Raw genomic sequence first — 113,649 nt, 5'->3', positions numbered from 1 at the left:
ACGACGCGCAAGAACTGAGCAATTTGGTTTCCAAATTCCGATCAGATGGCGGCTCGTCTTCGAGCGGTGACCGGTATGAGATCACTTCAAAGGTTGCCTAGAGATGCGCCGCGATCCAATCGTTCCGCGCCATCCTAAAACTAGGTTGTGATCGGGAGTACTCAGTTTCTCCGTAACCGGATAACGACATCCACGGACGCGACTTCTGCGCCTTCGGGCGTGTCAGGCAGCTGCGAAATCACAAGTTGATCTACCGGGGCATCGGTCAAGGCCGCCGTATCTTCCCAATAGAAATGCGGGTGATTGGTGGTGTTGGTATCGAAATAGCTCTTTGAGCCATCGACGGTAATCTCACGCATCAGACCAGCCTCGCAGAACGCGCGCAGCGTGTTGTACACCGTGGCCAGAGACACCGGCTCTCCGGACTTGCTTGAGGCCGCATAAAGGCTCTCGGCGGTCACGTGGCGGTCCTTGCCGTCTCCGACAAGCAGCGACGCCAATGCAACACGCTGCCGCGTGGGGCGAAGCCCCGCGTTCGACAACCAATTGGCCCCGCGGGCCTGTGCTTCATTCTGGCTTTGCATATGACCTGCAATCCTGGCTGCGTGTATTATAGTGTTTTCGCACCGCGGCTTTCAATGTAAATCGCAAGCTTTGGTGTGCGACCCTTCGCCTGACCCTTGTCAGGGCTTTGGCACTCCTGTTACAGGGGGCGGGATCAATTGGCACCAACTCTGAGGCTCCGCCACATATGAGCGAATTTCCTAGGTCCTTCAACAAGGAAGCACTTTTGCAGTGCGCCCGTGGCGAGCTATTTGGGCCAGGGAATGCCCAGCTTCCAGAACCTCCGATGCTCATGATGGACAGGATCACGGACTGTTCGGGCGACGAGGGCGCGCATGGTAAGGGCCATATCGTCGCCGAGCTCGACATAAAGCCGGATCTTTGGTTCTTTCCCTGCCACTTCCCGGGCAACAACGTGATGCCGGGTTGCCTGATGCTGGACGGGCTTTGGCAGCTGACCGGTTTCAATCTGGGCTGGCGCGGCTGGCAGGGCCAAGGGTTCGCCCTGGGGGCGGGCGAGGTAAAGCTAAGCGGCATGGTGCGCCCGGATCGGGCTTTGGTCACCTACCAGGTAGATTTCACACGCGTTATAGACCGGAAGCTAAAAATGGGGGTGGCTGATGGCCGCGTCTTGGCGGATGGTGAATTGGTGTGCGAGGTCAAGAGCATGAAGGTCGGCTTGGCAGCCGCCGACAGCTAAGGGCCCCGCCAAAGGGAGGACGCGCATGCGCCGTGTTGCCATCACAGGTTTGGGAATTGTCTCGGCCATCGGAAATTCCGCGGACGCGGTCACGGCTTCGCTGCGGGCGGGCCGATCCGGCATTGTAACCGCGGAGGACTATGTCGAGCGGGGATTTCGCAGCCAGGTCAAGGGCGCGATCAATTTCGACCCCAGCGAACATATCGACAAGCGCCTGCTGCGTTTCATGGGGCCGGGGTCAGCCTATGCCTATAACGCTTTGGAGCAGGCGATCGCCGACGCCGGGCTGAGCCCGGAAGAGGTTTCAAATCCGGGTACCGGCCTGATCGCCGGGTCGGGCGGGCCATCCACGAGCGCCATGCTCGCCGCCCACCAGACTGTGCTGGAAAAGGGCGCGCCCAAACGCATCGGCCCCTTCGCGGTGCCGAAATGCATGTCGAGCACCGTGTCGGCCAACCTTTCGACCGCCTACAAGATTAAGGGCATCAACTTCTCGATCACCTCTGCCTGCTCGACCAGCCTGCACTGCATCGGCATGGCAGCGCAGCAGATCATGCTGGGCCAGCAGGATGTGATGTTCGCGGGCGGCGGCGAGGAATTGGATTGGACGCTGTCTTGCCTCTTCGACGCAATGGGGGCGATGAGCTCGAAATATAACGACACTCCGGGCCGCGCCAGTCGCGCCTTCGACGCGGACCGCGATGGGTTCGTGATCTCCGGCGGCGGCGGCATGGTTGTGTTGGAGGACCTCGAGCGCGCGCAGGCGCGCGGGGCCAAGATCTACGCGGAGGTCACCGGGTTCGGGGCCACGTCCGACGGGCACGACATGGTGGCCCCCAGCGGAGAGGGCGGCGAGCGCGCGATGCGGCTGGCCGCCAAGACGCTGCCCGCGGGCCGCAAGATCAGCTATATCAACGCGCATGGCACGTCGACGCCGGTGGGTGATGTTGGCGAGGTCGAAGCGGTGCGCCGCGTCTTCGGGGCCGGGCAGGCCCCGACGATCAGCTCAACCAAATCCATGACCGGTCACGCCCAGGGGGCGGCGGGCGCGTTGGAGGCCATCTTCTGCCTGCTGATGCTTGATGGGGACTTCATCACGCCCTCGATCAACGTCGAGACCTTGGACCCAGAGATTAATCCCGGAGAGATCGCCACCGAGACAGTCGAACAGGCCGGGCTTGACACCGTGATGACGAATTCCTTTGGCTTTGGCGGCACGAATGGATCGATGCTGCTGTCGAGATTTAACGGATAGGACCCATGGCAAACTTGATGACCGGAAAGCGCGGGCTGATCATGGGCGTCGCCAACGAGCGCTCGATCGCGTGGGGTATTGCAAAGGCCCTGGCCGCCGAGGGCGCAGAGCTGGCCTTCACCTACCAGGGCGAGGCGTTCGGCAAGCGGGTGGAACCGCTGGTGGCGTCGCTCGGCTCTGACGTGATGATCGATTGCGACGTTATGGACCCGGCCAAGATGGACGCGGCGTTCGAGGCGTTGGCGGCGAAGTGGGACCGCCTGGACTTTGTCGTGCACGCCATCGCCTTCTCGGATCGCAGCGAGCTGACCGGGCGGTTCATCGACACCTCCGCCGAGAACTTTGCCAACTCGATGGCGATCAGCTGTTACTCGCTGATCGACGTGACCCGCCGCGCGCGGGCCATGATGACCGAGGGCGGCACCGTGCTGACCCTGACCTATCAGGGTTCGAGTCGGGTGACGCCGTTCTACAACGTGATGGGCGTGGCCAAGGCGGCGCTGGAAAGCACGGTCAAGTACCTGGCCAACGACTTGGGCCCCGAGGGCATCCGCGTGAACGCGATCTCACCCGGCCCGATGAAGACCCTTGCCGGGGCGGCCATCGGCGGCGCGCGCAAGACCTTCAAGCACACAGAGATGAACAGCCCGCTGCGCGCCAACGCGACGCTGGAAGCCGTGGGCGGGACGGCCGTTTACCTGGCCAGCGACTATGGCGCCTGCACAACCGGCGAGACCATCATGGTCGACAGCGGATTCCACGTTCTGGGCATGCCGCAGGTCGAGAATATCTGATGAAATTCTCGGTCGACGAACTGCACGACGCCGCTGCGCTGGTCCACGCCCACGTTCCGCCGACACCTCAGCATGTCTGGCCGCTCCTGACCGCCCGCACCGGCGCGGCGGAGGTCCGGGTCAAGCACGAGAACCACGCGCCGACGAGCGCCTTTAAGGTGCGTGGCGGGGTGACCTATATCGATTGGCTGCGACGCGCGCACCCCGAGGTGCGCGGCATCTGCACCGCCACGCGCGGCAATCACGGTCAAAGCCAGGCGCGGGCCGCCGTCGCAGCAGGCCTTCAGGTGAAGGTCTTCGTGCCGCGCGGCAACTCCGTCGAGAAAAACGCCGCGATGCGCGGCTATGGGGCCGAGGTTGTGGAGCATGGCACGGATTTCGACGCGGCGCGGGTCGAGGCGCTGCGCGTGGCCGAGGCCGAGGGGCTGACCATGGTGCCCTCGTTCCATGAGGAGCTGGTCCGTGGGGTCGCGACTTACGGGCTAGAGCTCTTCACCGCCGCGCCGGATCTGGACACGGTCTATGTGCCCATCGGGCTGGGCTCTGGCATCTGCGGGACGATCATGGCGCGGGACGCCTTGGGCCTCGCGACCAAAATCGTGGGCGTGGTGGCCGAGAACGCCGCCGGCGCCAAGCTCTCTGTCGAGGCCGGCCGCGTGGTGGAGACCAATACCTGCGCCACATTCGCCGACGGGATGTCGGTGCGCATCCCCTCCAAGGAGGCGTTCGATATCTATTCGAAGAGCGCCGAGCGCGTGGTCTCCGTCAGCGAGGATGAGATCGCGGAAGCGATGCGGATCTACTACCAAGACACCCATAACCTGGCAGAAGGTGCGGGCGCCGCGCCGCTCGCGGCGCTGATGCAAGAGCGCGACCGGATGGCGGGCAAGCGCGTTGGGCTGGTTCTGTCCGGCGGGAATGTGGATGCGAGCGTGTTCGCGCGCGTGCTGGGCGGCGTGACGCCCGCAGTTTGAGGCTGCGGCGCGTTGCCGCGGGCCGGTTGTTCTTAACGAATTCTTCAAATTTTGCGGCACAGATGAAACTGGATGGGCGCCGCCCCGGCGCGCCTGCAAGTCAGGCGCCGATTGATTGCAGTACCATGTAGGGTCCGGGACGGATCACCAAGAGTTCCCTAGCTTTCTGCCAGATATGCGTTACGCCGCAGCCTGCTCTGGCTCCTTCGCGCCCGTCATAAACGCCACCGCGTCCGACATCGAGTAATCCCCCGGATTGATCACCGTCAGCCGCCGGCCCAGCCGGTGGATATGAATGCGGTCACAGACCTCGAACACATGCGGCATGTTGTGGCTGATCAGGATGATCGGAATGCCGCGCGCGCGCACGTCGTTGATCAGGTCCAGCACCCGGCGACTCTCTTTCACACCCAGCGCGGCGGTGGGCTCATCCAGGATGATCACCTTGGACCCAAAAGCCGCGGCCCGGGCCACGGCCACGCCCTGGCGCTGCCCGCCCGACAAGGTCTCGACCGCCTGCTTAATGTTCTGGATCGTCATCAGCCCCAGCTCGGTGAGCTTCTCGCGCGCGAACGTCTCCATCGCGGGCTTGTCGAGCATCCCAAAGACCTGCCCGCGCCAGCCCGGTTTCTTCAGCTCGCGCCCCATGAACATGTTGTCGGCAATCGACAGCGCGGGCGACATCGCGAGCGTTTGATAGACCGTCTCGATGCCATGCTCACGGGCGTGGATCGGCGAGGTGAAATTGACCGGCTGCCCCTCCAAAAGCACCTCGCCCTCGTCCGGAATCACCGCGCCGGACACCGCCTTGATCATCGTGGACTTGCCCGCGCCGTTGTCACCGATCACGCCCAAGACCTCGCCCGGGTAGAGCTCGAAATCCGCATGATCCAGCGCCGTCACCCGGCCATAGCGCTTTACCAGGCCCTTTGCCTGCAACACCGGCCGCGTCATACCGAGACCTTTCTGATTTCCTGGTCCACCGTGACCGCGCCAATGATCAAGATGCCGATCAAGAGGAAGGTCCATTGGCTGTCGAACCCGGCCATGGGCAGGCCCAGCTGGAACACGTTCACGATCAAGGCCCCAAACAGCGCGCCCAGGATCGAGCCCCGCCCGCCGAACAAGGATATCCCGCCGATCACCACTGCGGTGATCGCCTGGATGTTGCCGATCTGGCCCGTGGAGGCCGAGGGCGACACGCTCCCCAGCCGCCCGATCATCACCCAGCCCGCCACAGCACAGATCAGACCCGCCAGGATGTAGACCGACATCAGCGTCTTGCGCGTGTTCACCCCGGCAAGCTCCGCCGCCTCGGGGTCGTCGCCCACCGCGTAGACATGCCGCCCCCAGGGCGTGGAGCGCAGCGCATAAGCAAGCCCGCCCGCAAGGATCAACATCAAGACAACACCCAGCGGAATGTTCGCCCCGCCGCGGATCGCCTCGTAGCCAAGGATCTCGCGGATCTGGAAATCCCAGCCCATGAGGTGCAAGAGCGCGGCCTGCTCGGCGATATCGTTTGGACGGATCGTCTCGTTGCGGGAATAGAGGTAGTTCCCGGCCAGCACGATCTGCCACATCCCCAGCGTCACGATGAAGGGCGGCAGCTTGATCCGGCTCACCAGCCAGCCTGACAGGGCGCCGATGCTCGTGCCGACGGCCAGGCCCAGCATCACCGCGAAGGTCGGCGGGATGCCATAGCGGAAGGTGAACTGGCCCATCACGACAGAGCTGAACACCGCGATCGCGCCCACGCTAAGGTCGATCCCCGCCGTCAATACGATCAACGATTGCGCCAGCGCCAGGATCCCCACGATCTGCACCTGATCCAGGATCAGCGCCATCGTGCGCCCCGAGAAGAAGCGGAAGCGCCCGACCGAGACTTCCTCGAGTCGCGCCCAGCCCATGGCGACCTGGATCGCCTCCCAATCGATGTAAAGCCCGACCGTGACGATAGAGATCACCAGCACCACGAAGGGCACCAGCGACGGGTTGGCATGCAAGAGGTGCTGCAGGCGGCGCACCATCGTGCGCTCTTCTTCGAACTCCGCGACGGTCTCGCTGGCTTCACTCAGCGAAGCCTCGAACCCCTGCCCCTGCGAGCCGGTGTCGGACATGCCTTCCCCCTTAATCAAATGTAACGCTTATGCATCGCGCCTCTGAGCGCAGGTTAGACGCGCGGTGCGGCGCGCGTCTAGAGTGTAGGATGGGGATGATCCCCATCCTACGATTGTCTCAGGCGATTAGCCCCAGCAGAGGTCCATGCCCGCTTTGACGTCGATGGACTCGACGCCGTCAACGGACTCGCTCGCCACCAGCGACACGCCGGTGTCCAGGAAGTCCTTACCGGGCGAGTTCGCCGGCTTGGAGCCATCCTCGGCCCAGGCCTTCACCGCCTCCACGCCCAGCGACGCCATCAGCAGCGGGTATTGCTGCGAGGTGGCGCCGATCACGCCTTCCGCCACGTTCTGCACGCCCGGGCAGCCGCCATCCACCGAGACGATCAGCACGTCGTTCTCGCGCCCAATGGCCTTGAGCGCCTCATAGGCGCCCGCGGCGGCGGGCTCGTTGATAGTATAGACCACGTTAATGCCGTCATCCTTGGCCAGGCAGGTCTCCATCGCCTTGCGGCCACCTTCCTCGTTGCCGGCGGTGACCTCGTTGCAGACGATGCGTGCGTCATCCTCGTCGCCCCAGCGGCTGACGTCTTTGACGTCCACACCAAAGCCGGTCAGGAAGCCCTGGTCGCGCAGCACGCCCACGGTGGGCTGGCTGATGGCCAGGTCGAGCATCGCGATCTTGGCGTTCGCTGCCGCGCCACCCATCTTGGCGGCGGCATAGGCGCCGATCAGCTCGCCCGCCAGGAAGTTATCGGTGGCAAAGGTCATATCGGCGGCGTCAATCGGCTCTAGCGGCGTGTCCAGCGCGATCACCAGAAGTCCCGCGTCCCGCGCGGCCTCCACCGAGGGCACAATGCCCGCAGTATCGGAAGCCGTCAGCAAGATGCCCTTGGCACCATCCGCGATGCAGGTCTCGATAGCTTGCACCTGGGTCTCGTTATCGCCGTCGATTTTGCCCGCGAAGGCCTTCAGCGTCATGCCAAGCTCTTCCGCCTTGGCGGTCGCGCCTTCCTTCATCTTCACGAAGAACGGGTTGGTGTCGGTCTTGGTGATCAAACACACCGTGGTGGAATGCCCGCCCGCGAAGGCCGCGCCGCTCATAGCAACCAGTCCAATGGCCGTCGCGCTCAGTAGTGATCTGATATTCATGCTTCAATCCTCCCAAAATTTGAATGAGCCTAGCCTGGCTCTGCCTTTGAGGTCGCCAACATCAAAATTCCGGCTGGCGCTCGTGAGTCGAAAAAACATCATGGCCTTAAAGGAGTCAATAAATAAATCTATTTGATTTATTTATTGACTCCTGGATTTCATCGCCCCATGTTTGCGTCGCCTCACCGGGAGACGATTGTGAAGGCGCATAGCGCGACAGACGCCAACGGCACAAATGAAGCGGCCTCGCTCGTGCGCGGCTCGAACCAATCTGGCATGCGCGCCCATAACGAGCGCTTGGTCCTGTCGCTTCTGCGGCGGCGCGGACCCTTGGCAAAGGCCGATATTGCGCGCGTGACGGGGCTTTCACCGCAAACCGTTTCCGTGATCATGCGCGCGCTGGAGGCCGACGGCCTTCTGGTCAAGGGCGACCCGGTGCGCGGCAAGGTTGGCCAACCGTCGGTGCCGATGCGGCTTGCCGAGGATGGCGCTTACTTCTTTGGCCTGAAGGTCGGGCGCCGCAGCGTTGAACTGGTGCTGGTCGATTTCCTGGGCCAGGTCCTGCACCGTGCGATGGAGCTCCACAGCTACCCCACTCCAGAGGGCACGTTTGCCTTCGCCGACAAGCAGATCGCAGAGTTAACCGCCCGGCTTCCCGCTCCGGCGCGGGCCCGGATCGCTGGGCTGGGCATCGCGATGCCCTTCTTTCTGTGGAACTGGGCCGACGCGCTTGGTGTGCCCAAGGAGAAGATGGCCGGATGGCGGAAGGCAGATATTCGGTCCTCCCTGGCAGAGCGGCACGACTTCCCGATCTATCTAGAGAACGATGCCAGCTCGGCCTGCGGGGCCGAGGTCGTCTTTGGGCCATCCACCGGCCCACGCAATTTCCTGTATTTCTATGTCGGCTATTTCATCGGTGGCGGCATCGTGTTGAATGGCGCGCGGTTCTCTGGGGCGGGGAATGCGGGCGCGGTTGGGCCGATGCCCGTGCCGACACCGAACGGCGTGCGGCAGCTATTGGATGTGGCGTCTCTGTTTGGACTAGAGGGCCAACTGAGAGCCTCTGGCTGGGACACAGACAGCATGTGGCGCAGCGCCGAGGGCTGGGACATAGAAGGCGACATTTTGGATCGGTGGCTCGACGGCGCGGCGGCGGGCATCGCGCATGCGATCGTGTCGGCGGCCTCGATCATCGACTTTGGCAACGTGCTGGTGGATGGTTGGATCCCCCGCGACCTGTGCGAACGCCTGGTCCAGACAATCGACGAAAAGCTGGCAGAGCAGGACCTAACCGGGCTCACGCGCCCTGCCATTCTCACCGGCTCTGTTGGCGCGGATGCCCGCGCCCTAGGAGCGGCGGCCCTGCCCCTATCGCAGCGGTTCTTGCTAGAGCGCGCGGGCGCCTGAGCGCGGCTAGTGCGCCGGAGCGGCAACCGAATCCAAAAGCGTGCGGCCCCCATCGACGGTCACAATCTGACCGGTCATGAACCCCGCCCCGTCTGAGGCCAGGAATTGCGCCGCCTCCGCCACCTCGCTGGCGCGGGCGATGCGGCTCAATGGCGTGTGCGCGATAATGTCGGCGCGGCTGTCGTCGTCGCCTTTCAGGGTGTTCTGTAGGCTGGCGGACATGACGGACCCGAAAGACACCGCGTTCACCCGTATGCGGTGCGGCGCCAATGCGACGGCCATCGAGCGCGTCATCTGGTCCAGCGCTGCGCAGCTCACAGAGTAGCCCAAAAGCTCTGGATGCGCCCTGCGCGCCGCGATCGAGCTGAGGTTCACAATAGCCCCGGCCTGGCCGGACTCTCGGCCGTCTTCTTCGGCCTGCTTGATCATGCGCTTCGAGATCGCCTGCGTCAGGCGCAGGCTGGTCATCAGGTTCTGTTCAAGCAGGGTGCTGACGCTGTCCTCTTTGGGGTCAAGCGGGTCGGATGGCAGAAGCTGCCGGCTGGCGTTTACCAGGATGTCCACCTGATCGAACGCGTCCAAGGTCGCCGACAGAAGGTTGGCAATGGTCAGCTTCTCGCGCAGATCGCCCGAGAACGCGCGCACCGGGCTGTCTTCTTGCTGCGATTGCTCGCCCACCTCCTTGTCCAGCCCCTCCTCGTCGCGGTCGGCAAAAACCACATTGGCGCCGTGATCGACGAAGTGGCGCGCGATGGCGAGGCCCACCCCATTGGCGGCGCCGGTGACGATGGCGGTCTTACCCGCGATCGAGAAAGACATCTGCGTCTCCCTGATTCTTTCGGTGAAGGTTAGCGGGTTTCAGCGTCCGCGGCGACTGGGCTTTTCAGCGTACAGCACTTTGAAGCGGGTGTCGCCAGCGATTTCAGTGACGGTCCGAAACGCATCTTTCAGCGAGACCTCGTAGGGCAAATGCCTGTTCGCCACCATCCAAAGCCGCCCATGGGGCGCGAGAATGCGCGCAGCCGAGGCGATGAATGCCAGGCCCAGCTTTGGCTCCGCCGCCCGCGCCTGATGGAAGGGCGGGTTCATGATGACACCGTCAAGCGCCTTTAGGTCGACGTCGCGGGCATCCGCCCAGTGGAACCGCGCTCGGGCATCCGCCACGTTTGCCCGCGCGCATTCCAGCGCCGCGTGATCGGCCTCGACCAGGTGCAAGGCCTCAATCCCTTCGCGCGATAGGGTCTGCGCCGACAGATACCCCCAGCCCGCCCCGAGATCCGCCATGCGCTTTGGCAGTTTCGCGGGCAGCGCCTCGGCCAGCAGCTTCGAGGCGGGATCGATGCCATCGGCAGAGAACACGCCGGGCAGAGTTTGAAAGCCCTCCACCTGCGCCGGCGCGGCGCGCCAATCGCCAAAGTCGCCTCCGGTCACCTGAAAGGCCTTTCCATGGGCCTTTGATACGGGGCCGCCGACCTCGGCGCGTTTCCGCAGATCCCGCAGGGCGCTTTCGATCCCGTCCACCTTGTCGCCATCCACCAAGATCGGACCGGAGGTGAGCGCGCGCGCTTGCGCGATAAGATCGCGGGCCAGGGCCTTCGCGCACGGCAGGCACAGGATGGCGGCGGAATACGCGCCTTGTGGGGCGACAGAGACGTCATAGCCCGCCCGCGCCCAGGCATCATGGTCGGGCTTGAACCCTTGGATCAGGTGCAGCCGGTCTTTGTCCAACGCCGAAAGGTCCAGCCCGGCGCGCGGTGCAAACACCGCGATCCTGCCCAACTCTGGCGCATCAAAGACCGTTTCCACGGCGAGGCTTAGCCGCGTCGACAGCCGGCTATTCCTTTTCCATGGTGCATTGCAGCGGGTGCTGATGGCGCCGCGCAAAGTCCATCACCTGGCCGACCTTGGTCTCGGCGATCTCAAAGGCGAAGACCCCCACGACGGCCACGCCCTTCTTGTGCACGGTCAGCATCAGCTCGAAGGCCTGTGCGTGGTTGAGACCAAAGAAGCGTTCCAACACCAACACGACGAACTCCATCGGCGTGTAGTCGTCGTTCAGCAGCATCACCTTATAGAGCGGCGGCCTTTTCGTTTTCGCACGCGTCTCGACAACGACGCCGGTGTCACCGCCGTCGCCATCGCCGTCGCGTTCTGCCATGTTAAGGGGAAGTCGGGTCACGCCCGTATACTCCGCAGGTGGACTCTGTTCGCTTGAACCGCACTATATAGGGGCCGCCGCGGGAGAGAAAAGGGCCGGATCGGCGCATCGGCCAATTTGGCCGCGCCGGGGCGGCAGATCTAGGGTTGCGTTTGCGGCATCGTGGTCGCGCCTGACGTTCAGCGCGCCGCCTTAATCTTGCCACAATGGAACAGGTTGCGGCGCCGTGCTGCGCAACCGCTACATCTTGCCCACCGCATCAACTACTTTCTGAAACCCATTGAAAATTAATTGTTTTCCGATTCGAATTGCTGTGCTAATTTGCCCACAACAAACGATCCGGGCAAAAGATACCGGGCGAGAGGCAGAGCAGGACTATACGGTGACCCGATTCTCGAACCGTGCGGCCCTTTGGGGGCTATCTATTACATTTGCGTTTATCCTATGCGCGAACGCGGTCGTGGCGGCGCCCTACGCGGCCATGGTGATGGACGCGCGCTCCGGTAAGGTCCTGCACTCTCGCAACGCCGACACCAGGCTGCACCCGGCATCGCTGACGAAAATGATGACGCTTTATGTGGTGTTCAGCGCGGTTGAGAATGGCGAGATCAGCCTCGACACGAAGGTGAAGATATCCAAGAAAGCGGCGGCCGAGCAGCCCTCCAAGCTGGGTCTAAGACCTGGGCAGCGCATCAAGCTGCGCTACCTGATCCGCGCTGCAGCGGTGAAGTCGGCCAATGACGCGGCCACCGCGCTGGCAGAGGCGATCTCTGGTTCCGAGGCCGCATTCGCGCGACGCATGAACCGCACCGCCAAGGCGTTGGGGATGACGCGCTCGAACTTTAAGAATGCGCATGGCTTGACCGAGGCGGGGCATTTGTCCACCGCGCGGGACATGACGATCCTTGGGCGGCACGTGTTCTACGACTACCCAGAGTACTACAACATCTTCTCGCGCCGCTCGACCCATGCGGGCATCGCTGAAGTGGCCAACACGAACCGCCGCTTCCTTGGGGCCTATAAGGGCGCTGACGGGATCAAGACCGGCTACACGCGCGCCGCGGGTTTCAACCTAGTCGCCTCCGCCGAACGCGGGCAAGAGCGCATCATCACCACGGTGTTCGGTGGCCGCTCCACGGCGCAGCGCAACGCGAAAGTGGCCGAGCTGATGGACCTGGGCTTCAGCCGCGCGCCAAGCCAAGTGGCCGTGCGCAAACCCGTGAAACCGCATGTCGGCCCCGGACCAGCGGAGCCGTCCAAAACCATTCGCGTCGTGCGCGCCGTCGCCAAGAGCGTGCGGCCAATGCCCCGGCCCACCGCCGAAGCGGCAGAACCGCCGCAGGAGCGGCTCATCGCGATGGCCGAGAGCATCGACGAGACCCTAAGCGCCGTGCAAACCGAGACGGTCCAGCAAGAGCCGCCAAAGCTGCGCACCGCCTCAGTGATCCCGTTGCCGCGCTTTAAGTGGAACAAAAAACCGTCGCAGGTCAATTCGCTGACCGCGGCGATGGCACCGCAGCCGCGTCCCGCTCGGATCGTCCGGCCCACGGTGCAAACCGCCGCGCTTGAGCAAGCTCCAGAGCCCGAACGCGTGGTCGTCACCCGCCTGTCAACATCCGGCGGACGCCACTGGAGCATCAATGTCGGCCGCTTCACCACCCGATACGAGGCAGAGCGCGTCCTGCTCCGCACTGCCCTCGCAGAGCTTGGCACTCTGGACACCGCCTTGCGCAAGGTCGCCAGCAGCGCGCGCGGGCACGACGCGCATTTTGTGGGGCTGACAAAAGAGAGCGCCAAACGGGCCTGCCTGCGTCTGAAGGCCCGGAACATGGAATGCACAGCCCAGGGTCCGACTTAGGCCTTAGGTCTTAGGCGGCTTTGCCCGCCCACCCGGGCTCATTTTCCACCGATTCGCTGAATTTTCAGTGAATTTTTGCAGAGCCGGGCGCCACCGCCCCGCCCACTGGCCGCCATCAAGAGCCGCACAAGGCGCTACGCGACCGCGCCATCCGCATGCGCGTCAAACGCCGCCGCAAGCAGCTCTTGCGTGTACTCCGTCTGCGGGTCCTGGAATATCTGACGCGCCTCCCCGGCCTCGACGATATCGCCGCGCTTCATCACGATAACCTTGTGGCTGAGCGCACGCACGACCTTCAGGTCATGGCTGATGAACAGATAAGCCAGCCCGTAGCGCTTCTGCAGATCGCGCAGAAGCTCCACGATTTGCACCTGCACCGTCATATCAAGCGCCGAGGTCGGCTCGTCCAGTACCAAGAGCTTGGGCCGCAGGATCATCGCGCGCGCAATCGCGATCCTTTGCCGCTGCCCCCCGGAGAACTCGTGCGGGTAGCGATGCATCGAGACCGGATCCAGACCGACCTCGACCATGATCTCTGCCACCAGTTCGCGCCGGCTGCGATTGGCGTCCACCTTGTGGATCGTCAGTCCCTCGGCGATGATCTCTTCGACCGTCATGCGCGGGCTGAGACTGCCATAAGGGTCCTGGAACACGATCTGCATGTCGCGCCGCAGCGCCCGCATCTCGCGCGTATTGTGGCCCTGGATCGCGCGGCCCAGAAAGTGGATTGGGCCATCCGATTGGATCAGCCGCATCACCGCCAGCGCCAGCGTCGTCTTGCCAGATCCGCTCTCGCCCACGATCCCGATTGTCTCACCGGCGCGCACCGAAAGAGAGGCCGCGTTCACCGCCTTGATATGCCCGACCACGCGCCGCAAGAGCCCGCGCTGGATCGGGAACCAGATGCGCAGATCATCCGTGCGCGCGATCTCCTCGGCGCCGGCGGGCACCGGGTCGGGGACGCCCGCGGACTCAGCGCTGAGGAGCTTGCGGGTATAGGGATGCTGCGGATTGTCAAAGATCTCGGCGGTGGGCCCCTGCTCTACGATCTCGCCGTTCTGCATCACGCAGACCCGGTCCGCGATGCGGCGCACGATCACCAGGTCGTGGGTGATGAACAGAAGCGACATGTCCTCGGTCTGCTTCAGCTCCGCCAGCAATTCGAGGATCTGCGCCTGGATCGTCACATCCAGGGCCGTCGTGGGCTCGTCCGCGATCAAAAGGTCCGGCTTGTTGGCCAGCGCCATGGCGATCATCACGCGCTGGCGCTGCCCGCCCGATAGCTGGTGGGGGTAATCCTTGAGCCGCGAGGCCGCCTCGCGGATGCCCACCTTCTCCAGCAGCTCCACAATCCGCGCCCGCGCCGCATCCCCAGTCAGGCCCTGGTGCAGCGCCAGGCTCTCCATGATCTGCTTTTCCAGCGTGTGCAGCGGGTTTAGCGAGGTCATCGGCTCTTGGAAGATAAAGCTGATATCGTTGCCCCGCACCCGGCGCAGATCGGCCTCTGATGCGCCGACCATCTCTTCGCCGAGATAGTCGATGGAGCCGCTCACCTGCGCGCTTTCGGGCAGCAAGGACACGGTCGACAACGCCGTCACCGACTTCCCCGAGCCGCTTTCGCCCACCAGCGCCACGGTCTCGCCCTTCTCGACATGGAAGGATACGCCGCGCACAGCCTCGACCACGCGCCCGTCCTGCCGGAACCCAATCGTCAGGTCCTTGACGTCTAAAACGGTGCTCATTGGAAGATCTTTCTCGGGTCGAAAGCGTCGCGCACGCCCTCGAAGATGAACACCAGAAGGCTCAGCATCACCGCGAAGGTGATGAAGGCCGTGAAGCCCAGCCAGGGCGCCTGCAGGTTCTGTTTCGCCTGCAGCGTTAGCTCGCCCAGCGACGGCGCCGACGACGGCAGGCCGAAGCCCAGCAGATCCAGCCCCGCCAGCGAGCCGATCGTGCCCGTGATCAGGAACGGCATCAGCGTCAGCGTCGCCACCATCGCGTTGGGCAGCATATGGCGCATCATGATCGTCCAGCTTGAAACGCCCAGCGCCTTAGCGGCGCGGATATACTCAAAGTTCCGCGCCCGCAGGAACTCTGCGCGCACCACGCCCACCAAAGCCGGCCAGCCGAAAAGCACCATCAGGAAGATCAGCAAGCCCACGCTGCGCCCGAATATCGCAAAGGTGATAATGATCACATAAAGCATCGGCGTGGCGCCCCAGATCTCTAGCAAGCGCTGGAAAATCAGGTCCACCCAGCCGCCGAAATAGCCCTGCACCGCGCCCGCGATGATCCCGATAAACGAGGACAGCACCGTGACCACCAGGGTAAAGAGGATGGATAATCGGAAGCCATAGATCACCCGCGCCAGCACGTCGCGCGACGTGTCATCCGTGCCCAAGAGGTTCTGCGATGTGGGCGGGCCCGGCGCCACGCCGCCGGTGTCCACGATGGTGTCGTAGCTATAGGGCACCAGCGGCCAAAGCAGCCAGCCGGTCTCGACCGGAATGCCCGCGACATCCCCGTCCGCCGCATCAGCGATCACGCCCTCGGGGTCGTCAAAGCAATCCTCCAACCCGCCGGTCTTAATCAGGCACTGCACCTCGACATCGCCATAGACCGCTTCGGTCTGGAAATCGCCGCCGAACTGCTGCTCGGGATAGAAGTTGAAGATCGGCATGTAGTAGCCGCCGCGGTACTGCACCAGGATCGGTTTGTCGTTGGCAATGAACTCCGCAAAGATGCTCAGCCCGAAGAGGATCGAGAAGATCACCAGGGACCAATAGGCGCGCCGGTTGCGCGTAAAGTTGCGCCAGCGGCGCTTGTTAAGTGGCGACAGCGTAAAGAAACCCTTCTTGGGCTCCGGCACATAGATCCCCGGCGCCTCGACGGGCGCCGCCCCGGTGGTGGGTTCGGTCACGGCCATCTCAGGTCTCCCGCGACTCAAAATCGATCCGCGGATCGACGAACACATACATCAGGTCGCTGAGGATCCCGACCACCAGCCCGATCAGCCCAAAGAAGAACAGCGTGCCGAAGATCACAGAATAGTCCCGCTGCACCGCGGCCTCGAACCCGAGCCGCCCCAGCCCGTCCAGCGAGAAAATCGTCTCGATAAAGATCGCCCCGCCAAAGAAGATGCCCACAAAGAGCGCCGGGAAGCCCGAGATCACGATCAGCATCGCGTTGCGGAACACGTGCCCATACAGCACGCGGCGCTCTGACAGGCCCTTCGCGCGCGCCGTGACCACGTATTGCATCTTGATCTGGTCAAGAAAGCTATTCTTGGTCAGCAGCGTCAGCGTCGCGAAACCGCCAATCGTATAGGCGATGATCGGCAGCGTGATGTGCCAGAAGTAATCGAGGATCTTCCCCGCCACGCTCAGCTGGTCAAAGTTGTCGCTGGTCAGGCCCCGCAGCGGGAAGATCTGCAGAAACGACCCGCCCGCGAACAGCACCAGCAAGAGGATCGCGAACAGAAATCCCGGGATCGCGTAGCCGATGATGATCAGGCTAGAGGTCCAGGTATCAAAGGGCGTGCCGTCCCTGACCGCCTTCTTGATGCCCATCGGGATCGAGATCAAATAGATCAGCAGCACCGACCACAGCCCCAGGCTCAGCGACACGGGCAGCTTCTCCAGCACCAGCTCCAGCACCCCGATGTCGCGGAAATAACTCTCGCCAAAATCCAGACGCATGTAGTTCCACATCATCATCAGGAACCGCTGCACCGGCGGCTTGTCAAAGCCGAACTCTTTCTCGAGCTCGGCGATCAGCTCATCCGGCAGGCCCCGCCCGCCGATGTAAGAGCTGTCCTCCGCGGTCTCAAACGTCTCCGTCGCGTTGCCGGTGATCCCCTCCAGCACATCGCCCTGGCCCTCGAGATTGGCGATGATCTGCTCGATCGGGCCGCCCGGCACGAATTGCACCAGCGTGAAGTTTACGATCATCACGCCGATCAGCGTGGGGATCACCAGCAGAAGCCGTCGGAGGATATAGGCGCCCATCTGCGTGCGTTACCGCTTCAACGCGCCAGCATCGAGCAAGCGCTGATGCGCCTCGGCGTCGTACCACCAAAAGCTCAGCTCCCCCAGCGCCAGCGGCGGCAGCGGTTCGGGGTGGCGGTACATGTCCCAATAGGCCACCGTGTGCTTGTCCTTGAACCATTGCGGCACCCAGAACCCTTCGGCCCTCAGCGCGCGGTCCAGCGCGTGCACGGCGGTTTCCAGCTCGTCCAAGGTGCTGGCCGCGACGACATGGTTGATCAGCTCGTCATAGGCCTCGTTGCGCAGCCGCATCAGGTTGCGCGAGCTGTCATCGGCGGTCTCGTGGCTGTACCATTGCCGCAGGCCAAAACCCGGCTCGAACCCCATCCCGAAGGAATGCGTGGTCATGTCGAAATCGCCCTTGCGGCGGCGGTCGACATATTGCGACACATCCACGCGGTCCAATTTGGCGGCGATGCCAAGCCGTTTGAGGTTCTCGACATAGGGGTTGATGATGCGGTCAAAGGCGGGGCTGAAAGACAGGATATCCGCCTTTAGCTCCACGCCATCCTTGCGGCGGATGCCATCCTCGCCGACGGCCCAGCCCGCCTCGTCCAGCAGGGCCGACGCCGCGCGCAGGTTCTTGCGGTCCAGTACGCGCTTGCCCGAGGTCGGCGCCATAATGGCCTCCTCCGTCAAGACGGACGCGTTCAAAAGACCCTTGTCCACCAGGGGCTGCAACAGCGCCTTCTCTGCCTCGGTCGGCACGCCGGTCGCTTCCAAAGGCGAGTTCTCCCAGAACGAGTTCACCCGCTCATAGAGCCCAAAGAACAGCGTCTCGTTCGACCATTCGAAGTTGAACATCAACCGCACCGCGGCGCGCACCTTTGGATCGTTCCAGACCTCGCGGTCCAGGTTGAAGACGAAGGCCTGCGCGCTGCCGATCGTGCCGTCTTTCAGCTCGGCCCTCAGCACTTTGCCGTCCGTTAAAGCCGGGAAGTCATAGCCCGTGCCCCAGGTCTTCGAGGAGTTCTCGTTGCGGAACGTGTACTCGCCCGCCTTGAACGCCTCGAACGCCGCCTGGCTGTCGCCGAAGACCTCCACGCGGATGCTGTCAAAGTTGTTCTGGCCGATGTTCCAGGGCAGGTCCGCGCCCCAGTAATTCGGGTTCCGCTTATAGATCAGCTGCCGCCCGATATCGACCTTATCGACCACATAGGGCCCGGTGCCCATGAAGGGATCTGTCGTGCTCTCGTCCAGCCGCGCGCCGGTCTCTTCGAACCACGTCTTGGACCAAATGGTGGTGCCGCCCGCGAAGGTCAGCCGGTCCTTGAAGGGCGCGGTGTCGGTGAAGTTGTATCTGATCTGGTGCGGCCCCAGCACCTCGACGCTCTCAACAAAGCTCTCCACGACAGAGCGGTACTCGCTGATCCCCTGCTCCAGCACCAGGTCAAAGCTGAACTTGACGTCCTCGGCGGTCATGGGCGAGCCGTCCGAGAACGTCACCTCGGGCCGCAGGTTGAAGATCACCCAGTCCCGGCTCTCGGGGTATTCCAGCGTTTCGCAGATATAGCAGTATGCGCCATAGAAATCATCCGCCGCGCTGGTCAGGATGCTCTCATACATCAGGCCGGTCAGCGGAGCTGGCACGCCCTTGCGAGTGTAGAGGTTGAAGCTGTCAAAGGTGGCCTGCGACCACTGGCTGAACTCGCCGCCCTTGGGCGCGTCGGGGTTCACGTAGTCCAGATGTGCCATATCGGAGCCGTATTTCAGCGCATCGAAATTCGACACCCCGTGGCTTTTGATCACCGTCTCGCCGAAGGCCATCGTGGCCAGGCCCAGCGCCATCGCCGCCAGCGGCAGCCCCATCCAAAACGCGCGTGGCGGTTCCCAGCGCTTGCTCTTGGCCTTCGTGCGGGCCACGGGACGGCGATTGATCATAGGCACTCCTCTTCGCTCTGGGGCGGTGTCTAACCTAGTTTGCACCCCGTTGCCTAAAATTAAGGTAAAAATTCTAATGTCGAGCCCGCAAGGCGTATTTCCGAGCTATCACGGCTGTTTGAGGCGATGACAACAAAAAAGCCGCCCTAAAAGAGGGCGGCTTTCGCAAGCGTTCGTAAACACAAGGTTAATCGTCAAGCGAATCAAGCCAGGCGATCAAATTCGCGCGATCTTCGGGGTCCTTCATGCCCCGATAGGACATTTTGGTGCCCGGCGCGTAGCCCTTGGGGTTCTCCAGGAAGAGGTTGAGCTCTTCAACGCCCCAGGTCTGCGCGACCTTCACGAGGTTGCCAGAGTAGCCGAACCCGTCGACGCCGCCGACGGCGCGCCCGACCAGGCCATAAAGATGCGGCCCGGTGCCGTTGGCGCCGTCCTCCACCTTGTGGCAGGACTTGCAGGCCTTGAACTCGCCCTCGCCCTTGGCCGGGTCGGCGGCCGCATAGATCTCAGAGAAGGGGATCTCCGGCTCGTCATCTCCGCCGTGGTCATCTGTCACCCCGGTGTCGATCGTGTAGGCCTGCACCACCTTGCCGTGGCCGTCGCCGTGACCGTCACCATGGTCCGAGGCGCCTACGTGATAGATAAGTTCCCCGGCAAAGTTGCCGAGAAGAAAGACCAGAAAAGTGCCGCAGATGGCTCCCACGATCTTGGTAGCTGTCATTGTGTCGAACATGTCGCGTTTCGTCCTAGCCCAAAGCTTGGCTGTGTGTACCCGCTTCCGCGTGCAAGGTTCAAGGTGTATGGGGCGCGACCAAACGCCCCTTTGCGGATTATCTATCGGCGCGGGGTTAACAAGCTCTAAGGACGCAGCAACATGGCAAAGATCGCATTCCAAGGAGAGCTTGGGGCCTATAGTCACGAGGCCTGCCTGGCCGCGCGGCCGGACTTCGAGCCCCTGCCCTGCCGCACCTTCGAGGACGTGATCGCCGCGGTGAACGCCGGTGACGCCGATCTGGCGATGCTGCCGGTGGAGAACACGACCTATGGGCGCGTGGCCGACATCCACCGCCTGCTGCCCGAATCGGGGCTGCACATTATCGACGAGGCCTTCGTGCGCGTGCATATCAGCCTGCTGGGCGTGAAGGGCGCGCGGGTGGGGGATGTGAAAGAGGCCTATTCGCACCTCGTTTTGCTGCCGCAATGCGCGGGTTTTCTGACCAAGCACGGGATTCGGGGGCGGGTCAGCTCTGACAACGCCCGCGCCGCGCGCGAGGTGGCCGAGTGGGGCGACCCGTCGAATGCCGCGCTGGCCAGCGCCCTGGCAGGCGAGACCTACGGGCTCGATATCCTGGCCCGCAACATCGAGGATAACGACACCAACACCACGCGGTTCTTGATCATGTCGCCCGAGCCGGACCACAGCCGCCGCAGCGACGCCATGATCACCACATTCGTGTTCCGCGTGCGCAACCTGCCCGCGGCCTTGTACAAGGCGATGGGCGGGTTCGCGACGAATGGCGTGAACATGATCAAGCTGGAAAGCTACATGGTGGATGGCAGCTTTACCGCCACGCAGTTCTATTCCGACATCACCGGGCACCCGGACGACCCCGAGGTGCAGCGCGCGCTGGAGGAGCTGGACTACTTCACCAGCTATCTGCGAATCCTCGGCACCTACCCCTCGGACCGCCCGCGCTGACCACCTTGCCAGGCCGCTTTGGCGCTGCCACAGTCTCAGGGCAATTTAACGGAGCGATTTAACAGGGCAATTTGGCAGGGAGAGGGCGCATGGCACTGACCGACCGATATGGCAAAGACCTGGCGACGTCATCCGAGGTCGCGCGCGATAAGTATATCGAGGGCGTCGACCACATCCTGGCCGCGACATATGGCGCGGTGGAGGCATTCTCTGAGGCGGTGGAGGCCGATCCCGGCTTCACGCTCGGGCATGTGGGGCTGGCGCGGGCGCGGATGAACGCCGCGGATATGACGGGGGCCAAGGCCTCCATCGCGCGGGCAAAGGAACTCGCCGCAAGCGGAGACGCCCGCCAGAAATCCTTCGTGGGCTGCGTGGCGCTGGTGCTGGGCGGCAAGCCCGTCGAGGCGCGCAAGGCCGTGGCCGCGCATGTGCTCGAGCATCCCACCGACGCCCTGATCGCGCAGATGAGCACTAACATCTTCGGGCTTATCGGCTTCTCGGGCTTGCCGGGGCGCGAGGCCGAGCTCTTGGCCTATACCAGCGCCCTGTTGCCGCATTACGGCGACGACTGGTGGATGCAGTCCATGCACGCGCTTTCGCTGTGCGAGACCGGGCAGCTCGACGCGGCCCTGACGCTGATGGAGACGGCGCTGGCGTCGAACCCCGCCAACGCGAACGGCTCGCATTTCAAGGCGCATACGCTCTATGAGCAGGGCGAGACCGCCATCGGGCTGGCCTTTTTGCAGGACTGGATGCAGGGCTATGACAGCCGCGCGATCCTGCACGGGCACTTAAGCTGGCATTCCGCGCTCTGGTCGCTGGAGCAAGGCGATATCGATGCGGTCTGGGCGGTGATGGACGCCGCGATTGCGCCCGAGGCTTCCAGCTCGCTGCCGATCAACGCCCTCACCGATTCCGCGGCCCTCTTGCACCGCGCCGAGCTTGCCGGGTTCGAGGTCGCCCCTGCGCGCTGGAAGGCGATCAGCGACTACGCCAACAACCATTTTGCGAAGCCCAGCCAGAGTTTTGCGGATATGCACAGCGCGCTTGCCCATGCCATGGCCGGCGAGGGCGAGCGGCTGGCGCGCATCGCCGAGGCCTCGCGCGGCTTCGCCGCCGACCTGGTGCGCCCGGTGGCGCGGGCCTGGGGCGCGATGGCGCGTCAGGATTGGCAGGCGGCGCTGACCGACCTGGCCGCGTTGATGCCGGACCATGCCCGCATCGGCGGCAGCCGCGCCCAGCGCGACTTGCTGGAGCTAAGCTATGCGCATTGCCTGTTGAAGCTGGGCCATACCGACGAGGCGCGTCGGCACCTGAGCATCTGCCGCCCGGTCTTTGCCGAAGGCGCACCGGTCGCTGCCTTGCACTAAGTGAGGACCCACTCGGGCGAATGAGGCTTTGTGGGCGCTGAGGGCTTCCAGCGGGCATTGGCGCACCGCAATTTTCTTGCAAGAAAATTGCGAAACTCTTCAAAGAGTTTCTTCAGCGCGCCCCTCAATGATTCCCCATGCGCAACTCTTGCCAGCCCGCGGGCCCAACTTTCCTTGGAAGGAAAGTACAAATCTCTTGCAAGAGATTTGGCACGCCCCAAAAGGCGCTCTCAGTAAATCCCGTCTAAAGAGCCTCACGCGCCGCGCATTGCTCGGCCATCGTGTCAAACCAATCGAAGTCGCAGGTAGTGATCACCCCAGAGAAGATGATCCCCGCGATCACAACCCAAAAGCCAAACGCCACCACGGTCACAATCTTGAACCGCTTGCGCATGTCGATATGCGCCGGCGAGCCGGCCATCGTGCCGGGCACAATCTCCCCGCGGTCGCCCTGCGTCTCAAGGCGGATCGGCAGGGTGACGAACAGCGTCATGAACCAGATAACGGCGTAGAGGACGAGACCAGACATGATGCCCATTAGATCTGCTCCAGTTCCAGCAGGCAGCCGTTGAAGTCCTTTGGGTGCAGGAACAGCACGGGCTTGCCATGGGCGCCGATCTTGGGCTCGCCATTGCCCAGCACGCGGGCGCCCTGCGCCTTGAGCTGGTCGCGCGCGGCAAGGATGTCCTCGACCTCATAGCACATGTGGTGGATGCCTCCGGATGGGTTCTTGTCCAGAAAGCCCTGGATCGGGCTCGCCTCGCCCAGGGGGTAGAGTAGCTCGATCTTGGTGTTGGGCAACTCGATGAACACCACGGTGACGCCGTGGTCGGGCTCGTCCTGCGGGGCGCCGACCGCGGCGCCAAGCGTGTCGCGGTACTGCGCGCTGGCGGCCTCAAGGTCGGGCACGGCGATGGCTACGTGGTTGAGGCGTCCGATCATGGGGGGCTCCCTATGGCATGTCTGGGCGCTTTTATGTCTTGCGGCGGGGCCGCCGCAAGGGTCCGCAAGGCCGCAGGGCGTCGGGTTAACCTGGGATTCACCGATACGGCGTTAACGTTGAGTCGCATACCGATAGGATCGTCTGCCATGCCCATCTCTCTTGACCCGCTTCCGCTGTCTCCCGTCGTCACCGCGTCGCGCCCGCTTGCGGGCATGACGGTGCTGGTGGTCGAGGATAGCAGGTTCGCCAGCGAGGCGGTGCGGCTGTTATGCCTCAAAAGCGGCGCGCGCATCCGCCGGGCGGATAGCCTGCGCGCGGCAAGCCGGCATTTGGCGGGCTACGCGCCAACGGTGATCATCGTCGATCTTGGCCTCCCGGACGGCTCGGGGCTGGATCTGATTCGCGATCTGGCCGCGGCGCATAACCGCATCCCTGTTATTCTGGCGACCTCCGGCGATGATTGCGGGTTTGTTGAGGCGGTCGAGGCGGGCGCCGACGGCACGCTGCTCAAGCCGCTCGATAGTTTGCTGGATTTCCAGAACGCGGTGCTGGACGCCCTGCCGGAGGAGATCCGCCCAGAGGGGCTGCGCCTTGTCAGCAGCGAAACCATCGAGCCGGATCGCATCGCGCTGCAAGACGACTTTGCGCACATTGCTGACATTCTGACCGAGGCCGATGACGACGAGACCGTCGATTACGTGGCGCAGTTTCTGCAGGGCTTGGCGCGCACGGCCCAGGATCCGGATCTGGAACGGGCGGCACGGTCCTTGGCGGCGCACAGCTCGGATGGCGGCTCCATTCGGTCCGATCTGGCGCGGGTTGCAGGTCTGTTGCAGCAGCGCATTGAGGGGCGAAAGGTGATCTAGAGACCCCCCGTTTACCTGCGACATCAGTGAAAGGCGGGGCGCGCGCAACCTGCTGATCCTGTGGGCGCGCTGCTAGAGGCTTTGATTTGAGTTCCTGGGAGCACGCTAAAAAGCGGGGCGCCTTCAGCTTGAGGCACTAAGTATTAGGCGGAATACCCGCGACATCCTTCGGCTCTGCCACGATCCGCCTCAAGGCCTGAGTCCAGTTCTTAAGAATTCGCCTTCACACTCGGTCCGGGTTGCCATGTTTGGGCCGCAAATCTCCCCTCTTGGCCCTAATTTCCACCACATTCTCGCGCGATCATGCCCTTCGAGACGCCACTCGGAATACGGGATCAAACCATGATCGACGCTGCCATCGACCCCGCCCTGAAGCAACGCCTGATGAGGGCTTTGGACTGGGGGGTGTTCATGCTGGGCGTTGTGTCGCTGACGACCGCAATCGCGGCGACCGTCGCGGGCACGCCGAGCCAGGTTGCCTCTCACCAGGCGCAGCCCGTTGCGAAGACCACGCAGGTCCTGCCGGGCTAAAGCGTGATCCTCGGGTCGGCCTCTAGGCTCAGGCCCGGGAAGATCTGGGTCTCTAGGGCCGTGTTGCCCACCCCCATCAGGTCCCGCATCGCGTAGGCGCAGTAGCTGCGCACATCCGCCGTGGGCATCAGGTCACGGCGCTTATACAGCGCGGCCTCGCCCAGGCCGGGCCAATCGCCGTAGACCGCGCCGCCGCGCAGGGCGCCCCCCGCCATGATCAGCGCGCCGGCGGTGCCATGATCGGTGCCCTTGGTGCCGTTCTCGGCCACGGTGCGCCCGAACTCGGTCATCGCCAGCACCATGGTCTTGCCCCAGATGCCCGGCCCAAGCCCGTCCTCAAGGCTCAGGATCGCGCCGGTCAGCTTGCCCAAAGCGCCGGCGATCCCGCGCGACTGGCGCTGATGGGTGTCCCAGCCGCCCACCGAGAAGGCGGCGATCCGCGTCTGATCCAGCAGCTGCTGCGCCGCGAATGCCGCCACCGGGTCGCGCCGCGCGCCATTGGGCAGCGGCGGCAGGGCGCTCTTCTCAATCGCCGCGGCAAGCGCCATGCCCTTGTCGGCGGCGCGCGCGAACAGTGGGTCGGGCGCGTAGATATGTCGAAACAGGTCCTCGGCGGCGGGCGTCAGGTCGACCTCGACCTCCGGTGACCAGCGGCTGACGGGGCTTTCGCCGCCAAGAATCCGTAGCTCGTCATTGCCCACGCCAAAGGCCAGCTCCACCGAGGCGCCCGGCATCGCGCCCACCAGGCGGTTCAGCCAGCCACCGCGCGCGCGGCCATCGCCCATCGCGGGCGTCCCGGCCTCCAGCAGGTCCTGCCCGTCGAAATGGCTGCGCTTGTCGCGATAGGGCGTCGAGACGGCATGGGCAAAGCCCAGCTGCCCTCGCCGCCAAAGCGGCATCAGCTCCGCAAGGCCGGGATGCAGCGCGAAATAGCCGGTCAGGTCCAGCCCGGGCTGCGCCAGCGTGGGGCGGTAGCGCTGATAAAGCGGGTCGCCCACCGGGCGCACCACATCCAGCCCGTCCATGCCGCCGCGCAGCACGATCACGATCAGACGCGCGTCAGTGGGCGCCGCGGCCAAGGTCACCGAGGTCATCAGCGGATGCGCCGCAGCCGAACACGCGCCCAGCAAAAGCCCCCTTCGAGAGATATCCATCGCGCCCGCTCCTCTCATCGCCGGTTGAACTCTGCCGAGCCCAGCACAAGTGCCACGCCCAGGGCGCGGTTCTCCGCCGCGCCCGCCGCCCAGACCAGCCGCTCACTGGCGGCGTCACCAAGCGCGTTGTGCACGAACTCCCGCGGGTCCGGAGCGCCGCCGGGGATGTGCCGCGCCAGCCCCAGCGCCCAGCCGATGCGCCCGGCCACGCCATGCGGATGCACCCAGGCCTCGGCGTTATCCGGCCAGCCCTCGGGGCTGGGCACCTGGCCATAGGCCTGCCCCATGCGCCGCAAGGCCAGCTCGATGCGCTTGCGTACCTGCCCCGGGCCCAGGCGCTCAAGATCGGCGGCGCGCACGCCCACCGCCCGCAGGCTTGAGATCACCAACTCCATCGGGCGCTTCACCTTGCCGCCAAACCCGGCCCAGGCCGCGGGATGCTCCAGCATCGCGGCGTAGACCTCCATCAGATGCCCGCCGCTGCTGCGATAGGCCGCCGCCATATGCGCCACCAGACCGGCATCCGGGGCGTCGGCCACGAAATGCGCCGCCAGCTTGCGGCACAGATGCGGGCCGGTCGCGGGGTGCAGCGCGATGTCCTCTAGCGCGGCGTGGATGTGCTCGACACGCGCCGGATCAGCGCCGTATTCCGTGCCCAGCACGGTCTCGGGCCCCGGCTCCGCGCGGCTGGGCAGGAACCGCAGCCCCCGGCGCGGGTCGTAATCAAGGCCGGTGAGCAGCTCTGCGAATTGCCGGACATCGGCCTGGCTGTAATCCGCCCCAACGCCCAGCGTGTGCAGCTCGATCACCTCGCGGGCGAGGTTTTCGTTCAACCCGCGCCCCTTCCTGGCCCCGAATACCGAGTTCGGTCCGATCGATTCCGGCTGATCAAGGTAGACCAGCATGAAGGGATGCGTGACGGCGGCCTTCAGCAGGTCGGCGAAACGCGAAGCGACATGCGGCCGGATCGCCTCACCGGCATAGCTCGACGCCATTGGCCGCAGAATGTTCATCTTTGCGCGGGCGGCGAAATGGTTGAGCCAAAAGCTCTGCAGCCGTTCGCGGAAGGGATCGCTTGTCTCCACCGCGCGGGCAAGATCCGCCAGCAGCACATTGGCCTGCGCGGCGCGGATCTCCTTGCGCGCCGTGGCAAGTGCGGCGCCGTCCTTGGTCTTGCGCTTCACCCGCCGGGCCAGGAGCACCGCGCGCGCCAGGGTCCGGGCCTCTGCCTCCGGCAGGAAAGGATGCGCCTCGGCCATCGCATCCGGCCCCGCCAGGCGGTCCAGGATCTCCGCGGCGTCGCGCGGCTCGCCCGCCGAGGGGTAGCCCAACCCAAACCGGATCGTCGCGTAGGTCTGGGTCGAGATGGGCCAGTCAAAAAGCAAAACTGCAGTCCCTATGATCCGATCAGCCGCAGGATAGCGCCATGATGGTCATACGGACAGCCGTTCGGTTTCCGTCGGCAGGGCGGCGCTGAATTGGCCTAAAAGATCCTTACGCGGGCGCCCAAGCGGCCGCCGCCGCCGCTATTCCTCGCGCGGCAGCACCCGCAGCCCCAGCTCCATCAGCTGCTCGTTCAGCGGCTCTGACGGCGCGTCCATCATAAGATCCTCGGCCCGCTGGTTCATCGGGAACAGGATCACCTCGCGGATGTTATCCTGATCCGCCAGCAGCATCACGATGCGGTCGATCCCCGCCGCGCAGCCGCCATGGGGCGGCGCGCCATAGGTGAAGGCGTTGACCATCCCGCCGAAGCGGCGGCGCACCTCGTCCTGGCCGTAGCCGGCGATCTCGAAGGCCTTGAACATGATCTCGGGTTTGTGGTTCCGGATCGCGCCCGAGACCAGCTCGTAGCCGTTGCAGGCCAGGTCATACTGATAGCCCTTCACCGCCAGCGGGTCGCCCTCCAGCGCCGCCATCCCGCCCTGGGGCATCGAGAAGGGGTTGTGCTCGAAATCGACCTTGCCGGTCTCTTCGTCGGCCTCGTAGATCGGGAAGTCCACGATCCAGGCGAAGGCGAAACGGTCGGTGTCGGTCAGGCCCAGCTCGTCGCCGATGGTGACGCGAGCCTTGGCGGCGACGCGCTCGAAGGCGCTGGGCTTGCCGCCCAGGAAAAAGGCGGCGTCGCCGACGCCCAGGCCCAGCTGCTGGCGGATCGCCTCGGTGCGCTCGGGGCCGATATTCTTGGCCAAGGGCCCGGCGGCCTCGTTGCCCAGAACGATCTCGCCCGACTTGATCAGGGCGTTGACCTCTTTGACCGAGATGCCGCGCTCTTGCGCGATGCTGTCCGGCGATTGCTGGCGCCAGAAGATATAGCCCATGCCCGGCAGGCCTTCCTTTTGGGCAAAGACGTTCATCCGGTCGCAGAACTTGCGGCTGCCGCCGGTGGGGGCGGGGATGGCGCGGATCTCGGTGCCCTCGTTCTCCAGGAGCTTGGCGAAGATGGCAAAGCCGGAGCCGGCGAAATGCTCGCTGACGACCTGCATCTCGATCGGGTTGCGCAGGTCGGGCTTGTCGGTGCCGTATTTCAGCATCGAGGTCTTGTAGGGGATCTGCGGCCACTCGGCCGGGGCGTCGACCTTACGACCGCCGCCGAACTCCTCAAACACGCCCGCGATCACCGGCGCGGCGGTGTCGAACACGTCCTGCTGCTCCACGAACGACATCTCCAGGTCGAGCTGGTAGAAATCCGTGGGCGAGCGGTCGGCGCGCGGGTCCTCATCGCGAAAACAGGGCGCGATCTGGAAGTACTTGTCGAAGCCCGAGACCATCAAGAGCTGCTTGAACTGCTGCGGGGCCTGCGGCAGCGCGTAGAACTTGCCCGGATGCAACCGGCTTGGCACCAGGAAGTCGCGCGCGCCCTCGGGCGACGAGGCGGTGATGATCGGCGTCTGATACTCGCGGAACCCCTGGTCCCACATCCGCTTGCGGATGCTGGCCACCACGTCCGAGCGCAGGGTCATGTTGCGCTGCATCTGCTCGCGCCGCAGGTCAAGGAAGCGGTATTTCAGGCGCGTCTCTTCCGGGTATTCCTGGTCACCGAAGACGATCAGCGGCAGCTCGGGCGCGTCGCCGAGCACCTCCAGGTCGCGGATGAAGACCTCGACCTCGCCGGTGGGGATCTTGTCGTTCACCAGGCTGTCGGCGCGGGCCTTCACATCGCCGTCGATGCGGACGCACCACTCAGAGCGCAGCTTCTCGACCTCGGCGAAGACCGGCGAATCCGGGTCGCATATCAGCTGGGTCACGCCGTAATGGTCGCGCAGGTCGATGAACAAAACGCCGCCGTGATCGCGCACGCGGTGCACCCACCCGGACAGGCGGGCGGTCTGGCCGACATGGTCCTTGCGAAGGTCGGCGCATGTGTGGCTGCGATAGGCGTGCATGGATGGCCCCCTTGTGGCGCGGGTTCTGGATCGGCGCCGATTGACCCCTGATCGCGGGCGAAGTCAAGGCGCCAGATCGCGCATCGCACGCCAAAATCTAGACAAACGCCTGAACCTTTGGCAAAATCCCCCGGAATTTTACGTCTCTGCGGCGCCGGGAACGTGGCACCGCACCGTCTTAGACGGCGCAAATGAGTGTCGAGGGGGGGCGACATGTGGGAGAAACTCTTTGATCATATGATGGCGACCGTGTTCCAATCCGGTAGCCTCAAAGTCAACTTTCCAAGCGGAAGGACCGAGATCTATGGGGACGGGACCCGTGATCTGGTCGAGGTCTCGTTTACGACCAGGCAGGCGCTGCGCCAGCTGCTGTTGAACCCGGATCTCTACGCCGGCGAGACCTATATGGACGGCACCATGGTGGTCGAGGGCGACGATCTGCGCGGCTTCCTATCGCTCATCGTCGAGAATGTCGGCAGGGACAACGTGACCACCTGGCAGCGCTGGCTGGGCAGGCTGCGCACCTGGAAGCGCCGGATGAACCAGCGCAACCGCCTTGGGATCGCGCGCAAGAACGTGGCGCATCACTACGACCTGTCGGGGGCGCTCTACGACCTCTTTTTGGACACCGACAAGCAGTATAGCTGCGCCTATTTCCGCACGCCCCAGGACACGCTGGAACAGGCTCAGGCGCAAAAGAAGGCGCATATCGGCAAGAAGCTTTTGATCGAGAAGGACATGACCGTCCTGGATATCGGCTGCGGCTGGGGCGGCATGGGGCTGACGCTGGCGCGCGACTTCGGCGCGCGGGTGGTGGGCGTGACGCTCAGCGAGGAACAGCACAAGGTGGCCTGCGCCCGCGCCAAGGCCGAGGGCCTGGACGACCGCGTGGAGTTCCGCCTGCAGGACTACCGCGAGGTGCCCGAGACCTTCGACCGGATCGTCAGCGTGGGCATGTTCGAGCATGTCGGCGTACCGCATTACGAGGAGTATTTCGGCCAGGTCCGCAACAAGCTCAACGATGGCGGCGTCGCGCTGATCCACACGATTGGCCGGGTGGCCCCACCGGGCTTCACCAACCCATGGGTGCTGAAATACATCTTCCCCGGCGGCTATGTGCCCTCGATGTCCGAGGCGCTGGTGCCGATCGAGAACCAGGACCTCTACCCGACCGATATCGAGGTCTGGCGGCTGCATTACGCGGAAACCCTGCGCCATTGGCACGAACGGTTCATGGCCAATTATGACCGCGTCGAGGAGCTCTACGATGCGCGGTTCTGCCGGATGTGGCGCTGGTACCTGGTCGCCTCCGAGATGACCTTTCGCTACAACAGGCAATGCGTGTTCCAGTTCCAGCTGGCCAAAAAGCAAGAGGCGGTGCCGCTCACGCGCGAGTATCTCTGCGCGGACGCGACCGGCCCATCGCCGAAGAGGAAACGCAGCTCGCGGGTGCACCACGCGGCCGAGTAACCACCGCAGCTCCTACAGCACGCGCGGGAAAGAACAGGGCAACCGAGCATGGGCACCCCAATCCTCAGACGCGCGGCGGTGCGCTGACGCGCTGACGCATAGCGATACCGCTTGGGCCGAGTTCCGGTCGCCCAACACCCGTCTCGTCGTGGCGCAGATGGTGGAGCTGCGCGGGCCCTTCCCCGGCGACTTCCCGACCGCCGCGCTGGGAAGCGCGACCATGATCTTGCTTTTCCTGGCGGTCACGCGAGGCATCCGGGCATAGGGGGTTGCGCCCGCGCGACCCATGCCTATAACCCCCGACAATTTGGACACCCCCGCCAGGGCGCCAGCTTACGGACATCGGGAGCGGCACATGCCGAAGCGCACAGACATCCAGTCGATCATGATCATCGGCGCGGGTCCAATCATCATCGGCCAAGCCTGCGAGTTCGACTACTCCGGCGCGCAGGCCTGTAAGGCGCTCAAGGAGGAGGGCTACCGGGTGATCCTGGTGAACTCCAACCCCGCCACGATCATGACCGATCCCGGCCTGGCCGATGCCACCTATATCGAGCCCATCACGCCAGAGGTGGTCGCCACCATCATCGAGAAAGAGCGCCCCGACGCGCTGCTGCCCACCATGGGCGGGCAGACCGGGCTGAACACCTCGCTGGCGCTCGAAGAGATGGGCGTGCTGGACAAGTTCAACGTCGAGATGATCGGCGCAAAGCGCGAAGCCATCGAGATGGCCGAGGACCGCAAGCTCTTCCGCGAGGCGATGGACCGGCTGGGCATCGAGAACCCCCGCGCCACCATCGCCAACACGATGGAGGAATGCATGGGCGCGCTGGAGGATATCGGCCTGCCCGCGATCATCCGCCCCGCCTTCACCATGGGCGGCACCGGCGGCGGCGTGGCCAATAACCGCGCCGAGTTCGAGCATATCTGCAAGACCGGCCTGGACGCCTCCCCCGTCAACCAGATCCTGATCGACGAAAGCCTGCTGGGCTGGAAGGAATTCGAGATGGAGGTCGTGCGCGACCGCGCCGACAACGCCATCATCGTCTGCGCCATCGAGAACGTGGACCCGATGGGCGTGCACACGGGCGATTCGATCACCGTGGCCCCGGCGCTCACGCTGACCGACAAAGAATACCAGATCATGCGCAACCACTCGATTGCGGTGCTGCGCGAGATCGGGGTCGAGACCGGCGGCTCGAACGTGCAATGGGCGGTGAACCCCGAGGACGGCCGCATGGTGGTGATCGAGATGAACCCGCGGGTGTCGCGGTCCTCCGCCCTGGCGTCCAAGGCCACGGGCTTTCCGATCGCCAAGATCGCGGCGAAGCTGGCCGTGGGCTACACGCTGGACGAGCTCGACAACGACATCACCAAGGTCACGCCCGCATCCTTTGAGCCGACGATTGACTACGTCGTCACCAAGATCCCGAAATTCGCCTTCGAGAAGTTCCCCGGCGCCGAGCCGCACCTGACCACCGCGATGAAATCCGTGGGCGAGGTGATGTCCATCGGGCGCACCTTCCACGAGAGCGTGCAAAAGGCGCTGGCCTCGATGGAAAGCGGCCTGACCGGCTTTGACGAGGTCGCGGTCCCCGGTCTCGGGGAAGATCCCGCCGCCCTGACCAAGCTCATCGCCGCGCAGCACCCCGACCGGCTGCGCCGCATCGCCCAGGCCATGCGCGAGGGCATGTCCAACGACGACATCCAGGCGGTCACCGCCTTTGATCCCTGGTTCCTGGACCGCATCCGCGAGATCATCGACGCCGAGGCGCAGGTCCGCAAGGACGGCCTGCCGGTGACCGAACAGGGCCTGCGCCGGCTCAAGATGCTGGGCTTCACCGACGCGCGGCTGGGCAAGCTGACCGGCCGGGACGAGGACAATGTGCGCGCCGCGCGCCGCAACCTTGGGGTGAACGCGGTCTTCAAGCGCATCGACACCTGTGCGGCCGAGTTCGAGGCCCAGACGCCCTATATGTACTCCACCTACGAGACCCCCGTGATGGGCGAGGTGGAATGCGAGGCCCGCCCCTCGGAGGCCAAGAAGGTCGTGATCCTGGGCGGCGGCCCGAACCGGATCGGCCAGGGCATCGAGTTCGACTATTGCTGCTGCCACGCCTGCTATGCGCTCTCAGATGCGGGTTACGAGACCATCATGGTCAACTGCAACCCCGAGACGGTCTCGACCGACTATGACACGTCCGACAGGCTCTACTTTGAGCCCCTCACATTCGAGCATGTGATGGAGATCCTGCGGGTGGAGCAGGACAATGGCAACCTGCACGGCGTGATCGTGCAATTCGGCGGGCAGACCCCGCTGAAGCTGGCGAATGCCCTGCACGACGCGGGCATTCCGATCCTGGGCACCTCGCCCGATAGCATCGACTGGGCCGAGGATCGCGAGCGCTTCCAGGCGCTGGTGAACGACCTGGGCCTGCACCAACCCAACAATGCCATCGCCTCGACCGATGAAGAGGCGCTGAGCAAGGCCGAGGAGATCGGCTTCCCGCTGGTGATCCGCCCCTCCTATGTGCTGGGCGGGCGCGCGATGGAGATCGTGCGCGACATGGAGCAGCTGCGCCGCTACATCGCCGAGGCCGTGGTTGTGTCCGGTGACAGCCCGGTGCTGCTCGACAGCTATCTGTCTGGCGCGGTGGAGGTGGATGTGGACTGCCTCTGCGACGGCGAGAATGTGCATATCGCGGGCGTGATGCAGCATATCGAGGAGGCCGGCGTGCATTCCGGCGACAGCGCCTGCTGCCTGCCGCCGCACTCGCTTTCCGCCGACATGATCGCCGAGCTAGAGCGCCAATCCGTGGCGCTGGCGCGCGCGCTGAACGTGGTCGGGCTGATGAACGTGCAATACGCGGTCAAGGACGGCACGGTCTACCTGATCGAGGTGAACCCGCGCGCCTCGCGCACGGTGCCGTTCGTGGCCAAGGCCACCGACAGCGCCATCGCGGCCATCGCCTCGCGGCTGATGGCGGGCGAGCCGCTCTCGAACTTCCCCAAGCGCGCGGCCTACCCGCAGGCAGAGCGGCACGAGCCGATGCCCCTGGCGGACCCGATGACGCTGGTGGACCCGAACATGCCGTGGTTCAGCGTGAAGGAGGCGGTGATGCCCTTTAACCGCTTCCCCGGCGTGGACACGCTGCTGGGGCCAGAGATGCGCTCCACCGGCGAGGTCATGGGCTGGGCGCGCAGCTTCCCGCGCGCGTTCCTGAAGGCGCAGATGGGCGCGGGCACGATCCTGCCGACCGAGGGCACGGTGTTCTTCTCGATCAAGGACGACGACAAGACGCCGCAGCTGGTCGAGACGGCGCGGACGCTGGTAGAGCTGGGCTTTGCGATCCTGGCGACCCGCGGCACGGCGAGCTTTCTCGAGGCGAACGGCATCGCCTCCGAGGTGGTCAACAAGGCCTATGAGGGCGGGCGCACCATCGTGGACGTGATGAAGGATGGCGGCGTGACGCTGGTGATGAACACAACCGAGGGCAAGCAGGCGGTCGAGGACAGCCGCTCGATGCGCGCCGTGGCCCTGGCGGACCGGATCCCCTACTACACAACCGCCGCGGCGGCCCATGCGGCGGCGCTAGCGATGCAGGCGCGCCAAGAGGGCGAGATCGGGGTGCGGGCGCTGCAGGGGTGAAGCCTGGTCAATCGACAATAGCCCCGATTCGCGGGCGACAGTACATCGGTCAAATAAATCGGCTGGGCTTCTAGATGTGGTGGCCGCCGAATCGGTTTGCGCCACATAGCGAATTTTCCTGTGGATAACTACTGGAAAAGTTATTGACAGTCGCAGATTTTGATGTAAAACGTGCCGTATGGCACAAAATGCGGGTCAATACCGCTTTTTGCTGCGTCTCCCTTGACATGCGGCACTAGGTCGCGCGATATTGATGTCGTCGACCGGCTTGAATCGTTGACGTCGCCGCGACTGCAATCGCGACGACGCCTGCAAACCGGTTCCGCCAGTAGTCTGAAGGCCACGGCGGGGTTTTGGATGCAAGGCGAGATTAAGTTCCTCTCCTCGAGACTGTCAAGATGGCCTTCGCCCATTATGGTCAAGGAGCCATCAAAATGACGAAACGTTACTACGTTAACGACAATTCTCAACCTAACGGCGATCACGAGGTGCACAAAGAAGGCTGCGCGTGGATGCCGGGCGCAGGCAACCGCACCTACCTCGGGGAACATGATCACTGTTCCACCGCGGTCGCCGCAGCGCGCCGCCATTACAGTCAAGTGAACGGTTGCTATCACTGCTCTAGGGCATGCCACACACAATAGGAGAATTGATCATGGCCAAGAACAAACCATACGGCGACAACCAAAGAATTGGCGCCGTCAAAGGTAGGTCCCAAACAAAAACGCCGTCTGGGAATTATGTGAAGCGGGACACCAGCACCGGAAGGTTCATGGACGTCAAGACTTCCGATAAGTCGCCTTTCAAGGGTGTTCGGAAAGAAAAATGAGGCTAGGCTCGGTTGGCGGCGGCAATTTGATCGCCGCCAACTTTGGAAATCAAACACGCCTCACCGCCGCGAAATCCTCGCCCTGACCACCGCAGCACCCACCGTTGCCCAAGGCAAGAAACCTGACGGCGGGACCACCATGGCTCCAAATACGAGGGCCGGGTCGAGATCACCCAGAACGGCCACGATGTCGGCTTCGCCTGGACCATAGGCAACGACAGCTATCGCGGCGTGGGCCGGGTGGATGGCCGGGTCGTGACGGTCAACTGGGGGTCGGCCACGCCGGTGGTCTATGTCTGGATGCCCGACGGCACGCTGCACGGCACCTGGGACGGTGGCTTGGCGCTGGAAAAACTGACCCCGGGCTAAGCCCTTGTATGGAAACGATTGCCATACACGTGCCCGACAAAAGTCCGACGCTTTGCCGACGCTAATCCGACGCCGCTTTTTCGGCCCCAACGCGGCTTAGCCAGCCGTCCACCAGCGCGGTCTCGGCGGCGCTCAGCGGCTGGTGCCTGGGGTATCTGGGCACCGCGCGGTCGTCCAGCACTAGCGCCTCCCAGCCGTCCGTGGACTCAAAGAATCGCGCCACGCCCGCCGCCATCCGTGCAGGCGCTCTTACATCGGCCCGGCGCCGCTGGGGAGGTTCGTGCGCAGTGTCCAATGGCCCCTTTGCCACCAAGGCATCGACGTTATGCGTCCTGACTGTCGCCGGGCGCAATGATCCCGTATTTTACGTAGGTCGGAAGGGCGCGTGTTAGTATCTTTGTTATTTTTTCGGAGAAGGCCTGGTCTTCGAAGCCGTTGGGGAACCCGTATCTCTTTTGGTCATGAATGCTCATGCTCGTTATCTTTTTTCGGAGCGCGGTGACCGCCTGTTGCGGTGTGTTCCCATCTAATTCGTGGAGAAATAGCCCGTCGAACCAGTTGACCGTTATGGCCCCACCAAGGACCTGCGACGCGTGCCCAGTTCCGCCTTCTCGCTCGAAATCTCGCGTCCAAATCGCCCGCGACGTCGTGGACGAGAGTTTGTATTTGGTGTCCGCGCGCGCGACCGGCTTGTGGGGGTCGCATGTAACTGGCTGAAAGAGGCCTGCGCCCGCCGCATCTAGCAAAACAGCCTGCAGCTCTTGTTTGGACCACCCCCTGGCGGCCCCATCCGAAAACAGAGACGAAACATCGTGATGCCCCGAGCAAATACGATCCACCAAAAACCGAAACATCTCGTTCTCAAAGCTCACTTTGCGGCGCACAAGCGTTGCGTTCCGCGGAAAAACATACGGATATCTGGTCGCCGCCACCTTGAAGTCATCAAGTGTCATACCGGCCCGGTCGGGGCTGGGCTTGCGCTGGAAAATGTCCCATCGGAAAAGCTCGTGCGACAATAGGCTGCCGCGGATTTGGGCCTGTGTGCCATCCAAGGCATCAAGCGAGAACACATGCTCTTCGGCCAGCAAGTTGCGAGGGTTGTTGCGGGAAAGCGACGGGGACCCGGCATACTCGCAATTGATATGCTTCAGCCGCTCTGCAACCTGGCCGAAATACTCCGGTGAGAAGTGCTGATTTGCATATTCATGCGCCAAGTATCGAGGGTCTCTGGCCTTCAGCTCCTGGATGTCCTCCGCGAGGGACGGATACCTTCGAAACAGTGGAAGGCCTTCCGCGTGAAAACCCTCCACGTCTTTAAGGGCAAGTCGCGTTCTGTCCACGATGTCGGAGTTTTCGCCGTTTGCGCAATTTGCAATCAAGCGAAAGAGGGTCTCCATTTTGGTGCCCCCGGGACGGACGAAATGGCAAAAGTAGAATAGCCCCCCTGGCGCGATCAACTTGTCTACCGCTTGGATCAGCGTGGCTTTAACCGCCTCGGAAACCCAAGACATGATGCCATGTGCGGTCACATAGTCGAACGGGTCTTCGTTGTCGTGAATACACTCATCAAATGACGCGCAGCGAAATTCTGTGTTGGTAAGACCGCTGTCTTTGGCGAGCCTTTCCGCCTCCCGAATGTGATCAGGATTCATATCCACGCCGACAAACTTTGCGTGCGGATAACACGCTGCCAACAAGATCAGCGTAACGCCCGCCCCACAGCCCAAGTCGATATATCGAAACGGCTGGCGAAAGTCCGGGACGGATTCGCAATGCGCGGCGGCGGCGAAACTCAATAGGCACGGCGCCTGGTGGCGGATGTATCCAGGGATGTAGGACAGGCTTGTGACATACCCGTCTTCCGAGAGATTTCGATCATGGTTCGTCATGGTGTTTCCCCGCAGGCCCAGCGCACCAGGGGTTGGTCTTCAACCGGAAACTTCGACAGAGTGTCGGCGGAAATGTTAAGTGCCGACTGCAAGTTGAAGTTCTGATAGTCCCTGTACCAAGGCTTTTGGTAGACAAGGCTGATGACCGGCCGCGCGGTTGCGGAGTTGTTGGCCATTCCGCGATGCAGCAATCGGCAGTCCATAAGGTAACAATCGCCGATTTTGGTGTCTGGGAACGTGCGCGACTGAATTTCGGGCTCAGTAGCACCTGTCCGGTGCGACCCCAAAACCATCTCGGTTGATCCGTTCTGCTTGTTGAGCGGAACAAGCGGCAAAAGGACAGCAATGCTGTACGATGGCACTTCAAGCGACGGCATTTCCGGAAACAAGACATCGTTGTCGCGATGCCATTGTTGCGCGTCAGAGCCATCAAGGGACATAACCGAAGTGGCGCTGCCCAAGATGCAGTCCGCACCCAGAAGCTCGCGCATCAACGTGACCAGTCGCGGGGATGCCAAGGTTTCAGGTTGCCCGATGACGCCCGCCGTATCGAGGCTTAGCATGTAACGCCGATCCCCAACGCGCAGGGCCCGCCCGGCCCGAATGTCGGCGCTGAACTTCGAACCGGATTGAGCCACTTCCTTGAACGCAGATATGATGTGTTCCACGGAAAACGCGCCGCGTACATGTAGCGCGCCATGTTCGCGGAACCGCGCCGCGGCACGTGAAGGCCGCTTTTTGATGTTCACAAAGGGGCAATCCGCGTTCCTCTGCGGGGGGTCTTTTTGGGTGCGGGTCATAGGGGACGCGGGGAACATGATTTTACACGCTTGCGACAGGCTGCTAAATTTGCGCGTCGCCTCGCGCGCCACAACGGATCCCAGCCCGTCATTCGTCAGGTCGTAAAAACTCATGTCATAGCAGTACTTTAGCGTCCCAAACACGGCCATGACCGGCAGACTCTCTAATAGGAACTCTCGCGAAAACTCCGGGATTCTCGCAAGCTTCGACATGTAGATCTGCAGGTCATGCGCATCGCTTTGGGCGATGGCGTTATCCTTGTATGCGCCTGGCTGCAGTAGCGTCGCGGCGACCCGCGCCGCGCCACTAAAGAGCATATGCAGCGAAAGGCCGGGAGGCGCCAAAACCGCGTCGTCCCAATCGATAAACGTGGGTCGATGGCCTTGAGCGAGTAGCACATTTCCAACGTTCAGATCCGTGTGCTCAAGTGTCAGACGCGCCTGATCGAGCCCGCGTGTTTTGGCAAGGATCTTCTCGGAACAGGCCTCCAGTGTCGCGCGGATAGCGTTGCGAGCGTCCTCCTGCACGAACCTAAAGAGGTTGCCGCGCGAGTGGTGCAGCCCCTCAGGCACCGCGTTCGGGTCGGCGGCCAGCCGGTTTACCAGGGCCAAACATTCGGCAGGATCAAAGACGGGCAGTTGAGAGAGCCTCGACAGGTTGTTTGACGCCGCGACCTGGGACTCGGCGTAGGCCGACAGAATTTCTGCGCGCGTGGCGCGCGCGTTTCCGTCCGCCACGGCCACATGCGCCAGGATCGTGGTTCTGGTCTCGGGGTCGTGCTTTATGAGGGCCGGGACTGCGGTCCCCAGCACGTCGGCGATGGCCGGGAAGGCGTCTGGGGCGCTTGTGATCTCTCTTTTGCGATGTTTGACAACAACCTTAAACCCGGTCGGATCCGTTCCGCGCCAGACCGACGACCAGGGTGAATCCGTCAATAGATCGCTCAATGTAACTCCAGATCGCTGAACGACCTGATCTACCGCTGCCGGTAGGTCTTCTAAAAACATCTGCCTCACCACGAATCACGCCGATTTAAACGGCTGTTTTATCGAAGTCTTCTTTTTTGCGATTGTTTTCTATTTGAGATCAGTGCGTTTCTCCAGCGGAACAATAACGCGATTTCGCCTATACTTGGCCTCATTTGGCGTCGGTGTGGTGCGCTTTTCGGACGCGACCTGCAGCGCCTTTGGCCCGGTTTGGTCCTCGTGCCGGCCCCTTTGGTGAAGCACCTGACCCTTCAGCAGATGTTAATAATTGGCCTCAAGGGCGCCCGCTCAGGACGAGCTGTCGCTGACTTCTTGAAGTTCAAACATTTGCCGAAAGGTACGTTAGAATGGCGACGATAAATGGCGACGACAACAACAACACGCTAAACGGCACAGGCGGCGGGGATGACATCTATGGTGGGGGCGGAAACGACACCATCAGAGGCAATAATGGCTTTGACACGATATACGGGGATGTCCCAGAAGCGCTCGTGGGCAGTATTGGCGTGGTCGGTAAGCCAGCTAAGGGAGCTGCTAAGGTAGGTAAAATCACCAGTGGCAACGACTTCATCGATGGTGGCGCCAACCAGGACCTGATCTTCGGGGACGGCGGGAACGACACGATCAAAGGCGGGTCACAGTCCGATGTCTTGTATGGGGACTATAACCCTGACCTGTATGGTATCGCGAAAATTGGTAAGACGCTCGGCAAAGCGCTGCCTGGCGATGACCTGTTTCAGTTCGACAATATAGGCGATGGCTACGGCGACCAAATTTTTGGCGGTGATGGCTTTTTGCCCGGAACGGACGCAACGACAGGAAAGCCAGGAAAGGTAGGAAAGTTCGGTTCAGACAACGACACTCTGGATCTAACCAACACCACCTTGGGCGGGTCCGGTATCACCGCCACGGTCGCAACGACGACTGACAGCGACGGGAATGGGTTTGACGGAACGGTCACTTGGCGAAACGAGGACGGCCAAGTCGTCGGGACGCTCCAATTCGAGAACATCGAGAACATCATCAATAACTCGGTGCCTTGCTTTGTGTCCGGCACGTTGATCGACACCCCCGATGGCAAAACGCCGATTGAAACTCTGAAAGTCGGTGACAAGGTCATAACTGCCGATAATGGCCCGCAGACTATTCGTTGGATTGGCGCAAAGCAGTTGGGTCCTGAGGCGTTGACAGAAAATCCGAACTTACGCCCAATTCGCATCGCAGCGGGTTGCCTTGGCAATGGGCTGCCCGAGTCAGACCTGGTTGTGTCACCCCAACATAGGGTGCTGCTCCAGTCGAACATTGTAGAGCGGGTGTTTGGATCCAAAGAGGTCCTGGTCGCGGCGAAAAAGCTACTGAGCTTGCCGGGCGTTTCCGTCGACGAAGAGATGGAATCCCTAACCTATTGGCACATCCTGCTTGATCAGCACGAAGTCGTCTTGGCCAACGGCGCACAAACCGAGAGCTTGTATCTTGGGCGCGAGGGCCTCAAGTCCATGACGGCAGCGGCGCGCAAGGAAATCTCGCTGTTGTTCCCAGAGATCTCTAGCCCGAGTTTTGTCCCAAGGGCCTCTCGCCCCTTCCAACAAAAGGCAGGAAAGATCGACAATATTGTCGCTCGCCATGTCAAAAACAACATGTCACTGCAGAGCGGCTCGGCGCTGAGATAGACACAAGTATCAAACAGGCGGTTTGATCATCTTTGTGATCTTTCGGCCCGTTTGCGAATCTCTCTGGCCGCGCCCGCCACGCGTTTGCGGTGATTTCCGGGATTCGGACGGATGCGTCCCACGAGCTATCTGCGCGCCTTGAAGATCACGCGGTCGAAACTGTAGGCGCGTCTGGCAAACGTCCGGCCTTTATCTGATGGCTCAGGTAAAAGGCCGGACGCTACACAAAGCTATCCGGCAATCAAAAACAACTTTGCGGACGGTGGTGGGTATGCAGGCGACAAACTGCGCGATGCCATGGCCAAGGTCGATGGTCCAACAATCGAGATCGTGACACGCCCGCCCGGCGTGACTGGCCTCAAGGTCATCGCGCGATGCCGGGTGGATGGCCACGGCGTGACCGTCAACTGGGGGCGACCACGCCGGTGGTCGCCGGTGGTCGCCGGTGGTCGCCGGTGGTCTATGTCTGGATGCCCGACGGCACGCTGCACGGCACCTGGGACGGTGGCTTGGCGCTGGAAAAACTGACCCCGGGCTAAGCCTTTGTATGGAAACGATTGCCATACACATGCCCGACAAAAATCCGACGCTTTGCCGACGCTAATCCGACACCACTTTTTCGGCCCCAACGCGGCTTAGCCAGCCGTCCACCAGCGCGGTCTCGGCGGCGCTCAGCGGCTGGTGCCTGGGGTATCTGGGCACCGCGCGGTCGTCCAGCACCAGCGCCTCCCAACCGGCCGTGGTCTCAAAGAATCGCGCCACCCCCGCCTCGCCGAAGACCCGCAGAAAGCCCTGCACGACCACGTCGATGTACCTCAGCAGCAGCTTGGGCCGGGCGGTGTTTGGGTTCCAATTCTCCTCCGGCACCGCATAGACCTCCACCGGCAATCGGGGGTCCACCAGGGTGCTGACGTCATGGCGCTGATAGCCCCATTCCCGGGCGTCCAGGGCCTGCCAATCCGCGCCGGGCACGCGCGCGACCAGCCCGTCGATCTCCGAGCAACCGTCTGAAACTACAGACAAAAAAGCCACGTCCCGCAGCGTCGTGTTGCGCCAGACCCGCCGCCATCCGCGCAGGCGCGCGGGCACCGCGTCGGGGTAGTCATGGGTCGCCGCGTTGACCAGCGAGCCGTAGCCAAAAAAGTGAGGATCCGTCATCCGCCCGTGGTGCCCGGACGCGGCCGCGATAGCAACCCCCTTGCCAGAACGGCATGCACCGGTGTACCCGTTCTGCGACCTGCTAGGGAGAATCGGCCTCACCGCCGATGCCGAAGGAGCAACCGCCCCGGTAAACTCTCAGGCGCCAGGACCTGGCAGGGCGCAAAGGACTCTGGAGAGACCCGCGATCAGAGCGGGCGCCGAAGGGATAACGATCTCAGGCGCAAGGACAGAGGGGGCATCGGTTCGGTGGATCGTCCACTGGGCGCGGTGCCGGACGCTTTCCGGTAGAGGATATGGGCCCGATGGGTGACGATCTGCGCCGGACGCAACTGTTTGATTTGCATGTGGAATTGGGCGCCAAACTGGTGCCCTTCGCGGGCTATGAGATGCCCGTGCAATACCCGATGGGCGTGCTGAAAGAGCACCTGCATTGCCGCACCCAGGCGGGGCTGTTTGACGTCAGCCATATGGGTCAGGTGCTCCTCCGCCCTAAGACGGGCGTCCTCGCGGCCGGCGCGCTGGAGCGGCTGGTGCCGCAGGATCTTGTGGGCCTGAAGAAGGGCCGCCAACGCTATGCGTTCTTCACCAACGAGTCCGGCGGGATCCTGGACGACCTGATGGTGGCCAACCGCGGCGATCACCTGTTCTTGGTGGTCAACGCGGCCTGCAAGGCGGCAGACATTGCCCATATGCGCGCCGCACTACCCGATTGCGAGATCGAAGAGATCACCGACCGCGCGCTCCTGGCGCTGCAGGGGCCTGGCGCAGAAGCTGTCCTGGACAGGATCGCGCCCGGAACGGGCGCCATGCGTTTCATGGACGTGGCCGTGATGGCCTCGGAGTTCGGCGCGCTTTGGGTCTCGCGCTCAGGCTATACCGGCGAGGACGGGTTCGAGATCTCGGTGCCTGGCGGCGCGGCGCAGGACCTTGCCCGCGCGATCCTCCAGGATGACACCGTCGCGCCCATCGGGCTCGGCGCGCGGGACAGCCTACGGCTGGAGGCCGGGCTCTGCCTTTATGGCAATGACATCGACGAGACCACGAGCCCCGTCGAGGCGGGTCTTGAATGGGCGATGCAGAAGGCGCGCAAGCCGGGCGGCGCCCGCGAGGGCGGCTTTCCCGGCGCGGACCGGATCCTGCAAGAGCTGACCGAAGGCGCCCCCCGCCGCCGGGTGGGCCTGCGCCCCGAGGGGCGCGCTCCGATGCGCGCCGGTACGGAAATTTTCAATGAGAACGGGGACATGATCGGCGCCGTGACCAGCGGCGCCTTCGGGCCCTCCATCGAGGCGCCCATGTCCATGGGCTACGTCACCCCCCAGCATGCCGAGATCGGCACGCAGGTCTTCGGCGAGGTGCGTGGCAAGCGCCTGCCCGCCACCATAACCGGGCTGCCGTTCCGACCCGCCGGGTTCAAACGCTAAATCAAGGGAGAAAAACACATGAAATTCACCGAAGAGCACGAATGGCTCCGCGTCGAGGGCGACCTGGTCGTCGTGGGCATCACCGAGCACGCCAGCGAGCAGCTGGGCGACGTGGTGTTCGTCGAGCTGCCCGAGCCAGGCACCGAGGTCGTCAAGGATGACGAGGTCGCCGTGATCGAGAGCGTCAAGGCCGCCTCGGACATCCTGGCGCCGGTGGATGGCGAGATCGTTGAGGTGAACGAGGCCATCGTGGAGGAGCCAAGCAAGGTCAACGAGGACCCGATGGAAAGCGCCTGGTTCTTTAAGATGAAGATCGAGGACATGGCTGTGCTGGACGATCTCATGGACGAGGCCGCCTATAAGGACTTCATCGGCTAGGGAGCGCCAAAATTTTTCAAAAATTTTGGTTCGAAATCCTTAGAGGATTTCGGTCCCTGTCAGCGCAAAACGGAGCGACGCATGCCTTTCACGCCCACCGACTATCAGCCCTATGACTTCGCCAACCGGCGCCATATCGGCCCCTCTCCCGCCGAGATGTCCGACATGCTCGGCGCTTTGGGCGTCGGCTCCCTGCACGAGCTGATCGACCAGACCGTGCCCGCCTCGATCCGCCAGGCCGAGCCGCTGACCGGGCAGCCCATGTCCGAGCGCCAGCTCTTGTGGCACATGCGCCAGATCGCCGGGCAGAACCGCGTCTTCTCCACCATGATCGGGCAGGGCTATCACGGCACGGTCACCCCGCCCGCGATCCAGCGCAACATCCTAGAGAACCCCGCCTGGTACACCGCCTACACGCCCTATCAGCCCGAGATCAGCCAGGGACGGCTGGAGGCTTTGCTGAACTACCAGACCATGATCAGCGACCTCACCGGCTTGGATATCGCCAACGCCTCGCTCTTGGACGAGGCCACCGCCGCGGCCGAGGCCATGGCCATGGCCGAGCGCGTCAGCAAGACCAAGGCGCGCGGGTTTTTCATCGACGAGAACTGCCACCCGCAGAACATCGCCGTGATGCAGACCCGCGCCGAACCCCTTGGATTCGAGCTGATCATCGGCGCGCCGGAGGATATGCCAAGCGAGGGGCTCTTTGGCGCGATCTTCCAATACCCCGGCACTTATGGGCACCTGAGCGATTTCTCCGGCCAGATGGAGGTGCTGCACGCCCAGAAAGCCCTAGGGATCGTGATCGCCGACCCGCTGGCTTTGACCCTGCTTAAGGAACCTGGCGCGATGGGCGCCGATATCGCCGTGGGCTCGACCCAGCGCTTCGGCGTGCCCATGGGCTATGGCGGGCCGCATGCCGCCTATATGGCCTGCCGCGACGCGCATAAGCGCGCCATGCCGGGCCGTATCGTGGGCGTCTCGATCGACGCGCGCGGCAACAAGGCCTACCGCCTCAGCCTGCAAACCCGCGAGCAGCATATCCGCCGCGAGAAGGCCACCAGCAATGTCTGCACCGCGCAGGCGCTCCTGGCGGTGATGGCGAGCTTTTATGCGGTCTTCCACGGGCCGGAGGGGCTTAAGGCCATCGCTCAGCGCATCCACCGCAAGACCGTGCGCGTGGCCCGCGGGCTGGAGGAGTACGGCTTCACCGTCGCGCCCGCCGCCTTCTTTGACACGATCACCGTGGATGTCGGCCCCCTGCGCGAGGCGATCTTTGCCGAGGCCGCCCGGCAGCGCATCAACCTGCGCCGCGTGGGCGAGACCAGCTTGGGCATCACCCTGGACGAGACCACCCGCCCCGCCACCATCGAGCGGCTCTGGCACGCGTTTGGGATCGAGCGCAAGGCCGGCCACACCGCCGAGTACCGCGTGCCCGAGGGGCTGCATCGCCGCTCCGACTACCTCACCCACCCGGTCTTCCACATGAACCGCGCCGAGACCGAGATGATGCGCTATATGCGCCGTCTGGCCGACCGCGACCTGGCGCTGGACCGCGCGATGATCCCCCTGGGCTCCTGCACGATGAAGCTGAACGCCGCCGTCGAGATGGCGCCCATCACCTGGCCCGAATTCGCCAATATCCACCCCTTCGCCCCCGCCGACCAGGTCGAGGGCTACGCGCATATGCTGAAGGACCTCTCGGCCAAGCTGTGTGAAATCACCGGCTATGACGCGATGTCGATGCAGCCGAACTCTGGCGCCCAGGGCGAGTACGCGGGGCTTCTGACCATCGCCAACTATCACAAGGCGCGCGGCGAAGGGCATCGCGATGTCTGCCTGATCCCGGTCAGCGCGCATGGCACCAATCCGGCCAGCGCCCAGATGTGCGGGATGGAGGTCGTGGTGGTCAAATCCGCCGAGAATGGCGATATCGACCTTGAGGACTTCCGCGCCAAGGCCGAGGCCGCGGGGGACCGCCTGGCCGCCTGCATGATCACCTACCCCTCGACCCATGGCGTGTTCGAGGAGACCGTGCGCGAGGTCTGCGACATCACCCACGATCACGGCGGGCAGGTCTATCTGGACGGGGCGAACCTGAACGCCCTGGTCGGGCTGGCCAAGCCGGGCGAGATCGGCTCGGACGTCTCGCATTTGAACCTGCACAAGACCTTCTGCATCCCCCATGGCGGCGGCGGGCCCGGGATGGGCCCCATCGGCGTGAAGGCGCATCTGGCCGAGCACCTGCCGGGCCATCCCGAGACCGGGGGCGCGGCCGGACCCGTCTCGGCGGCACCCTACGGCTCGGCCGCGATCCTGCCGATCTCCTGGGCCTATGTGCTCTTGATGGGCGGCGAGGGCCTGACCCAAGCGACCCGCGTGGCGATCCTGAACGCCAACTACATCGCCAAGCGCCTGGAGGGGGCCTATAACATCCTCTTCACCGGCAAATCGGGCCGCATCGCGCATGAGTGCATCCTCGACACCCGCCCCTTCGCCGAGCACGGCATCACCGTGGACGACATCGCCAAGCGCCTGATCGACAACGGCTTCCATGCCCCGACCATGAGCTGGCCCGTGGCGGGCACGCTCATGGTGGAGCCCACCGAGAGCGAGACCAAGGCCGAGCTGGACCGCTTCTGCGACGCCATGCTAGACATTCGCGCCGAGATCGACGCGGTGGCCGCAGGCGACATCGACGCCGAGAACAACCCGCTCAAAAACGCGCCCCACACGGTCGAGGATCTGGTGGGCGACTGGGACCGCCCCTACACGCGCGAGCAGGGCTGCTATCCCGCCGGGGCATTTCGGGTGGACAAGTACTGGGCACCTGTCAATCGCGTGGACAACGTCTATGGCGACCGGCACCTGGTCTGCACCTGCCCGCCGTTGGAGGAGTATCTCGAAGCGGCAGAGTGAGGCTTTGGCGTCAAACCCGAGGCACTATTTGCCTGGGGCGGGCAGTGGAGACCTGCCGCCCCGGACTTGATCCGGGGCCTCCACCCTGAGCCAAGCGCAACGCGGGCAGCGGCAGACCTGGAGGTCGCTTGCGCAACGGGTCAAGCAACGACGACATCTCTGGAAACCGAAACGGATCAAGTAGATGCGACGTAGCAAAAGCGGCCTCCTGGGGGAGGTCGGCCGCTGCCCGAGGCAAGCTCGGGCGGTTGCGCGGCTTGGGGACCGTTGCGTCTGGTGTCGGCAAGCGTTGTTTGGGCGGTGTGCTTGAGCCCGAATGCCCGCTCCAGGCCAGAACCCCCGGTTTCGCCTAAGCCACCGCGCGGTGCCCCTTGCCGCGCGCCCAGGCGGGGTTCCAGTCGCCATGCGCTTCTAGCAGGTCGTCCACCAGCGCCCATATTTGATCAAGGTCCAGCTCGGCCGCGGTATGCGGGTCCAGCATCGCCGCGTGGTAGAGATGCTCGCGCTTCTCCTCCATCAGCGCGGCCACGGTCAGCTCTTGCACGTTGATGTTGGTGCGCATCAGCGCCACGCATTGCGGCGGCAGGGTATCGACCTTGGTGGGCTGCACGCCGTTGCGGTCCACCAGGCAGGGCAGCTCGACCGCGCAGGCGTCCGGCAGCTGCGGGATGAGCCCGTTATTGCGAACGTTGCCATAGATCACCGAGGGCTTGCCGGTCCAAACGCTCTCGACGATGTCAGAGGCGTATTCCACGCTCTCCTGAACCTCGATGGTCTGCGCCGATTTGAATACCTCTGCCTGGGCGGCCCAGTCCGCCACCTGCTCGACGCAGCGCTGCGGGTACTCATCCAGCGGGATGCCGAAGCGCTCGATCAGGTCGGGGCGGTCTCGCTTGATGAACCAGGGCACGTATTCGGCGAAATGCTCAGAGCTTTCGGTCACAAACAGCCCCAGTCGCGTCATCATCTCGTAGCGCACCTTGTTGGGGCAGCGCGGGTTCCAAGAGGACGGCAGCGGGATCTTGCCCGCGGCGTAGCCCGCAAAGAGGTCGGGGTAGAGGTCGCGATAGGTGCCGTCGGCCAGGATCTCTTCGAACTTCAGGAAGAAGGCCATGTGGTTGATCCCCGCCACCTGATAGCGGATCTTGCCCACGGGGATGGCCAGGTCACGCGCCAGCTCCTCGGCGGTCAGGGGCACCGAATGGCACAGGCCCACTTGACGGATCTGCGGGAACTTCTCGGCTATCGCCCATGTGTTGATCGCCATCGGGTTCACATATTGCATCAGGATCGCATCGGGGCAGACCGCGAGCATATCTTCGCAGACGCGCCAGAGATGCGGCACGGTGCGCAGCCCGCGCATGATCCCGCCAATGCCCAGCGTGTCGGCGATGGTCTGGCGCAGGCCAAACTTCTTGGGGACCTCGAAATCGGTGACTGTGCAGGGCTCGTAGCCGCCGATCTGGAAGGCGGTGACGACGAAGTCGGCGCCCTCCAGGGCCTCGCGCTGGTCCAAATGCGTGCTGACCGTGGCGCCCACGCCGAGGCTGGCGATGATCTTCTTGGCGACCAGCTCGGACTCCGCCAGCCGCGCCGCGTCGATGTCCATAAGCGCCAGATGGGTCTCGCCCAGGCCCGGGCGGGACAGCACGTCACCCACGATGTTCTTCATAAAGACGGTCGATCCCGCGCCCACAAATGCCAGCTTCGGTCCCATCGCACGCACTCCAAAGAAGGTTACTCGCACTCAGCAAAACCAATCTGGCGGAAGATGCAAGAGCCGCGTTGCGTCCGTCCACGCGCTGGGGCACGCTCTGTCTCAATTAGGGAGTATTTTATGGATCAGGTCAGGTGGGGCATCATTGGCCCGGGCGCAATCGCGGGCAACTTCGCGCAAGGATTGGCGGAATGCGACAGCGGTCGCCTAGAGGCCATCGCCAGCCGCTCACCAGAGCGGCGCGCGGCCTTCGGGCACCGCTTCGGCGTGGGGCTGCGGTTTGACAGCTACGCCGCGCTGATCGCCTCCGACGCCGTGGACGCGATCTACATCGCCACCCCGCATCCCACGCATGCGCAGCTTTCCATCGACGCGCTGCGCGCCGGCAAGCACGTGCTGTGCGAGAAGCCCGCGGGGCTGGTGGCCGGGGAGGTCGTGGCTGTGACCGAGGTGGCCGCCCAAGAGGGCCGCTTCTTCATGGAGGGGCTGATGTATCGCTGCCATCCGCAGATCGCGCGGGTGGTCGAGATGATCCAGGCGGGCGAGATCGGCGCGGTGCGGCATATCTCGGCGCAGTTCGGCTTCGCGGCGGGCTATGACCCGGCCTCGCGGCTCTATGACCCGGCACTGGCGGGCGGCGCGATCCTGGATGTGGGGCTCTACCCGGTGTCCTTCGCGCGCTTGATCGCGGGGGCGGCGCAGGGCTTGCCCTTTGCCGAGCCGCTGCAGGTCGCGGGCACCGGCGCGCTGACCAAGGACGGCGTGGACGAGACCGCGTTTTGCTCGCTGCTCTTTGAGGGCGGGGTAACGGCCGAGCTGGGCACGGCGATCAGCCTGGCAATGGAAAACACAGCGACGATCATCGGCACCAAGGGCCAGATCCATTTGCCCGATCCCTGGATGCCGGGCCGCGATGCAGGCCCCTCGGACGCGGTGATCGTTATACGCCGTGATGGCGAGGAGTGCCCGCAAGGGCGCGAGGAGCACATCAAAGACCCCTGCATCCTCTTTGCGCATGAGGCGGAGCTTGCCAGCTCCGCGATCCTCGCGGGCCAGACCCAGGCGCCCGCCCCGGCGCCGTCCTGGGCCGACAGCATTGGAACCGCTCGGGTGGTCGATGCTTGGCGCGCGCAGGCGGGCTATACCTTGCCAGCCGAGACCCCGAAGGGTCTCCGCAGGATCGCGGGCAGCATGCCCGCCGCCCGTCCAGAGATGCCCATGGCGCGGATCGCGGGGCTCGACCGCGACGTCTCCAAGCTCATCATCGGCTGCGACAACCGCGACACGCTGGCCGAGGGCGCGATCGTCTGGGACGCTTGGATCGAGGCCGGGGGCAATGCGTTCGACACCGGGTTCGTCTATGGCGGCGGGCGGCATGAGGCGGTTCTGGGCGACTGGATCGCCACGCGCGGCCTCGCCAAAGAGGTCGTGGTGATCGCCAAGGGCGCGCACACGCCCTACTGCACGCCCCGCGCCATCGCAGCGCAGCTGGAGATCTCGCTGGAGCGGTTGCAGCTTGACCACGCGCCCATCTACATCATGCATCGCGACAACCTGGATGTGCCCGTGGGCGAGTTCATGGACGCGTTGAACGCGTTGCAGGCCAAGGGGCTGATCGGCGCTATCGGCGGCTCGAACTGGTCGGTGGCGCGCTTCCAAGAGGCGAACGCCTATGCCGCGGCCAATGGCTTGAACCCGCTGACGATCCTGAACAACAACCTCTCGCTGGCGCGGATGGAGCAGCCCGTCTGGCCGGGCTGCATCTCGTCAAATGATCCCACAACCCTCGGCTTCCTGCGCGACAGCGGCACCGCGCATCTCAGCTGGTCCAGCCAGGCCCGCGGGTATTTCTTTGATGTGGGCACGCGCACAGAGCTGCCCGAGGACACCAACCCCGACACCTGCTTTGCCAGCGCGGGCAATGCCGAGCGGCGCCGCCGCGCCACGGCGCTTGCTTCTGAAAGGGGCGTCGAACCCTTCCAGGTCGCCGCCGCCTGGGTGCTGGAGCAAAGCTTTCCCTCCTTCGCGCTGATCGGGCCGCGCTCGCCCGGCGAGATCGCCACCACCCTGCCCGCGCTTGCGGTCTCGCTCAGCCCGCGAGAGATCGCCTGGCTTAACCTGGACACTGAAACACTGTGACCGCCGACATCAAAGTAAGGAACGTACATGCCTGACCAACCTATTGCTCTGATCACCGGCGGCGGCCGCGGCATTGGCTATGCCTGCGCCGAGGCCCTGGCCGAGGACGGCGCGCGCATCGTGATCGCTGATCTGGAGAACGCCGCAGAGGCGGCCGCCGATTTCGGCGGCCATGGCTACGCCTGCGACGTCGGCCAGCCCGATCAGATCGCGGTACTTTTTGACCAGGTGGAAACAGAGGTCGGCCCCGTCACGCAACTCGTAAACTGCGCCGGCATCTCTGGCCCCGCGCCGTTCCTAGAGATGAGCGTCGAGCAGTTCTCTCACGTGATCGACGTCAACCTGAAGGGCACTTTTCTTTGCACGCAGAGGGCCGCAAGGACCATGGTGGCACAGGGGCTGACGGGCGCGGTGGTCAACATGTCCTCGATCAATGCGCAGGTCGCCATCCCGGACATCGCGGCCTATTGCGCCTCGAAGGGCGGCGTGATGCAGGTCACCAAGGCCGCAGCACTTGCCCTGGCCCCGCACGGCATCCGGGTGAACGCCGTGGGGCCGGGCTCCATCGACACGGCGATGATGTCGGCGGTGAATTCCAGCCCCGAGGCCATGGCCCGCGCGATGTCGCGCACGCCGCTGCAGCGAGTGGGCACGGCGCGCGAGATCGGCGACGTTGTCGCGTTTCTGGCCGGCCCTAAGGCCAGCTACATCACCGGCGAGACGGTCTATGTGGACGGCGGGCGGCTGGGCTTGAACTATACGTGCTAGAGCGTTTACGCCGCCACCGCCACGCGGCGGCTCCGCTACCGCAGCTCCGCCTCTGTGTTGCCGCCATCCACGGTGACCACATGGCCGGTGGTGCGCTCCATCAGGGCGAGGTTCACGAACCCGTCGGCGACGTGACGGGCCTCGACCTCGCGACCCAATAGATTGCCGCCCATATAGGTCTCTTCGCTGACACCGCGCGCCGCCGCGCGCTCTTTGATGAAACCATCCGTCAGCAGGCCAGAGCGGATCCGATCGGCGTTCATCCCGTTCACGCGGATGCCGGACCCGGCCAGCTCCAGCGTAAGCTGGCGCATCAGGAAAAGCGTGGCGGCCTTGGGCGTGCCATAGGCGCCCATATTCTTGCCGGGGTTGATCGCCTGCTTGGAGATGTTGAACAGGATCTGCCCGCCGCGCCCCTGCTCTTGCATGAGCCGCGCCGCAGCGGTGGCGAAGTTCTTGTGGGCGAAGAAGTTCAGCTCGAAGGCCTTTCGGAAGGCCGCGTCGTCCAGCTCGAGCATCGCGCCCCCCGTGGCGCTGCCCGCGTTCGAGACCAGGATGTCCAGCCCGCCAAACCTGAGGACCGCGGCCCGCAGGGCCGCCTCCGCGGCGCCCGCCTCGGTGATGTCGCAGGCATGGCCCGCATGCCAGCGCCCCAGGCTCTCCAGCGCCGTATCCAGCGCGCCCTGGTCCAGATCCACCAGCATCACATTCGCGCCCTTCGCGGCGAAGGCCTTGGCCGTGGCCAGCCCGATCGCCCCCGCGCCGCCAGTGACCATCACCACCTTGCCCTGGAAGGGCGGCGGGGCGCCCTTGCCCAGCTTGGCCTGCTCCAGCGACCAGTATTCGCAGTCGAACATGTCCTTTTCATTCAACGGGTAGAACCCGCCCGCGTCCTCGCCCACGGCACGCACGCGCAGGTTCTGCTCGGCCAGGTCGGCGGCGGCGCTCGCCGCCTTGGCGTTGCCGCCGATGCCGAGGACGCCCACGCCCTCGATCCAGGCGTGTTTGGGGTCCGGGGTCAGCAGGGTCTTGGGCTCATTGGCGTTGGGCGCTTGGCGCTCGAAATAGGCGCGGTAATCATCGGCGAAGCTCTCGACCTTGGCCTTGATCGCCTCGCGGCTCTCCAGGTCCGCGCGCCGCAGCACCAGCGGCCGCCCCTTGGTCCGCAGTACGTGGTCGGGCGAGGCCATGCCGCGGGTGGCCAGCGCGTCCACATCCGGGCGCGTCATAAACGCGTGCGTGTGCTCGCCATTGCGCAGATCAAAGACCGGCATCGCCCCATCGCGATCCGCATTCACCTCGGCGATCACCCCGCGCAGCACCGGCAGCGCGTCCAACCCGTCGGCAGGCACGCGCTCGCCGATGGGGGTCAGCGTCTCCATCCCCAGATACGCGGCCACCTCGTTGGTGTGCTGCACGATCTTGTCATAGCTCGCCTGGGCCGTCGGCCCGAAGGCGAAATGCCCGTGCTGGATCAGCAAAAGCCCCTCGACATCCGGGTTCTGCTCGTAGACCTCGGCGGCCTTCTTGGCGAGCCCGAACCCGGGCATGATATAGGGCACGATGCCCAGCCGGTCGCCGAATATCTCGCGGCAGACCTCCTCGGCATTCGGCAGGTCGGCCAGCACCAGGAAGGGCGTCGCGTGGGTGTGATCAACGTATTTATGCGGCAGGAAGGCGTGCAGCAGGGTCTCCACCGAGGGGTTCGGGGACTTCGAATCCAGCAGACTGGAGCGCTGGTAGTTCACCATGTCCTCGTCGCTGAGCGCGTCCAGCGCGCGCAGCTTAAGCAGAGGCTCCAGCCAGACGCCCGGCAGCCCCGCCGCCTCGATCACATCCAGATCCCAGCCCGAGCCCTTCACATGCAGCACGTCTTGCATCTGGCCGAACAGGTCCGGCCGCTGCAGCTTGACCGAGGTGTTGCCACCGCCATGCATCAACAGATCCGGGTTCTGCCCAATCAGGCGCGAGGTGTAGACCCGTTCGCCAAGCTCCTGATCCGCAGGATCAGCCCCGGCCTCGGACCGCCATTCCCCTGCTTTGCCCGCGTCATACCAGTTCTCGATCATCGCTTTCTCATCCAGGTTTGCGCCCATGCATTCCGGCGCTGGTTAATCTCTTTATCGTGCTCAGGCGGCCTGCTCTAATAGGCGCCGCGCGGTTGCGGTGCAGGTGGCCAGATGGGTCGCATAGCCGCCGCGGATCACGGCCAGGGCGGGCGAGGCGCGCTCTGGCCCCGAGGCCACCAAGAACCCCATTTCCTTGCCGCGCATCTCCTCCAGGGTGACGCCGATCATACGCGCGTCGATCTCGCCTGGAATGGGCGCGCCAGAGGCGTCGATGAAGCGCCCGCAGATCACCGCCGCGGCGCCGCGCGCGCGGTAATCCTGCAGGCCCGCCTCGTCCACCACGCCCGAGGCCACCACATGGCTGACCGCGCTACAGCTCCCGGCGGCAAAGATCGTCTTGTTGCAGGCGCGCACCGCCTCAAGCTGGCGCGCGATGGAGGGCTCCGCGCTCAGTTGCTTGGCCAGGCCCGCATCGCTCAGCACCAGCGGCGCGTGCAGGTTCACGCATTCCGCGCTGAGCCGCCGCGCGAGGTTGGCCGAACAGGTCTCGGCTGCAAAGCCCAGCGGCGTGGCCTGCGAGCCCACAAGCTGCACAACCGTCATGTCGTCAATCGGCGTGTCGGCGGCGGCGTCGGAGACCTCGAACACCGTCTGCCCCCAGGACACGCCCAACCGGTCGCCGGGCGCCAAAAGCCGCGGCAGCCAATCCGCCGCCCCGCGCGCGACGCGCTTCAGCGAGGCCGTCTCGTCCTCGCCATCGGGATAGACCTGCACCGCCGTCAGGCCGAACGCATCGGCCAGCTCCTGCGACAGGCTGTGCTCGACAAAGACCTCTGGGTGCATCGTCACCCGCACATAGCCGCGCGCCTTCGCCTCTTGCAGGTAGTTCACCACCGAAGCGCGGCTGACCCCCAGCATCGCAGCAATGTCAGACTGCTTCTTGCCGTCAAAGTAATAGGCCCAGGCCGCGCGGATCATGTGATCAATGGCGGTCGGGTCCGCCTTGGGAGAGACCAGGCGCGGTTTGCGATCCACAGCAGAGGCGGGGTTGGCGGGCATATGGCGGCTTACCCCGCCTTTTCGGGGAACAGGCCAGCCAGCCCCTCGGCAGAGGCCGCGCAGACCCCGCGCTCGGTGATCAGCCCGGTCACAAGCCGGTTGGGCGTGACGTCAAAGGCGGGGTTGCCGCCTGGGGAGCCATCCGGCGAGACCTGCACCGTGGACACCGCGCCCGCGGCGTCCCGTCCCAGCACATGGGTGGTTTCTTGCGCCGGGCGCTCCTCGATGGGGATCTCGGCCACGCCATCGCGCACGGTCCAGTCGATCGTTGGCGAGGGCAGCGCCACATAGAAGGGCACGCCGTTGTCGCGTGCGGCCAGCGCCTTTAGATACGTGCCGATCTTGTTGCAGACATCGCCCTGCGCGGTGGTGCGGTCGGTGCCGGTGATCACCAGGTCCACCTGGCCGTGCTGCATCAGATGCCCGCCAGCGTTGTCCACGATATAGGTGTGCGGCACGCCGTGCTCGCCCAGCTCCCAGGAGGTCAGCGCGCCCTGATTGCGGGGCCGCGTCTCGTCGACCCAGATATGCACCGGCAGCCCCGCGTCATGGGCGTGATACATCGGCGAGGTCGCCGTGCCCCAATCCACCGTGGCGATCCAGCCCGCGTTGCAATGGGTCAGCACGCGCACCGGCTCGCCCGCGGGCTTGGTGGCGGCGATGTCCTGGATAAGCTTCAGCCCGTGTTGGCCGATGCTCTTGTTGATGCCCACATCCTCGTCAGAGATCTCTTGCGCCAGGGCCCAGGCGGCCTCTGCCCGCTCGCCTTCGCTCAGCGGCATCAGGGCGTCGCGGCAGCGGTCCAGCGCCCAGCGCAGGTTGATCGCCGTGGGCCGGGTGGCGTTCAGCACCTCATAGGCGGTCTGGAACCCGGCATTGGAGGGGTCGCGCTCCATCTGCTCGGCGATGCCAAAACCTGCGGTAGCGCCGATCAGCGGCGCGCCGCGCACCCACATATCGCGGATCGCGACCTCGAATTCCTCCAGCGTGCGGATCGTCACCATCTTGAACTGATGCGGCAGCCAGCGCTGGTCGATGATCCGCACCTCGCCAGTCGCACCGTCGCGCCAGATCGAGCGGTAATGTTCGCCATTCACTTTCACAGGACCGTCTCCTCGTTCCATTTGCGCGCCATATCGCAGAGCGCGGCTTGGTTGGCGATGACATTGCGGGTCAGGATCAGGTCGCGCCCCATCATCAGGTTGCGGGCCTCTAGCGGCGCCCGCACGGCGACGTCCTCGATACTTTCGAAATCCGCGTTATGGGCGAGGGACAGGACGCGCCGGTGCATCTCGATCCCGCAATAGCCAAGACAGTCGCGCCAGATGTCGTCGAGAACCTGGCGCAGGGCGGCGTGGCTGGAATGGCCCTGGTCCTCAAACAGCGCCCGGTCATAGAGCATGCCGGTGCGTTCCGTTTCCCAAAGCCGCATGAATTCAGCGGCGAAAACCGTGCAGGTCTCGTCGATCACGTCCAGGATCCACTCCTGATAGGCCGCCAGATCCGCGCCGCGATGGGCGGGCTGGCTGAAATAGGCCATCAGGTAATTCGCAATCAGCATGCCAAGATCGAACCCGAACGGCCCGTAAAAGCCGAACTCTGGGTCGATCACCTTGGTCTCATCGCCCGTGCACATGGCCGAGCCGGAGTGCAGGTCGCCGTGACAGAGCGTCTCGGACTTGGCCGAAAATGCACGGAACAGCGCCTGCACCTCGCCCTTCATCGCCACGTCATCGCGCAGAGTCTTCACCACCGGGTCGAGCCCTTCGGTATGGTGGTTCATCTCGGCGTCAAAATACGGGTCGCGGAACACCAGCCCCTCGGTGATCGCCGGGATCTCCACATTGCCCGAGAACAGCCCCACATCGGCCTTCTTGTCGGCGCTGACCATCGACAGCTCTGACCCGCGGAACGCCGTGCGCGCGCAGAACAGCCCCAGCCGCTCGCCAAGCCCCTCCACCCGTTCGCCCGCGATCAGCTTGGTGCGCAGGATCACATGCGGCGAGAGATACTCCATCACGATCAGCGCCTGCGTCTCGTCGAAGTGATAGATCTCGGGCACCGAGCCGGGGTCGCGCGCCGCCTGCCGGATCAGCACGTGGTATTCGTAGAAGGCGCGGCGGGCCGGATCCATCAGCGGATTGTTCGACCAGGCCTCGGGAATCATCATCATGGTCGCGTGTGCCAGCGAATAGCCGCCCGCAACCAGCAGCTCCAGCGCATTGTCGAAGGTNCGTCCAGGATCCACTCCTGATAGGCCGCCAGATCCGCGCCGCGATGGGCGGGCTGGCTGAAATAGGCCATCAGGTAATTCGCAATCAGCATGCCAAGATCGAACCCGAACGGCCCGTAAAAGCCGAACTCTGGGTCGATCACCTTGGTCTCATCGCCCGTGCACATGGCCGAGCCGGAGTGCAGGTCGCCGTGACAGAGCGTCTCGGACTTGGCCGAAAATGCACGGAACAGCGCCTGCACCTCGCCCTTCATCGCCACGTCATCGCGCAGAGTCTTCACCACCGGGTCGAGCCCTTCGGTATGGTGGTTCATCTCGGCGTCAAAATACGGGTCGCGGAACACCAGCCCCTCGGTGATCGCCGGGATCTCCACATTGCCCGAGAACAGCCCCACATCGGCCTTCTTGTCGGCGCTGACCATCGACAGCTCTGACCCGCGGAACGCCGTGCGCGCGCAGAACAGCCCCAGCCGCTCGCCAAGCCCCTCCACCCGTTCGCCCGCGATCAGCTTGGTGCGCAGGATCACATGCGGCGAGAGATACTCCATCACGATCAGCGCCTGCGTCTCGTCGAAGTGATAGATCTCGGGCACCGAGCCGGGGTCGCGCGCCGCCTGCCGGATCAGCACGTGGTATTCGTAGAAGGCGCGGTAGAGCGGCAGCGGCCAGCTATCGCCCACCAGCCGCACATAGGGCAGCGCCTGCTTGACGATCACCGAGCCCGTTGCGCCGGTGACGATGAAGACGAGGTTGAGGTTGCCGTCGCCGACCTCGTGGACCTGCCACGCCGCCGGCGCCCCGCCGACGCGATCGGCCACCGCGGGCAGCCCGGCCAGCCGTTCGGTCAGTGATTCGACCGTTAGCGCCTTGTATTCCTTACCATCTAACACGCGTCACGTACTCCCTGTGGGCGTTTGAATGGGCCCTACATTGCCAGGTTGCTTACATTTGTCAATGCACTTGACATATGATGCCCATGGTCTAACGTGCCAACATTGGGAGGAGTGGATTGTCTGAAATTGCATGCGATATCAAAGGCCTGCGCAAGGCCTTCGGACCGAACCAGGTGCTGCGGGGAATCAACCTGACACTGCCTTCCGGCGCGGTGACCGTGCTGATGGGCGCCAATGGCGCGGGCAAGTCCACCCTGGTGAAGGTGCTCTGCGGCATACATCAGGCAGATGCGGGCGAGGTCAGCCTGTTCGGCACGCGCTTTGCCCCCGCCAACCCCCGAGACGCCTTCCGCGCGGGCATCGTGACGGTGCACCAGTCGATCAATGACGGGGTGGCGCCGGAGCTGGACGTGGCCTCGAACCTGATGCTGGACCGCCTGCCCGCGATGTCCGGGTTCTTCCTGTCGGACCGCGCCATCCGGCGCGAGGCGCGCAAGATCGCCGAGGGGATGCAGCTTGGGGTGGACGTGCGCACGCCCGTCTCCGCGCTGGGCGTGGCGGATCGCCAGATGATCGCCATCGCGCGGGCCATGGCGCATGAACCCAAGGTGCTGATCCTGGACGAGCCGACCTCGTCCCTGTCCGCCTCAGAGGCCGACCGGCTCTTTGCCTTGATCGACAGGTTGCGCGACACGGGTGTCGCGATCCTCTACATCTCGCACCGCATGTCCGATATCCGCCGCATCGCAGATCGCATCGTGTCGATGCGGGACGGCGAGATCTCGGGCACGTTCGAGGGCGAGGCCCTGGACTACGAGGGCGCGGTGACGGCGATGCTGGGGCATCGCATGACCGAGGTTGATGTGAACGTAGGCGCGCAGGGCGCGCCGGTCCTCCAACTCAACGGCGTCGCCCTGTCCGAGGGCGGCGCGGATTTGACCCTAACCGCCCATCGCAGCGAGGTCGTGGCCATCGCGGGCCTCCTGGGCAGCGGCAAGACAAAGCTCGCCGCGGTGCTCTTTGGTCTGACGCAGCCCGCCGCGGGGGCGATGACCCTGGACGGCGCGGCCTACGCGCCCCGCAGCGCCGCCGAGGCCATCCGGCGCGGCGTGCATATGTGCCCCAAGGACCGCGCCTCGAACGGCGTGATCCCGGACTTCGACATCACCAACAACCTCACCGTGCCCTTCTTCGCGCGCCACTCTGCCCTCTCGATGCTGAGCCGCCGCAGGCAGCGCCGCGCGACCGAGGCCATGGTCGACACGCTGGGCGTGGTCTGCCAATCCGCCGCGGATGACATCCTGACGCTCTCGGGCGGCAACCAGCAGAAGGTCATGGTGGGCCGCTGGCTGAGCCAGCCCTGCAAGCTCTTGGTGCTGGACGAGCCCTTCCAGGGCGTCGACATCCAGGCGCGCCGGGACATCGGCGCCCATATCCGCGCCACCTCTGACCAGCGCGCCACCATCGTCTTTGTCGCCGAGATCGACGAGGCGCTGGAGATCGCCGACCGCATCCTGGTGCTGAACGAAGAGGCCCTGGTGGGCGAGCATCGCAACGAGAACATCGATCTGGCGCCGCTGATGGCGCAGATCTCCGGCCAGAGCGCCGCGCAGCTTGGGATTTGAATTTTGAACGACGCGCAGAAGATCCGCGATTTCGCCATCCGCTACGGCTTTTTGCTGCTGCTCTTTGGGCTGGTGCTGTATTTCTCTTTCGCCGCGCAGGGGTTCGCGGGGGCGCGCTCGGCGGTGTTCGTGTTCCAGTCGGTGGCGATCACCGGGATCCTGGCGCTGGGGGTGACCTGCACGCTGGTGGTTGACGGGTTCGACCTGTCCATCGGCTCGGTGGCCACGTCCTCGCTGATGATGTCGGCCTATTTCATGGTGGTGCTGGAGCAATCAGCCGTCGTCGCGGTGCTGGCTTGCCTGGTCATGGGCGCCTTCGTGGGGCTGATCAACGGGCTTTTGATCGTGAAGATGCGGGTGCCGGACCTCTTGGCGACGCTGGGCATGATGTTCCTTTTGATCGGGTTGCAGCGCATCCCCACCGAGGGTCGCTCTGTCGCCACGGGCATGACCCTGCCCGATGGCAGCACGGCAGAGGGCACGTTCTCGGCCGGTTTCCTGTGGCTCGGGCGGCACCGGTTCGATGTCTTCATCGAGAACCTGATCCCGGTGCCGGTGATCATCTTCATCCTGGTGGGCGTGCTGATCTGGGTGTTTCTGGAGCTCACCCGCCATGGGCGGTTGATGTATGCCATCGGCTCGAACGAGCGCGCCTCGGCTTTGGCCGGCGCCAATGTAACCGGCTATAAGGTCGCCGCCTATATGATCTCGGGCGTGACCGCCTCGATCGGGGGCATCCTGCTGGCGGCGCGGCTGGGGCGGGGCGACATCGCCTCGGGCAACAACCTGCTGCTCGACAGCGTGGCGGCGGCATTGATCGGCTTCGCAGTGCTCGGCGCGGCCAAGCCCAACGCCTTTGGAACCGCCATCGGAGCGCTCTTTGTGGGCGTGCTCTTGCAGGGGCTGACGATGATGAACGCGCCCTATTACACGCAGGATTTTGTGAAGGGCGGCGTGCTTGTTGTGGCGCTGGTCTTCACCTTCGCGCTCTCAGGCAGGGGGCGCAGAGGCGGGCACTGAAACAAGGTTTTGAAGCAAGCATCTATGGGAGGACATGAGATGACATTGAAGAGAAGAACTATGCTGGGCCTGATGGGCGGCGCGATGCTGGCCGGGGCGACCCCGGCGCTGGCCGCGGACATGCCGGCGCCATTCGACAACGCGGGCGAGGTGAAGATCGCGCTGGTGCGGTACCTGTCCACGGGCGACTTCTTCCAGGCCTACTTGTCAGGCGTCGAGGCGCAATCGGCGGCTCTGGGCGTGGACCTGCGGGTCTTTGACAGCCGCCAGGACGCGGCCTTGCAGGCGGACATGGTGGACCAGGCCATCGCGCTTGGCGTGGACGGGATCGTGATCCAGCACGGGCTGACCGAGAGCATGAAGGACGCCGCGCAGCGCGCTCTGGACGCCGGGATCAAGGTCGTGGCCTTCGATGTGAACGTCGAGAACGAAAGCATCCCCCAGGTCGAGCAATCCGACTATCTGCTTGGAAAAATGGCTTTGGATCAGGCGCTTGCGGATAATGGCGACAAGTGGGAGGCCGGTTACGTCTATGTGCCCGGCATCGCGCCGCTGGACCGCCGCCACGTGGCCTGGGAAGAAATCAAGGCCGCCAACCCCGGCATCAACGAGCGCGCGGTGATCGGCACGCTGGACAACCCGATTGCCAATGCCAACGCCAACCAGGCGCGCTCTGCGCTGCAGGCCAACCCGGATATCAACGTGTTCTTCGCGCCCTATGATGAGTTCGCCAAGGGCGTGAAGATCGCCGTGGACGAGGCCGGGCTGACCGACCAGGTCTCGATCTACTCGGCGGATGTCTCAACCGCGGATATCTCGGCGATGCGCGAGCCGGGCTCGGCCTGGAAGGCCACCGTGGCCACCAACCCCGCCGTGGTGGGCGAGGTCTCGGTGCGGGCGCTTGCGATGCTGCTAGCCGGAGAGGACCCGGGCGCCAGCGTGATCGTGCCGCCGACACTGATCACCCAGGCCTTCCTGAACGACAAGGACATTAAGAACATGGGCGATCTGGCCGCGAACATGCCGCAATTCGCCCATGCCGATGTGGCGATGCCCGGATGGATGCCGCAGCCGCCGCGGTAGGCCTTGATTGAGACGAAGACCCAGACGGGCCGCCACCGCGCGGCCCGTTCCTTTTTGGGGGGGGGCAGTTTGGGGTGAAATCCAATGTCGGTATTGCGTCGGTATCACGTCAGCGCGAACGCGTTAGCTTTGCCTGTGGAGCCGCTCCCATCCAAGCTGCAGCCCATTGAGGTATGAGAGCTTGAGATCCGCAACCCGCGACATCTGCAATGGCTCTTGGAGGCCGTCGCGGCATGAAATGCCCGGCGCTGATGGTCAGATGGTCCAGCAGATCTCAGTCATAGGAACATCTCAACGGCGCAGACGGAAGCCAGCCGGGCAGATGGCGATTGCCGCACATATTACCGTCGGCTGGCAGTGCGTTTCCCGGTGATTAGAGCTCCCAAAGAACCTGCCGTTCTAAGAGCCGTGCGCATCGCTGACCAAGCGGTGCGTGCAAGCACACACCCTACCCCTACCGAGATTTTTTGGCCGAGACAGTCTTCACGGGTTCGTGAGGTTTTGATCCAGTTTGTGACAGTGCCCGTAACCTAACCATACGCAAAGACGCGTATCAGTATAGGGATAACATCATGACTATCTTGCGTAAAATCGCGCAGGCATCGGCCTGTGTGCTGGGCTTGGCTGTGCCGGCTTCTGCCAACTCCATCGTTGATATCGCCGCCGGCGACGAGCGTTTCTCCACCCTGGTGGCCGCCGTTTCCGCCGCCGGTCTTGTCGAGACGCTGCAGGGCCCCGGCCCTTTCACCGTCTTCGCGCCGGTCAACGACGCCTTTGCCGCGCTGCCTGACGGCACCGTCGAGACCCTGCTGAAGCCCGAGAACAAGGGCCAGCTGACCAACGTGCTGCTTTATCACGTGGACGATCGCAACCTGCCCGCGGCGGGCATCCCGCACGGGTCGAACTACTTCAAACCGATCCTGGCCAGCGAGCGGCTGTGCATCACCAAGAATTCTGGCGGCGTGATGATCGCCGACGGCACCGGCGAGATGGCCAACGTCATTATCGCGGATATCAAGGCCGATAACGGCGTGATCCACGTTGTCGACAAGGTCCTTCTGCCCGGCACGCGTCCCGCCTGCCACTAGCCCACTGATGCGGTTTAACGAGTGCAACACGGCTTAACGAGTGGGGCCCCGCTTTTCTAGCGGGGCTTTTTTTTTGTTCGACGGCGCCCCGTTTCGGCCTATGAAGGTCGCATTAGAATGGGCTTTCGGGGCACGGGCACGGGCATGGCACTTACAGTTCAGCAGCAGTTTAGGATCTGGGGCATCGCGGCGGCGGTGTTCCTGGTTGTGCTTTGGTATCTGGGCAACACGATCCTGCCTTTCGTACTGGGCGGGGCCATCGCGTACTGCCTGGACCCCATCGCGGACCGGCTAGAGAATTGGGGCTTGTCCCGCGCCATGGCAACAACGGTGATCATGCTGGGCGCCGTGCTGGTCTTTGTCATCCTGGCCCTGGCCGTGATCCCGGCGCTGGCGCAGCAGGGCAGCGCCCTTGTCAGCGCGGCGCCGCAATATATGCGCGACCTGCAGGCCTTTCTGACCGAGCGCTTCCCGGCCCTGGCCGACGAGAGCTCTGTCGTGCGCCAGTCGCTGGAACGCTTTGGCGCGATGATCCAGGAGAAGGGCGGCGCCTTGATCAACAGCGTGCTGTCCTCGGCGGCGGGGCTGCTGAACATCGTGGTGCTGCTGGTGATCGTGCCCGTCGTGGCCTTCTACCTGCTCTTGGACTGGGACCACATGGTGGCCCGCGTGGACGAGATGCTGCCGCGCGATCACCTGGACACGATCCGGTTGCTGGCCCGCGAGATCGACAACACGCTGGCGGCCTTCATCCGCGGGCAGGGCACCGTGATGCTGATCCAAGGCACGTTTTACGCCGTCGCCTTGGCATTGGTGGGGCTGAATTTCGGGCTGGTGGTGGGCGCCATCGCGGGCATCCTGTCCTTCATCCCCTATGTCGGCGCCATCGTGGGCGGCGGGCTGGCCATCGGGCTGGCGCTGTTCCAATTCTGGGGCGAGTGGTTCTGGCTGATCGCCGTGGTGGTGATCTTCTTCTTCGGGCAGTTCGTCGAGGGCAACATCCTGACGCCCAAGCTGGTGGGCTCAAGCGTGGGGCTGCATCCTGTATGGCTGCTGTTTGCGCTGTCCGTGTTCGGCGCGCTCTTTGGCTTTGTTGGGCTGCTGCTGGCGGTTCCGATCACCGCCGCATTGGGCGTCGTGGCGCGGTTCGGCCTGGGGCAGTACATGCAGGGGCCGCTTTACCAGGGGGAGCGCGGCGCCGATGACCCCGGCGACGCGCATGATCCGGAAGAGCCGTAAGTGCATCCGTTTCGCCAAGCCGGGCGCTCCGAATATGCGACACTGCAGCTTTCGGATAATACGCGCTGGTTAATAATTTCTTGGTGATTCGCCCCGGATCATAGATCCGGGTGGGAGCGGCCGCTCGTGACGGGCGTCACCCACCCATTTCTAGCTTCCCGCCCCTCGGTTAAGAAATCGTTGATCTTTGCAGCCGAGCGTGAATTTGCCGCAGCAGCCGCTCAAGTCACGACCGGCTTGCCGCCCTCATCAAGCCGTCCGGCGGGGAGGACCACGTTCTGCGCCTGCAGGTCGTTGAGCACCCGGTTGATCTGCACGCCCATAGCGGCCAGCCGTTGGCTGTCGATCTCGAGCCATATGCGAGGGTCCTGATCGCCCGAGATGGTGACCTTCGTGATCCCGTCCACCTGATCGAGCCCGGACCGCAGCGCGTCGGCAGCGTCCCAGATCTCGGCATAGTCGAAGCCTTCCCCGGTCACCGCGACGGTGGCAATCGCCACGTCGCCGTAATTGGTGTTCGTCGTGGGGCCCTGCATGCCGTCGGGCAAATCGTCGGCGGCGTCATCCATCTTGTTGCGGATGTCTTGGAAGGCCTCGGGCAGCTTCTCAGACGGCACCCCGTTATACACGTTAAGGTTCAGCGTCAGCCCGCCAGCGCTGGCGCCCACCGCGATGGGATTAGTTGGTCTTGCGCTGCGGAATGAAGGGCAGCGGAGCCACCGGCACGCCCTCTTCAATCAACTTCTTGGCGTCCTCTGTGCGCGCCTCGCCATAGATCGAGCGCGTCGGCGCTTCGCCCTGATGCATCTTGCGCGCCTCGGCGGCAAAGCCAAGCCCGACATAGTCAGAGTTCTCTTCCACATGCTTGCGGACCTCAGACAGCGCCTTTTCTGCGTCAGACATCGGCGCCGCTAGCGGGCGATCGGCCGGTTTTTCCGCCTTCGAGCGCGCCGGCGAGACCCGCGGCGCCATGATCGCCTTTTCGACCTGGTCAGAGCCGCAAACCGGGCAGACGACCATTCCAGCGGATTTCACCGTATCGAACGCCTTCGCCGAGGCGAACCAGCTTTCAAAGCTGTGGTCATCCGAGCATTTTAGAGCGTAGCGGATCATGGGCCTACTTATTCACGAACATCCTAAGACAATATGTCTAAATCGCGCGCGAGCAACCGCACAAGCGCCTCAAACGCCAAAAAATCAACGTTTTAGGGACTTGGGGTCAAATTGCCTGAGCATTCTTCGCAATTCCGGTTCCTGCACCTTGGCCGCGGCCTTCTCGCAAGAGAACCACTTGCGCCGGCGCTGATGCGCCTCGGGGTATCGTGACGAGGTGCTTTTGACCTTCATCGGGAAGACCACCACAACCACGGGCAGGTCGGTGTCCTTGCGCTCCTTAACGTAGGAAAAGATGCCCAGCGCGTTGCCGTTCACGCGTCCCTGCGCGCCGGCTTCCTCCCAGGCTTCGCGCTTGGCGGCCTTGTGCGGCGTGGCATTGTTCTCCGGCCATCCTTTGGGGATGATCCAGCGCCCAGAGCGGCGACTGGTGACCAATAGCACCTGAACCTCGTCGCGGCGCACCCGGTAGCACAGCGCGCCAAACTGCGTGCGCACAGAGGTCTTGCCGCCCGAGTCAAACCGGATCTGTCGCATTCTTTTAGCCCGTGCCCCCATCGACCTATTGATTCTGCCCAACGCGGCTGGGTCCGCGCCAATCTATAATCGTAGGCTAACAAACTGCGGGCTAGAAGCAACAGGGCTCGACGATCAAATATAAGCGATATCAGAAAAAATCACGCCTGACCAAGGTGATACAGCAAAGCCCTTAGCACCGGGGCGGTGCCTGCCGAGGCCGCCTGGAACCGACCCGTCACGCGTTTTGCGGCCGCGATCTGCCTTGCCCGTGCCGCGTCCTGCGACAGCTTGCAAAGCGCCGCACCGAGCTCTTGCGCGTTTTTCACACAGAGCGCACCGCCAGCATCGTCCAATTCGGCATAGATGTCTTGGAAATTCGCCACATGCGGGCCGTGTATAAGGGCGGACCCATGGGCCGCGGGCTCGAACGGGGTGTGCCCACCCAGCGGCACCAAGGAGCCGCAGACGATGGTCACCGCGGCGGAGCGATACCAAAGCGCCATCTCGCCAAGAGTGTCCGCCAGATAGACATCCGTGGACAGCTCGCCCATTTGGCTGCGCCGCACCACATGCAGCCCCCGGGCCTCGCAGAGCCGCACGATCTCTTCGGCCCGGCGCGGGTGGCGCGGCGCCAGGATGAGCGTCAGATCGCCGTCCTCCTGCAGCCGCTGTTTGAACGCATCAAGCACGATCTCGTCCTCGCCCGGATGGGTGGAGGCGGCAAGAATGGTCCGCTCTGGAATAAAGGCAGACCCCAGGATCTGCGGCGGCGCTTGCGTGACGGTCTCGGCCGTCACCGAGGATTTCAGCTCCACCGGCGGTCCCAGCGCCGCATCGGCAAGCCCCAGCGCCTTCAGGCGCGCGCCCGAGGCCAAGTCCTGGGGCGCCAGATAGTCGACCCTCGCCAAGAGCGCCGACATGACCCCGCCGAACTGGCTCCAGCGGCGCGCGCTTTTGTCCGACATGCGCGCCGCGACCGAAATCACCGGGCCCTGGAACGTCACCAGCCGGTTCGGCCACAGCTCGTTTTCTAGCGTTACCAGGGCCACCGTACTGCAGCGCGCCCGGAACCGCCGGAGCGCCCAGCGGAAATCGAGCGGCGCTAGGCACGGCGTGACGTTACCCAAGCCCCAGCCGCGCACCATCTCGCGCGCCGATATGGTGTTTGAGGTCACCACCAGGCTGTGCCCCGGAAAGGCCGTCCCGATATCCTCGATGAGTTGCCGCGCCGAGATCAGCTCGCCATTGCTGGCGCCATGCACCCAAATCGCGGCGGGTGTTTGCGTTCCACCGCCGAGACGCTGATCTATGTCGGCAAGGGTCTCTCGCCCGCGCAATAGGCGCCAAAGAAGAAGCATGAAGACGACCGGGCCAGCAAGCACCAAAAAGAGGCGGTAGCCCAGCATCTAAGTCGTTTCAGTCCGGCCCCGGCGGTCGTTCCTGAGGCTTGCGTAAAGCACATGGTTGCGCCAGCGACCGTTGATCTGCAGATAACTCTGCGCAACGCCTTCGTATTTGAAGCCGGATTTCTCGAGCACACCACGGCTGGCCTGGTTCTCTGGCAGGCATGCGGCCTCGACCCGGCTTAGGTCAAGCTCGGTGAAGGCGTGGTGGACCAGCCCGCGGATCGCCTCGCCCATATAGCCCTTGCGTGCATGCGGCCCGCCGATCCAATAGCCCAGCGTGCCCGCCTGCGCCGGGCCGCGCCGGATATGATCCAGCGTGATCGCGCCCAAGAGCATGTCGTCCGCGCGCCGGAAGATGAACAAGGGCACCGCCGAGCCACCGCTGATCGAGCGCTGCGCCCAATAGACCCGATTGGTGAAACCCTTGCGGGTCAGGTGGTCCTTTGCCCAAACGGGCTCCCACGGCGTCAGGAACTCGCGGCTCACCTGGCGCAGCGCCACCCATGTGCGATAGTCAGAATGCTGCGGCGGGCGTAGAGTCATCCGCTCGGTCTCTATCCGCAGTTTCCGGCGGCGCGTGAGCATCAGGCGGCGAGCCTCTCCTTGAGGTGCGCAAGATGCGGCGCGTGATCGACCGGGCCGTACATCGTAAGCGCTGGCTGGGCCGTGGTGATGAGCCCGCTGGCATGCGCCCGGACATCCGCGACGGTCACGGCGTCGATCTTGGCCACGACCTTGTCGAGACTGGGCACTTCGCCCCAAATCGCCACCAGCCGCGCCAGACGCTCGGCCCGGGCCGAGGGGCTTTCCAGCCCCATCAGCATCCCCGCCTTCATTTGCGCCCGCGCGCGGTCCACTTCGGTCTGCGTGATCTCGCCGGCGGCGCGTTTCAGCTCGTCCACGGTCAGGTTCGTCAAGGCGTCGATCTGCTCGCCCGAGGTGCCCGCATAAATCGTGGTCATGCCGGTATCCGCATAGGCCCCGGTCTGCGCGAAGATCGAGTAACACAGCCCGCGCCGCTCGCGGATCTCTTGGAACAGGCGCGAGGACATGCCGCCGCCCAGCACGCTGGAATAGATCTGCGCGGTATAGACCGCGTCGTCCAGATAGCCCGGCGTCTCGAACGCCAAAGCGAAATGCACCTGCTCAAGCGTCTTGATCTCGCGGCGCTCGCCGCCCGCGAACTGCGCGGGCACGATCACCTTGTCGCTGCCGCGCTCGAGCCCTGCGAACAGGCGCTCGGCCTCGGCCATGATCTGGTCGTGGTCGAACCCGCCCGCCACGGACAGGATCAGCTTTTCCGGGCGGTAGTGCTCACCCACAAAGCGGCGCAGATCGCCGCGGCTAAAGCTGCTGACGCGCTCGGTGGGGCCAAGGATCGTGCGGCCCAGCGGTTGCTCGGGATAGGCGACCTCTTGCAGCCAGTCGAACACCACGTCGTCGGGCGTGTCCATGACCTGGCCGATCTCTTGCAGGATCACTCCGCGCTCGACCTCGATTTCGCTTTCGTCAAAGACCGGATTCAGCACGATATCGCTGAGCACGTCCAGCGCCAGCGGCACGTCATCCTCGAGCACGCGGGCGTAATAGGCGGTCATCTCGCGGCTGGTATAGGCGTTGATATAGCCGCCCACATCCTCGATCTCTTCGGCGATCTGCAGCGCCGAGCGTCGCTCGGTCCCCTTGAAGGCCATGTGCTCGAGGAAATGCGCGATGCCGTTCTGCTCGATGCGTTCGTGGCGGCCGCCCGCCATGACCCAGACCCCAATCGCCGCGGATTTCAGCCCCGGCATATACTCGGTGACAACGCGAAAACCGTTGTCGAATTCATGCAATTTTACAGTCACTTTTGGATGCGGTCCCTTACAAGAGCTTCCAGGGCGGCGAGGTCGTTTGGCACCTCGGTCACCCGTTCCGAACGCTCATATAGATCCGCCATCCGCTTTGGAAGAGGGGGGTGTATGCCCACCGCCTGCGACACGGCATCCGGGAACTTCGCCGGGTGCGCGGTGGCCAGCGTGACCATGGGGTTTGCTCCCAGGTGCTCCTCGGCGACCTTCACGCCCACAGCACTGTGCGGGCACAGCACCTCGCCCGTCGCGTCGCGCTGCGCCGTGATCGTGGCAAGCGTCTCGTCCTCCGAGCAGCGCCCGCTGGTGAAGTCCTCGCGCAGCGCCTGCAAGGCGCCCTGGCTGACGGTGAACCCGCCATCCGTTTTCAGCGCCTCCATCTGCTGGGCAATCGCGGCGCCGTCCTGATCGTAGGCGAAATAGAGCGCGCGCTCGAAATTGCTGGAGACCTGGATGTCCATCGAGGGGCTGATCGAGGGCGCAACGCCCTCTTTGGTATGCGCGCCCGAGACCATCGTACGGTGCAGGATGTCGTTCTGGTTCGTGGCGATCACCAGCTGCCCGATGGGCAGCCCCATCCGCTTGGCGATGTAGCCCGCGAAGATGTCGCCGAAATTGCCCGTGGGCACGGTGAAGTCCACCACCCGATGCGGCGCGCCCAGAGCCACCGCGGACGAGAAGTAATACACCACCTGCGCCAGCACCCGCGCCCAGTTGATTGAGTTCACCCCCGCCAGCCGCACGCCGTCGCGGAACTCAAAATCGTTGAACATGTCCTTCAGCCGAGCCTGGCAGTCGTCGAAATCCCCGGCCAGCGCCAGAGCGTGCACGTTGGACGCATTTGGCGTGGTCATCTGGCGGCGCTGCACCTCTGAGACGCGCCCATGAGGGTAGAGGATAAAGACGTCCACCGCGTCGAGCCCCTGGAAGGCTTCGATCGCCGCCGAGCCCGTGTCGCCTGACGTGGCGCCCACGATGGTCACCCGCTCGTTGCGGCGCGCCAGTGCCGTCTGGAACATCTGCCCGATGAGCTGCATCGCGAAGTCCTTGAAGGCCAGGGTCGGCCCATGGAACAGCTCGCATAGGAAGTGGTTCGGCCCCAGTTGCACCAGCGGCGCGCGGGCGGCGTGGCCAAAGCCCGCATAGGCGCGGGCGATGATGTCGCGGAACTCGGCGTCGGTGAAGGTGTCGCCAATGAAAGGCCGCATCACTTCGAACGCGATCTCCTCATAGGAGCGCCCCGCGAGGGCGGCGATGGCATCGCGGCTCATCACAGGGATCGTTTCCGGCACATAGAGCCCGCCGTCGCGCGCCAGCCCGGTCAGCATGGCCTCTTCGAAGGTGAGCGCGGGGGCCTGGCCCCGGGTCGAGATGTATCGCATTCTTGGCAGTCCCAATTCAGGCGGTTCTTTGCCTGATACGCCAGAGCAGGAACGCTGTCATCCCCGCCCAGACGATCGCGAGCGAAAACCATGTGATCGCGTACTCCAAGTGGTCATTCGGGATGCCGGTGGCGCCCACGGGCATCGGCTCGGCGGCGTAACCTGCGGGCTCGATGCGCCGCGCGATGATCAAGACGGGCTCGGTCCCCAGCGCCGCCGCCATCGCGGGCACGTCCCGGGCGAACCAAAGGTTCATTTCGGTGTCCGGTTCGGGGGTGAACCCGTCCACCTCATCCGGCCAATGCAAGTTGCCGGTGACGGTGATCTCTTGCGGTGCGCCCGCATCGGCTTGCGCGTCGACGCTCAGAAAGCCACGATCCAGCAGCACTTTGCGGCCGTCGGTCTCAAACACGCTGATCATCCGGTACCCCGCGCCGCGACGCTTTGCGCTGGCCAGCACGCGCAGGCCGTCGGTGACGGTGCCCTCGGCGCGCACGGGAAGGTACGCGTGCTGTTGCGGGTTCGGCTGCGCGGGCAAGGCCACGGGCTGGGCCGCGATGCGGGCCGAGATGTCCGCCAAAACGCCCTCTTTCCAGGCCAGTCGCTGCACCTGCCAGACGCCCAGCGAGACCAGGATCGCCACGCCGCCCAGGCCAATGATCAAGGGGAAGAGGTAGCGTTTCATAGCAGATCCAAGCAATTCTCTTCGGCGGGAAAGCGCATCATCGCATGCAATTCCGCTAGGCTCTGAGCAGTGGCGAGTTGGGTGCGCACTTGCGCCTCCGACGCGGTGAACAGCCACCAATCCGCGCGCAGTTTGGCGCCGTTCTTGCGCGAGTACATCATGGCGTCAAGAACCATGGTACGGATGTCGTCGAGCGGCGCGTCCACTGGCTCAAACACGAAGCGCGCGGGCGTCGCCTGGCCGAGCCACAGCCGCAGCATGCAAAGCGGTCCAGGCCGCTGCGGGTGGATCGCCTCGATCCGATGCACCCTGCCCTCGGGATCCAGAAACAGCGCCACGCAGTTGCGCGCCAGGACACGTGACACCGGCGCGGTGACGGTCTTGAAGGCGCGGGTCGAGACGGGCGCCACCTGGTCGCCGACCGGGTCCACCATCAGCCAAATTTCAGCGCTCTTTGTCATCGCGTCAAACAATTAGGGCGCGGATCCGCCCCGCGCCCTAACCCTATTCAATGTTGCCATTCGCGCCTGCGATCAGCCGCCCCAGATGTAAACCGCGGCGAAGAGGAACAGCCACACGACGTCAACGAAGTGCCAGTACCAGGCCGCCGCCTCGAACCCGATGTGACGCTCGGGCGTGAAGTGGCCCGCATAGGCGCGCAGCAGGCAAACGAACAAGAAGATCGTACCGACCAGCACGTGGAACCCGTGGAAGCCCGTCGCCATAAAGAAGTTCGCGCCGTAGATATTGCCCGAGAACCCGAAGGCCGCGTGGCTATATTCGTAGGCCTGGAACGCGGTGAAGATCGCGCCCAGTGCGATGGCGATGATCAACCCGTTCACCAGGTCCTTGCGGTTGTTCTCATGCGCGATGGCGTGGTGCGCCCAGGTCGCGGCGCAGCCCGAGCAGAGCAGGATCAGCGTGTTGATCAGCGGCAGATGCCAAGGGTCGAAGGTCTCGATTCCCGCGGGCGGCCAGACGCCGTCCACCGCCGGGCTAATCCCGTCGGGGTGCATCGGGTACATGGCGTGCTTGAAGAAGCTCCAGAACCAGGCGGCAAAGAACATCACCTCGGACATGATGAACATCAAGAAGCCATAGCGCAGCCCGATGGCGACGACCGGCGTGTGGTCGCCCACATGCGACTCTTCCACCACCTCGGACCACCAGGCGAACATCACATAGAGCACCAGCGCCAGGCCGATGAAGAACACCCAGGGTTGGTTGTTTTGCGCGTTGGGCGAGACCCAAAGCACAAAGCCCAAGAGCATGATAAACCCACCCAATGAGCCGAGAAATGGCCAGATCGAGGGGTTCAGGATATGGTAGTCGTGGTTCTTTTCATGCGCCATGTCAGAGCGTTCCCTCGTCTTCCGTCGCGTTGATGGTTGTATCCAAGCCCGGCGCCGGGGTCAAAGCCGCCTGCGCATCGTCGGGCAATTCGATCTCGTGGAACGTGTAGCTGAGCGTGATGCTCGTCACGTATTTCGCGTCGCGGTCCTCGACCATTTCGGGGTCCACGTAAAAGCTGACCGGCATCAGCACGGTCTCGCCGGGCTGCAGCACCTGCTCCTCAAAGCAGAAGCAGTCGATCTTGGTAAAGAACCCGCCCGCCTCATAGGGGAACACGCCGTAGCTGGCGCTGCCCGCAACGGGGCGGCTGGTCGGGTTATGGGCCTCGTAGAAGGCCAAGCCCGTCTCGCCGATGCGGATCTCCATGGTGCGCTCGACGGGGCGGAACTCCCAGGGCATGCCGCGCTCTATCGAGGCATCAAAGCGCACCTTCACGGTGCGGTCCAAAACGTCGTCGCTGCCCATATCGGCCACGCTTGTGGTGCCGCCGAAGCCGGTGACGCGGCAGAACCAATCGTAAAAGGGCACCGAGGCCCAGGCGAGCCCGCCCATCAGCAGCACGACGCCAAGCGTCTGCGCCAGGGTCTTGTGTCGCCCTTGCAGTCTCACTCGCTCGCCTCCACCGCCAGGGCCGGGCGCGCGACATGGTCGAACCCCTCGATCGCGCCGCCAAGGGACGTGATCTTGACCACCGACAGCGCGAACATCAGCGCCACAAAGCCCAGCAGCGCCAGCCCAACACCGACATTGCGCGACTTGCGGCGCCCGTGGATCTCGTGCTCAGCCCGGATCGCCATCACCAGCCTCCCATCCCAAAGCTGCGCAGTGTGGCCTCGACCAAGAGCGCGCCGAAATGCAGGAAGAGATAAAGCAGCGAGAACTTGAACACCGATTTCTCGACCGCGTAGCCGTCCGCCTCTGCCGCGGCCTCCGGGCGGCGCCAGATGTCGAATGCGCCCTTTAGGAACCACGCGTTCATCAGCACCGCCGCGGCCAAGTAGACGGGGCCACCGACGCTGGTCAGCCCAAGCCCCAGCGCCACGGGCACAAGCAAAACGGTATAGGCAAGGATGTGGGTGCGCGTGGACTTGCGGCCATGGGTGACCGTCAGCATCGGCACCTTCGCCTCGTGGTAGTCGGACTTCATAAACAGCGCCAGCGCCCAGAAGTGCGGCGGCGTCCAGATGAAGATCAGCAGGAACATCAGCACCGATTCGACCGATACACCGCCGGTCGCAACCGCCCAGCCGATCATCGGGGGGAACGCCCCCGCCGCGCCGCCGATCACGATGTTCTGCGGCGTCCAGCGCTTGAGCCACATGGTGTAGACGACCGCGTAGAAGAAGATCGTGAAGGCCAGCAAGCCCGCCGACAGCAGGTTCGCCGCCAGGCCCAGCATCACGACGGCCAGGCCCGACAGGGCCAGGCCCACGGCCAAAGCCTCTTGCGCGCCGACGCGCCCCGAGGGCACGGGCCGCGACTGCGTGCGCTGCATGATCGCGTCGATATCGGCGTCCCACCACATGTTCAGGGCGCCCGAGGCCCCTGCCCCGATGGCGATGAACAGGATCGACGCCAGCCCGACGACCGGATGCACCGCTACCGGCGCCACCAGCAGCCCCACCAACGCGGTGAAGATCACCAGCGACATCACGCGCGGCTTCAAGAGGGCGAAGTAATCGCCGAACCCGGCCTCGCCCTCTGCCGCTTGCGTGTTGAGTGTTGCGTCGCTCATGTTCTTCCCAAGATCACACCAGGAGGATCGCCGCCCGCAGGGCGGCCACCCAAGTTTTACTCAGCCGCTGCCACGTCGACCGCGCGCGGGCGCTGGTCAATCGCAAATTCTTGCGCCGGACCGGCCAGCCAGGCCTCATACTGCTCCTGCGTCACCGCCTTCAGCGTGATCGGCATGTAAGCGTGGTCCTTGCCGCAAAGCTCGGAGCACTGGCCAAAGTAGATGCCTTCCATGCCCTCGTCGACATTGAACCACAGCTCGGCCAGGCGACCAGGAACGGCGTCCTGCTTCACCCCGAAGGCCGGGATCGTCCAGGAGTGGATCACGTCGGCGCCGGTCACCTGGATCACGATGGTCTTGCCGGTCGGCACAATGATGGCGTTGTCGGTGGCCAGCAGGAACTCGTCCTCGGCATAGCCCGCGTTCACGACGGCCTCTTTGCTGCCCAGCATAAAGGCCTCGAACTCAAGCCCCTCGTCCACGTATTCGTAGCCCCAGTACCACTGGTACCCGGTGGCCTTGATCACGATGTCGCCCTCTGGAATCTCCTGCTGCTTGAACAGCACGGGCAGCGAGAACGCCCCGATGAAGACCAGAATGATGATCGGGACGATGGTCCACACAACCTCGATGGTCGAGTGGTGGGTGAAGGTCGCGGGCGTTGGGTTGACGCGCCGGTTGTAGCGGAAAATCACGATGCCCAAGAGCGCCGTCACGAACAGCGTGATCGCCGTGATGATGATCAGCAGCATGTTATCGAGCCACACGATGTCGCGCATCAACTCGGTCGCGGCCGGCTGAAAGCCGATCTTGTCCGGGTTTGGCTTGCCGATGGACTCAAGCCCCTCAATGCCGTCCTGCGCAAGCGCAGCGGCGCCGAAGAGGCTGGTGACGAGGCTGGCCCAGAGGCCGGTGATGAAGGTCTTCAAACGCATGTCCACTTCCTGTTTGGCCAAGCGGTTAGCACCGCCGCGTTTACGGGTAGTTACGCGATACGCGGAATCCCGTTGTCAGCTTGGGCGTCAGAAACCATATTGTGATGCACGCCTCAAGCAATTCCATTGCGGCATTAGGCCGCTCATACCCGCCCGAAAGGTCCTAAACCCATGCCCGACGCCCCTTTTCGCCCTTTTGAGACGGCTCTGGACCAGGATCAGGCGCTTGCGCAGCTGCGCGCAGCGGTCGCAGGCGCCGACGATGGCGAACTGTTCTTAGAGCGCCGCCGCTCCGAGGTGATCTCGTTCGACGATGGGCGCGTGCGCACCGCCAGCTATGATGCGTCGGAGGGATTCGGCCTGCGCGCCGTGCGCGGTGAGACCGCCGGATACGCCCATTCCACCGAGATCAGTGAGGCGGCCTTGCGCCGCGCGGTCCAGACCGCCCGGCTTGCCGTGGGCGATGGCGGCGGCAGCCTGGCCGACGCCCCCATGGCCACGAACCAGCGGCTCTACACCGATGAGAACCCGATGGAAGGCGCTGCTTTTCCAGTGAAGATCGACACATTGCGCGAAATCGACGCCTTCGCGCGCGGCCTGGATGCACGCGTGGTTCAGGTATCCGCCACACTGGCCGCGTCCATCCAAGAGGTCGAGATTCTGCGCCCCGAGGGCACGCTGGTGCGCGACGTCCGCCCCATGACCCGGCTTAATGTCGCGGTCATCGTCGAGGAGAACGGCCGGCGCGAGACCGGCTCGATGGGCGGCGGCGGGCGAATCGGGCTCGACGGGCTGATCGCGCGCGACCACTGGCAGCGCGCCGCCCGCGAGGCCCTGCGAATCGCTCTGGTGAACCTTGAGGCCGTCCCCGCCCCCGCCGGCGAGATGGACGTGGCCCTGGGCGCCGGCTGGCCCGGCATCCTGCTGCACGAGGCCGTTGGCCACGGGCTCGAGGGCGACTTTAACCGCAAGAAGACCTCTGCCTTTGCCGAGCTGATGGGCCAGCGCGTGGCATCAAAGGGCGTCACCGTGCTGGATGACGGCACGATCCCGGATCGGCGCGGCTCGATCTCGGTGGACGACGAGGGCACGCCCTCGGGCAAGAACGTGCTGATCGAGGACGGCATCCTTGTGGGCTACATGCAGGACCGCCAGAACGCGCGCCTGATGGGCGTGCGGCCCACGGGCAACGGGCGGCGGCAGAGCCACGCCCATATCCCGATGCCGCGGATGACGAACACCTATATGCTGGGCGGCCAGGCGGATCCTGCGGATATCGTGGCCGAGCTGAAGGACGGGATCTACGCCGTGGGCTTTGGCGGCGGGCAGGTCGACATCACCAACGGCAAGTTCGTGTTCAGCTGCACCGAGGCCTACCGCGTGCAAAACGGCAAGATCGGCGCGCCGGTGAAGGGCGCCACGTTGATCGGGGACGGGCCCGCCGCGATGCGCCAGATAAAGGCCATCGGCAACGACATGGCGCTGGACCCCGGGATCGGGAATTGCGGCAAGCAGGGCCAGTGGGTCCCGGTTGGCGTCGGGCAGCCGACTCTGCTGATGGGCGGGCTCACGGTGGGCGGCTCGGCGGCCTAAACCCACCCGATTCTCGGGCGCTCGGGGTGCCCACACGCCAAAGGAGATGACGGTTCGAGAATTTTGTCATGCAATTTCATTGCGTTACAATTTTCTCTCAAGATTTCGGGGATGTTCATCTGCCGTTAACCTTTTCAGGCGCAATCTCAGCTTGCAAGTTGGCGGTACCAGGATGGCCAAGGTTTTACTCCCTTCACCCCACCCCCTCACCCCACCCCGAAGCGAGGAAGATTGGGTCACCTGGTTCCGCCTCTTGCGCTCGCGGCGTGTCGGCGCGACGACCTTCCACAGATTGTTGGCAGAGCATGGCAGCGCGGCCACCGCGCTTGCCTCCCTGCCAGAGGTCGCCAAGGCCGCGGGCGTCAAGGACTACACCTGCTGCCCGGAAACCGTCGCCACCGAGGAACTTAAGGCGGGGCGGATCGCCGGGGCCAGGCCAATCGCCTATGGCTCCGAACACTACCCCGCCGCTTTGTTGGATCTGCCGGACGCGCCGCCCATCCTATGGGCTATGGGCGACGTCGCACTGCTGCAAAAACCGATGATCGCCCTTGTCGGCGCGCGCAACGCCTCCAGCCTGGGCACGCGCATGGCCCGCGCATTGGCCGAGGGGCTGGGACGTGAGGGTCACGTCATCGTGTCGGGGCTGGCCCGCGGCATCGACACCTCGGCGCATATGTCCGCGCTGGAATCCGGGACCATCGCCGTGCTCGCCGGCGGCGTCGACGTGGTCTACCCGGCAGAGAACGCCGTTCTGGCGCAGGAGATCGCCGAGAAGGGCCTGCGCCTATCCGAGCAACCGATGGGCATGGCGCCGATGGCGCGGCACTTCCCCACGCGGAACCGCATCGTCTCTGGCCTGTCGCGCGGCGTGGTGGTCGTGGAGGCGGCGGCGAAATCCGGCAGCCTTATCACCGCCCGCAACGCGCTGGACCAGGGCCGAGAGGTTCTGGTCGTGCCCGGCCATCCGTTCGACGCGCGCGCCGCGGGCTGCAACATGCTGATCCGGGACGGCGCGACGCTGGTGCGCAACGCGCAGGACGTGATCGAGGCGCTGCACAGCCCTACTGGCCTACCGGTCGCGCAACCCAGCCCAGAACCCGCGCCGCCGCCAGAACCACCGCGCGAAGCGGTCTCGCTTAAGGAGGCCAACGCCCTTCATAATGAGATACTCAGCCGTCTCGGGCCGACCCCAATCGCAGAGGACCAATTGATCCGCGATATCAATGCCCCCGCCCAGACCGTGGCGCCGCAATTGGTGACCCTGGAACTCGAAGGCAAGATCCGCCGGCAGGCGGGCGGGATGCTGGCCTTGGCGTAGAAACCTCGGAACGGCATCGCAACAATGAGGTAGGCACACATTCTCCACCCCGTTCGGTTGGGGGTTGTCGCCTGGGCCGAAAACGGTGCATTGACAAATAACAAAGCGGCCCCACATTTTGCGCCGCTAAGAGCAGTAAGCCCGATCTGAAAGGACGTTCATGCCCGTCGTCGTGGTCGAATCACCCGCGAAAGCGAAGACAATTAACAAGTATCTGGGGAAGGACTACACGGTGCTTGCCAGCTACGGCCACGTGCGCGATCTTCCCCCAAAGGACGGCTCGGTTCTTCCCGACCAAAGCTTTGAAATGAAATGGGAAATCGGCGTTGACAGCCGCAAGCACGTCAAGGCCATCGCCGACGCGCTGAAGGACGATAACGCGCTGATTCTGGCCACGGACCCCGACCGCGAGGGCGAGGCGATCAGCTGGCACCTTGAGGAGGCGCTGCGCAAGCGCAAGGCGATCAAAAAGGACACGCCGGTCAGCCGCGTTGTGTTCAACGCGATCACCAAATCCGCCGTAACCGAGGCGATGCAGAACCCGCGCGACGTCGATGTCGACCTGGTCGAGGCCTATCTGGCGCGCCGCGCGCTGGACTATTTGGTGGGCTTCAACCTGTCGCCGGTGCTCTGGCGCAAGCTGCCCGGCGCGCGTTCCGCCGGTCGGGTGCAGTCTGTCTGCCTGCGCCTGATCGTCGAGCGCGAGATGGAGATCGAGGCCTTCAACGCCCAGGAATACTGGTCGGTGAAGGCGGTGCTTTCAACGCCGCGCGGTCAGGATTTTGAGGCCCGGCTGACCATGCTTGCGGGCGACAAGCTCGACAAAATGTCGATCACCAACGAGACTCAGGCCGAGCTGGCCGTGCAGGCGATCCAATCCCGCGACCTGACGGTGAATTCGGTCGAGGCAAAGCCCGCCGCCCGCAACCCTTCGCCGCCCTTCATGACCTCCACCTTGCAGCAGGAGGCCAGCCGCAAGTTCGGCTTTGGCGCGCGCCAGACGATGAGCACCGCGCAGCGGCTCTACGAGGCCGGGCACATCACCTATATGCGGACCGACGGCATCGACATGGCGCCCGAGGCGGTGCATGCCGCCCGCGACGCCATCAAGGATCGCTACGGCGCGGAATATGTGCCCTCCAGCCCGCGCATGTACAAAAACAAGGCCAAGAACGCGCAGGAGGCGCATGAATGCATCCGCCCCACCGACATGACCAAGTCGGCGGATAAGCTGCGGATCTCTGAGCCTGACCAGCGCAAGCTTTACGACCTGATCTGGAAGCGCACGCTCGCCAGCCAGATGGAGGCCGCACGGCTGGAGCGCACCACCGTAGATGTGGGCAGCGCCGACGGCCAGGTCGGCCTGCGCGCCACCGGTCAGGTGGTGCTTTTCGACGGCTTCATGCGTGTCTACGAAGAGGGCCGCGACGACCAGGTCATCGATGATGACGACAAGCGCCTGCCCGCGATCAACCAGGGCGAGCCCGCCGCCAAGCAATCCGTCACACCCGAGCAGCACTTCACCCAGCCGCCGCCGCGCTATACCGAGGCCACCCTGGTCAAGCGCATGGAAGAGCTGGGGATCGGACGCCCCTCGACCTATGCCTCAATCGTCACCACGATCCAGGACCGCGAATATGTCCGCAAGGACAAGAACCGCCTGTTTCCCGAGGATAAGGGCCGGATCGTCACGATCTTCCTGCTGAACTTCTTCCGCAAATATGTCGGCTACGAGTTCACCGCGAACCTGGAAGGCGAGCTGGACGACATCACCGCCGGAGAGCGTGAGTGGAAGGACGTGCTGGGCCGATTCTGGCGCGACTTCAAGGCGCAGATTGATGACACGACCGAGCTGCGGATCACCGAGGTGCTGGACAAGCTCGACGCTGCCCTGGCGCCACAGCTTTATCCGCCGCGCGAGGACGGGTCCGACCCGCGGGTCTGCCCCAAATGCGGCGTCGGACAGCTGCATCTAAAAACCTCGCGCACCGGCGGGTTCATCGGCTGCGGGAACTACCCGGAATGCAACTACACCCGCCCAATTGCTGGCGAAGGCGCCGATGACGCGGGCGACGTGATCCTGGGGACCGATGCGGGCGACGACATCCTGCTCAGGTCAGGGCGCTTTGGCCCCTATGTGCAACGCGGCGAGGCCACGCCCGAGAACAAAAAGCCCAAACGCTCCTCGCTGCCGCAGACCCGGCACGGGGGCTGGGACAAGGAAGCAACAACCTTGCCGCTTGCGGTCCAATTGCTCAGCCTGCCGCGCAATGTGGGCGAGCACCCCGAGGGCGGTCGCATCAGCGCCAATCTGGGGCGCTTTGGCCCCTACATCATGCACAAGCTTCCCGAGGCCGAGAAACCGACCTACGTGAATCTCAAGCAATGGACGGAGATGTTCGAGATTGGGATGAACCACGCGGTGGAGCTTCTGGCCGAGAAACGCGCCAATCCAGGGCGGCGCGGCGGTGCGGCGGCGGCCAAGCCGCTGCACGAGCTGGGCGAGCACCCCCAGCGCGGCGGGCCTGTGAACGTCATGGACGGCCGCTATGGCCCCTACGTGAAGTGGGAGAAGGTCAACGCCACCATCACGAAAGGCGTCGAGCCCGCGGATGTGACGATGGAAATGGCCCTAGAGTTGATCGCCGAGCGCGAGGCCAAGGGCGGCAAGAAACGCGCGACGAAAAAGAAAAGCGCCTAAGCCGGATCTCCATTGCCCAAATATTTTCGGGGGCCCACGATTGGGGCCCCCGGTTTGGTCGTGAGTGGTGGCGAGGTTTACTCGTCCTCTTTGCTCTCTGCGGCCAGCTGCAGGAAGATCGCGCGGGCCTTGTCGTTGTGGACCTGCTGGTCGGCGTTCATGGCCGAAGCGACGGTCGGAGCGGCGATCAACGCCACGAGGGCTGCAAATACGGTGGTTTTCATGGTTTCTTTCCTTTCTCTAAGTTTTGGTTAAGCAAGCGCGCGGCTTACTCGTTCTCTTTGCTCTCAGCGGCCAGAAGCGCAAAGATCTCGGCGGCGCGCTCGTTGTGGATGTCCTTGGACGAGAAGTTGATGCGCTCGTTGCCGAAGTAGGTTTTGCGATCGTTGGCGCTGTCTTCGCTGGCCTTCAGCATGACTTCGGTCTGCTGGGCAAGCGTCAGGCCAGAGGTGTCAGCGGCAAATGCGGAACCGGCAACGCCAAGGGCCAGGATCGAGGTGATAACAAGGGTTTTCATTTTAAGTCTCCATTTGGTTTGGTTTAGTTTAGGTTTCAGTTTGTCAGGCGGTGTCGCCTTCCATGGCATTGAAGTGGGGACGGGGTCGTGTAACATCAACGCACGGGTGCGTGAGATATCTGTGCGAAACGTGCAAATACGCACACAAGAGTCACACCACTTAACAAATCCACCGCTCTCGGCCATTCGGTTCGAGCAGGGATTCTCGCCCGCGTTTTCGTTGCCAAACTCGAAACAACTCCACAATTCTGCCGTAGTTTGTCTCTACACCAACGCTGGAAATGGCTATGAGCATCACGAACACACCACCTCGCGGCACGCAAAGGTCGTCGGATGGCGCCGGGCGCAGCCGGGATGTTCTGCTGCTTGGCGGCCTGTTTGGCTTTGTAATCATTGGGATAATTGGTCTCGCCGTGGCCACGGGCTGGGAGGAGACCCTGCAACAGTTCCGAAAGCTAACGCTTTGGCAGGTTCTGGCCCTGCTGGGCCTAAGCGTTGTGAACTACCTCTTCCGCGGCCTGCGCTGGCACCTGTTTGCCCGGCGGCTCGGGCTGGATCTTACCCTGGCCGCGAACCTGCGGCACTTTATTGGCGGGTTTGCGATGAGCGTCACGCCGGGCCGCGTGGGCGAGTTGGTGCGCATGCGGTGGATCGCGCGCGAGACAGGGTGGAGCTTTGAAAGAACCGCTCCGCTGGTCTTGATCGACCGCGCATCGGACCTAATCGCCATGGCGCTGATCCTGGCGCTTGCAATTGTGCTGTCAGCGGCGGGCATCGCGGGCGCTGTCCCGGTTGTGTTGATCGCGTTGATTGCGGCCTTTGTCGCGACGCGCCCGGCCCTGCTTTCGGGCCTCGCCACCGGGATGTACCGCCTGATCGGACGCTGGGGTCGGCTTTTTGCCAAGGTCCGGCGGGCGTCCGCCTCGCTGCAGGCCTTCACGCACCCTTGGGTCCTGTCCATCGCCGCCGTGCTGGGCCTCATCGGCTGGCTGGCGGAGGGCGTCGCCTTCTACGCGCTTTTGACCTGGATGGGGGCCGAGATCGGGCTCTGGGCCGCGGTTGCGATCTTTGTCTTTGCAACGCTCGCGGGCGGCATGACCGGCGCGCCCGGCGGCGTCGGCGGGGCCGAGGGCGCAATGATCGGGCTGCTACTGCTGGAGGGCGTGCCGCTAGAGATGTCGCTGCCCGCCACCTTGATCATAAGACTGACCACGCTTTGGTTCGCAATCGGGATCGGCCTATTGGTCTTCCCGCTGGCCGAGCGGCAATCGACACGAGGGGCACATGCGTTGGAAAGACGCTGAATACACCGGCTGGGGCCGGGTGCTGAAGGCCGAGGGGCAGCTTGCGCGCCCCGAGAAGCGCGCCGGCTTGACGGCGCTGCTTGCCGAGAAACAGGTGCCCGCCATTGGGAACTGTCGCTCCTATGGAGACGCCTGCTTGAATTCGGGCGGCAAGGCCGTGGATATGACGCGGCTGGATCGCTTCCTGGGCTTTGACGAGACCACCGGCGTGCTCAGCGTCGAGGCCGGTATCACCATTGGCGAGGTCGCGCGCGTGATGGCGCCCAAGGGCTGGCTGCCTGCGGTGATGCCCGGCACCGGCTTTGCCACGGTTGGCGGCGCGATCGCAAATGACGTGCACGGCAAGAACCATCACGGCGCGGGCACTTTTGGGCAGCACGTGGCGGGCTTCACCCTCGTGAACCACCAGGGCACCGCATATGTCACGCCGGACAGCGATCCGGATCTGTTCCGCGCGACCATGGGCGGGCTGGGGCAGACCGGGGTGATCATCAGCGCCGACCTGCAGCTTGCCCGCGCCAAAGGCGACATCGTGACGGTGACCGAGCGGCGCGCCGAGGATCTGGACGCCTTCCTGGCGCTCTTTGAGGCCTCCGATGCCACCTATAGCGTCGGCTGGATCGACGCTAAGGCCCAGGGGGACGACCTAGGGCGCGGCATCCTAGAGGAGGCCGAAACCGGCGCCGGGCTGATCCCCGCGCCCAAGCCGTCAAAATCCGTGCCGATGGACGCGCCAAGCTTCGCGCTCTCTTCGCCAGTGGTGAAGCTGTTTAACGCCGCCTATTACCGCCGCGTGCCCGCGCGGGGCCGCAGCGTGGTCAAGCCCATCGAGGAGTTCTTCTTTCCCCTCGACCGCATCCACGACTGGAACCGGCTTTATGGCAAGCGGGGCTTTCACCAGTTCCAATGCGTGGTGCCGACGGGTGAGACGGAGGCCCTGCGCGAAATGCTGGGGCGGATCTCTGACATGGGGATCGCCTCACCGCTTGCGGTGCTCAAGCGCCTCGGCGCGGGCCGCGCGGGCCATATGAGCTTTCCGATGGAGGGCTACACGCTGGCCGTGGACTTCCCCAACAAGGAAGGCGCGGCCCGGCTCATCAAACAACTCGAAGATATCACCGCCGAGGCGGGCGGGCGCATCTACTTGGCAAAGGACTCGCTGTCCTCGCGCCAACGCGTGCGCGCAATGTATCCAGAATTCCAGGCTTGGGCGGCACAGATCGCCAAGGCGGACCCAGAGGGCGACTTTGCCACCGATCTGGTGCGCCGGTTGGGCCTGAGGGAGGCATCATGAGCGAAACATGGATCATCCTGGGCGCCACCTCGACCATGGCGCGGGTCTTTGCGCGCGAATTGGCGGGGCGCGGCGATGGCGTGCTGCTGGCCGGGCGGGACATGGTCGAACTAGAGCTGTTGGCACAGGACTGCGCGCTGCGTGGCGCCCCTATCGCCGAGGCCATCGCCTTTGACGCACGCGACGCCGCAAGCTTTGCGCCCATTATCGACAGGGCAGCGCAGGCGGATGGCACGATCTCGGCGGCGGTGTTCGTGGGCTCTATGCCGGATCAATCCGACATTGACGCCGATCCCAGCCTCGTGGACGGCACTGTGATCGACAGCTTCACCGGGCCCGCGCGGTTCCTGCAAATGCTGGCGCCCCTGATGGAAGAGCGCGGCGCGGGCACCGTGGTGGGCATAAGCTCGGTCGCGGGGGATCGCGGGCGGCTGGCGAACTACGTCTACGGGGCGGCCAAGGCCGGGTTCTCGACCTACCTGTCGGGCCTGCGCAACCGCATGGGGCGCAAGGGGGTGCATGTTGTGACGGTCAAGCCCGGGCCGGTGGACACGGCGATGACCTGGGGCCTGGGCAAGATGCCGTTCATGACCACACCCGAGGCGGCGGTGACGGACATTCTCAAGGCGGTGCGCAAGCGGCGCAACGTGATTTACACGGCGGGCATCTGGCGCATTGTGATGGCGGTGATCCGATCGGTCCCGGAACCGATCTTCAAGAAGATGTCGATCTGAGGCACGGGCGGCCCAAGCGGGCGGGCCGCACTGGGGCGGATGGCCGCAGGCGCTCTCGTGTCAACGGATCGTTAAGAAAATCGCGCGACAGATAAATATGGGTGGGCACGGCCCCCGTGCGCGCCGCGGCTCCCACCCGGAGCTATGCTCCGGGGCGAATCACCAAGATTTCCTTAAATTCTCCAAAAAAACCCGGATGCCGCGCCAACGCGCCGCATCACCCGAACCACTGCTGCCAAAGACCGGCGGCGTAGAACATGGTCGCCAGCGTGATCATCATCAGGCCCAGCCCATGCTTGTCGCGCATTGCGAAGACAATCGGGTCATAATCCTGCTTGCCCGCATGCCCGAACCAGATCATCCGCACCATCCATAGCGACAGCGGAACCGCCGCAAGCCACAGCAACCACTGCGTGGGGTATAGGCTCTGCGCATGCACGCTGAAGCTATAGAACACAAAGACCGCCACCGCGGTCACACCGCTGACAATGGCCACGTTCAGCAAATCCCCACGATCCAGGCGCCCATAGCCGCGCCCGGGCAACCGGTTGTCGTCCTTGGCCAGCGTCACCTCGGTCAGCCGCTTCACGCAGCCCAGGCAATGGAAGGTCGGGAAGATGAACGCCAGCAAGAACGCCGTGACGGTCACATTCGCCGCCAGCGCGCCCGCGATCACCCGCAAAGTATAAAGTGTGGCCAGAATCGCGATGTCGATCCAGCGCTGCCGCTTAAGGCGCAGCGAATAGGCCAGCGACAGGACATATAGAACGCCACCAGCGCCATGAAACCGGTGCCAATGATCGCGCCGACGCCCAGCGCGAAGCAACTGAGGCCCAAAAACGCGAGCATCCCCACCTTGATGGGCACCGCTCCGCTGGCAAAGGGGCGCTTGTGCTTGCTTGCGTGCAGCCGGTCCGCCTCTAGGTCCAAAAGATCGTTGACGATGTAGATCGAAGAGGCCGCCGCCGAGAACGCCGCGATCCCCAGCAGCACCCAGGCCCAGCTGGCCGGGTCAAACGTATGCGCCGCGATCAGCGGCACAAAAAGCAGGACGTTCTTGACCCACTGATGCGGCCGCAGGGCGCGCATCAGGTCCCGATACGTCCATCCGCCCTCGATCTGTGTGATCTCTTTGCCCGCCTGACGCAGCCCCGCCACCTCCTTCGGCAGGTCGCCCACGACAACCGCGCCGCCGGCGTGATCCCAGATCGCGCGGTCCACGGGCTCGTTGCCGGCATAATCAAAGCCGCGCTCGCCATAGGCCGCGACCAACGCGCCCGCCTTGGCCGCGCCTTTGAGGTTGGCCTCGGGCGTGGAGGCGAAAACGCGCTCTGAAAGCTCGTGCTCCTTGGCCAGCTTCTCTACCAGCGCGCTGTCAGAGGCCGAGGCGAGCACGACCTCGCGCCCCGCGGCCTGCGCCTTGGCGACCATATCGGCGACGCCCGGATGCACCGGCATAAGGTCCGTGCGTAGATCCGCGATCTGGGCCAGCTTCTGCTTTAGGACCTGCCGTTCACCGAAATGCCGGGCGCAGCTGCGCAGCACTCCGGCGGGGTCTTTGCCCATGCCCGCCCAGAAGGATTCGTATAAAAGGTCCGTGCGCAAGAATGTGCCGTCCACATCCAGAACGAGCGGTCGGGTCTCACTCATTTAGTCAACTTCCCTGTAGTCCGAAGGCGCAGCCATCGGTGATCAGTTCGGGCGGGGTCTGGCACAGGCCGCGGGCCACCGACCAGGCGGCCAGAACCTTGGGCACATAGCCGCGCGTCTCGGCATAGGGCGGCACGCCCTCATAGCGGCGCACGGCGCCCTCCCCGGCGTTGTAGCCCGCCAGGACAAGGATCGGGTCGCTCTCGAATTCTTCCATCAGCCAGTTCAGATAGGCCACACCGGCCTTGATGTTCTGTGCGGGGTCGGTGCGGTCCTCGGCGCCAAAGCGGGCCGCGGTGTCGGGCATAAGCTGCATGACACCGGTGGCGCCAGCGCTGCTGACGGCGCCCGCGTCGCCTCCGGACTCGACCGCGATCACGGAAAGGACCAGCGCCGGCGAGACCTTTGTGCCGATCGTGCTGACCAGGATGCTGCTGTGATGGGTCTCGAGCATGCGTTGCAGATCGCTCAGGCGCGGCGTCGAAACGCCGGGGCCCTGATCAATCCTGCGCAGCGCGGTGTCCAGCCGCCCGGGACCAGAGGCAGATAGCGAGGGCGAAACCTCGGTCCAGAACCACTCATAGGCGGTTGCGACCGTGGCATCCGTGTTGGCCTCTTCGCTGGGCTCGGCCTCGCTGGAGGGGGCCTCGGGCTCAATCTGAACAGTGATGCGCGGCCCCGATCCGCCCGTTGGCACGGTCACGCGCTTAAAGGTGAATTCGGGGAAGGGCTTGGGGCCATCAGCAAAACTAGGCACAGCAATAGTGAGCCCCGCCACGACGACGATAATTGTCCGCGCGAATGTCCACCGCATTGGGGGATCCTAGCTGCTCGTTTTTGTTCTTCCGAGTATGATTGCAGATTCAGGTTATTTTTTCTAGTTGTCTTGCCGTTTTGCGCCTTAGATTCACGCGCTAATTGTGACAAATCTGGCGAGGCGCGCCCTTAAGAAAAGCCCCCATTCCCTTATTAATTTATGTGGATCAAATGGTTACATCTTATTGGTCGATGCCGCGAAGAGTTACCGAAATTGTACCATAGTCGCCCAATTCTCGCCCAAATAAAAAACGATGCTTCAAACATGCCGATGCGGGCATTGGGATGTGAGAGACCCCAGCGCTTGTGGCGGTGAACCGGCGCAAGCGTCATAAAAAAACTGAACGGAGAGAGAGAATGTTAAACTTGATCAACACCTTCGCACGCGACGAAGACGGTGCGGTTACTGTAGACTGGGTCGTGCTGACCGCTGCTATCGTGGGCCTCGGCATCGCCGTGCTGACCACTGTGGGCGGCGCCACTGACGAATACGCTGACGAGATCGGCGATCACCTGGACTCGCTGGGCATCAAGACCACTTACTAAAGCGTCCAGCTTTGAGCGAAACACAAACGGGCCGCATCTTTGGAACAGGATGCGGCCCGTTTCTTTTGGGATGAACGTTAGAAATTTAAGAGTATTTGCTGCGAAATTGTACGAAGGGCGCCGCATTCGTGCCACCTTCCTCCGCCATTTCCTCCCTTGCCAGACCCGTTGAGGCGTTGCCCTCGGCGCATGGCTGCCACTGCGACGAGGTCGCACTTAACGGAGAGAGAGAATGTTCAACTTGATCAACACCTTCGCACGCGACGAAGACGGTGCGGTTACCGTAGACTGGGTCGTGCTGACCGCTGCTATCGTGGGCCTCGGCATCGCCGTGCTGACCACTGTGGGCGGCGCCACTGACGAATACGCTGACGAGATCGGCGATCACCTGGACTCGCTGGGCATCAAGACCACTTACTAAGGTCCAGCTTTTCCAGCAAGAATTGGGTCGCGCCCTTGATGGGCCGCGGCCCTTTTCGTTGGGCGCATGCGCAATTCGCCTCAAGAATCGTTAAAATCCGCCAAAAAAAATCTCGTTGTCCATCATTTCGCCACAATGCTCTCGCAAAACCAGCGCGAGGGCGTGCGATTAAAAGCCAGTATGCGAATTGAATGACAGAGGAATGTCCGGGATGCGTAGCTTTAGAAAGTTCAAGAACGATGAAGGTGGCGCGATCACTGTGGATTGGGTGGTTCTGACCGCCGCAATCCTGGGCGTGCTGCTTGGAGCTCTGACCACCTTCAATCAAGGGGTGACGACGCATGCCGAGCTTGCCAGCACTACGATCGAAGGCAACGACATACCGACGTACTAAGGAATGGCCGACCGCTCCTGTTAAGAGCCGCGGCGACCTGATTGAGAAATGCGCGGGCCCCAGCGTCCGCGTTTACCCAAGGAAGGACGAAACATGAGACTGGTTTTTGGATTGGTTCTGGTGATCGGGGTCGGCCTGGCCAGTTTTGCCGTCTACATGGCGAAGGACTACATCAGCGCCTATCAGGCTGAGCTGGCCCGCGAGCGTGCCGCCCGCGAAGCCATTGTGCCGACGGTGGACGTTGTCGTTGTGAGCAACCCCCTGCGCTACGGTCAGGCGATCACCGACGCAGACGTGCGCGTCGTGAAGTGGCCCGAGAACGCCATCCCCGAGGGCACCTTTACCTCTCTCGAGGAGGTCTTCCCTTTCGGAGCGGATAAGCCGCGCAAGGCCATCCGCGCCGTCGAGAAGGACGAGGCCCTCATGGCGGTCAAGGTGACAGAGCCCGGACAAGACGCCGGCGTGTCCTCGCGCTTGACCAAGGGAATGCGCGCCTTCGCGATCCGCGTCGACGTCTCAACCGGCGTGTCGGGCTTTTTGCGCCCCGGTGACCGCGTGGATGTGTACTGGACCGGCGCCGTCCAGCAAGAGCGCAACCGCGGCGGCGACGTCACCCAGTTGATCCAGAGCGGCATCAAGCTGATCGCGATTGACCAGATTGCCGACCAGGACAAGTCGAACCCCACCATCGCCCGCACCGTCACGGTCGAGGCCAGCCCCCAGCAGGTGGCGGCGCTCGCGCAGGCCCAGGCCACCGGCAGCTTGTCGCTGTCGCTACTGGGCGCCGAGGATGACGCGTTCAAAGGCGACGTGGTGGTCAATCAGAACGGATTGCTTGGCATCGTTGAGGAACAGGTGGTCGAAGTAGAGGCCAAAAGGGTGTGTACGATCCGTACAAGACGCGGCTCCGAGATCATCGAGACGCCGATCCCCTGTACCAACTGATAGTGTGAACAGTGCGGGCGGGCCCCAGGTGTTGGGGCCCGCTTTCTTTTTGGTCCATTCTGTTGCTGGTTATCCACATAAATTCCCGGCCCCAAGCCACTGATTCTTGAAAATAAAGTAAAACTAGGCCATTGTGACCTCAGGCTGGCGACTTAGACTGGCTTTAACGTGGTCATAGAGGCAGGATCACATGATTATTGTAAGAATCCTAGGAGCAGCGCTCCTTGGGTTGTCGGTTTTGCTGGTGTCCGCACCGGCCCCGGAAGCCCAGAACCTACGAGTCGTAAAGGGCGGAACGTCTCGCGACCTGCAAGTGGCCATGAACCGCGCAGTTGTCGTCGAGAGCGAAACTCCTTTTGCGGAGCTCTCGATCGCGAACCCCGCAATCGCAGATATCTCCACCCTTTCGGATCGCTCGATCTACGTGCTCGGCAAGACGCCGGGGCGCACGACGCTGACCCTTCTCGGGCCAGATGGCAGCCTAATCGCGAATATCGAGGTGCAGGTCTCGTCCGACATCGCCGAGTTCAAAGAGCGGCTGCAGCAGGTCCTACCGGGCGAGCATATAGAGGTGCGCACGGCAAATGACGGGATCGTCCTGTCGGGCGTCGTGTCATCCACCGCGCGGCTTAGTCGCGCACTGGACCTGGCCGAGCGCTACGCGCCAGAGCGGGTCTCGAACCTAATGACCGTCGGCGGCACCCAGCAGGTGATGCTCAAGGTGCGCTTCGCCGAGATGGAGCGCACTGTCAGCAAGCAGCTCAGCAGCTCCTTAACGGCTGTCGGCGGGGTCGATGTCGGCATCGCCAGCGAAACAGGCACCTGGCTTGATGGCAACAACGCGATTGGCAACGACATCGAAGTGACGCCCGGATCCGAGGGCGCCATCGCTCTGGGCTTTACGGCGGGCAGCGTACAGTTCGGTATCTTGCTGGAAGCGTTGGAATCCAACGGGGTCGTGCGCACGCTCGCCGAACCAAACCTGACAGCCCTTTCGGGCCAAGAGGCAAAGTTCCTGGCGGGGGGCGAATATCCAATCCCGGTCGTCGACAACGAAGGCAATGTGGCCATCGAGTACAAACCCTTTGGCGTCGAGCTGACCTTCACGCCACGGGTCGTCGACAAGGACATTATTAATCTCCAGCTCACCGCCGCGGTTTCTGCAATTGACCCCAGCGTGACGGTTCAGACCTCTGGCATAGCGGTCAACGCCTTCCGTCGCCGCGAGAGCTCGACGGTGGTAGAGATGCGCGACGGCGAGAGCTTTGCCATCGCTGGCTTGATTGAGGACGAGTTTCAGGATCTCAAGGGGCAGGTGCCCTGGCTTGGCGACATCCCGATCTTGGGCACGCTTTTCCGCAGCACCAGCTTCCAGCGCAACCAAAGCGAGCTGGTGATCATCGTGACGCCGCATCTTGTGACGCCGGTGCGCAGCGAGGCCCTGGCCTTGCCAACCGACCGGATCACGCCGCCAACCGAATCCGAGCTGTTCTGGCACGGCAAGACGATCGGCGGAAAGCCTCGCCAGAGCGGTGCGGCCGGCGAGGTCGCCAAGCAGGACTTCACCGGTTCCTACGGCTATGTGATGGAGTGATCGAGATGGGACTTCGGAAAGTAACACTGTTCGCGGCCGTTGGACTGGCCACCCTGGCCGCCTGCGGCAATAACGAGAACTGGCATAAAGAGGCCGGATCCTTCTACACGTCGCGGGGGTCCTTCGGCGAGGCCACGGCCCTTAACATTGCCTATCAAACCGGCGAACGCTCGTTCGTGGTCGATCTCAACAACCGCTTCAGCCAAGAGGTGCTGACCACGGTGAACTTCGCGTTCAATTCGGCGCAGCTGGATGAGGCCGCGCGGGACATCCTGCGGGTGCAGGCGCAATGGATCAAGCAGTTCCCCGAGATCCGGTTCAAGGTCTATGGCCACACAGACGCCGTGGGCAGCCGCGGCTACAATAAACAGTTGGGCAAGCGCCGCGCCCACGCGGTCGTCAACTTCCTCACCACCCAGGGCATCCATCGTTCGCGCCTCGTTGCGGCGATCAGCTTTGGCGAGGATCAGCCGCTTATCGTGACCCAGGGCCGCGAGCGGTTGAACCGCCGCACCGTGACCGAGGTGACCGGGTTCATGTCGAACAATCCCGCCACGCTGGACGGCAAATATGCCGAGATCATTATGCGTGAGTACATCGAAAGCGCGACAGAGCAGCCCCCCAACACCGAAAGCGGTCTGGAGTCGATTTCTGGGCAGAGCGAATAACGTCAAAGCTCCAAGAAAACATCGAAAAGCCCGGCCAGACGCGCCGGGCTTTTTTATTTGTAAGCGCATCAAAAGCGCATCAACAATGAATCTCTGACCCGCTCTCTGTTCGAAATACCGAACAATTACGATCTTTTGGCCGCAATCTCGCCCAACTTCCCCGCCAGTGTGAATTCTCGAGACAAGTGCGTTTGGTTGAATACTGGACGCGCGGCTTAAGGCCCCGGCCGATGGTCGCTAGGGTGAGAAGGACGTAGGGAAATGAGCAGCAGTCCGGCATTAAAGCCAGAAGCGGACCCCATACTCGCCTGCACCGTCGCGCGCGACGTGCAGAAGTTCGATCTTTTGATCGAAGACATGGAGAACGAACTGGGCGAGGCCTGGGGCGATCTCAGCTTTCAGGACGCCCGGCTGTTTTTCACGCAACCAGAAGCGCAGCACCTTCAATTCGTAGCCATCGCCATCGACGAGGAGGACGAGGTCAACCTCGCCATGATCGCGGATCTGATTGATACCGCCAATGCAAATGACCTTAAGGTGATTCTGATCGCCGAAGAGGTCAGCCCCATCGCGCTGCACCAGTTGCTGCGCCTGGGCGCCAAAGAATTCGCCCCCTACCCGCTACCCGAAGGTGCGCTGCATGACGCGGTGGAACGCCTGCGCAAGGCCGATGCCGTTCCAGAGTTTGACCCGAAAACCGCCGAGAGCGCCGCGCCCAAGACGGGCGGTGGATCGCGTGATGGCGTGATCGTCACGATCCATGGGCTTGCGGGCGGCGTGGGGGCCACAACGATGGCGGTGAACCTGGCTTGGGAGCTCGCCAATCTCGACAAGAAGAACCCGCCCAAAGTGTGCCTGCTGGATCTCGACCTGCAATTCGGCTCGGTTGCGACATTCCTGGACCTGCCGCGCCGCGAAGCCGTTTACGAACTTCTGTCGGACACGGAATCGATGGACAATGACAGCTTCATGCAGTCCCTTGTCAGCTTCAACGACAAGATCAGCGTGCTGACGGCCCCCTCCGAAATCCTGCCCTTGGATATCCTGGGGCCGGACGACATCGAGCGCCTGCTGAGTATCGCAAGCAGCAACTTCGACTACATCGTCGTCGATATGCCAACCACGATTGTGCAATGGACCGAGGCCGTTCTTAGCCAAAGCCATGTTTACCTGGCGCCGCTAGAGCTGGACATGCGGTCCGCGCAGAACACGCTTCGGATGGTGCGGGGCCTCAAATCAGAGGACCTGCCCTTCGAGAAGCTGCGTTACGTGATGAACCGCGCCCCCAAATTCACCGATCTTTCGGGCAAGAGCCGCGTCAAGCGCATGGCCGAAAGCCTGGATATCGAGATCGAGCTGATGATGCCCGACGGGGGCAAGCAGATCGTGCAGTCCTGCGACCACGGGCTGCCTTTGTCGGAAACCGCCGCAAAGAATCCGCTGCGCAGGGAACTGCAGAAGCTGGCGAGCTCAATCCACAAGCACAATCTCGAAACCGCCGCTGCCCAATAGAGCTAAAGCTTAGAGGCCCAAATTGTTTGCAAGATACAAAAAATCAGGCACTGACAGCGCAAAGCCTGTCACGCCCGCACCGGCGCCTAAGGCGTCAAAAACCGAGGTCACGGTCTCGCCAGCCAGGCGTCCCGTGCCTGGCCAGGCGGCCCCGGCGGATAAAGAGCGCAAGCGCAAAGAGCGGATCTCGGACATCAAGGTCGAGCTGCACAAAGAGCTGCTGGACAATCTGAACCTCTCTGCGTTGGAAAAGGCCTCCGAAAGCGATCTGCGCCAAGAGATCTCGGCCATTACCGCCGAGGCGCTCGAGAACATGTCGCTCGTGCTCAACAAGGAAGAGCGGCAAAAGCTGAACTCGGACCTCTACAACGAGGTGACGGGCCTGGGCCCGCTTGAGATCCTGCTGCAGGACGACACCGTCAACGACATCTTGGTGAACGGCCCGCAGCAGATCTTTGTGGAACGCGCCGGTAAGCTTTCCCTGACGGATGTGACCTTTAAGGACGAGCGGCACCTGCTGCGGATCATCGACAAGATCGTCAGCGCCGTGGGCCGCCGGGTCGATGAATCGAACCCCTATGTTGACGCGCGTTTGGCCGACGGCTCGCGTTTCAACGCCATGGTCCCGCCGATTGCGGTCGACGGCTCGCTGGTGTCCATTCGTAAGTTCAAGAAGGACAAGCTGGGCATCCAGGACCTGGTCAACTTTGGGGCGTTCTCGCCCGAGATGGCGATGTATCTGGAGGCCGCGGTGGCCTGCCGGCTGAACGTGATCGTCTCGGGCGGTACCGGCTCGGGTAAGACGACCACGCTCAACGCGCTGTCGAGCTTTATCGACGATGACGAGCGGATCCTGACGATCGAGGACACGGCGGAACTTCAGCTCCAGCAGACCCATGTGGGTCGGATGGAAAGCCGCCCGCCCAACGTCGAGGGCAAGGGCGCGGTGACCCCGCGCGATTGCCTAAAGAACGCGCTGCGGATGCGCCCAGACCGGATCATCGTCGGCGAGACGCGCGGCGAGGAAGTCATCGACATGCTGCAGGCCATGAACACCGGCCATGACGGCTCTATGACCACGATCCACGCGAACTCTGCCCGGGACGGCATCAGCCGGCTTGAGAACATGATCGCCATGGCCGGCATCGAGATGCCGATCAAGGCGGTGCGCTCCCAGATCGCCTCAGCTGTGAACCTGCTGGTGCAGGCCTCGCGCCTGCAGGACGGCTCGCGCCGCATGGTCTCGATCACCGAGCTGACCGGCATGGAGGGCGAGGTGATCTCGATGCAAGAGGTCTTCCGCTACCAGCGCCTTGGCCTAGAGCCCGACGGCACGATCATCGGCCAGTTCACCGCCAGCGGTGTGCGCAGCCACTATTCAGAACGGTTCAAGCAGTGGGGCTACAACCTGCCGCCTGAGATCTTTGAGCCGTCAGTGAGATAAGGTAAGCCGCAATGTCCATCCCCATAGAGCCAATCATCTACGGCCTGATCTTTGTCGCCGTTCTTGTGCTGGTCGAAGGCATCTACCTGACGATCTTTGGCAAGTCGATCAGCCTCAACAGCAAGGTCAACCGCCGCCTGGATATGCTCGAGAAGGGCGCCGGGCGCGAGGAGGTCCTGGACCAGCTCCGCAAGGAGATGAGCCAGCACCTCAAGTCGCGCTCGATCCCAATCTACTCGATCCTGGCCGAGAAGGCGCAGATGGCGAATATCGCCTTCTCGCCGGTGCAGCTGATGATGGTGATGGCGCTGCTGGGCGGCGTGGCGTTCATGGGCCTGACCATCGGCACCGGCGCCAACGTGCAGATCCGCATCGGCGTGTCCATCGCCATGGGCATCGGCGCGGTCTATGTCTGGATCAACAGCAAGGCCACCAAGCGGATGAAGCTGCTCGAAGAGCAGCTGCCCGACGCGGTGGAACTGATGGTACGCAGCCTGCGGGTGGGCCACCCGTTCAGCTCGGCGCTGAACATCGTGGCCAAGGAGATCCCGGACCCGCTGGGCACCGAGATGGGCATGATCGCCGACGAAAGCGCCTATGGCCGCGACGTGGGCGAGGCGCTCAAGGCGATGGCCGAGCGGCTGGATATGCAAGACATGCGCTTTTTGGCGGTGGCGGTGACGATCCAGCAGACCTCGGGCGGTAACCTCGCCGAGATCCTGGACGGGCTGGCCAAGGTGATCCGCTCGCGGTTCAAGCTGTTCCGCCGGGTGAACGCGATCACCGCCGAGGCGAAATGGTCGGGCAAGTTCCTGTCGGGCTTCCCCCTGCTGGCGCTGATCGGGATCAACATCGCCCAGCCGAACTACTACGACGACGTTATGGGCACCGCTGTCTTCGTGCCGGCCTGCCTAGTGGTCGCCGGGTTCCTGGTCGCGAACCTGATCTGCATGAAGATCCTCGTGAATATCAAGGTGTAAAGGTGCCAGCATGATCGAACAAATCAACACCCTCCTGACCGATCAGTTTGGCCCCTTCGGCCCGCTTCTCGCGCTGGGCATCCTCGGGCTGTTTATGGTCCTGCTGACCTTGCCGATCCTTCTCAACAAGAAGGAGGATCCGCTCAGCAAGCTCAAAAAATCCGCAGAGCGCACGGGTTTGGATAAGGCCCCCGACCAACGGCTCCGGGCGGACACCAAGAACGACAAGCTAGAGAAGTACTCGGATTTCCTAGAGCCGCAGGACGCCGAGGAATACTCGGCCGTCAAGCTCAAGCTCGTGCAGGCGGGCTATCGCAGCAAGAACGCGGTGCGGACCTACCATTTCGCGCAGTTTGCGCTTGGCGCGGGCGGGCTGATCCTGGGCGTGCTCTACGTGATCCTGCTGCAGGCCACCAATGACGACGTCGGCACCCAGCAGATCGTGATATCGGCGCTGCTGCCGGGCCTCGTGGGCTATATGGCCCCGAAATATTGGGTGAACCGGCGGCTGCAGTCACGCCAGGAAGAGATCACCAACGGCTTCCCGGACAGCCTTGATATGATGCTTGTCTGCGTCGAGGCGGGCCAGTCCCTGGACCAGTCCATCCTGCGCGTGGCGCGCGAGATCAGGGCCGGCTACCCCGCGCTTGCCGAAGAGTTCGAGACGGTCAGCCAAGAGATGAAGGCCGGCAAGGAACGCACCTCGGTCCTGCGCGACTTCGCCGAACGGGCCGGGGTTCCGGACGTGGCAAGCTTTGTCACCGTGCTGATCCAGTCGGCGACCTTTGGTACCTCTATCGCCGACGCGCTGCGGGTCTATGCCGGCGAGATGCGCGACAAGCGCGTGATGCGCGCCGAGGAAAAGGCCAACACCCTCCCCACGAAGATGACGCTGGCAACGATGGTTCTGACCGTCCCGCCGCTCTTGGTGATCCTGGTCGGGCCCTCGGTGTACAACATCTACCTGACGCTAAACGGCAGCGGCGCGAGCTATTAAGCGCGCGCCTGCCGGCGCCCACCCTGAGTCATCTGTGGCGCCAAATCTTTAAGAAATCCCCAAGATTTCGCCCCTGCGGCATCGCGCCGCGCATCGCTCGCCGCGCCGGTCCCCGCCCGCGCACATGAAGCACAACGCGCCCCGGCGTGCCCAATTTGCCATGCCGCCGAACTTATCCACAGGCGAGCACTACCCGCCCCGTACAATCTGGCCTATCGTTCCCCAAAACGAGCAGAACGACAAAAAAGGCAGGTACGTTGTGATCCCCATCCCAGGCATTGGTCGCGCATTGGCGCTGGCAGGGCCCATCGCCCTGGCCGCCTGCGCCAACACGGGCAATCTCGGCGTGGCGGCCAAGGGGCAGTCCCATGCCCCCGGCTTTGACCAGCGCCAGGACGCGGTCGACGGGCTGACCGTGGGCCACCGCCTGATGGCGGCCGGCGAGCACGAGTTGGCGCTCAAGGCCTTCTACCGCGCCGCCGCCGACCAGGGCCTGAACATCGACGTGCTTTCCGCCATCGGCTCGGCCAACCTCATGCTGGGGCGCCTGGGCCAGGCCGAGGACATGCTGCGGCGCGCCATTGAGGCCGACGAGACCTATGCGCCCGCCTGGAACAACCTCGGCGTGGTGCTTTTTGAGCGCGGCAATACCGGCGAGGCAGAGCGCGTCTTCCGCACGGCCTTCGCCCTGGACAACGGCGAAAGCGCGCAAATACGCGAGAATTTGCTCTTAGCGCTCGCCAAACTTGAAAATCCGGTCTACAATTCGGAAAACAATAACACATTCGCCCTGGTGCGGCGTGGTGGGGGAACCTACCGCCTCGAAACCAAATAATAACAATTTGGGCAGAATGCATGAGAGCAGTAAGGGACGCAGGCAAATGCGCCAGACATTGAGTGTGCTATGCATCGGCAGCGTGATGCTGTTGGGTGCTTGTGATCGGTCAAACAACGCGGCGACGGAGGTGGATCGCCTCAAGAGCGTGAACGTGATCGACGAATCCAACCTTAACGACATCATGCTGACGGTGGCGGATCCGAACGAGGCCGTCTCGTACTTCAAACGCGCCAGCCGCGACGACCCAAAACGCGTGGAATTTCAACGCGGTCTGGCCAAATCGCTGATCCGCGCGAAGCGCCCGGCAGAGGCGGTTCCGGTCTGGAAGAGGATCGTCAAGCATGACGAGGTCACAAACGAGGACCGCGTGGATTACGCCGATGCGCTGATCCGCGCCGGCGACTGGGACCAGGCCGAGATCGAGCTTGACGCCGTGCCGCCCACCTTCGAGACCTATAAGCGCTACCGGCTAGAGGCGATGGTCGCGGATTCCAACCAGGAATGGGACCGCGCCGACGCGTTCTACGAGACCGCCGCGGGGCTGACCACAAAGCCCTCTGGCGTGCTGAACAACTGGGGCTACTCCAAGCTCACCCGGGGCGACTACAAAGACGCCGAGGGGCTGTTCGCCGAGGCGATCACCTATGATCAGAACCTCTTCACCGCCAAAAATAACATGACCTTGGCCCGCGGCGCGCAGCGAATTTACGAGTTGCCTGTGGTGCCAATGACACAGATCGAGCGGGCGCAGCTGTTGCATACGCTGGCGCTGAGCGCGATCAAGACGGGCGATGTGTCCATCGGCGAGGGGCTCTTGAAAGAGGCCATCGAGACCCACCCGCGGCATTTCGAGGCCGCCGTGCGCAGCCTGCGCGCGCTTGAGGGCACAGTCACGAACTAGGGCACGAACTAGGGGCGGCGGCGCGGCGCTTTTGGCGCCGCCACCGAATTGTCCCAATATCAGCCTGTTGACGCCCATAAGCGCCGCCATTGTTGCATGGAAGCGAACCAATCCAACGAGGCCGTCCCCGTGCTCGAAATCACATCCACCGCCGCCCTGTGGCTATTGCCAGTCGTCCTGCCGATCTGCCTTTGGGTGATGTATACCGACCTCAAGGATATGAAGATCCGCAATAAGGCGGTGCTGGCCCTGCTGGCGACCTACGCGGTCATCGGCTTCATCGCCTTGCCGCTGGACGCCTATCTATGGGGCTACGCGCATTTCGCGGTGATCCTGGTGATCGGGTTTTTGCTGAATATGACGGGCGCGTTGGGCGCGGGCGACGTGAAATTCGCCGCCGCCATGGCGCTCTTTGTGTCCTTCGCCGATACCGGCGTGTTCATGATGCTCTTGGCGCTGGCGATCATCGCGGCCTTCATGCTGCACCGCATCGCGCGGCTGATGCCCTTCATCCGGGCGGCCACGCCGAACTGGGTGTCCTGGGACGCCAAGAAGTTCCCGATGGGCACCGCGCTTGGCTCCTCTCTGGCGATCTACCTCGCGCTGGGGGCGGCCTACGGCGCCTGAACTGCCCAGACGCCGTCCAGACCCAGACGCCGCCCAGACCCAGACCCCGTCCAGATTTGGGCGCGCCGCGGCTCCCACCCGGATCTATGATCCGGGACGAATCGCTAAAATTTCCCTAACCGAGAACGGCTTGCGGCGTTTTGTTCCAGCCGGAGCCCCAACGCTGTCCGACGTCAGACAGGATCCCGGCGCAGGCTCTGGCACATGCAGTGCACGCCGCCGCCGCCCTGGGTGATCATGCTCAGCTCGGGGTCGTAGATCGTGAAGCCCCGCGCGCGCAGCATCTCCTTCAGCGTGGTGCTCTCGGCGGGCAGCAGCACCCGGTCGTCCCCCAGCGCCACCACGTTGCAGCCCAATGCCATGGTGTCCTTGAAGGGCACGGGCAGGATCTCGATCCCCTTGGCCTTCAGCCAGTCCACGATCGCCTCGTCAGTGCACTCCAGGCAGACCGCCGCCAGCTTGGGCGCCAGCATCACCACCATCAGGTCGATATGCACGTAATAGGGGTCGATATCGGCCAGGAAGACCTCCCAGCCCTCGGCCTCCATCCAGCCCTTGATCTGCAGCGCCCCCTGCTCCATCGAGCGGCCCTCTTCGCCCTCCCAGCCCAGCAGCACACAGCCCGGCTCGATCACGTTGAAATCGCCGCCCTCAAAGGTACCGGCGGTGACGTAGTCGTAGATCGGCACGCCCAGGCGCTGGTAGGTCTCGATGGCGCGGAAGTTCTCGCCGCGCCGCCAGTACTGCGCCATATGGGTGATGATCGCGCCGTAGGGCGTCATGACCGAGCTGTCGCGGGCGTAGATCTGATAGGGCAGCTCTGGGTCGGGCGCATGGGTGTGCACCTCCACCCCGGCCGAGCGATAGGCGTCCACCATCTCGGCATGCTGGCGCGCCGCGACCTCGGGCTCGAACACCCCGCCCCGGCGCAGGGTCTTCTTGGACAGCGACGAGGTCTTGAGCCAGCGATAGTTCTCCACCGGCCCCAGCAGCACGTCGCGCAGCACGCCGTAATCCGAATTCGCGCCCCAGGAGTTCAGCTGCGGGGTGCCGCCCTCCTGGCGGCGGCGCAGGGTGAACGTGTCTCCGTCATACATCGTGTCCATGGGGGGCGCTCCTTCGGCTAGCTTTCTCAAAGCCATAGAGCAGCGCGCGGCGCCGGTCCAGAGACAGCGCCGCGGCGCGCCCGCGGCGCCTCGGGCCGTGGCGCGCCCGCGTCCGTGCGTGCAGTCATATCCGCGCAGCGCGCGCAATCGCCCTTGCCGCAGCCCCCCGCGCAGCTTATCTGGTGCGTTGGCGGGCACTGCCCTTTTTGTGCGAGGTCAAATTCCGGTGGCCTTAATCAATTCCGAGGGAGCTGGCTCTGTCGGGGTCTTGGCCTCGTTACCTGGCGCCCACCTGTGCAAACAGGTCCTCGGGAATTTAAAATCCCTCCACGTCTGTTGGTGGTCCCGCCACTCGTCGCCTTCGCCTTAGCCGCGCAGGTCCGGCACGGCCCCGGATGCGTCTCGCGCCCGGGCGGCCTCTAGGCCCATCGAAAGCCCCCGGGCGATGCGATGCGCCAGGCCCGACCAGGCGCTGGCCTGCGCGGGCTCCAGGATGTCGGCAAGAACCTCGTCGAAGAGGCCCAGCCAGGTCACGAAATGCCGCGGGTCTACTGACGAGATGCCCGCATGCACCATCATCGGATTGCCGTTGTACAGCGGCTCTCCGCGCAAGGCGTTGCGCCAGAACAGCACGATCTTGGCCTCATGCGCGCGCCAGTGCTGCGCGTCGGTCGAAATGATCTCGTTGAAGATCGGCCCGATGACCCGATCGGCGCGGACGCGCCCATAGAAGGCCGAGACCACGGCCTCGATCTCTTCCACGGTGACGTCAACGCGCCGGAGGCCGCTCATACCAGCACCCAAACAAAGGCCAGCGCCACGCTGAGATAAACCAGCATGTTAAACATCGAGCGCACGAGCCCCATGTCGCTTTCGGGATCTACGCCGATCCGGCGGCAGATCGCCGTGCCGGGCCAGAGAAGCATGTTTACCAGTCGCATATCGTGATTCCCTTATTGCGCATTTCAGATACGCATTATATGGCATTGATTAATCCGCATCTCAAATGCTAATTTTGTCGCATGCAACTCGGTAAGTTCACAGATTACGGCCTAAGGGTGCTGGTGCACCTAGCGACCATCGCGCCGGAACGCACCACCGCCTCTGCGGTGGCGCGCCTTTTTGGCCTGTCAGAGCATCATGTGGCCAAGATCTGCTCGCGGCTGGTGCAGGGCGGGCTCTTGGTCTCGGCCCGGGGCCGCAATGGCGGCTTGGCGCTGGCGCGACCGGCCGAAGAGATCACCTTGGGCGATGCCGCGCGCTGCCTTGCGGAACAGACCGCGCTGGTGGAATGCTTTGGGGGCGGGCCCTGCGATTGCCTGATCCTGCCCGCCTGCGGCCTGCGCGCGCCGCTCGCGAAGGCGCAGGAGGCCTTCTATGCGGCCCTAGACGGGCACAGCTTGGCAGAGGCGGTCAGGCCGCATGCCGGCGCGCTTGCGGAATTGTTCAGTGAGGCCGACTAGCGGGCGCTAATGCCCGGAATGGGCGTCGGGTTTACGCTCGAGGTCGACCTCGATTTCGGTCTCGATGACCTGTCCGCTCTCAAAGCGCAGCGTCACGGGGATCATCTCGCCCTGCTTCCAGGGCGCGGTGAGGCCCATGAACATGATGTGGTCGCCGCCGCGCTCCAGCGCATGCGCGCCGCCTGCGGGGATCTCAAAGCCGCCCTCGACCTCGCGCATTAGCATCGCGCCGTCCACCATGCTGTGGGTGTGCAGCTCGACCCGCATCGCGGCGGGGCTCTCCACCGCCAGCAGCCGGTCGGCGGCGTCGCCGGAATTCTCCAGCTGCAGGAAGACGGCACCCGCCTTCGCCTTGGGATGGGCAACGCGGGCATAGGCGTCATGGATCGCCACATCCGCAAGCGCGGGATGGGCAATAAGGGCGAGGCAGAGAGGCAGAAAACGAAGCATGTTCACCACATAGACGCGCCGCGCCGGCGGCAGAATTGGACAAAATGAAGCGGCCCCGCACCTTGATGGGCGAGGCCGTCCGATTTCAAGCAGCAGAAGCGCGTTAGGCCGCGGTCTGCGCCTTGGTGATCTCTTTCTTGATCTTCAGCGCGTTCGCCGACAGCTCGTCGTCCTTTGCCTTGGCAAGGAAGGCGTCCAGCCCACCGCGGTGGTCCACCGAGCGCAGGGCCGCGGCGGAGATGCGCAGCTTGTAGGTCCGGCCAGTGGCCTCGGACATCAAGGAGACGTCGTTGAGGTTGGGCAGGAACCGGCGGCGGGTCCTATTTTTGGCATGGCTGACATTGTTGCCAGTCATCGGGCCTTTTCCAGTCAGTTCGCAGCGGCGCGACATGGGTTCATCCTTTGTCTGAGCTCCGCCGTTCACACCGGCGGGCAATGCAGAAGGGCGCGGCCGAGGCTGCGCCCAGAATCTCGTTCGGGGGTAATAGGCAGTTGGTGTTATGAGGTCAAGCGCCTGTCGTCGCTTTCCTGGTCGCGGCTGTTACCAAAATGAGTGCTACCGCACGCTCTTTATTATGCAAGCCCCCAGGCGACGCAAAACAATTCCGTTCCGATAGGGCGCAAGGGCGGGTCTTGACGGCCCGAGGACGAGGCCGGATGGCCGAGGACGAGACATAAAGCGTGCGCAACGCGCACTCATTGTAATAGCGGTGCGCTGCCCGTAAGCTCCTTGGAGGAAACAGAAAAAACCAGGGGGCAATCATGGCCAAACAAACGGCATTCTTTTGGGACGAGCGCTGCTTTTGGCATGGCGGCGGGAATTACGCGTTCACACTGCCGGTAGGCGGGCTGGTCCAGCCCCTCCCCGGGGGGCTGCCCGAGAACCCCGAGACCAAGCGCCGCCTCAAGAACCTGATGGATGTCACCGGGCTGACCGCCGAGCTGAACGCCCAGACCGCGCCCGAGGCCAGCTGGGAGGATCTCTCCCGCGTGCATCCCGAGGCCTTTCTGCAAGAGTTCAAGCAAATATCCGACGCCGGTGGCGGCGAACTCGGCATGCGCACGCCCTTCGCTGCGGGCGGGTTCGAGATCGCCGCGCTCTCCGCCGGGCTGGCCAAGGCCGCCCTGTTTCACGTGCTGGAGGGCAAGTCGCGCAACGCCTATGCGCTGTCCCGCCCGCCGGGGCACCATTGCCTGCCGGATTTCCCGAACGGGTTCTGCCTGCTGGCCAATCTGGCCATCGCCATCCGGGCCGCCCGCGCCGCGGGCCTGGCCCAACGCGTCGCCGTCATCGACTGGGACGTGCATCACGGCAACGGCACCGAGGCGATCTTTATCGAGGACCCCGACGCCCTTACGATCTCGCTGCACCAGGAAAAGAACTACCCGATCGACACAGGCGACGCGGATGTGCGCGGCGAGGGCGCGGGCACGGGCGCGAATATCAACATCCCCCTGCCCCCCGGCGCCGGACACGCGACCTATCTGGAGGCCATGGAGCGTATCGCCCTGCCCGCTTTGCGCCGGTTCCAGCCCGAGATCATCATCATCGCCTGCGGCTTTGACGCGGCCCTGATTGACCCGCTCAGCCGGATGCTCGCCACGTCCGAGACTTTCCGGCTGATGACCCGCCAGGTGATGCAGGCCGCCGACGATCTCTGCGACGGACGGCTGATGATGGCGCATGAGGGCGGCTATTCCGAGGTCTACGTGCCGTTCTGCGGCCACGCCGTGCTGCAGGAGATGTCCGGCAGCGCCATCGACGCGGGCGACCCCTTCACCCAGACCTTCACCGCGCGCCAGCCCAACGCCCGCCTGCAGGCGGCCTATTCCGAGATCCTGGGCGAGCTGGCGGAGTTCCTGCTCTAGCCCGGCGGCACGCAGCCCGGCGACCATCCACGCGGGCCTGCCCCCCCGGCTGGCCCTGTTGATAAGCCCTGTTGACAAAGCCTGTTGACAAGGCCCTTCCCCTTGCCGGCGTTCTGCTGTAAGGGCCGCGCATCTGAGACGTGACGCTCTGACCCCGGCGCATGGAGATGATAGGGGGGGTCGGCGGCAATGGGGCCGCCATGTAAAAAGGAGGACCGGGGAGGGCCCCGGAGTGCCTCCAAAAGGAAACGATAGATGTTCGATATCTCTAAGAAATCCATCCAGTGGGGCGAGGAAACGCTGACACTGGAAACCGGCAAGGTTGCGCGCCAGGCCGATGGCTGCGTGATCGCCACCCTGGGCGAGACCAGCGTTATGGCCGCGGTGACCTTCGCCAAGCAGCCCAAGCCGGGGCAGGACTTTTTCCCGCTCACGGTCCACTACCAAGAGAAATACTATGCCGCGGGCAAGGTCCCAGGCGGCTTCTTCAAGCGCGAGGCGCGCCCGACCGAGAAGGAAACGCTGACCGCGCGCCTGATCGACCGGCCGATCCGCCCGCTGTTTGTGCCCGGCTTCAAGCACGAAGTGCTGGTGATGTGCACCGTACTCAGCCACGACCTGGTCAACGACCCCGACATGGTGGCGATGATCGCGACCTCCGCGGCGCTGACCATCTCGGGCGCGCCCTTCATGGGGCCGATCGCGGGCTGCCGCGTGGGCTTTGAGGATGGCGAGTACATCCTGAACCCCGAGGTCGACGACATGCACGACCTCAAGAACAACCCCGACCAGCGGCTCGACCTCGTGGTCGCGGGCACCAAGGACGCGGTCATGATGGTCGAGTCCGAGGCCTATGAGCTGACCGAAGAGGAAATGCTGGGCGCGGTGACCTTCGCGCATGAGCAGATCCAGCCGGTGATCGACTGCATCATCGACCTGGCCGAAGAGGCCGCCAAAGAGCCCTTCGACTTCCAGCCGCCGGATTACAGCGCGCTCTTCGAGGCCGTCAAAGCCGCCGGCGAAGCGCAGATGCGCGACGCCTACGCGATCCTGGACAAGCAAGAGCGCACCGCCGCCGTGTCCGCCGCCAAGGCCGCCATCGTCGAGGCGCTGACCGAGGAGCAGCAAGAGGACGCCAACCTGGGCTCGGCGCTGAAGAAGCTGGAAAGCTCCATCCTGCGCGGCGCGGTCGTCAAAGAAGGCAAGCGGATCGACGGTCGGGCGCTGGACAAGGTGCGCGACATCGTCTGCGAGACGGGGCTCCTGCCGCGGACGCACGGCTCGGCGCTGTTCACGCGCGGCGAGACGCAGGGCCTGGTGGTGACCACGCTGGGCACCGGCGACGACGAGCAGATCATCGACGCGCTGCACGGCAACTTCCGCTCCAACTTCCTGCTGCACTACAACTTCCCGCCCTACTCGGTGGGCGAGGCGGGCCGCGTGGGCCCTCCGGGTCGGCGCGAGGTGGGCCACGGCAAGCTGGCGTGGCGCGCGCTGCAGGCGGTGCTGCCGGCGGCGACGGACTTCCCCTACACGGTGCGGGTGGTGTCTGAGATCACCGAATCCAACGGCTCCTCCTCGATGGCCTCCGTCTGCGGCGGCTCGCTGTCGATGATGGACGCGGGCGTGCCGCTGAAGGCGCCGGTCGCGGGCGTGGCGATGGGCCTGGTGCTCGAGGATGACGGCTCCTACGCGATCCTGACGGATATCCTGGGCGACGAGGACCACCTCGGCGACATGGACTTCAAGGTCGCGGGCACCGAGAACGGCATCACCTCGCTGCAGATGGACATCAAGGTCGCGGGCATCACGCCCGACATCATGGCGAAGGCGCTGGAGCAGGCCAAGGACGGCCGGATGCACATCCTGGGCGAGATGGCGAAGTCCCTCACCGAGGCGCAGGAGTTCTCCGTGCACGCGCCGCGCATCGAGACGATGACCGTGCCCACCGACAAGATCCGCGAAGTGATCGGCTCGGGCGGCAAGGTGATCCGCGAGATCGTCGAGGTCTCCGGGGCCAAGGTGGACATCAACGACGACGGCGTGATCAAGATCGCGTCGCCCAACGGCGAGGCCATCCAGAAGGCCTATGACATGATCCACGCGATCGTGGCGGAGCCCGAGGAGGGCCACGTCTATAAGGGCAAGGTCGTCAAGATCGTGGACTTCGGCGCCTTCGTGAACTTCTTCGGCAAGCGCGACGGGCTGGTGCATGTCAGCCAGATCGAGAACCGCCGGCTCAAGCACCCCTCGGACGTGCTGAGCGAGGGCCAGGAGGTCTGGGTGAAGCTCTTGGGCTTCGATGACCGCGGCAAGGTGCGCCTGGCGATGAAGATGGTGAACCAGGAGACCGGCAAAGAGATGTCGGCCGACGAGATGGCTGCGGCCTCCGCCGAGTAAGCGCTCCGGGCGCCCCAGGCTTGCCCCGGGGCCTCTCACCTCAAGAAAACACAAAAGGCCGCTGGAACCCCAGCGGCCTTTTCTCTGACGGATATGGTGCAAAACAAGTCGCCTCTATATTGCTGTTATGAGTCCATCCCGGCCCTCGGATTCTGTACAGCGAATGTCCGGTCCCTTGCCTAGGGCGTGCAGAAATCAAAATCACGGGAGCATTCCAAAGTCTGCCACGCAGCGAATGAACCGACAAGTTGCAGCCATTGCGCTTAGTTGTGAGTACTACATCCTAATTCGGCGCAGCGCAGCGAGCTTCGCGCCCGAGTTTCAGAAAGTACACAATCCTTCCTAGGGCAAAGCTCGGCGATGCCCTATATGTTGTAAATTTTTAGAATATATCGCATAATGATCACAGAATACATGTTGCACATGTGCATTGCGGCACTCATTTAGTGAGATCATCTATGGATGACACTAAGAAAACCCAACACAGAATTAACAAAAGCTACGTTCGGATCGTTGTTACCTATTACGTCGTCTTTATGTATTGCACTTCAGCCGTCATCATTTCGATCTATTTGTTCTGGCACGGGAAAGACCAACTAGCTTTAAGCGTTTTTAACGGACTTGCATCTTTGGCTGCCGGCATCGCGGGCTTCTGGTTCGGCAGCCGCGGCAGCGGCTTCCCGGAAAGAACCCAGCTCAACACCCCCGAACCAAAAGACGATGACGATGTCTTCATTGGCCCTGAGATCGGCGACGACCGGTATGGCCGACGGGCTAACCTAGACGACGACAACTCACCACAATTGGAAAGGGATTAGGGTCGCCGAAGATGATGAACTTTATCCGCCCAGGTCTAATGCTCTTAAGCGTTATTGGCCTTGTCGCCTGCACCGCAATTGAAAGCAACAGGGCTGGCGCGCCGTTTTTGGATTTCAACGGAAAACCAAAGCGGACACAAATTACCGCAAGCTACTCGCTACCCCGCCGCTACTTGAGCTTCCAAGTCTCGGGGAATGCTGACTCCATGCGAGATTCGACCCGCTTTAAGGTTGAACGACAGGCAGACCAGGAGATCATTGGGCCGGATCCATCACCCCTTTTTCGCTACGAAATCAATTACGTCCCAAGTCGATTCTCCAAGGATGAAGTGGATTTCGTGATAGAAAACCAGATTCTGAAAACCGTTTCGGTCTCTACGGAAGATCAAACCGGCGAAGCCTTGATCAATCTTGCGCGCGCTTTGGGGAATATCTCGCGCTTGAACCAGGGGCTCGATACGGATCCAGTGCCAGGCGCGGGTGTCGGAGCGCCACCAAACACGCCAATCGCTAAGCTTCGCTTGGATCCCACAGATCCGGTTAGCGTTGCGCGCACCCGCCACATTTTGGCCCATGATGCGACGCATGGCCTTGAGTTACATGTCACACCGCCACCCCGCACTGTGTCCGTTATTGCGTCCTGTGATCACGCGGTTTGCTATCGTCCACTGATCTCGGTCACGCTGACGTTTGTTGACAAGCAATCCCGCAACTTCACAGAGTTTGTTGTTCAAGTCCCCGATCCTCATCAGATCACTGGTCTGGACATCGAACGCAGCGCCTTTGTGAAACGCGATACGATCTACACGTTTGCCGATGGAACCTTGGCTTCGGTCGATATAACGAAACCGAGTGAGTTGGCGGCGGCCTCGTTGCTGCCACTAAGCATCGTAACGGCGGTGTTTGAAGGCACCAATCAGGCGATTTCGGCTTTGTTGGGTCTTCAGAAGAATGAATTGGCGGCATCAACCGAACTCTTGAACGCCCAGGCAAATTTTTTGAACGCGCTCAAGGCTTACCGCGAAGTGGAAGAGGATGTACTGGGCGAAGAAACAGAGGAGGAGGTTGACCAAAAAGAAGAGGACACTGTTTAAAGAAAATGGTTGAGACCGTAACCCGCGAAAAGATGAAGACCTTCGTAAAATCGAAGATGCGCGACCACAATGGTAATATCACACGTTTGCGTGCCTCTGACATCAAATTAGAGTTGCCTTCGCTCAATTTGTTGCAAAACGTTGTCAACGACATTGAAAACGAGATGCCTCATAAGGACGAATTCACCAAGCATAACTTTTTTGATTGTGATGATTTTTCTTTCATTTTTAAAGGCTTGGTTAGTCAGTGGTATAGAAAAAATCGCTCCAATGACTTACCCTTCTCCGTCGGAATCGCCTGGGGTTTTTTTAACTCCTTCAGCCCTGGAGAATTCCACTCGCTGAACTTCGTGTTTCTCGGCGATGATCGTAAGCTGTATTGGATCGAACCCCAGTTGATCCGAAGCGGCTCGCTAGAAGACGCAATGTCGACATTTAAGAAGAACCACGATGAAGTCAGCCTGCTGATGTTGTGATCTAGGTGTGAGCTTTCAACAGGTTGTCAATCCCTGCCATTCGTGAGCGGAAGCCAAACGACAACAAGGTCCCGCAGAGCCGCCAGAAAAGCAACCCACCGCACGCTCTGTTAACCCACCTGTTTGCCATACCCGTGCCATACACAAAGCCGACGCTTTGCCGACGCTTAGCCGACACCGGATTCCTCCACAAAATAAGGCATTAACCCCCGATTCGGGCGGCTTGCCTAACGGACTCGCCGCACGCATCGTTAAGGCCTTGGTAAGGCCCCGCTGGCCACCAAGAAAAGCCGCCAGGAGACCGGCGCCGAGATGTCGTCGATCTCGGCGCGCGGGATTGAGCGCCTATCGCGCGGCAGCGGTATCCGCGGCCACCAGCGCCTTATAAAGCTCTCTGATCCGCATCATCACCGGGCGTTCGCCGCTGCCGATTTGCTTGCCGTCAATCTCTGCGACCGGGGTCTGCGCCCCGAAGGTGCCGGTCAGAAACGCCTCGTCGGCGCCATAGGCCTCATAGAGCGAAAAGTTCTTTTCAAACACCGGGATACCGTCCTCGCGGCACAGGTCGATCACCTTCTGCCGGGTGACCCCGTTCATGCAATAATCGCCCGTCGAGGTCCAAACCTCGCCCCGCCGAACGATGAAGAAATTGCAGGCATTGGTCGTGTTCACGAAGCCATTGGGATCCAGCATCAGCGCCTCGTCCGCCCCCGCCTGCTCGGCCTGAAGGCAGGCGATCACGCAGTTCAGCTTGGAATGGCTGTTGAATTTCGGATCCTGGCTCATCGGCAGGCCGCGCACCTGAGGCACCGTCGCAAGCCGGATGCCCTGCCCCTGCACGCTCTCAGACGGCTTAGAATGCTCGATGATCGCCACCACCGTGGGCCCGGAACGGCTCAGCTGCGGGTGCTGGAACGGCTTGTCCTTGCGCCCCCGAGTGATCATCAGCCGGCAATGCGCATCCGTGGTCATGCCATTGGCGGCGGCGGTTTTGTCCAATAGTTCCTTGACGCTTTCGGGGGTCAGACCGGAGTCCAGCGAGACCGCCTTTAGCGAGTTGAAGAGCCGGTCCATATGCTCGTCAAAGAACGCCCAGACACCGTCATACAGCCGCATCCCCTCCCACATGCCATCGCCGAGCATGAAGCCGCTGTCATAGACCGACACCTTGGCCTGGTCCTTATGGACCAGCTCGCCGTTCACCCAAATGAGGATGTCATCGTTGCGGTCGTCGCCCTGCGCGTCATGGGTGGATTTTCCGTCGGTGTTCACTAGGTGGTCTCCAGGCTGGCATAGACTGTGTCCATGCCCTTTTGCATGTGATCGTTGATATGGTTCAAAAGCAAATCGCGGTCGTCGCCCTGCGCAAGCGCGATGTACTCGTAGTTGGCGTCCATAACCACGCCGGTAATCCCATGCTGGCGGTTATGGATGGACATGTAGATCTGCACCAGGGGCACAAGCTTGCGCCAATGCGACTTCAAGAGCCCATGCCCGCTTAACTCGTAGACCCAGGAATGAAAGTCGATCTCGCCATCCACGGCCCCGGTGATGTCCTTTAGGGCTCTTGCCTGCTCAAGGCGGTCCAGGCGCTGCTTGAGGTCGACAAAGGCGGCGTCGGTGCGTTTCTCCCAGGCCTCCTCAAACGCGAAACGCTCCAGCGTGGTGCGCATCGAGTAGAGCTCGCCCAGCTCCTGACGGGACACGGAACGGACGTGAAGCCCCTTGTAGGCCTCTTTGACCAGCAAGCCCTCCTCGGTGAGCTGCAGGATGGCCTCGCGCAGCGGGCCGCGGCTGATGTTCAGCCGGGTGGCCAGGTCCGTCTCAGTCAGCTTCTCGCCCGGGGCCAAATCTCCCGCCGCGATCCGCGCGCGCAGCATGTTGCGCACCTGTCCGCTGATCGGCAATGGGCGGAATTCGGGCAGGGTCATTTCGGCTCCCGCTGGGGAAAATGGGGCGGAGTGATCCGCCCCAGTTCCGGTTAGCGCATGAAGATCTGTTCACGCTGGATCGGCGGGCTGTCCGCGGGGTCGATACCGAAATCAACCAGGAATTCGTCGTACCAACCTTGGATCCGCCCGGTCTCGTACCAGAAGTGGCTGACCGTGTTCAGCCAGTCGCGGAACGTCTTGTCGTCCTCGCGGCGCATGCCGATGTTGACCGGCGCCGTGAACGCGGGTGTGGGAACCGAGATCACGCCCGAGCCCAATTTCTGACGCGCCGACAGAAGCGGCGGCAGCATCAGCGAAACTGCGTCAACGCGGCCCGACTGGAACGCGGCGATTGCGGCGGCGTTGTCCGGGAAGCGCTGAATGTCAGCACCGGGGGCCATGCGGGTCAGGAACTGGTCCATCGAGGTGGCCTGCGGCACCGAAAAGCTGGTGTCGGCGTTGTTCAGCCCGGCCCAGGTCGACGCGTCGACGCCATCGGCGGCCAGCACGGCCTGCGAGATGTAGCCGACAGGGTTTGTCGTAAAGTCGATCACCCGAGCGCGCGACGCGGTCGGCGACAGGAAGTACATCAGGTCGATCTTGTCCGACTGAAGCGCGGCGATCGAGGTGCCCCAGGTCACTTCTACGGTTTCAAGTTCAACCTCAAGCGCGGCGGCCATCTGCTTGCCCAGCGCGATGCCCAGCCCGCCGGTCCATTCGCCGCTGCTGATGTCCTTGGTGAACCAGGGCGGAGCCTGGGTGACGCCGATCCGCAGCGTGCCGCGGTCCTGGATCGCATCCCAGGTCGATTGCGCTGACGCAACCACGCTTGAAAGCGCCAATACGGCCGTAGCCGCCAAGGCGCTGGTGAAGGTCTTGAGCAGTTTCATCATCATTCTCCCTGATTGTGAGCTCATTCTGGTAGTTTGAATAGCGAGTGCCCCTCAAGAAACTCGCGCACGCGGCTGGTCTCGGGGGTCTTCAGAACGACCTGGGGCGCACCCTGCTCTAGGATCTGACCTTGATGCAAAAAGCAGACCTTATTGGCGACGTGATAGGCAAAGCCGATCTCATGGGTGACGCAGACCATGGTCATGCCTTCCTCGGCCAGTTGGCGCATGGTCTTGAGAACCTCGCCGACAAGCTCGGGATCAAGCGCCGAGGTGACCTCGTCGAAGAGCATGACCTCGGGGTCCATTGCCAGGGCGCGAGCGATGGCCACGCGCTGCTTTTGGCCGCCGGAGAGCCGCGCCGGGTATTCCGGGGCCTTCTCCTCCAAACCCACGCGGGCCAGCTGCGCCATGGCCTTTTCTTTGGCCTCGGCCTTAGAGCGGCCCAGGACGATCACCTGGCCCTCCATGACGTTTTCCAGAACGGTCTTATGCGGGAACAGGTTGAAATGCTGGAACACCATGCCGATCCGGGTGCGCAGCTGGCAAAGATCGCTCTCGCGGTAGCGCATCCGCCCGCCCTGCTCGGTGCCGATCAGATCGCCGTTGAGGCTGACCCGGCCCGAGGTCGGCTCTTCCATGAAATTGATGCAGCGCAGAAGCGTGGACTTGCCGGACCCGCTGGAGCCCAAAAGCACCACGGCCTCGCCCTGGGCGACATCCAGATCAATCCCCTTCAGAACCTCCAGGTCACCAAAGCTTTTGTGTAGTTCACGGATTTCAACGGCGTTTGTCATGCGTCACTCTTTCCGAACCGGCGTTCCAGCACGTAGGTTAGTTGTACCATCGGCAGCAGCACGACGAAGAAGATCAGCGCGACCACCGTGTAGGCCTCAATGGGATTGTATTCGTAAGACGCAATCAGCTTTGCCTGCTGCAGCGTCTCCGGGTAGGCGACGACCGAGGCAAGCGTCGACATCTTGAACACCTCGATCCCGCGCGACGTAAGCGGCGGCAGCATGCGCTTGAGCGCCTGCGGCAGGATCACCCGGCGCATGGTCTGCCCGTAGGACATGCCGATAGCCTTGCCCGCTTCCCATTGCTCGCGCTCGATCGACTGGATGCCGCCGCGGAAGACCTCGGCAGAGAAGGCGATGGTGTTGAGCGTTATGCCCAGGATGGCGGCCAGGAACGGCGTCACCTCGATACCGGTCAGCACCGGCAGCGCGAAGAAGAACCAGATGATCTGCACCAGCACCGGCGTGTTGCGAAAGACCTCGACGTAAAGCCGCGCCGGGTAGTTCACCCAACGGGATTTCGAGTAACGCAGCATGCCCATGATCAGCCCGCCGCTCAGGCCCAGGCCCGTGCAGATGACGAACAGGACCAGCGTGCCCCAGAGGCCCACGGCAAGGACTTCCCAATAGGCGAAGACCGACGCGAAATTCCAGTTATGGTTCATGGCTACCTCATCGTCCCTTCACCGGATTTGGCCAGGCGGTACTCCAACAGGATGGTGATCTGCGAGAACACGAGGATCAGGAAGAAATACATCACCGCGACCACCGTGTAGACCTCAAGCGGGCGGAACGTCTTCGACGCCAGCTCGTTGGCCTGAAACATCAGATCGGCATAGGACACGGTAGAGATCAGCGTCGTTGTCTTCAGCAGCTCGATGGACCGCTCGGCAAAGGCGGGGATCATGCGCTTGACCGCCTGCGGCAGGATGATTCGGCGCAGGCTTGCCTTGCGGGTCATGCCGATGGCCTTCGCGGCCTCCCACTGCCCCTTGTCGATCGAGTTGATGCCGCCGCGGAAGATCTCGGCGAAGAAGGCCGAGGATTGGATCGAGAACGTCAGAACCGAGGCTACGAAGGGCGTCATCTGCACGCTGATCAGGATCGGCAGGGCGAAGAAGAACCAGAACAGCTGCACCAGCGGCGGGGTCGTCCGAAAGAACTCGATAACGAAGGAGCAAAGCTGGCTCAGGACCGGGGTGCGCGACATCCGGCCAAGCGCCAGGCCAAGGCCAAGCGGGACCCCGAATGCAAGCGCCAGAACGAAGACCTGGATCGTGTTCCAGAGGCCCAGCAACAGAAGGTCCATGTCTGCCAAAGTCGCAGCAAAATCCCACTCGTGCACGAGACATCCCCCTTAAAGCTAACCTATACCTTGACGCATTTTTGTAAATTGTCAACAATATTCAAAACAGAGATTGCTTTTGATATGAAAAAACCAAACATCCTTTTCATCATGGCCGATCAGATGTCGGCCAAGGCGCTTCCCTTCTATGGCCACCCGGTCGTCAAGGCGCCGGCGCTGTCGCGGCTGGCGGCAGAGGGGGTGGTCTTTGAGAACGCCTATTGCAACTCACCGCTTTGCGGCCCGTCCCGGACCTCGATGATGTCGGGGCTGCTGCCATCCAAGGTGGGCGGCTTTGACAACGCGCATGACTTTTCGGCCGCCATCCCGACGCTGGCGCATTACCTACGCCTTGGCGGCTACCGGACATGCCTGTCGGGCAAGATGCACTTCACCGGGCCTGATCAGCTGCATGGGTACGAGGAGCGGCTGACCACAGACATCTACCCGTCCGATTTCGGATGGACGCCGAACTGGGCCGAACCCGAGGCCAAGGTCACGTTCCAGGACATGACGAATGTCTTGGAGGCGGGCCCCTGCCTGCGCTCGCTGCAGATCGACTACGACGATGAAGTGGCGACCAAGGCCTGCGCGTGGCTCTACGACCGCGCGCGCGATGACAGCGCGCAGCCCGTCATGCTGACGGTGTCCTTCACGTCGCCGCATGATCCATATGTCGCGCGGCCCGAGTTCTGGGACATCTACGCCGAGGACGAGATTGACCTGCCAAAGGTCCCCCCAATCCCGGTTGACGAAATGGACCCCCACAGCGCCCGCATCCATGGGCACTACTCCATTGGGGACGCGGATGTGACCGACGACGTCATCCGGCGCGCGCGCCACGGCTATTACGCCTCGATCGAATATGTGGATTCGAAGGTCGCGGCCTTGATGCAGGTGCT

General features: G+C 63.5%; 108 protein-coding genes and 1 riboswitch (2 of these 109 only partly in view). Of the genes, 51 read left to right on the top strand and 57 right to left on the bottom strand.

The genetic code is table 11. The features are described from left to right. Positions 1-101: the final stretch of a methyl-accepting chemotaxis protein gene (locus tag AIOL_RS22595; protein ID WP_152912646.1), read on the top strand. The gene continues 1,693 nt to the left of window position 1, outside the view; the window shows 101 of its 1,794 coding nt (coding positions 1,694-1,794); its start codon lies off the left edge, out of view; it ends in the stop codon at positions 99-101. 60 nt (positions 102-161) lie between these two features. Here the strand turns inward: AIOL_RS22595 and irr are convergent, their stop codons facing one another. Continuing rightward, entirely contained in the window at positions 162-584 is a 423-nt protein-coding gene (gene irr, locus AIOL_RS22590; protein WP_049645051.1) for a Fur family transcriptional regulator Irr, read from the bottom strand. A 167-nt stretch (positions 585-751) separates the two neighbouring features. On the opposite strand from irr, the gene fabA reads away from it, so the two are divergent. Genes fabA through AIOL_RS22570 form a run of 4 tightly spaced genes read left to right on the top strand, consistent with a single transcriptional unit; the run spans position 752 to position 4,287 of the window. After that, complete coding sequence (gene fabA, locus AIOL_RS22585) at positions 752-1,264, top strand: bifunctional 3-hydroxydecanoyl-ACP dehydratase/trans-2-decenoyl-ACP isomerase (RefSeq protein WP_049645050.1); 513 nt, start codon at positions 752-754, stop codon at positions 1,262-1,264. Positions 1,265-1,289: 25 nt separating this feature from the next. Further along, complete coding sequence (locus tag AIOL_RS22580; RefSeq protein ID WP_049645049.1) at positions 1,290-2,519, top strand: beta-ketoacyl synthase N-terminal-like domain-containing protein; 1,230 nt, start codon at positions 1,290-1,292, stop codon at positions 2,517-2,519. Between the two features lie 5 nt (positions 2,520-2,524). After that, complete coding sequence (locus AIOL_RS22575) at positions 2,525-3,313, top strand: enoyl-ACP reductase FabI (RefSeq protein WP_049645048.1); 789 nt, start codon at positions 2,525-2,527, stop codon at positions 3,311-3,313. After that, entirely contained in the window at positions 3,313-4,287 is a 975-nt protein-coding gene (locus AIOL_RS22570; protein ID WP_049645047.1) for a threonine dehydratase, read from the top strand. Before AIOL_RS22575 ends, AIOL_RS22570 begins: the two co-directional genes overlap by 1 nt. Positions 4,288-4,467: 180 nt before the next feature. Here AIOL_RS22570 and AIOL_RS22565 read toward each other — a convergent pair whose 3' ends face one another. From AIOL_RS22565 to AIOL_RS22555, 3 genes are all read right to left on the bottom strand, one after another. Further along, positions 4,468-5,241: an ATP-binding cassette domain-containing protein gene (locus AIOL_RS22565; protein WP_049645046.1), complete on the bottom strand. Its 774-nt coding sequence runs from the start codon at positions 5,239-5,241 to the stop codon at positions 4,468-4,470. Further along, positions 5,238-6,404, bottom strand: coding sequence for an ABC transporter permease (locus AIOL_RS22560; RefSeq protein ID WP_049645045.1), 1,167 nt, complete (start codon positions 6,402-6,404; stop codon positions 5,238-5,240). Before AIOL_RS22560 ends, AIOL_RS22565 begins: the two co-directional genes overlap by 4 nt. Before the next feature lie 126 nt (positions 6,405-6,530). Further along, complete coding sequence (locus AIOL_RS22555) at positions 6,531-7,550, bottom strand: sugar ABC transporter substrate-binding protein (RefSeq protein ID WP_049645631.1); 1,020 nt, start codon at positions 7,548-7,550, stop codon at positions 6,531-6,533. Positions 7,551-7,832: 282 nt separating this feature from the next. Here AIOL_RS22555 and AIOL_RS22550 point away from each other — a divergent pair, with 282 nt between their 5' ends. Beyond that, positions 7,833-8,963, top strand: coding sequence for an ROK family transcriptional regulator (locus AIOL_RS22550; protein WP_082152839.1), 1,131 nt, complete (start codon positions 7,833-7,835; stop codon positions 8,961-8,963). Positions 8,964-8,969: 6 nt separating this feature from the next. On the opposite strand, the gene AIOL_RS22545 is transcribed toward AIOL_RS22550, so the two are convergent. From AIOL_RS22545 to clpS, 3 genes are read right to left on the bottom strand one after another with little or no spacing between them, the layout of a single operon-like run. Beyond that, the gene (locus AIOL_RS22545) at positions 8,970-9,782 is read right to left on the bottom strand and encodes an SDR family NAD(P)-dependent oxidoreductase (RefSeq protein WP_049645044.1); all 813 of its coding nucleotides are present in this window, start codon (positions 9,780-9,782) and stop codon (positions 8,970-8,972) included. Positions 9,783-9,821: 39 nt separating this feature from the next. Further along, positions 9,822-10,793, bottom strand: coding sequence for a class I SAM-dependent methyltransferase (locus AIOL_RS22540; RefSeq protein WP_049645629.1), 972 nt, complete (start codon positions 10,791-10,793; stop codon positions 9,822-9,824). 4 nt (positions 10,794-10,797) lie between these two features. Then, a complete protein-coding gene (clpS, locus tag AIOL_RS22535; protein ID WP_049645043.1) occupies positions 10,798-11,121 on the bottom strand; it encodes an ATP-dependent Clp protease adapter ClpS in 324 nt (107 codons plus the stop codon). A gap of 481 nt (positions 11,122-11,602) precedes the next feature. On the opposite strand from clpS, the gene AIOL_RS22530 reads away from it, so the two are divergent. Next, positions 11,603-12,979 carry a D-alanyl-D-alanine carboxypeptidase family protein gene (locus tag AIOL_RS22530; protein WP_082152838.1) on the top strand — a complete coding sequence of 459 codons (1,377 nt, stop codon included), beginning with the start codon at positions 11,603-11,605 and terminating at the stop codon, positions 12,977-12,979. Positions 12,980-13,113: 134 nt separating this feature from the next. On the opposite strand, the gene AIOL_RS22525 is transcribed toward AIOL_RS22530, so the two are convergent. The 5 genes from AIOL_RS22525 to AIOL_RS22505 all read right to left on the bottom strand — a co-directional run bounded on the left by AIOL_RS22525 (position 13,114) and on the right by AIOL_RS22505 (position 19,627). Further along, positions 13,114-14,721, bottom strand: coding sequence for an ABC transporter ATP-binding protein (locus AIOL_RS22525; RefSeq protein WP_049645042.1), 1,608 nt, complete (start codon positions 14,719-14,721; stop codon positions 13,114-13,116). Beyond that, positions 14,718-15,905, bottom strand: coding sequence for an ABC transporter permease (locus AIOL_RS22520; RefSeq protein ID WP_049645041.1), 1,188 nt, complete (start codon positions 15,903-15,905; stop codon positions 14,718-14,720). The genes AIOL_RS22525 and AIOL_RS22520 overlap by 4 nt, the downstream gene beginning before the upstream one ends. A 1-nt stretch (position 15,906) precedes the next feature. After that, positions 15,907-16,986 (bottom strand): microcin C ABC transporter permease YejB, encoded by a 1,080-nt coding sequence (locus AIOL_RS22515; RefSeq protein WP_049645040.1) that lies wholly within the window; start codon positions 16,984-16,986, stop codon positions 15,907-15,909. 9 nt (positions 16,987-16,995) lie between these two features. Further along, positions 16,996-18,906 (bottom strand): extracellular solute-binding protein, encoded by a 1,911-nt coding sequence (locus tag AIOL_RS22510; protein ID WP_049645039.1) that lies wholly within the window; start codon positions 18,904-18,906, stop codon positions 16,996-16,998. A 187-nt stretch (positions 18,907-19,093) separates the two neighbouring features. Continuing rightward, complete coding sequence (locus AIOL_RS22505; protein WP_235439139.1) at positions 19,094-19,627, bottom strand: c-type cytochrome; 534 nt, start codon at positions 19,625-19,627, stop codon at positions 19,094-19,096. A gap of 153 nt (positions 19,628-19,780) precedes the next feature. On the opposite strand from AIOL_RS22505, the gene AIOL_RS22500 reads away from it, so the two are divergent. Together AIOL_RS22500 and AIOL_RS22495 are read left to right on the top strand one after the other, a co-directional pair. Beyond that, positions 19,781-20,605 (top strand): prephenate dehydratase, encoded by an 825-nt coding sequence (locus AIOL_RS22500; protein ID WP_049645037.1) that lies wholly within the window; start codon positions 19,781-19,783, stop codon positions 20,603-20,605. 89 nt (positions 20,606-20,694) lie between these two features. Further along, the gene (locus AIOL_RS22495) at positions 20,695-21,975 is read left to right on the top strand and encodes a tetratricopeptide repeat protein (RefSeq protein ID WP_049645036.1); all 1,281 of its coding nucleotides are present in this window, start codon (positions 20,695-20,697) and stop codon (positions 21,973-21,975) included. 244 nt (positions 21,976-22,219) lie between these two features. Here the strand turns inward: AIOL_RS22495 and AIOL_RS22490 are convergent, their stop codons facing one another. Next, a complete protein-coding gene (locus tag AIOL_RS22490) occupies positions 22,220-22,504 on the bottom strand; it encodes a DUF1467 family protein (protein ID WP_394298931.1) in 285 nt (94 codons plus the stop codon). Positions 22,505-22,512: 8 nt separating this feature from the next. After that, positions 22,513-22,917 carry a methylmalonyl-CoA epimerase gene (gene mce / locus AIOL_RS22485; protein WP_049645034.1) on the bottom strand — a complete coding sequence of 135 codons (405 nt, stop codon included), beginning with the start codon at positions 22,915-22,917 and terminating at the stop codon, positions 22,513-22,515. A gap of 147 nt (positions 22,918-23,064) precedes the next feature. On the opposite strand from mce, the gene AIOL_RS22480 reads away from it, so the two are divergent. Together AIOL_RS22480 and AIOL_RS22475 are read left to right on the top strand one after the other, a co-directional pair. Next, positions 23,065-23,784: a response regulator gene (locus AIOL_RS22480; protein WP_049645033.1), complete on the top strand. Its 720-nt coding sequence runs from the start codon at positions 23,065-23,067 to the stop codon at positions 23,782-23,784. A gap of 342 nt (positions 23,785-24,126) precedes the next feature. Further along, a complete protein-coding gene (locus AIOL_RS22475; RefSeq protein ID WP_152912644.1) occupies positions 24,127-24,315 on the top strand; it encodes a hypothetical protein in 189 nt (62 codons plus the stop codon). Here the strand turns inward: AIOL_RS22475 and AIOL_RS22470 are convergent. From AIOL_RS22470 to aspS, 3 genes are all read right to left on the bottom strand, one after another. After that, on the bottom strand, positions 24,312-25,469 hold the full coding sequence (locus AIOL_RS22470) for a DUF1501 domain-containing protein (RefSeq protein ID WP_082152741.1): 1,158 nt from the start codon (positions 25,467-25,469) through the stop codon (positions 24,312-24,314). The genes AIOL_RS22475 and AIOL_RS22470 overlap by 4 nt on opposite strands. Before the next feature lie 14 nt (positions 25,470-25,483). Then, positions 25,484-26,854 (bottom strand): DUF1800 domain-containing protein, encoded by a 1,371-nt coding sequence (locus AIOL_RS22465; protein WP_053101344.1) that lies wholly within the window; start codon positions 26,852-26,854, stop codon positions 25,484-25,486. Between the two features lie 141 nt (positions 26,855-26,995). After that, on the bottom strand, positions 26,996-28,855 hold the full coding sequence (gene aspS / locus AIOL_RS22460; RefSeq protein ID WP_049645030.1) for an aspartate--tRNA ligase: 1,860 nt from the start codon (positions 28,853-28,855) through the stop codon (positions 26,996-26,998). 213 nt (positions 28,856-29,068) lie between these two features. Between aspS and AIOL_RS22455 the strand changes: the two genes are divergently transcribed. The 3 genes from AIOL_RS22455 (at position 29,069) to AIOL_RS25760 (ending at position 34,803) form a co-directional block, all read left to right on the top strand. Then, positions 29,069-30,325, top strand: a complete 1,257-nt coding sequence (locus AIOL_RS22455; RefSeq protein WP_049645029.1) for an SAM-dependent methyltransferase — start codon at positions 29,069-29,071, stop codon at positions 30,323-30,325. Positions 30,326-30,680: 355 nt separating this feature from the next. After that, on the top strand, positions 30,681-33,974 hold the full coding sequence (gene carB / locus AIOL_RS22450) for a carbamoyl-phosphate synthase large subunit (protein WP_049645028.1): 3,294 nt from the start codon (positions 30,681-30,683) through the stop codon (positions 33,972-33,974). A gap of 655 nt (positions 33,975-34,629) precedes the next feature. After that, the gene (locus tag AIOL_RS25760) at positions 34,630-34,803 is read left to right on the top strand and encodes a hypothetical protein (protein ID WP_200898777.1); all 174 of its coding nucleotides are present in this window, start codon (positions 34,630-34,632) and stop codon (positions 34,801-34,803) included. 430 nt (positions 34,804-35,233) lie between these two features. Here AIOL_RS25760 and AIOL_RS25755 read toward each other — a convergent pair whose 3' ends face one another. From AIOL_RS25755 to AIOL_RS22440, 3 genes are all read right to left on the bottom strand, one after another. Continuing rightward, positions 35,234-35,395: a hypothetical protein gene (locus AIOL_RS25755; protein ID WP_200898804.1), complete on the bottom strand. Its 162-nt coding sequence runs from the start codon at positions 35,393-35,395 to the stop codon at positions 35,234-35,236. Positions 35,396-35,495: 100 nt separating this feature from the next. Next, positions 35,496-37,061 (bottom strand): methyltransferase domain-containing protein, encoded by a 1,566-nt coding sequence (locus AIOL_RS22445; protein ID WP_049645027.1) that lies wholly within the window; start codon positions 37,059-37,061, stop codon positions 35,496-35,498. After that, positions 37,058-38,809 carry a phytanoyl-CoA dioxygenase family protein gene (locus AIOL_RS22440; RefSeq protein WP_160314550.1) on the bottom strand — a complete coding sequence of 584 codons (1,752 nt, stop codon included), beginning with the start codon at positions 38,807-38,809 and terminating at the stop codon, positions 37,058-37,060. The genes AIOL_RS22445 and AIOL_RS22440 overlap by 4 nt, the downstream gene beginning before the upstream one ends. A 386-nt stretch (positions 38,810-39,195) precedes the next feature. On the opposite strand from AIOL_RS22440, the gene AIOL_RS24030 reads away from it, so the two are divergent. Next, positions 39,196-40,518, top strand: coding sequence for a Hint domain-containing protein (locus tag AIOL_RS24030; RefSeq protein WP_053101342.1), 1,323 nt, complete (start codon positions 39,196-39,198; stop codon positions 40,516-40,518). A gap of 600 nt (positions 40,519-41,118) precedes the next feature. On the opposite strand, the gene AIOL_RS22430 is transcribed toward AIOL_RS24030, so the two are convergent. Then, positions 41,119-41,676, bottom strand: a complete 558-nt coding sequence (locus AIOL_RS22430) for a gamma-glutamylcyclotransferase family protein (protein WP_049645025.1) — start codon at positions 41,674-41,676, stop codon at positions 41,119-41,121. A gap of 74 nt (positions 41,677-41,750) precedes the next feature. Further along, a riboswitch (glycine riboswitch) is annotated at positions 41,751-41,840 on the top strand. Positions 41,841-41,981: 141 nt separating this feature from the next. On the opposite strand from AIOL_RS22430, the gene gcvT reads away from it, so the two are divergent. The 3 genes from gcvT to gcvP all read left to right on the top strand — a co-directional run bounded on the left by gcvT (position 41,982) and on the right by gcvP (position 46,400). Then, positions 41,982-43,100, top strand: coding sequence for a glycine cleavage system aminomethyltransferase GcvT (gcvT, locus tag AIOL_RS22425; RefSeq protein ID WP_049645625.1), 1,119 nt, complete (start codon positions 41,982-41,984; stop codon positions 43,098-43,100). A gap of 18 nt (positions 43,101-43,118) precedes the next feature. Next, complete coding sequence (gcvH, locus tag AIOL_RS22420; RefSeq protein ID WP_049645024.1) at positions 43,119-43,478, top strand: glycine cleavage system protein GcvH; 360 nt, start codon at positions 43,119-43,121, stop codon at positions 43,476-43,478. 81 nt (positions 43,479-43,559) lie between these two features. After that, on the top strand, positions 43,560-46,400 hold the full coding sequence (gene gcvP, locus AIOL_RS22415; RefSeq protein WP_049645023.1) for an aminomethyl-transferring glycine dehydrogenase: 2,841 nt from the start codon (positions 43,560-43,562) through the stop codon (positions 46,398-46,400). A gap of 349 nt (positions 46,401-46,749) precedes the next feature. On the opposite strand, the gene melA is transcribed toward gcvP, so the two are convergent. After that, positions 46,750-48,117: an alpha-glucosidase/alpha-galactosidase gene (melA, locus tag AIOL_RS22410; RefSeq protein ID WP_049645022.1), complete on the bottom strand. Its 1,368-nt coding sequence runs from the start codon at positions 48,115-48,117 to the stop codon at positions 46,750-46,752. A gap of 120 nt (positions 48,118-48,237) precedes the next feature. On the opposite strand from melA, the gene AIOL_RS22405 reads away from it, so the two are divergent. Then, positions 48,238-50,256 (top strand): aldo/keto reductase, encoded by a 2,019-nt coding sequence (locus AIOL_RS22405; protein ID WP_049645021.1) that lies wholly within the window; start codon positions 48,238-48,240, stop codon positions 50,254-50,256. A 27-nt stretch (positions 50,257-50,283) separates the two neighbouring features. Then, positions 50,284-51,024 carry an SDR family NAD(P)-dependent oxidoreductase gene (locus AIOL_RS22400; RefSeq protein WP_049645020.1) on the top strand — a complete coding sequence of 247 codons (741 nt, stop codon included), beginning with the start codon at positions 50,284-50,286 and terminating at the stop codon, positions 51,022-51,024. A gap of 35 nt (positions 51,025-51,059) precedes the next feature. Here AIOL_RS22400 and AIOL_RS22395 read toward each other — a convergent pair whose 3' ends face one another. The 5 genes from AIOL_RS22395 to mtnK (AIOL_RS22375) form a co-directional block, all read right to left on the bottom strand. Next, a complete protein-coding gene (locus AIOL_RS22395) occupies positions 51,060-53,120 on the bottom strand; it encodes a bifunctional aldolase/short-chain dehydrogenase (protein ID WP_200898776.1) in 2,061 nt (686 codons plus the stop codon). Positions 53,121-53,153: 33 nt separating this feature from the next. Further along, positions 53,154-54,152, bottom strand: coding sequence for a sugar-binding transcriptional regulator (locus AIOL_RS22390; protein WP_082152739.1), 999 nt, complete (start codon positions 54,150-54,152; stop codon positions 53,154-53,156). An 8-nt stretch (positions 54,153-54,160) separates the two neighbouring features. Beyond that, on the bottom strand, positions 54,161-55,255 hold the full coding sequence (mtnA, locus tag AIOL_RS22385) for an S-methyl-5-thioribose-1-phosphate isomerase (RefSeq protein WP_049645019.1): 1,095 nt from the start codon (positions 55,253-55,255) through the stop codon (positions 54,161-54,163). Beyond that, on the bottom strand, positions 55,252-56,340 hold the full coding sequence (gene mtnK / locus AIOL_RS22380) for an S-methyl-5-thioribose kinase (protein ID WP_235439199.1): 1,089 nt from the start codon (positions 56,338-56,340) through the stop codon (positions 55,252-55,254). Before mtnK (AIOL_RS22380) ends, mtnA begins: the two co-directional genes overlap by 4 nt. A 46-nt stretch (positions 56,341-56,386) precedes the next feature. Next, positions 56,387-57,275, bottom strand: an 889-nt coding sequence (mtnK, locus tag AIOL_RS22375; RefSeq protein ID WP_049645621.1) for an S-methyl-5-thioribose kinase, incomplete at its 3' end; no start/stop codon positions are given. A gap of 119 nt (positions 57,276-57,394) precedes the next feature. Here mtnK (AIOL_RS22375) and AIOL_RS22370 point away from each other — a divergent pair. From AIOL_RS22370 to AIOL_RS22350, 5 genes are all read left to right on the top strand, one after another. Continuing rightward, entirely contained in the window at positions 57,395-58,903 is a 1,509-nt protein-coding gene (locus AIOL_RS22370; RefSeq protein ID WP_049645018.1) for a sugar ABC transporter ATP-binding protein, read from the top strand. Positions 58,904-58,906: 3 nt separating this feature from the next. After that, a complete protein-coding gene (locus AIOL_RS22365) occupies positions 58,907-59,923 on the top strand; it encodes an ABC transporter permease (protein ID WP_049645017.1) in 1,017 nt (338 codons plus the stop codon). Between the two features lie 39 nt (positions 59,924-59,962). Further along, entirely contained in the window at positions 59,963-61,006 is a 1,044-nt protein-coding gene (locus tag AIOL_RS22360; RefSeq protein ID WP_049645016.1) for a substrate-binding domain-containing protein, read from the top strand. Positions 61,007-61,578: 572 nt separating this feature from the next. Next, positions 61,579-62,094, top strand: a complete 516-nt coding sequence (locus tag AIOL_RS22355; protein WP_049645015.1) for a fasciclin domain-containing protein — start codon at positions 61,579-61,581, stop codon at positions 62,092-62,094. Between the two features lie 144 nt (positions 62,095-62,238). After that, positions 62,239-63,333, top strand: a complete 1,095-nt coding sequence (locus AIOL_RS22350) for an AI-2E family transporter (RefSeq protein WP_049645620.1) — start codon at positions 62,239-62,241, stop codon at positions 63,331-63,333. Positions 63,334-63,554: 221 nt separating this feature from the next. Here AIOL_RS22350 and AIOL_RS22345 read toward each other — a convergent pair whose 3' ends face one another. From AIOL_RS22345 to coxB, 14 genes are all read right to left on the bottom strand, one after another. Next, complete coding sequence (locus AIOL_RS22345) at positions 63,555-64,001, bottom strand: efflux RND transporter permease subunit (RefSeq protein WP_049645014.1); 447 nt, start codon at positions 63,999-64,001, stop codon at positions 63,555-63,557. Positions 64,002-64,011: 10 nt separating this feature from the next. Then, positions 64,012-64,446 carry a DUF1178 family protein gene (locus AIOL_RS22340; protein WP_049645013.1) on the bottom strand — a complete coding sequence of 145 codons (435 nt, stop codon included), beginning with the start codon at positions 64,444-64,446 and terminating at the stop codon, positions 64,012-64,014. An 84-nt stretch (positions 64,447-64,530) separates the two neighbouring features. Further along, a complete protein-coding gene (locus tag AIOL_RS22335) occupies positions 64,531-64,983 on the bottom strand; it encodes an NUDIX hydrolase (RefSeq protein ID WP_049645012.1) in 453 nt (150 codons plus the stop codon). Between the two features lie 140 nt (positions 64,984-65,123). After that, the gene (locus AIOL_RS22330) at positions 65,124-66,371 is read right to left on the bottom strand and encodes a 3-deoxy-D-manno-octulosonic acid transferase (RefSeq protein WP_049645011.1); all 1,248 of its coding nucleotides are present in this window, start codon (positions 66,369-66,371) and stop codon (positions 65,124-65,126) included. Continuing rightward, positions 66,372-66,956, bottom strand: coding sequence for a GNAT family N-acetyltransferase (locus tag AIOL_RS22325; protein WP_049645010.1), 585 nt, complete (start codon positions 66,954-66,956; stop codon positions 66,372-66,374). Continuing rightward, positions 66,956-68,218, bottom strand: a complete 1,263-nt coding sequence (locus AIOL_RS22320) for a M16 family metallopeptidase (RefSeq protein WP_049645009.1) — start codon at positions 68,216-68,218, stop codon at positions 66,956-66,958. Before AIOL_RS22320 ends, AIOL_RS22325 begins: the two co-directional genes overlap by 1 nt. Beyond that, the gene (gene thrC, locus AIOL_RS22315) at positions 68,215-69,603 is read right to left on the bottom strand and encodes a threonine synthase (RefSeq protein WP_049645008.1); all 1,389 of its coding nucleotides are present in this window, start codon (positions 69,601-69,603) and stop codon (positions 68,215-68,217) included. The genes AIOL_RS22320 and thrC overlap by 4 nt, the downstream gene beginning before the upstream one ends. 16 nt (positions 69,604-69,619) lie before the next feature. Continuing rightward, positions 69,620-70,288, bottom strand: coding sequence for an SURF1 family protein (locus tag AIOL_RS22310; protein ID WP_049645007.1), 669 nt, complete (start codon positions 70,286-70,288; stop codon positions 69,620-69,622). Beyond that, positions 70,285-70,749 (bottom strand): hypothetical protein, encoded by a 465-nt coding sequence (locus AIOL_RS22305; protein WP_049645006.1) that lies wholly within the window; start codon positions 70,747-70,749, stop codon positions 70,285-70,287. The genes AIOL_RS22310 and AIOL_RS22305 overlap by 4 nt, the downstream gene beginning before the upstream one ends. Positions 70,750-70,821: 72 nt before the next feature. Further along, on the bottom strand, positions 70,822-71,640 hold the full coding sequence (locus AIOL_RS22300) for a cytochrome c oxidase subunit 3 (RefSeq protein ID WP_049645005.1): 819 nt from the start codon (positions 71,638-71,640) through the stop codon (positions 70,822-70,824). A gap of 1 nt (position 71,641) precedes the next feature. After that, the gene (locus AIOL_RS22295; RefSeq protein WP_049645004.1) at positions 71,642-72,250 is read right to left on the bottom strand and encodes a cytochrome c oxidase assembly protein; all 609 of its coding nucleotides are present in this window, start codon (positions 72,248-72,250) and stop codon (positions 71,642-71,644) included. Further along, complete coding sequence (locus tag AIOL_RS22290) at positions 72,247-72,438, bottom strand: hypothetical protein (protein ID WP_049645003.1); 192 nt, start codon at positions 72,436-72,438, stop codon at positions 72,247-72,249. The genes AIOL_RS22295 and AIOL_RS22290 overlap by 4 nt, the downstream gene beginning before the upstream one ends. After that, positions 72,438-73,376 carry a heme o synthase gene (gene cyoE, locus AIOL_RS22285; protein WP_049645002.1) on the bottom strand — a complete coding sequence of 313 codons (939 nt, stop codon included), beginning with the start codon at positions 73,374-73,376 and terminating at the stop codon, positions 72,438-72,440. Before cyoE ends, AIOL_RS22290 begins: the two co-directional genes overlap by 1 nt. Positions 73,377-73,432: 56 nt before the next feature. Continuing rightward, complete coding sequence (gene coxB, locus AIOL_RS22280; protein WP_049645001.1) at positions 73,433-74,311, bottom strand: cytochrome c oxidase subunit II; 879 nt, start codon at positions 74,309-74,311, stop codon at positions 73,433-73,435. A 171-nt stretch (positions 74,312-74,482) separates the two neighbouring features. Here coxB and tldD point away from each other — a divergent pair, with 171 nt between their 5' ends. From tldD to topA, 3 genes are all read left to right on the top strand, one after another. Beyond that, entirely contained in the window at positions 74,483-75,904 is a 1,422-nt protein-coding gene (tldD, locus tag AIOL_RS22275) for a metalloprotease TldD (RefSeq protein ID WP_049645000.1), read from the top strand. Positions 75,905-76,076: 172 nt separating this feature from the next. Next, positions 76,077-77,225, top strand: a complete 1,149-nt coding sequence (dprA, locus tag AIOL_RS22270) for a DNA-processing protein DprA (RefSeq protein WP_082152737.1) — start codon at positions 76,077-76,079, stop codon at positions 77,223-77,225. A 160-nt stretch (positions 77,226-77,385) separates the two neighbouring features. Further along, on the top strand, positions 77,386-79,926 hold the full coding sequence (gene topA, locus AIOL_RS22265) for a type I DNA topoisomerase (protein WP_049644998.1): 2,541 nt from the start codon (positions 77,386-77,388) through the stop codon (positions 79,924-79,926). A 77-nt stretch (positions 79,927-80,003) separates the two neighbouring features. On the opposite strand, the gene AIOL_RS25620 is transcribed toward topA, so the two are convergent. Then, positions 80,004-80,150: a hypothetical protein gene (locus tag AIOL_RS25620; RefSeq protein ID WP_160314549.1), complete on the bottom strand. Its 147-nt coding sequence runs from the start codon at positions 80,148-80,150 to the stop codon at positions 80,004-80,006. Between the two features lie 44 nt (positions 80,151-80,194). After that, complete coding sequence (locus AIOL_RS22260) at positions 80,195-80,443, bottom strand: hypothetical protein (protein WP_049644997.1); 249 nt, start codon at positions 80,441-80,443, stop codon at positions 80,195-80,197. Between the two features lie 287 nt (positions 80,444-80,730). Between AIOL_RS22260 and AIOL_RS22255 the strand changes: the two genes are divergently transcribed. The 3 genes from AIOL_RS22255 to AIOL_RS22245 are packed head-to-tail and all read left to right on the top strand — an operon-like array spanning position 80,731 to position 83,775. Further along, entirely contained in the window at positions 80,731-81,747 is a 1,017-nt protein-coding gene (locus AIOL_RS22255) for a lysylphosphatidylglycerol synthase transmembrane domain-containing protein (RefSeq protein ID WP_235439137.1), read from the top strand. Beyond that, entirely contained in the window at positions 81,728-83,041 is a 1,314-nt protein-coding gene (locus AIOL_RS22250) for an FAD-binding oxidoreductase (RefSeq protein ID WP_049644995.1), read from the top strand. The genes AIOL_RS22255 and AIOL_RS22250 overlap by 20 nt, the downstream gene beginning before the upstream one ends. Further along, positions 83,038-83,775 (top strand): SDR family NAD(P)-dependent oxidoreductase, encoded by a 738-nt coding sequence (locus tag AIOL_RS22245; protein ID WP_049644994.1) that lies wholly within the window; start codon positions 83,038-83,040, stop codon positions 83,773-83,775. Before AIOL_RS22250 ends, AIOL_RS22245 begins: the two co-directional genes overlap by 4 nt. A gap of 217 nt (positions 83,776-83,992) precedes the next feature. Here AIOL_RS22245 and AIOL_RS26040 read toward each other — a convergent pair whose 3' ends face one another. From AIOL_RS26040 to AIOL_RS22235, 3 genes are read right to left on the bottom strand one after another with little or no spacing between them, the layout of a single operon-like run. Beyond that, positions 83,993-84,457: a hypothetical protein gene (locus AIOL_RS26040; RefSeq protein WP_235439135.1), complete on the bottom strand. Its 465-nt coding sequence runs from the start codon at positions 84,455-84,457 to the stop codon at positions 83,993-83,995. After that, on the bottom strand, positions 84,448-85,425 hold the full coding sequence (locus tag AIOL_RS22240; RefSeq protein WP_235439134.1) for a UbiA family prenyltransferase: 978 nt from the start codon (positions 85,423-85,425) through the stop codon (positions 84,448-84,450). The genes AIOL_RS26040 and AIOL_RS22240 overlap by 10 nt, the downstream gene beginning before the upstream one ends. Positions 85,426-85,429: 4 nt before the next feature. Then, positions 85,430-86,239, bottom strand: coding sequence for a lytic transglycosylase domain-containing protein (locus AIOL_RS22235; RefSeq protein WP_049644993.1), 810 nt, complete (start codon positions 86,237-86,239; stop codon positions 85,430-85,432). A gap of 359 nt (positions 86,240-86,598) precedes the next feature. Here AIOL_RS22235 and AIOL_RS22230 point away from each other — a divergent pair, with 359 nt between their 5' ends. The 13 genes from AIOL_RS22230 to AIOL_RS22170 all read left to right on the top strand — a co-directional run bounded on the left by AIOL_RS22230 (position 86,599) and on the right by AIOL_RS22170 (position 98,108). Beyond that, positions 86,599-86,787 carry a Flp family type IVb pilin gene (locus AIOL_RS22230; protein WP_049644992.1) on the top strand — a complete coding sequence of 63 codons (189 nt, stop codon included), beginning with the start codon at positions 86,599-86,601 and terminating at the stop codon, positions 86,785-86,787. Between the two features lie 232 nt (positions 86,788-87,019). Continuing rightward, positions 87,020-87,208: a Flp family type IVb pilin gene (locus AIOL_RS22225; protein ID WP_049644991.1), complete on the top strand. Its 189-nt coding sequence runs from the start codon at positions 87,020-87,022 to the stop codon at positions 87,206-87,208. 202 nt (positions 87,209-87,410) lie between these two features. After that, positions 87,411-87,602, top strand: a complete 192-nt coding sequence (locus AIOL_RS22220; protein ID WP_053101338.1) for a hypothetical protein — start codon at positions 87,411-87,413, stop codon at positions 87,600-87,602. Between the two features lie 93 nt (positions 87,603-87,695). Continuing rightward, on the top strand, positions 87,696-88,547 hold the full coding sequence (gene cpaB, locus AIOL_RS22215; protein WP_049644990.1) for a Flp pilus assembly protein CpaB: 852 nt from the start codon (positions 87,696-87,698) through the stop codon (positions 88,545-88,547). 190 nt (positions 88,548-88,737) lie between these two features. Continuing rightward, positions 88,738-90,141: a type II and III secretion system protein family protein gene (locus tag AIOL_RS22210; RefSeq protein ID WP_049644989.1), complete on the top strand. Its 1,404-nt coding sequence runs from the start codon at positions 88,738-88,740 to the stop codon at positions 90,139-90,141. 5 nt (positions 90,142-90,146) lie between these two features. Next, on the top strand, positions 90,147-90,809 hold the full coding sequence (locus AIOL_RS22205) for an OmpA family protein (protein WP_049645618.1): 663 nt from the start codon (positions 90,147-90,149) through the stop codon (positions 90,807-90,809). A gap of 261 nt (positions 90,810-91,070) precedes the next feature. Next, a complete protein-coding gene (locus AIOL_RS22200; RefSeq protein WP_049644988.1) occupies positions 91,071-92,321 on the top strand; it encodes an AAA family ATPase in 1,251 nt (416 codons plus the stop codon). A 22-nt stretch (positions 92,322-92,343) separates the two neighbouring features. After that, the gene (locus AIOL_RS22195; RefSeq protein WP_049644987.1) at positions 92,344-93,765 is read left to right on the top strand and encodes a CpaF family protein; all 1,422 of its coding nucleotides are present in this window, start codon (positions 92,344-92,346) and stop codon (positions 93,763-93,765) included. Positions 93,766-93,776: 11 nt separating this feature from the next. After that, on the top strand, positions 93,777-94,745 hold the full coding sequence (locus tag AIOL_RS22190; RefSeq protein WP_049644986.1) for a type II secretion system F family protein: 969 nt from the start codon (positions 93,777-93,779) through the stop codon (positions 94,743-94,745). A gap of 10 nt (positions 94,746-94,755) precedes the next feature. Further along, positions 94,756-95,742: a type II secretion system F family protein gene (locus AIOL_RS22185; RefSeq protein ID WP_049644985.1), complete on the top strand. Its 987-nt coding sequence runs from the start codon at positions 94,756-94,758 to the stop codon at positions 95,740-95,742. 259 nt (positions 95,743-96,001) lie between these two features. After that, positions 96,002-96,577, top strand: a complete 576-nt coding sequence (locus tag AIOL_RS22180) for a tetratricopeptide repeat protein (RefSeq protein WP_235439133.1) — start codon at positions 96,002-96,004, stop codon at positions 96,575-96,577. A 46-nt stretch (positions 96,578-96,623) separates the two neighbouring features. Then, positions 96,624-97,481, top strand: coding sequence for a tetratricopeptide repeat protein (locus AIOL_RS22175; RefSeq protein WP_049644984.1), 858 nt, complete (start codon positions 96,624-96,626; stop codon positions 97,479-97,481). A 96-nt stretch (positions 97,482-97,577) separates the two neighbouring features. Then, positions 97,578-98,108: an A24 family peptidase gene (locus AIOL_RS22170; protein ID WP_049644983.1), complete on the top strand. Its 531-nt coding sequence runs from the start codon at positions 97,578-97,580 to the stop codon at positions 98,106-98,108. A 173-nt stretch (positions 98,109-98,281) separates the two neighbouring features. Here the strand turns inward: AIOL_RS22170 and AIOL_RS22165 are convergent, their stop codons facing one another. The 3 genes from AIOL_RS22165 to AIOL_RS25750 all read right to left on the bottom strand — a co-directional run bounded on the left by AIOL_RS22165 (position 98,282) and on the right by AIOL_RS25750 (position 100,155). Beyond that, positions 98,282-99,214: a dimethylarginine dimethylaminohydrolase family protein gene (locus AIOL_RS22165; RefSeq protein WP_049644982.1), complete on the bottom strand. Its 933-nt coding sequence runs from the start codon at positions 99,212-99,214 to the stop codon at positions 98,282-98,284. Between the two features lie 366 nt (positions 99,215-99,580). Then, entirely contained in the window at positions 99,581-100,006 is a 426-nt protein-coding gene (locus AIOL_RS22160; protein ID WP_049644981.1) for a group III truncated hemoglobin, read from the bottom strand. Next, positions 100,003-100,155 (bottom strand): hypothetical protein, encoded by a 153-nt coding sequence (locus AIOL_RS25750; RefSeq protein ID WP_200898775.1) that lies wholly within the window; start codon positions 100,153-100,155, stop codon positions 100,003-100,005. The genes AIOL_RS22160 and AIOL_RS25750 overlap by 4 nt, the downstream gene beginning before the upstream one ends. A gap of 81 nt (positions 100,156-100,236) precedes the next feature. Here AIOL_RS25750 and AIOL_RS22155 point away from each other — a divergent pair, with 81 nt between their 5' ends. After that, a complete protein-coding gene (locus tag AIOL_RS22155) occupies positions 100,237-100,677 on the top strand; it encodes an Rrf2 family transcriptional regulator (protein WP_049644980.1) in 441 nt (146 codons plus the stop codon). Positions 100,678-100,683: 6 nt separating this feature from the next. Here the strand turns inward: AIOL_RS22155 and AIOL_RS22150 are convergent, their stop codons facing one another. Both AIOL_RS22150 and rpmB read right to left on the bottom strand, forming a co-directional pair. Continuing rightward, entirely contained in the window at positions 100,684-101,127 is a 444-nt protein-coding gene (locus AIOL_RS22150) for a copper chaperone PCu(A)C (RefSeq protein WP_049645616.1), read from the bottom strand. A 103-nt stretch (positions 101,128-101,230) separates the two neighbouring features. Then, positions 101,231-101,518 (bottom strand): 50S ribosomal protein L28, encoded by a 288-nt coding sequence (gene rpmB, locus AIOL_RS22145; protein WP_049644979.1) that lies wholly within the window; start codon positions 101,516-101,518, stop codon positions 101,231-101,233. A gap of 371 nt (positions 101,519-101,889) precedes the next feature. Between rpmB and AIOL_RS22140 the strand changes: the two genes are divergently transcribed. From AIOL_RS22140 to AIOL_RS22120, 5 genes are all read left to right on the top strand, one after another. Next, a complete protein-coding gene (locus AIOL_RS22140) occupies positions 101,890-102,996 on the top strand; it encodes a class II histone deacetylase (RefSeq protein ID WP_049644978.1) in 1,107 nt (368 codons plus the stop codon). A gap of 255 nt (positions 102,997-103,251) precedes the next feature. After that, positions 103,252-105,396: a polyribonucleotide nucleotidyltransferase gene (gene pnp / locus AIOL_RS22135; protein WP_049644977.1), complete on the top strand. Its 2,145-nt coding sequence runs from the start codon at positions 103,252-103,254 to the stop codon at positions 105,394-105,396. Positions 105,397-105,854: 458 nt separating this feature from the next. Then, entirely contained in the window at positions 105,855-106,214 is a 360-nt protein-coding gene (locus AIOL_RS22130) for a hypothetical protein (protein WP_049644976.1), read from the top strand. 11 nt (positions 106,215-106,225) lie between these two features. Continuing rightward, positions 106,226-107,308, top strand: a complete 1,083-nt coding sequence (locus tag AIOL_RS22125) for a hypothetical protein (protein ID WP_049644975.1) — start codon at positions 106,226-106,228, stop codon at positions 107,306-107,308. Between the two features lie 32 nt (positions 107,309-107,340). Further along, on the top strand, positions 107,341-107,784 hold the full coding sequence (locus tag AIOL_RS22120; protein ID WP_152912643.1) for a lectin MOA-related protein: 444 nt from the start codon (positions 107,341-107,343) through the stop codon (positions 107,782-107,784). A gap of 345 nt (positions 107,785-108,129) precedes the next feature. On the opposite strand, the gene AIOL_RS22115 is transcribed toward AIOL_RS22120, so the two are convergent. From AIOL_RS22115 to AIOL_RS22090, 6 genes are read right to left on the bottom strand one after another with little or no spacing between them, the layout of a single operon-like run. Beyond that, positions 108,130-109,056, bottom strand: a complete 927-nt coding sequence (locus AIOL_RS22115) for an aminotransferase class IV (protein ID WP_049644973.1) — start codon at positions 109,054-109,056, stop codon at positions 108,130-108,132. Next, positions 109,056-109,715, bottom strand: coding sequence for a GntR family transcriptional regulator (locus AIOL_RS22110; protein WP_049644972.1), 660 nt, complete (start codon positions 109,713-109,715; stop codon positions 109,056-109,058). Before AIOL_RS22110 ends, AIOL_RS22115 begins: the two co-directional genes overlap by 1 nt. Positions 109,716-109,765: 50 nt before the next feature. Beyond that, a complete protein-coding gene (locus AIOL_RS22105) occupies positions 109,766-110,605 on the bottom strand; it encodes a transporter substrate-binding domain-containing protein (protein WP_049645615.1) in 840 nt (279 codons plus the stop codon). 23 nt (positions 110,606-110,628) lie between these two features. Further along, positions 110,629-111,402: an amino acid ABC transporter ATP-binding protein gene (locus AIOL_RS22100; protein WP_049644971.1), complete on the bottom strand. Its 774-nt coding sequence runs from the start codon at positions 111,400-111,402 to the stop codon at positions 110,629-110,631. Beyond that, positions 111,399-112,067, bottom strand: coding sequence for an amino acid ABC transporter permease (locus AIOL_RS22095; protein WP_049644970.1), 669 nt, complete (start codon positions 112,065-112,067; stop codon positions 111,399-111,401). Before AIOL_RS22095 ends, AIOL_RS22100 begins: the two co-directional genes overlap by 4 nt. Positions 112,068-112,069: 2 nt before the next feature. Then, positions 112,070-112,747, bottom strand: coding sequence for an amino acid ABC transporter permease (locus AIOL_RS22090; protein ID WP_049644969.1), 678 nt, complete (start codon positions 112,745-112,747; stop codon positions 112,070-112,072). A gap of 84 nt (positions 112,748-112,831) precedes the next feature. Between AIOL_RS22090 and betC the strand changes: the two genes are divergently transcribed. Continuing rightward, a protein-coding gene (gene betC / locus AIOL_RS22085) for a choline-sulfatase (protein ID WP_049644968.1) crosses the window boundary here: on the top strand, positions 112,832-113,649 show its 5' portion. The gene runs 700 nt beyond the window's last position; only the first 818 of its 1,518 coding nucleotides appear in the window; it begins with the start codon at positions 112,832-112,834; its stop codon lies beyond the right edge, outside the window.

The organism is Candidatus Rhodobacter oscarellae, from assembly GCF_001078595.1.
GTDB lineage: Bacteria > Pseudomonadota > Alphaproteobacteria > Rhodobacterales > Rhodobacteraceae > Rhodobacter_B > Rhodobacter_B oscarellae.
Note: the sequence above shows the minus strand (reverse complement) of the source record. Positions and strands in the feature narration are given on the sequence as shown.

Bases quoted from the DNA above. Each gene is read 5' to 3' on its own strand.
- AIOL_RS22510 (WP_049645039.1), bottom strand. From the start codon at position 18,906: ATGATCAATCGCCGTCCCGTGGCCCGCACGAAGGCCAAGAGCAAGCGC.
- AIOL_RS22170 (WP_049644983.1), top strand. From the start codon at position 97,578: ATGGAAGCGAACCAATCCAACGAGGCCGTCCCCGTGCTCGAAATCACA.
- AIOL_RS22165 (WP_049644982.1), bottom strand. From the start codon at position 99,214: ATGGACACGATGTATGACGGAGACACGTTCACCCTGCGCCGCCGCCAG.
- AIOL_RS25620 (WP_160314549.1), bottom strand. From the start codon at position 80,150: ATGAAAACCACCGTATTTGCAGCCCTCGTGGCGTTGATCGCCGCTCCG.
- AIOL_RS22190 (WP_049644986.1), top strand. From the start codon at position 93,777: ATGTCCATCCCCATAGAGCCAATCATCTACGGCCTGATCTTTGTCGCC.
- gcvT (WP_049645625.1), top strand. From the start codon at position 41,982: ATGGGTGACGATCTGCGCCGGACGCAACTGTTTGATTTGCATGTGGAA.
- AIOL_RS22400 (WP_049645020.1), top strand. From the start codon at position 50,284: ATGCCTGACCAACCTATTGCTCTGATCACCGGCGGCGGCCGCGGCATT.
- AIOL_RS22475 (WP_152912644.1), top strand. From the start codon at position 24,127: ATGATCGACGCTGCCATCGACCCCGCCCTGAAGCAACGCCTGATGAGG.
- melA (WP_049645022.1), bottom strand. From the start codon at position 48,117: ATGGGACCGAAGCTGGCATTTGTGGGCGCGGGATCGACCGTCTTTATG.
- AIOL_RS22360 (WP_049645016.1), top strand. From the start codon at position 59,963: ATGACATTGAAGAGAAGAACTATGCTGGGCCTGATGGGCGGCGCGATG.
- tldD (WP_049645000.1), top strand. From the start codon at position 74,483: ATGCCCGACGCCCCTTTTCGCCCTTTTGAGACGGCTCTGGACCAGGAT.
- clpS (WP_049645043.1), bottom strand. From the start codon at position 11,121: ATGGCAGAACGCGACGGCGATGGCGACGGCGGTGACACCGGCGTCGTT.
- coxB (WP_049645001.1), bottom strand. From the start codon at position 74,311: ATGCGTTTGAAGACCTTCATCACCGGCCTCTGGGCCAGCCTCGTCACC.
- AIOL_RS22445 (WP_049645027.1), bottom strand. From the start codon at position 37,061: ATGACGAACCATGATCGAAATCTCTCGGAAGACGGGTATGTCACAAGC.
- AIOL_RS22405 (WP_049645021.1), top strand. From the start codon at position 48,238: ATGGATCAGGTCAGGTGGGGCATCATTGGCCCGGGCGCAATCGCGGGC.
- AIOL_RS22240 (WP_235439134.1), bottom strand. From the start codon at position 85,425: ATGAGTGAGACCCGACCGCTCGTTCTGGATGTGGACGGCACATTCTTG.
- AIOL_RS22330 (WP_049645011.1), bottom strand. From the start codon at position 66,371: ATGCTGGGCTACCGCCTCTTTTTGGTGCTTGCTGGCCCGGTCGTCTTC.
- AIOL_RS22340 (WP_049645013.1), bottom strand. From the start codon at position 64,446: ATGATCCGCTACGCTCTAAAATGCTCGGATGACCACAGCTTTGAAAGC.
- AIOL_RS24030 (WP_053101342.1), top strand. From the start codon at position 39,196: ATGGCGACGATAAATGGCGACGACAACAACAACACGCTAAACGGCACA.
- cpaB (WP_049644990.1), top strand. From the start codon at position 87,696: ATGAGACTGGTTTTTGGATTGGTTCTGGTGATCGGGGTCGGCCTGGCC.
- cyoE (WP_049645002.1), bottom strand. From the start codon at position 73,376: ATGAGCGACGCAACACTCAACACGCAAGCGGCAGAGGGCGAGGCCGGG.
- irr (WP_049645051.1), bottom strand. From the start codon at position 584: ATGCAAAGCCAGAATGAAGCACAGGCCCGCGGGGCCAATTGGTTGTCG.
- AIOL_RS22255 (WP_235439137.1), top strand. From the start codon at position 80,731: ATGAGCATCACGAACACACCACCTCGCGGCACGCAAAGGTCGTCGGAT.
- AIOL_RS22200 (WP_049644988.1), top strand. From the start codon at position 91,071: ATGAGCAGCAGTCCGGCATTAAAGCCAGAAGCGGACCCCATACTCGCC.
- AIOL_RS22205 (WP_049645618.1), top strand. From the start codon at position 90,147: ATGGGACTTCGGAAAGTAACACTGTTCGCGGCCGTTGGACTGGCCACC.
- AIOL_RS22335 (WP_049645012.1), bottom strand. From the start codon at position 64,983: ATGCGACAGATCCGGTTTGACTCGGGCGGCAAGACCTCTGTGCGCACG.
- AIOL_RS22230 (WP_049644992.1), top strand. From the start codon at position 86,599: ATGTTAAACTTGATCAACACCTTCGCACGCGACGAAGACGGTGCGGTT.
- thrC (WP_049645008.1), bottom strand. From the start codon at position 69,603: ATGCGATACATCTCGACCCGGGGCCAGGCCCCCGCGCTCACCTTCGAA.
- AIOL_RS22095 (WP_049644970.1), bottom strand. From the start codon at position 112,067: ATGAACCATAACTGGAATTTCGCGTCGGTCTTCGCCTATTGGGAAGTC.
- AIOL_RS25750 (WP_200898775.1), bottom strand. From the start codon at position 100,155: ATGCGACTGGTAAACATGCTTCTCTGGCCCGGCACGGCGATCTGCCGC.
- AIOL_RS22350 (WP_049645620.1), top strand. From the start codon at position 62,239: ATGGCACTTACAGTTCAGCAGCAGTTTAGGATCTGGGGCATCGCGGCG.
- AIOL_RS22325 (WP_049645010.1), bottom strand. From the start codon at position 66,956: ATGCTCACGCGCCGCCGGAAACTGCGGATAGAGACCGAGCGGATGACT.
- AIOL_RS22105 (WP_049645615.1), bottom strand. From the start codon at position 110,605: ATGAAACTGCTCAAGACCTTCACCAGCGCCTTGGCGGCTACGGCCGTA.
- aspS (WP_049645030.1), bottom strand. From the start codon at position 28,855: ATGCACGCCTATCGCAGCCACACATGCGCCGACCTTCGCAAGGACCAT.
- AIOL_RS22505 (WP_235439139.1), bottom strand. From the start codon at position 19,627: ATGACAGCTACCAAGATCGTGGGAGCCATCTGCGGCACTTTTCTGGTC.
- topA (WP_049644998.1), top strand. From the start codon at position 77,386: ATGCCCGTCGTCGTGGTCGAATCACCCGCGAAAGCGAAGACAATTAAC.
- AIOL_RS22140 (WP_049644978.1), top strand. From the start codon at position 101,890: ATGGCCAAACAAACGGCATTCTTTTGGGACGAGCGCTGCTTTTGGCAT.
- rpmB (WP_049644979.1), bottom strand. From the start codon at position 101,518: ATGTCGCGCCGCTGCGAACTGACTGGAAAAGGCCCGATGACTGGCAAC.
- AIOL_RS22525 (WP_049645042.1), bottom strand. From the start codon at position 14,721: ATGAGCACCGTTTTAGACGTCAAGGACCTGACGATTGGGTTCCGGCAG.
- AIOL_RS22175 (WP_049644984.1), top strand. From the start codon at position 96,624: ATGCGCCAGACATTGAGTGTGCTATGCATCGGCAGCGTGATGCTGTTG.
- AIOL_RS22220 (WP_053101338.1), top strand. From the start codon at position 87,411: ATGTCCGGGATGCGTAGCTTTAGAAAGTTCAAGAACGATGAAGGTGGC.
- gcvP (WP_049645023.1), top strand. From the start codon at position 43,560: ATGCCTTTCACGCCCACCGACTATCAGCCCTATGACTTCGCCAACCGG.
- AIOL_RS22495 (WP_049645036.1), top strand. From the start codon at position 20,695: ATGGCACTGACCGACCGATATGGCAAAGACCTGGCGACGTCATCCGAG.
- AIOL_RS22395 (WP_200898776.1), bottom strand. From the start codon at position 53,120: ATGGGCGCAAACCTGGATGAGAAAGCGATGATCGAGAACTGGTATGAC.
- AIOL_RS22100 (WP_049644971.1), bottom strand. From the start codon at position 111,402: ATGACAAACGCCGTTGAAATCCGTGAACTACACAAAAGCTTTGGTGAC.
- AIOL_RS22530 (WP_082152838.1), top strand. From the start codon at position 11,603: ATGGTGATGGACGCGCGCTCCGGTAAGGTCCTGCACTCTCGCAACGCC.
- AIOL_RS22355 (WP_049645015.1), top strand. From the start codon at position 61,579: ATGACTATCTTGCGTAAAATCGCGCAGGCATCGGCCTGTGTGCTGGGC.
- AIOL_RS22260 (WP_049644997.1), bottom strand. From the start codon at position 80,443: ATGAAAACCCTTGTTATCACCTCGATCCTGGCCCTTGGCGTTGCCGGT.
- gcvH (WP_049645024.1), top strand. From the start codon at position 43,119: ATGAAATTCACCGAAGAGCACGAATGGCTCCGCGTCGAGGGCGACCTG.
- AIOL_RS22390 (WP_082152739.1), bottom strand. From the start codon at position 54,152: ATGCCCGCCAACCCCGCCTCTGCTGTGGATCGCAAACCGCGCCTGGTC.
- AIOL_RS22225 (WP_049644991.1), top strand. From the start codon at position 87,020: ATGTTCAACTTGATCAACACCTTCGCACGCGACGAAGACGGTGCGGTT.
- AIOL_RS22490 (WP_394298931.1), bottom strand. From the start codon at position 22,504: ATGTCTGGTCTCGTCCTCTACGCCGTTATCTGGTTCATGACGCTGTTC.
- AIOL_RS22455 (WP_049645029.1), top strand. From the start codon at position 29,069: ATGTGGGAGAAACTCTTTGATCATATGATGGCGACCGTGTTCCAATCC.
- AIOL_RS22480 (WP_049645033.1), top strand. From the start codon at position 23,065: ATGCCCATCTCTCTTGACCCGCTTCCGCTGTCTCCCGTCGTCACCGCG.
- AIOL_RS22245 (WP_049644994.1), top strand. From the start codon at position 83,038: ATGAGCGAAACATGGATCATCCTGGGCGCCACCTCGACCATGGCGCGG.
- AIOL_RS22575 (WP_049645048.1), top strand. From the start codon at position 2,525: ATGGCAAACTTGATGACCGGAAAGCGCGGGCTGATCATGGGCGTCGCC.
- AIOL_RS22545 (WP_049645044.1), bottom strand. From the start codon at position 9,782: ATGTCTTTCTCGATCGCGGGTAAGACCGCCATCGTCACCGGCGCCGCC.
- AIOL_RS22130 (WP_049644976.1), top strand. From the start codon at position 105,855: ATGGATGACACTAAGAAAACCCAACACAGAATTAACAAAAGCTACGTT.
- dprA (WP_082152737.1), top strand. From the start codon at position 76,077: ATGGCCAAGGTTTTACTCCCTTCACCCCACCCCCTCACCCCACCCCGA.
- AIOL_RS22110 (WP_049644972.1), bottom strand. From the start codon at position 109,715: ATGACCCTGCCCGAATTCCGCCCATTGCCGATCAGCGGACAGGTGCGC.
- carB (WP_049645028.1), top strand. From the start codon at position 30,681: ATGCCGAAGCGCACAGACATCCAGTCGATCATGATCATCGGCGCGGGT.
- AIOL_RS25760 (WP_200898777.1), top strand. From the start codon at position 34,630: ATGGCCAAGAACAAACCATACGGCGACAACCAAAGAATTGGCGCCGTC.
- AIOL_RS22125 (WP_049644975.1), top strand. From the start codon at position 106,226: ATGATGAACTTTATCCGCCCAGGTCTAATGCTCTTAAGCGTTATTGGC.
- AIOL_RS22560 (WP_049645045.1), bottom strand. From the start codon at position 6,404: ATGTCCGACACCGGCTCGCAGGGGCAGGGGTTCGAGGCTTCGCTGAGT.
- AIOL_RS22550 (WP_082152839.1), top strand. From the start codon at position 7,833: ATGCGCGCCCATAACGAGCGCTTGGTCCTGTCGCTTCTGCGGCGGCGC.
- AIOL_RS22515 (WP_049645040.1), bottom strand. From the start codon at position 16,986: ATGGGCGCCTATATCCTCCGACGGCTTCTGCTGGTGATCCCCACGCTG.
- mce (WP_049645034.1), bottom strand. From the start codon at position 22,917: ATGATCGGACGCCTCAACCACGTAGCCATCGCCGTGCCCGACCTTGAG.
- AIOL_RS22570 (WP_049645047.1), top strand. From the start codon at position 3,313: ATGAAATTCTCGGTCGACGAACTGCACGACGCCGCTGCGCTGGTCCAC.
- AIOL_RS22470 (WP_082152741.1), bottom strand. From the start codon at position 25,469: ATGGATATCTCTCGAAGGGGGCTTTTGCTGGGCGCGTGTTCGGCTGCG.
- AIOL_RS22305 (WP_049645006.1), bottom strand. From the start codon at position 70,749: ATGACAAAGAGCGCTGAAATTTGGCTGATGGTGGACCCGGTCGGCGAC.
- AIOL_RS22500 (WP_049645037.1), top strand. From the start codon at position 19,781: ATGGCAAAGATCGCATTCCAAGGAGAGCTTGGGGCCTATAGTCACGAG.
- AIOL_RS22155 (WP_049644980.1), top strand. From the start codon at position 100,237: ATGCAACTCGGTAAGTTCACAGATTACGGCCTAAGGGTGCTGGTGCAC.
- AIOL_RS22310 (WP_049645007.1), bottom strand. From the start codon at position 70,288: ATGAAACGCTACCTCTTCCCCTTGATCATTGGCCTGGGCGGCGTGGCG.
- AIOL_RS22430 (WP_049645025.1), bottom strand. From the start codon at position 41,676: ATGACGGATCCTCACTTTTTTGGCTACGGCTCGCTGGTCAACGCGGCG.
- AIOL_RS22120 (WP_152912643.1), top strand. From the start codon at position 107,341: ATGAAGACCTTCGTAAAATCGAAGATGCGCGACCACAATGGTAATATC.
- AIOL_RS22210 (WP_049644989.1), top strand. From the start codon at position 88,738: ATGATTATTGTAAGAATCCTAGGAGCAGCGCTCCTTGGGTTGTCGGTT.
- pnp (WP_049644977.1), top strand. From the start codon at position 103,252: ATGTTCGATATCTCTAAGAAATCCATCCAGTGGGGCGAGGAAACGCTG.
- AIOL_RS22565 (WP_049645046.1), bottom strand. From the start codon at position 5,241: ATGACGCGGCCGGTGTTGCAGGCAAAGGGCCTGGTAAAGCGCTATGGC.
- AIOL_RS22520 (WP_049645041.1), bottom strand. From the start codon at position 15,905: ATGGCCGTGACCGAACCCACCACCGGGGCGGCGCCCGTCGAGGCGCCG.
- AIOL_RS22185 (WP_049644985.1), top strand. From the start codon at position 94,756: ATGATCGAACAAATCAACACCCTCCTGACCGATCAGTTTGGCCCCTTC.
- AIOL_RS22150 (WP_049645616.1), bottom strand. From the start codon at position 101,127: ATGCTTCGTTTTCTGCCTCTCTGCCTCGCCCTTATTGCCCATCCCGCG.
- AIOL_RS22235 (WP_049644993.1), bottom strand. From the start codon at position 86,239: ATGCGGTGGACATTCGCGCGGACAATTATCGTCGTCGTGGCGGGGCTC.
- fabA (WP_049645050.1), top strand. From the start codon at position 752: ATGAGCGAATTTCCTAGGTCCTTCAACAAGGAAGCACTTTTGCAGTGC.
- AIOL_RS22290 (WP_049645003.1), bottom strand. From the start codon at position 72,438: ATGGCGATCCGGGCTGAGCACGAGATCCACGGGCGCCGCAAGTCGCGC.
- AIOL_RS22250 (WP_049644995.1), top strand. From the start codon at position 81,728: ATGCGTTGGAAAGACGCTGAATACACCGGCTGGGGCCGGGTGCTGAAG.
- AIOL_RS22580 (WP_049645049.1), top strand. From the start codon at position 1,290: ATGCGCCGTGTTGCCATCACAGGTTTGGGAATTGTCTCGGCCATCGGA.
- AIOL_RS22300 (WP_049645005.1), bottom strand. From the start codon at position 71,640: ATGGCGCATGAAAAGAACCACGACTACCATATCCTGAACCCCTCGATC.
- AIOL_RS22160 (WP_049644981.1), bottom strand. From the start codon at position 100,006: ATGAGCGGCCTCCGGCGCGTTGACGTCACCGTGGAAGAGATCGAGGCC.